Annotated in this window: 96 protein-coding genes, 1 tRNA gene and 1 pseudogene (2 of these 98 cut by a window edge); 50 read left to right on the top strand and 48 right to left on the bottom strand. The window is 74.7% G+C overall.

What is annotated here, in order from left to right:
- Together ACI79A_RS01785 and ACI79A_RS01790 are read left to right on the top strand one after the other, a co-directional pair.
- A protein-coding gene (locus ACI79A_RS01785; protein ID WP_457079296.1) for an APC family permease crosses the window boundary here: on the top strand, positions 1–795 show its 3' portion. The gene continues 489 nt to the left of window position 1, outside the view; 795 of the gene's 1,284 nt are visible here — the last part of the coding sequence; its start codon lies beyond the left edge, outside the window; the stop codon is at positions 793–795.
- A 118-nt stretch (positions 796–913) separates the two neighbouring features.
- Entirely contained in the window at positions 914–2,845 is a 1,932-nt protein-coding gene (locus tag ACI79A_RS01790) for an alpha/beta hydrolase (RefSeq protein ID WP_457079298.1), read from the top strand.
- Positions 2,846–2,856: 11 nt separating this feature from the next.
- Here ACI79A_RS01790 and ACI79A_RS01795 read toward each other — a convergent pair whose 3' ends face one another.
- Positions 2,857–4,077: an arginine deiminase gene (locus ACI79A_RS01795; protein WP_457079300.1), complete on the bottom strand. Its 1,221-nt coding sequence runs from the start codon at positions 4,075–4,077 to the stop codon at positions 2,857–2,859.
- A gap of 78 nt (positions 4,078–4,155) precedes the next feature.
- Between ACI79A_RS01795 and ACI79A_RS01800 the strand changes: the two genes are divergently transcribed.
- Positions 4,156–4,410, top strand: a complete 255-nt coding sequence (locus ACI79A_RS01800) for a hypothetical protein (RefSeq protein WP_457079302.1) — start codon at positions 4,156–4,158, stop codon at positions 4,408–4,410.
- 109 nt (positions 4,411–4,519) lie between these two features.
- Entirely contained in the window at positions 4,520–4,810 is a 291-nt protein-coding gene (locus tag ACI79A_RS01805; protein WP_457079304.1) for a DUF1540 domain-containing protein, read from the top strand.
- Between the two features lie 2 nt (positions 4,811–4,812).
- Here ACI79A_RS01805 and ACI79A_RS01810 read toward each other — a convergent pair whose 3' ends face one another.
- Entirely contained in the window at positions 4,813–5,241 is a 429-nt protein-coding gene (locus ACI79A_RS01810) for an ATP-binding cassette domain-containing protein (RefSeq protein ID WP_457079306.1), read from the bottom strand.
- A 69-nt stretch (positions 5,242–5,310) separates the two neighbouring features.
- Positions 5,311–5,652: an STAS domain-containing protein gene (locus ACI79A_RS01815; RefSeq protein WP_457079308.1), complete on the bottom strand. Its 342-nt coding sequence runs from the start codon at positions 5,650–5,652 to the stop codon at positions 5,311–5,313.
- 203 nt (positions 5,653–5,855) lie between these two features.
- On the opposite strand from ACI79A_RS01815, the gene ACI79A_RS01820 reads away from it, so the two are divergent.
- Both ACI79A_RS01820 and ACI79A_RS01825 read left to right on the top strand, forming a co-directional pair.
- Complete coding sequence (locus ACI79A_RS01820; RefSeq protein WP_457079310.1) at positions 5,856–6,779, top strand: aldose 1-epimerase family protein; 924 nt, start codon at positions 5,856–5,858, stop codon at positions 6,777–6,779.
- A 169-nt stretch (positions 6,780–6,948) separates the two neighbouring features.
- The gene (locus ACI79A_RS01825; protein ID WP_457079312.1) at positions 6,949–7,575 is read left to right on the top strand and encodes a hypothetical protein; all 627 of its coding nucleotides are present in this window, start codon (positions 6,949–6,951) and stop codon (positions 7,573–7,575) included.
- Positions 7,576–7,700: 125 nt separating this feature from the next.
- On the opposite strand, the gene ACI79A_RS01830 is transcribed toward ACI79A_RS01825, so the two are convergent.
- The 4 genes from ACI79A_RS01830 to ACI79A_RS01845 all read right to left on the bottom strand — a co-directional run bounded on the left by ACI79A_RS01830 (position 7,701) and on the right by ACI79A_RS01845 (position 11,511).
- Positions 7,701–8,069 (bottom strand): TfoX/Sxy family protein, encoded by a 369-nt coding sequence (locus ACI79A_RS01830; RefSeq protein WP_457079315.1) that lies wholly within the window; start codon positions 8,067–8,069, stop codon positions 7,701–7,703.
- A 38-nt stretch (positions 8,070–8,107) separates the two neighbouring features.
- A complete protein-coding gene (locus ACI79A_RS01835; protein WP_457079317.1) occupies positions 8,108–9,355 on the bottom strand; it encodes an MFS transporter in 1,248 nt (415 codons plus the stop codon).
- Between the two features lie 140 nt (positions 9,356–9,495).
- A complete protein-coding gene (locus tag ACI79A_RS01840; protein ID WP_457079319.1) occupies positions 9,496–10,578 on the bottom strand; it encodes an FUSC family protein in 1,083 nt (360 codons plus the stop codon).
- Positions 10,579–10,734: 156 nt separating this feature from the next.
- On the bottom strand, positions 10,735–11,511 hold the full coding sequence (locus ACI79A_RS01845; RefSeq protein WP_457079321.1) for a MerR family transcriptional regulator: 777 nt from the start codon (positions 11,509–11,511) through the stop codon (positions 10,735–10,737).
- Positions 11,512–11,647: 136 nt separating this feature from the next.
- On the opposite strand from ACI79A_RS01845, the gene ACI79A_RS01850 reads away from it, so the two are divergent.
- On the top strand, positions 11,648–12,547 hold the full coding sequence (locus ACI79A_RS01850; RefSeq protein ID WP_457079323.1) for a haloalkane dehalogenase: 900 nt from the start codon (positions 11,648–11,650) through the stop codon (positions 12,545–12,547).
- Positions 12,548–12,574: 27 nt separating this feature from the next.
- On the opposite strand, the gene ACI79A_RS01855 is transcribed toward ACI79A_RS01850, so the two are convergent.
- From ACI79A_RS01855 to ACI79A_RS01870, 4 genes are all read right to left on the bottom strand, one after another.
- The gene (locus ACI79A_RS01855; RefSeq protein ID WP_457079325.1) at positions 12,575–13,162 is read right to left on the bottom strand and encodes a diguanylate cyclase domain-containing protein; all 588 of its coding nucleotides are present in this window, start codon (positions 13,160–13,162) and stop codon (positions 12,575–12,577) included.
- 102 nt (positions 13,163–13,264) lie between these two features.
- The gene (locus ACI79A_RS01860) at positions 13,265–13,861 is read right to left on the bottom strand and encodes a TMEM165/GDT1 family protein (RefSeq protein WP_457079327.1); all 597 of its coding nucleotides are present in this window, start codon (positions 13,859–13,861) and stop codon (positions 13,265–13,267) included.
- A 453-nt stretch (positions 13,862–14,314) separates the two neighbouring features.
- Positions 14,315–17,128, bottom strand: a complete 2,814-nt coding sequence (locus tag ACI79A_RS01865; protein ID WP_457079329.1) for a diguanylate cyclase domain-containing protein — start codon at positions 17,126–17,128, stop codon at positions 14,315–14,317.
- Positions 17,125–18,933 carry a GGDEF domain-containing protein gene (locus tag ACI79A_RS01870; protein WP_457079331.1) on the bottom strand — a complete coding sequence of 603 codons (1,809 nt, stop codon included), beginning with the start codon at positions 18,931–18,933 and terminating at the stop codon, positions 17,125–17,127. The genes ACI79A_RS01865 and ACI79A_RS01870 overlap by 4 nt, the downstream gene beginning before the upstream one ends.
- A gap of 113 nt (positions 18,934–19,046) precedes the next feature.
- Between ACI79A_RS01870 and pheA the strand changes: the two genes are divergently transcribed.
- Complete coding sequence (pheA, locus tag ACI79A_RS01875; RefSeq protein WP_457079333.1) at positions 19,047–20,015, top strand: prephenate dehydratase; 969 nt, start codon at positions 19,047–19,049, stop codon at positions 20,013–20,015.
- A 177-nt stretch (positions 20,016–20,192) separates the two neighbouring features.
- Here pheA and ACI79A_RS01880 read toward each other — a convergent pair whose 3' ends face one another.
- From ACI79A_RS01880 to ACI79A_RS01890, 3 genes are all read right to left on the bottom strand, one after another.
- A complete protein-coding gene (locus ACI79A_RS01880; RefSeq protein WP_457079335.1) occupies positions 20,193–20,531 on the bottom strand; it encodes a GroES family chaperonin in 339 nt (112 codons plus the stop codon).
- Positions 20,532–20,620: 89 nt separating this feature from the next.
- Positions 20,621–20,968 (bottom strand): metallopeptidase family protein, encoded by a 348-nt coding sequence (locus tag ACI79A_RS01885; protein ID WP_457079643.1) that lies wholly within the window; start codon positions 20,966–20,968, stop codon positions 20,621–20,623.
- 13 nt (positions 20,969–20,981) lie between these two features.
- Positions 20,982–22,415 carry a GuaB1 family IMP dehydrogenase-related protein gene (locus ACI79A_RS01890; RefSeq protein ID WP_457079337.1) on the bottom strand — a complete coding sequence of 478 codons (1,434 nt, stop codon included), beginning with the start codon at positions 22,413–22,415 and terminating at the stop codon, positions 20,982–20,984.
- A 186-nt stretch (positions 22,416–22,601) separates the two neighbouring features.
- On the opposite strand from ACI79A_RS01890, the gene serS reads away from it, so the two are divergent.
- From serS to ACI79A_RS01920, 6 genes are all read left to right on the top strand, one after another.
- Complete coding sequence (gene serS, locus ACI79A_RS01895) at positions 22,602–23,903, top strand: serine--tRNA ligase (protein ID WP_457079339.1); 1,302 nt, start codon at positions 22,602–22,604, stop codon at positions 23,901–23,903.
- Complete coding sequence (locus ACI79A_RS01900) at positions 23,900–24,853, top strand: HAD family hydrolase (RefSeq protein WP_457079341.1); 954 nt, start codon at positions 23,900–23,902, stop codon at positions 24,851–24,853. The genes serS and ACI79A_RS01900 overlap by 4 nt, the downstream gene beginning before the upstream one ends.
- Positions 24,846–25,652, top strand: coding sequence for an HAD family hydrolase (locus ACI79A_RS01905; RefSeq protein ID WP_457079343.1), 807 nt, complete (start codon positions 24,846–24,848; stop codon positions 25,650–25,652). Before ACI79A_RS01900 ends, ACI79A_RS01905 begins: the two co-directional genes overlap by 8 nt.
- Before the next feature lie 159 nt (positions 25,653–25,811).
- Positions 25,812–27,443, top strand: a complete 1,632-nt coding sequence (locus ACI79A_RS01910) for a methyl-accepting chemotaxis protein (RefSeq protein ID WP_457079346.1) — start codon at positions 25,812–25,814, stop codon at positions 27,441–27,443.
- A gap of 221 nt (positions 27,444–27,664) precedes the next feature.
- Complete coding sequence (locus ACI79A_RS01915) at positions 27,665–29,296, top strand: methyl-accepting chemotaxis protein (protein WP_457079348.1); 1,632 nt, start codon at positions 27,665–27,667, stop codon at positions 29,294–29,296.
- 236 nt (positions 29,297–29,532) lie between these two features.
- Positions 29,533–31,101, top strand: a complete 1,569-nt coding sequence (locus tag ACI79A_RS01920) for a methyl-accepting chemotaxis protein (protein WP_457079350.1) — start codon at positions 29,533–29,535, stop codon at positions 31,099–31,101.
- Between the two features lie 163 nt (positions 31,102–31,264).
- On the opposite strand, the gene ACI79A_RS01925 is transcribed toward ACI79A_RS01920, so the two are convergent.
- Positions 31,265–31,804, bottom strand: coding sequence for a bacterial proteasome activator family protein (locus ACI79A_RS01925; RefSeq protein WP_457079352.1), 540 nt, complete (start codon positions 31,802–31,804; stop codon positions 31,265–31,267).
- A gap of 87 nt (positions 31,805–31,891) precedes the next feature.
- Here ACI79A_RS01925 and ACI79A_RS01930 point away from each other — a divergent pair, with 87 nt between their 5' ends.
- From ACI79A_RS01930 to ACI79A_RS01940, 3 genes are all read left to right on the top strand, one after another.
- Positions 31,892–33,109, top strand: coding sequence for a cysteine desulfurase-like protein (locus ACI79A_RS01930; protein ID WP_457079354.1), 1,218 nt, complete (start codon positions 31,892–31,894; stop codon positions 33,107–33,109).
- A gap of 76 nt (positions 33,110–33,185) precedes the next feature.
- Positions 33,186–34,349, top strand: coding sequence for an acyl-CoA dehydrogenase family protein (locus ACI79A_RS01935; protein ID WP_457079356.1), 1,164 nt, complete (start codon positions 33,186–33,188; stop codon positions 34,347–34,349).
- 17 nt (positions 34,350–34,366) lie between these two features.
- Positions 34,367–36,433 (top strand): SpoIIE family protein phosphatase, encoded by a 2,067-nt coding sequence (locus ACI79A_RS01940; protein ID WP_457079358.1) that lies wholly within the window; start codon positions 34,367–34,369, stop codon positions 36,431–36,433.
- Positions 36,434–36,439: 6 nt separating this feature from the next.
- Here the strand turns inward: ACI79A_RS01940 and ACI79A_RS01945 are convergent, their stop codons facing one another.
- The 6 genes from ACI79A_RS01945 to folP form a co-directional block, all read right to left on the bottom strand.
- The gene (locus tag ACI79A_RS01945; RefSeq protein ID WP_457079360.1) at positions 36,440–37,432 is read right to left on the bottom strand and encodes an NAD(P)H-quinone oxidoreductase; all 993 of its coding nucleotides are present in this window, start codon (positions 37,430–37,432) and stop codon (positions 36,440–36,442) included.
- Between the two features lie 45 nt (positions 37,433–37,477).
- Positions 37,478–38,167: an ABC transporter ATP-binding protein gene (locus ACI79A_RS01950; protein ID WP_457079363.1), complete on the bottom strand. Its 690-nt coding sequence runs from the start codon at positions 38,165–38,167 to the stop codon at positions 37,478–37,480.
- A gap of 29 nt (positions 38,168–38,196) precedes the next feature.
- Positions 38,197–39,687, bottom strand: coding sequence for an ABC transporter permease (locus ACI79A_RS01955; protein WP_457079365.1), 1,491 nt, complete (start codon positions 39,685–39,687; stop codon positions 38,197–38,199).
- 227 nt (positions 39,688–39,914) lie between these two features.
- Positions 39,915–41,510, bottom strand: a complete 1,596-nt coding sequence (locus ACI79A_RS01960; RefSeq protein ID WP_457079367.1) for a 4-coumarate--CoA ligase family protein — start codon at positions 41,508–41,510, stop codon at positions 39,915–39,917.
- An 84-nt stretch (positions 41,511–41,594) separates the two neighbouring features.
- On the bottom strand, positions 41,595–42,023 hold the full coding sequence (locus ACI79A_RS01965; RefSeq protein WP_457079369.1) for a PaaI family thioesterase: 429 nt from the start codon (positions 42,021–42,023) through the stop codon (positions 41,595–41,597).
- 126 nt (positions 42,024–42,149) lie between these two features.
- Complete coding sequence (gene folP, locus ACI79A_RS01970; RefSeq protein ID WP_457079371.1) at positions 42,150–43,010, bottom strand: dihydropteroate synthase; 861 nt, start codon at positions 43,008–43,010, stop codon at positions 42,150–42,152.
- A 48-nt stretch (positions 43,011–43,058) separates the two neighbouring features.
- On the opposite strand from folP, the gene glsA reads away from it, so the two are divergent.
- Positions 43,059–43,991, top strand: a complete 933-nt coding sequence (glsA, locus tag ACI79A_RS01975; RefSeq protein WP_457079374.1) for a glutaminase A — start codon at positions 43,059–43,061, stop codon at positions 43,989–43,991.
- A 19-nt stretch (positions 43,992–44,010) separates the two neighbouring features.
- Complete coding sequence (locus ACI79A_RS01980; RefSeq protein WP_457079376.1) at positions 44,011–44,559, top strand: DinB family protein; 549 nt, start codon at positions 44,011–44,013, stop codon at positions 44,557–44,559.
- A gap of 93 nt (positions 44,560–44,652) precedes the next feature.
- Here ACI79A_RS01980 and ACI79A_RS01985 read toward each other — a convergent pair whose 3' ends face one another.
- Both ACI79A_RS01985 and ACI79A_RS01990 read right to left on the bottom strand, forming a co-directional pair.
- Positions 44,653–45,618 (bottom strand): acetamidase/formamidase family protein, encoded by a 966-nt coding sequence (locus ACI79A_RS01985; protein ID WP_457079378.1) that lies wholly within the window; start codon positions 45,616–45,618, stop codon positions 44,653–44,655.
- 121 nt (positions 45,619–45,739) lie between these two features.
- Positions 45,740–46,027 carry an HU family DNA-binding protein gene (locus tag ACI79A_RS01990; RefSeq protein ID WP_457079380.1) on the bottom strand — a complete coding sequence of 96 codons (288 nt, stop codon included), beginning with the start codon at positions 46,025–46,027 and terminating at the stop codon, positions 45,740–45,742.
- Positions 46,028–46,412: 385 nt separating this feature from the next.
- Between ACI79A_RS01990 and ACI79A_RS01995 the strand changes: the two genes are divergently transcribed.
- A complete protein-coding gene (locus ACI79A_RS01995) occupies positions 46,413–47,336 on the top strand; it encodes an aldo/keto reductase (protein ID WP_457079382.1) in 924 nt (307 codons plus the stop codon).
- A gap of 91 nt (positions 47,337–47,427) precedes the next feature.
- Here the strand turns inward: ACI79A_RS01995 and ACI79A_RS02000 are convergent, their stop codons facing one another.
- On the bottom strand, positions 47,428–47,601 hold the full coding sequence (locus tag ACI79A_RS02000) for a DUF1059 domain-containing protein (RefSeq protein WP_457079384.1): 174 nt from the start codon (positions 47,599–47,601) through the stop codon (positions 47,428–47,430).
- Between the two features lie 50 nt (positions 47,602–47,651).
- Entirely contained in the window at positions 47,652–48,854 is a 1,203-nt protein-coding gene (locus ACI79A_RS02005) for an EAL domain-containing protein (protein ID WP_457079386.1), read from the bottom strand.
- Positions 48,855–48,912: 58 nt separating this feature from the next.
- Here ACI79A_RS02005 and ACI79A_RS02010 point away from each other — a divergent pair, with 58 nt between their 5' ends.
- Complete coding sequence (locus ACI79A_RS02010; protein ID WP_457079388.1) at positions 48,913–51,735, top strand: SpoIIE family protein phosphatase; 2,823 nt, start codon at positions 48,913–48,915, stop codon at positions 51,733–51,735.
- A 3-nt stretch (positions 51,736–51,738) separates the two neighbouring features.
- Here ACI79A_RS02010 and ACI79A_RS02015 read toward each other — a convergent pair whose 3' ends face one another.
- The 3 genes from ACI79A_RS02015 to ACI79A_RS02025 all read right to left on the bottom strand — a co-directional run bounded on the left by ACI79A_RS02015 (position 51,739) and on the right by ACI79A_RS02025 (position 55,327).
- Positions 51,739–52,455: a trimeric intracellular cation channel family protein gene (locus ACI79A_RS02015; RefSeq protein WP_457079390.1), complete on the bottom strand. Its 717-nt coding sequence runs from the start codon at positions 52,453–52,455 to the stop codon at positions 51,739–51,741.
- A gap of 137 nt (positions 52,456–52,592) precedes the next feature.
- Positions 52,593–54,638: an acyl-CoA dehydrogenase family protein gene (locus ACI79A_RS02020; protein WP_457079392.1), complete on the bottom strand. Its 2,046-nt coding sequence runs from the start codon at positions 54,636–54,638 to the stop codon at positions 52,593–52,595.
- Positions 54,635–55,327, bottom strand: a complete 693-nt coding sequence (locus ACI79A_RS02025) for a TetR family transcriptional regulator (protein ID WP_457079394.1) — start codon at positions 55,325–55,327, stop codon at positions 54,635–54,637. Before ACI79A_RS02025 ends, ACI79A_RS02020 begins: the two co-directional genes overlap by 4 nt.
- A 104-nt stretch (positions 55,328–55,431) precedes the next feature.
- On the opposite strand from ACI79A_RS02025, the gene ACI79A_RS02030 reads away from it, so the two are divergent.
- The 4 genes from ACI79A_RS02030 to ACI79A_RS02045 all read left to right on the top strand — a co-directional run bounded on the left by ACI79A_RS02030 (position 55,432) and on the right by ACI79A_RS02045 (position 60,648).
- Positions 55,432–56,715, top strand: a complete 1,284-nt coding sequence (locus ACI79A_RS02030) for an acetyl-CoA C-acetyltransferase (protein ID WP_457079396.1) — start codon at positions 55,432–55,434, stop codon at positions 56,713–56,715.
- A 94-nt stretch (positions 56,716–56,809) separates the two neighbouring features.
- Positions 56,810–58,165 carry a 3-oxoacyl-ACP reductase gene (locus ACI79A_RS02035; protein ID WP_457079398.1) on the top strand — a complete coding sequence of 452 codons (1,356 nt, stop codon included), beginning with the start codon at positions 56,810–56,812 and terminating at the stop codon, positions 58,163–58,165.
- Positions 58,165–59,013 (top strand): MaoC family dehydratase, encoded by an 849-nt coding sequence (locus ACI79A_RS02040; RefSeq protein ID WP_457079645.1) that lies wholly within the window; start codon positions 58,165–58,167, stop codon positions 59,011–59,013. The genes ACI79A_RS02035 and ACI79A_RS02040 overlap by 1 nt, the downstream gene beginning before the upstream one ends.
- A gap of 147 nt (positions 59,014–59,160) precedes the next feature.
- Positions 59,161–60,648 carry an aldehyde dehydrogenase family protein gene (locus tag ACI79A_RS02045; protein ID WP_457079400.1) on the top strand — a complete coding sequence of 496 codons (1,488 nt, stop codon included), beginning with the start codon at positions 59,161–59,163 and terminating at the stop codon, positions 60,646–60,648.
- Positions 60,649–60,714: 66 nt separating this feature from the next.
- Here the strand turns inward: ACI79A_RS02045 and ACI79A_RS02050 are convergent, their stop codons facing one another.
- Together ACI79A_RS02050 and ACI79A_RS02055 are read right to left on the bottom strand one after the other, a co-directional pair.
- Complete coding sequence (locus tag ACI79A_RS02050; protein WP_457079402.1) at positions 60,715–61,749, bottom strand: DUF1611 domain-containing protein; 1,035 nt, start codon at positions 61,747–61,749, stop codon at positions 60,715–60,717.
- Positions 61,746–62,777, bottom strand: a complete 1,032-nt coding sequence (locus tag ACI79A_RS02055; protein WP_457079404.1) for a dipeptide epimerase — start codon at positions 62,775–62,777, stop codon at positions 61,746–61,748. The genes ACI79A_RS02050 and ACI79A_RS02055 overlap by 4 nt, the downstream gene beginning before the upstream one ends.
- Positions 62,778–62,979: 202 nt before the next feature.
- On the opposite strand from ACI79A_RS02055, the gene ACI79A_RS02060 reads away from it, so the two are divergent.
- The 5 genes from ACI79A_RS02060 to ACI79A_RS02080 are packed head-to-tail and all read left to right on the top strand — an operon-like array spanning position 62,980 to position 68,597.
- On the top strand, positions 62,980–64,509 hold the full coding sequence (locus ACI79A_RS02060; RefSeq protein ID WP_457079406.1) for an ABC transporter substrate-binding protein: 1,530 nt from the start codon (positions 62,980–62,982) through the stop codon (positions 64,507–64,509).
- Between the two features lie 8 nt (positions 64,510–64,517).
- On the top strand, positions 64,518–65,450 hold the full coding sequence (locus tag ACI79A_RS02065; RefSeq protein WP_457079647.1) for an ABC transporter permease: 933 nt from the start codon (positions 64,518–64,520) through the stop codon (positions 65,448–65,450).
- Positions 65,447–66,454 carry an ABC transporter permease gene (locus tag ACI79A_RS02070; protein WP_457079408.1) on the top strand — a complete coding sequence of 336 codons (1,008 nt, stop codon included), beginning with the start codon at positions 65,447–65,449 and terminating at the stop codon, positions 66,452–66,454. Before ACI79A_RS02065 ends, ACI79A_RS02070 begins: the two co-directional genes overlap by 4 nt.
- Before the next feature lie 11 nt (positions 66,455–66,465).
- Positions 66,466–67,569, top strand: a complete 1,104-nt coding sequence (locus ACI79A_RS02075) for an ABC transporter ATP-binding protein (protein WP_457079410.1) — start codon at positions 66,466–66,468, stop codon at positions 67,567–67,569.
- Positions 67,566–68,597, top strand: a complete 1,032-nt coding sequence (locus ACI79A_RS02080) for an ABC transporter ATP-binding protein (RefSeq protein ID WP_457079412.1) — start codon at positions 67,566–67,568, stop codon at positions 68,595–68,597. Before ACI79A_RS02075 ends, ACI79A_RS02080 begins: the two co-directional genes overlap by 4 nt.
- 3 nt (positions 68,598–68,600) lie before the next feature.
- Here ACI79A_RS02080 and ACI79A_RS02085 read toward each other — a convergent pair whose 3' ends face one another.
- Positions 68,601–70,526: a phospholipase D-like domain-containing protein gene (locus ACI79A_RS02085; protein ID WP_457079414.1), complete on the bottom strand. Its 1,926-nt coding sequence runs from the start codon at positions 70,524–70,526 to the stop codon at positions 68,601–68,603.
- Positions 70,527–70,787: 261 nt separating this feature from the next.
- Between ACI79A_RS02085 and ACI79A_RS02090 the strand changes: the two genes are divergently transcribed.
- Together ACI79A_RS02090 and ACI79A_RS02095 are read left to right on the top strand one after the other, a co-directional pair.
- Positions 70,788–72,179, top strand: a complete 1,392-nt coding sequence (locus ACI79A_RS02090) for a hemolysin family protein (RefSeq protein ID WP_457079416.1) — start codon at positions 70,788–70,790, stop codon at positions 72,177–72,179.
- Entirely contained in the window at positions 72,176–73,231 is a 1,056-nt protein-coding gene (locus tag ACI79A_RS02095) for a hemolysin family protein (RefSeq protein WP_457079418.1), read from the top strand. The genes ACI79A_RS02090 and ACI79A_RS02095 overlap by 4 nt, the downstream gene beginning before the upstream one ends.
- A 54-nt stretch (positions 73,232–73,285) precedes the next feature.
- Here the strand turns inward: ACI79A_RS02095 and ACI79A_RS02100 are convergent, their stop codons facing one another.
- Complete coding sequence (locus tag ACI79A_RS02100) at positions 73,286–75,097, bottom strand: helicase-related protein (protein WP_457079420.1); 1,812 nt, start codon at positions 75,095–75,097, stop codon at positions 73,286–73,288.
- A gap of 382 nt (positions 75,098–75,479) precedes the next feature.
- Here ACI79A_RS02100 and ACI79A_RS02105 point away from each other — a divergent pair.
- Positions 75,480–75,566, top strand: a tRNA-Ser gene (locus ACI79A_RS02105).
- Between the two features lie 62 nt (positions 75,567–75,628).
- Here ACI79A_RS02105 and ACI79A_RS02110 read toward each other — a convergent pair.
- Positions 75,629–76,168 carry an integrase core domain-containing protein gene (locus ACI79A_RS02110; protein WP_457079649.1) on the bottom strand — a complete coding sequence of 180 codons (540 nt, stop codon included), beginning with the start codon at positions 76,166–76,168 and terminating at the stop codon, positions 75,629–75,631.
- A gap of 437 nt (positions 76,169–76,605) precedes the next feature.
- On the opposite strand from ACI79A_RS02110, the gene ACI79A_RS02115 reads away from it, so the two are divergent.
- A complete protein-coding gene (locus ACI79A_RS02115; RefSeq protein WP_457079422.1) occupies positions 76,606–77,115 on the top strand; it encodes a hypothetical protein in 510 nt (169 codons plus the stop codon).
- Between the two features lie 402 nt (positions 77,116–77,517).
- Here the strand turns inward: ACI79A_RS02115 and ACI79A_RS02120 are convergent, their stop codons facing one another.
- Positions 77,518–77,688 (bottom strand): VOC family protein, encoded by a 171-nt coding sequence (locus ACI79A_RS02120; RefSeq protein WP_457079651.1) that lies wholly within the window; start codon positions 77,686–77,688, stop codon positions 77,518–77,520.
- Between the two features lie 23 nt (positions 77,689–77,711).
- Between ACI79A_RS02120 and ACI79A_RS02125 the strand changes: the two genes are divergently transcribed.
- A complete protein-coding gene (locus ACI79A_RS02125) occupies positions 77,712–78,203 on the top strand; it encodes a transposase (RefSeq protein ID WP_457079424.1) in 492 nt (163 codons plus the stop codon).
- Complete coding sequence (locus tag ACI79A_RS02130; RefSeq protein WP_457079426.1) at positions 78,121–78,582, top strand: transposase; 462 nt, start codon at positions 78,121–78,123, stop codon at positions 78,580–78,582. Before ACI79A_RS02125 ends, ACI79A_RS02130 begins: the two co-directional genes overlap by 83 nt.
- Positions 78,583–78,820: 238 nt before the next feature.
- On the opposite strand, the gene ACI79A_RS02135 is transcribed toward ACI79A_RS02130, so the two are convergent.
- A complete protein-coding gene (locus tag ACI79A_RS02135) occupies positions 78,821–81,103 on the bottom strand; it encodes a hypothetical protein (protein ID WP_457079428.1) in 2,283 nt (760 codons plus the stop codon).
- 742 nt (positions 81,104–81,845) lie between these two features.
- Here ACI79A_RS02135 and ACI79A_RS02140 point away from each other — a divergent pair.
- From ACI79A_RS02140 to ACI79A_RS02160, 5 genes are all read left to right on the top strand, one after another.
- On the top strand, positions 81,846–86,135 hold the full coding sequence (locus ACI79A_RS02140) for an ExeM/NucH family extracellular endonuclease (RefSeq protein WP_457079430.1): 4,290 nt from the start codon (positions 81,846–81,848) through the stop codon (positions 86,133–86,135).
- Between the two features lie 177 nt (positions 86,136–86,312).
- Positions 86,313–87,341 carry a GGDEF domain-containing protein gene (locus tag ACI79A_RS02145; protein WP_457079432.1) on the top strand — a complete coding sequence of 343 codons (1,029 nt, stop codon included), beginning with the start codon at positions 86,313–86,315 and terminating at the stop codon, positions 87,339–87,341.
- 35 nt (positions 87,342–87,376) lie between these two features.
- The gene (locus ACI79A_RS02150) at positions 87,377–88,798 is read left to right on the top strand and encodes a TrkH family potassium uptake protein (RefSeq protein WP_457079434.1); all 1,422 of its coding nucleotides are present in this window, start codon (positions 87,377–87,379) and stop codon (positions 88,796–88,798) included.
- Positions 88,791–89,486 (top strand): potassium channel family protein, encoded by a 696-nt coding sequence (locus ACI79A_RS02155; protein ID WP_457079436.1) that lies wholly within the window; start codon positions 88,791–88,793, stop codon positions 89,484–89,486. The genes ACI79A_RS02150 and ACI79A_RS02155 overlap by 8 nt, the downstream gene beginning before the upstream one ends.
- Before the next feature lie 71 nt (positions 89,487–89,557).
- Positions 89,558–90,601, top strand: a complete 1,044-nt coding sequence (locus ACI79A_RS02160) for a GGDEF domain-containing protein (protein WP_457079438.1) — start codon at positions 89,558–89,560, stop codon at positions 90,599–90,601.
- Between the two features lie 101 nt (positions 90,602–90,702).
- Here ACI79A_RS02160 and ACI79A_RS02165 read toward each other — a convergent pair whose 3' ends face one another.
- Complete coding sequence (locus ACI79A_RS02165; RefSeq protein WP_457079440.1) at positions 90,703–91,842, bottom strand: NAD(P)/FAD-dependent oxidoreductase; 1,140 nt, start codon at positions 91,840–91,842, stop codon at positions 90,703–90,705.
- An 11-nt stretch (positions 91,843–91,853) separates the two neighbouring features.
- Positions 91,854–92,426, bottom strand: coding sequence for an LOG family protein (locus ACI79A_RS02170; RefSeq protein ID WP_457079442.1), 573 nt, complete (start codon positions 92,424–92,426; stop codon positions 91,854–91,856).
- A gap of 230 nt (positions 92,427–92,656) precedes the next feature.
- On the opposite strand from ACI79A_RS02170, the gene ACI79A_RS02175 reads away from it, so the two are divergent.
- Together ACI79A_RS02175 and ACI79A_RS02180 are read left to right on the top strand one after the other, a co-directional pair.
- Positions 92,657–94,357: a hypothetical protein gene (locus ACI79A_RS02175; RefSeq protein ID WP_457079444.1), complete on the top strand. Its 1,701-nt coding sequence runs from the start codon at positions 92,657–92,659 to the stop codon at positions 94,355–94,357.
- Positions 94,357–94,956 (top strand): hypothetical protein, encoded by a 600-nt coding sequence (locus ACI79A_RS02180; RefSeq protein WP_457079446.1) that lies wholly within the window; start codon positions 94,357–94,359, stop codon positions 94,954–94,956. The genes ACI79A_RS02175 and ACI79A_RS02180 overlap by 1 nt, the downstream gene beginning before the upstream one ends.
- A gap of 69 nt (positions 94,957–95,025) precedes the next feature.
- Here the strand turns inward: ACI79A_RS02180 and ACI79A_RS02185 are convergent, their stop codons facing one another.
- Positions 95,026–95,322 carry a hypothetical protein gene (locus ACI79A_RS02185; protein ID WP_457079448.1) on the bottom strand — a complete coding sequence of 99 codons (297 nt, stop codon included), beginning with the start codon at positions 95,320–95,322 and terminating at the stop codon, positions 95,026–95,028.
- Between the two features lie 89 nt (positions 95,323–95,411).
- Positions 95,412–95,765, bottom strand: a complete 354-nt coding sequence (locus ACI79A_RS02190; RefSeq protein ID WP_457079450.1) for a VOC family protein — start codon at positions 95,763–95,765, stop codon at positions 95,412–95,414.
- Between the two features lie 115 nt (positions 95,766–95,880).
- Here ACI79A_RS02190 and ACI79A_RS02195 point away from each other — a divergent pair, with 115 nt between their 5' ends.
- Entirely contained in the window at positions 95,881–96,345 is a 465-nt protein-coding gene (locus tag ACI79A_RS02195) for an NUDIX domain-containing protein (protein ID WP_457079452.1), read from the top strand.
- 13 nt (positions 96,346–96,358) lie between these two features.
- Here ACI79A_RS02195 and ACI79A_RS02200 read toward each other — a convergent pair whose 3' ends face one another.
- Positions 96,359–97,150, bottom strand: coding sequence for an endonuclease/exonuclease/phosphatase family protein (locus tag ACI79A_RS02200; protein WP_457079454.1), 792 nt, complete (start codon positions 97,148–97,150; stop codon positions 96,359–96,361).
- Positions 97,151–97,217: 67 nt separating this feature from the next.
- Here ACI79A_RS02200 and ACI79A_RS02205 point away from each other — a divergent pair, with 67 nt between their 5' ends.
- The 3 genes from ACI79A_RS02205 (at position 97,218) to ACI79A_RS02215 (ending at position 99,258) form a co-directional block, all read left to right on the top strand.
- Positions 97,218–98,108, top strand: a complete 891-nt coding sequence (locus tag ACI79A_RS02205) for a 1,4-dihydroxy-2-naphthoyl-CoA synthase (RefSeq protein ID WP_457079456.1) — start codon at positions 97,218–97,220, stop codon at positions 98,106–98,108.
- Between the two features lie 19 nt (positions 98,109–98,127).
- Entirely contained in the window at positions 98,128–98,457 is a 330-nt protein-coding gene (locus tag ACI79A_RS02210) for a hypothetical protein (RefSeq protein WP_457079458.1), read from the top strand.
- 177 nt (positions 98,458–98,634) lie between these two features.
- The gene (locus ACI79A_RS02215; protein WP_457079460.1) at positions 98,635–99,258 is read left to right on the top strand and encodes a TetR-like C-terminal domain-containing protein; all 624 of its coding nucleotides are present in this window, start codon (positions 98,635–98,637) and stop codon (positions 99,256–99,258) included.
- Positions 99,259–99,264: 6 nt separating this feature from the next.
- Here the strand turns inward: ACI79A_RS02215 and ACI79A_RS02220 are convergent, their stop codons facing one another.
- The gene (locus tag ACI79A_RS02220; RefSeq protein WP_457079462.1) at positions 99,265–99,954 is read right to left on the bottom strand and encodes a TetR/AcrR family transcriptional regulator; all 690 of its coding nucleotides are present in this window, start codon (positions 99,952–99,954) and stop codon (positions 99,265–99,267) included.
- Positions 99,955–99,999: 45 nt separating this feature from the next.
- On the bottom strand, positions 100,000–100,533 hold the full coding sequence (locus ACI79A_RS02225; protein ID WP_457079464.1) for a DUF5946 family protein: 534 nt from the start codon (positions 100,531–100,533) through the stop codon (positions 100,000–100,002).
- A gap of 77 nt (positions 100,534–100,610) precedes the next feature.
- On the opposite strand from ACI79A_RS02225, the gene ACI79A_RS02230 reads away from it, so the two are divergent.
- Positions 100,611–101,276 (top strand): HAD family hydrolase, encoded by a 666-nt coding sequence (locus ACI79A_RS02230; protein ID WP_457079466.1) that lies wholly within the window; start codon positions 100,611–100,613, stop codon positions 101,274–101,276.
- Between the two features lie 152 nt (positions 101,277–101,428).
- On the opposite strand, the gene ACI79A_RS02235 is transcribed toward ACI79A_RS02230, so the two are convergent.
- The 6 genes from ACI79A_RS02235 to ACI79A_RS02260 all read right to left on the bottom strand — a co-directional run bounded on the left by ACI79A_RS02235 (position 101,429) and on the right by ACI79A_RS02260 (position 111,559).
- The gene (locus tag ACI79A_RS02235; protein ID WP_457079468.1) at positions 101,429–102,406 is read right to left on the bottom strand and encodes a glucosyl-3-phosphoglycerate synthase; all 978 of its coding nucleotides are present in this window, start codon (positions 102,404–102,406) and stop codon (positions 101,429–101,431) included.
- 190 nt (positions 102,407–102,596) lie between these two features.
- Complete coding sequence (locus ACI79A_RS02240) at positions 102,597–104,735, bottom strand: phage holin family protein (RefSeq protein WP_457079470.1); 2,139 nt, start codon at positions 104,733–104,735, stop codon at positions 102,597–102,599.
- A complete protein-coding gene (locus tag ACI79A_RS02245; RefSeq protein WP_457079472.1) occupies positions 104,732–105,430 on the bottom strand; it encodes a DedA family protein in 699 nt (232 codons plus the stop codon). Before ACI79A_RS02245 ends, ACI79A_RS02240 begins: the two co-directional genes overlap by 4 nt.
- A complete protein-coding gene (locus tag ACI79A_RS02250; RefSeq protein WP_457079474.1) occupies positions 105,427–106,236 on the bottom strand; it encodes an MBL fold metallo-hydrolase in 810 nt (269 codons plus the stop codon). The genes ACI79A_RS02245 and ACI79A_RS02250 overlap by 4 nt, the downstream gene beginning before the upstream one ends.
- A gap of 32 nt (positions 106,237–106,268) precedes the next feature.
- A complete protein-coding gene (locus tag ACI79A_RS02255) occupies positions 106,269–108,854 on the bottom strand; it encodes a diguanylate cyclase domain-containing protein (protein ID WP_457079476.1) in 2,586 nt (861 codons plus the stop codon).
- 32 nt (positions 108,855–108,886) lie between these two features.
- Positions 108,887–111,559 (bottom strand): putative bifunctional diguanylate cyclase/phosphodiesterase, encoded by a 2,673-nt coding sequence (locus ACI79A_RS02260; RefSeq protein WP_457079478.1) that lies wholly within the window; start codon positions 111,557–111,559, stop codon positions 108,887–108,889.
- A gap of 84 nt (positions 111,560–111,643) precedes the next feature.
- On the opposite strand from ACI79A_RS02260, the gene ACI79A_RS02265 reads away from it, so the two are divergent.
- Positions 111,644–112,087 (top strand): DUF5313 family protein, encoded by a 444-nt coding sequence (locus ACI79A_RS02265; RefSeq protein WP_457079480.1) that lies wholly within the window; start codon positions 111,644–111,646, stop codon positions 112,085–112,087.
- 256 nt (positions 112,088–112,343) lie between these two features.
- Positions 112,344–115,343, top strand: a pseudogene (fdh, locus tag ACI79A_RS02270) (formate dehydrogenase) (it continues 324 nt past the right edge of the window).

The raw sequence follows: 115,343 nt of genomic DNA on the forward strand, positions 1-115,343 counted from the left end.
CTGACCGTCGTCGTGCTGGCCAGCCTGGTCGGCGGCTCGCCGACGTGGTCGCAGGTCAGCCCCTGGGACGGCGTCAGCGGCGGCTGGTACGGCGTGCTGCAGTCGGCCGGCCTGCTGTTCTTCGCCTTCGCCGGCTACGCGCGGATCGCGACGATGGGCGAGGAGGTGCGCGACCCCGCGCGGACCATCCCGCGGGCGATCCAGCTCGCCCTGGGTCTGGCGGTCGCCGTCTACGCGGTCGTGGCGGTCACCCTGCTGGCGGTGCTCGGCCCCGACGGGACGGCGGCGACGGCGGCACCGTTGGCGGCCGCGGTCGACGGGGGCAGCTGGTCGGCGGCGGCGCCGGTGGTCCGGATCGGGGGCGCGGCCGCGGCGCTCGGTGCGCTGCTCGCGCTGATCGCCGGCATCGGGCGCACCAGCCTGGCGATGGCCCGGGAACGCGACCTGCCGGGCTGGCTGGCGGCCGTGCACCCGCGGTACTCCGTGCCGCACCGCACCGAGGTGGCCCTCGCCGTCGTGGTGTGCCTGCTGGTGCTCACCGTCGACCTGCGCGGCGCGATCGGGTTCTCCTCCTTCGGTGTGCTGCTGTACTACCTGATCGCCAACGCGTCGGCGTTCACCCAGGACCGCTCGCACCGCCGGTTCCCCCGCGCACTGCAGGTGTTCGGCGCGGTGGGCTGCGTCGTCCTGGTGGTCACCCTGCCGCCGAGCGCCATCGCGGTCGGCGCCGCAGTGCTGGCGGTCGGCGCCGCGGCCCGCCTGGTGCGCGTCTCCCGGGAACGACGAGCCGTGTGACCCGGTGGGCGGCCGCCGGGCCTGGTTGACTGCCCGTGGTGATCACCGGCCCCGCCGGTGCGGCGGTTCGGGGCACCCAGCGAACAGCAGCCTGTCGTCGAGCGCGGAGAGTGACCACGTGAAGAGTCGTCTGGCGGCAGTGCCGCTCGCCCTGCTGCTCCTGGTGGCCGGGTGCACCGGCTCGGGCGACGACGGCGAGGACACCGCGGCGTCGAGCGCACCGGCCCGCGAGGTCGAGTGGGGCGCCTGCGAGTTCGACGTGCCGGCCGGGGTCGACATCGAGTGCGGCACCCTCGAGGTGCCGGCCGACCGGGACGACCCGGACTCCGGGACGATCAGCCTGGCCTTCGGCGTCGTCGCCGCGCAGGCCGACGACCCGGCCGAGGACCCGCTCGTCTACCTCTCCGGCGGGCCGGGCCAGGGGGCGCTGGAGTTCGTGCCGCTGGCGTTCGGTGAGCTGTACGAGCCGCTGGCCCAGGACCGGGACCTGGTCATCCTCGACCAGCGCGGCACCGGGCTGACCGAGCCGTCGCTGGCCTGCGACGAGTACAGCTCCTGGGTGCGGGAGTCGCTGGGGTCGGAAGAGCCGGTCGAGGAGCTCGCGGAGCAGGCGGCCGCCTCGCTGGAGGACTGCCGGCAGCGCCTGGTCGACGAGGGCGTCGACTTCGCCGACTACGACAGCGCCGCCTCCGCCGCCGACCTCGACGACCTGCGCCGCGCGCTGGGCCACGAGGAGTGGAACCTCTACGGGATCTCCTACGGCACCCGGCTGGCGCAGACCGCCGTGCGCGACACCCCCGAGGGCATCCGGTCGGTGGTGCTCGACGCCTCCTACCCGATCGACGCCGACCTCTACGAGGAGACGCCGGGCAACGCGGCCCGCGCGATCGATGCGCTGTTCGCCGCGTGCGCGGCCGACGCGGGGTGCGCCGAGCGGTACCCCGACCTGGAGCAGACGGTCACCGACCTCGTCGCGGAGCTCGACGCGGCGCCCGCGTCGGTCACGGTGCTCGACCCGACCACCGGTGAGCGGGTGGAGAGCCCGCTGGACGGCGCCGGCTTCGTGGGCTTCCTCTTCCAGAGCATGTACTCCACCGAGCTGATCCCGTTCCTCCCCGAGGTCATCGAGGCCGCGGCCAACGACGAGTTCGGCACGATCGGCCTGCTGCTCAGCGCGTTCACCCAGCAGCTGGACATGGTCAGCGTCGGCCAGCAGCTGGCCGTGCAGTGCCAGGAGGAGGTCAGCTTCAGCGACCCGGACGCGGTGGCGGACGCGGTCGCCGAGCACCCGCTGGTCGAGAGCTTCTTCGCCAGCACGCCCACGATGGGCCCGGGCATCTTCGACGTCTGCGCCAGCTGGGACGCCGGCGAGCCCGGCCCCGCCGAGAACGAGGCGCTGAGCAGCGACCTCCCCACCCTGGTGCTGGCCGGTGAGCTCGACCCGATCACCCCGCCGCGGTGGGGCGAGCAGCTGGCCGAGGAGCTGGGCAACGCCGTCTACGTCGAGTTCCCCGCCACCGGGCACGGTTCGGTGGGCACGCACGAGTGCGCGGTGCAGCTGACCCGGGAGTTCCTCGCCGACCCGAACAGCGAGCCGGACACCTCCTGCGTCGACGACGTCGAGGCCCCCGCGTTCACCCCCGAGGGCGTGCAGGTCGAGATGACGGACTGGGAGAGCGAGGAGCTGGGCCTCGCCGGGGTCCGGCCCGACGGGTGGTCGGAGGTGCTCCCCGGCGCGTTCCAGCAGTCACCGCTGGTCTCGCTGGTGCAGCAGGTGGTGCCCGGGGCCACGGCCGACCAGGTGCTCCAGCAGCTGGCGGCGCAGCTGGGCACCGGCGAGCCGGTCCAGCCGGTCGACCAGCTGGAGACGGCGTCGGTCACCTGGGACCTGTACCGGGTCGACGACCTCGGCCAGCGGGTCGACCTCGCCCTCGCCGAGACCCCGGCGGGCCTGGCCGTGGTGCAGCTGACCGCGAGCCCGGAGCGCAGCGACGTCTACCGGGAGCAGGTCTTCCTCCCCGCCGTCGAGGCCTTCGACCCGGGGGCCTGACGGCCGGGCGGCTACGTCGGGACGGGGTCGCGGAGCACGGGGCAGGACATGCACCGCGGGCCGCCGCGGCCGCTGCCCAGCTCCGACCCGGCGATCGCCAGCACCTCGATGCCGGCCTTCTCCAGCGCCGCGTTGGTGACGGTGTTCCGCTCGTAGGCCACCGCCAGCCGGGGCGCCAGGGCGAGGGTGTTGTTGCCGTCGTCCCACTGCTCGCGCTCGGCGGTGACCGGATCGAGCCCGGTGTCGATCACCCGCAGCTGGTCGATGCCCATCGCCTCGGCCGCGGCGTCGAGGAACGGCCGCGGCCCGCGCACCGACAGCTCCACCGTGTCGGCGTCGTCGGGCAGCTCGTCGCTGGTCACCGTCCAGGCCTGCAGCGAGTCGGCGACCGCCGGGTACATCACCATCGCGTCGACGTCGACCATCGTGGCGATGGTGTCCAGGTGCATGGTCGCCCGCTCCTGGGCGATCGGGACGACCAGCACGGTGTGGGCCAGCCCGCGGGCGAACACCCGCCGGGCCAGCCGTTCGGCGCCGCCCGGCGTCGTCCGCTCCCCGACGCCGACCGCCACCACCCCGGGCGCGAGCAGCAGCACGTCGCCGCCCTCGAGGTGCTCCAGGTGCGCGCCGTAGAGCCGCTCGGCGCCGGCGAAGCGCGGGTGGTGGGTGTACAGCGCCGCGGTCAGCGCGCTCTCCCGCGCCCGGGCCGGCATCGCCAGTGACGTGACGGCCACCTGCCCGCCGACCCACACCGACGAGTCCCGGGTGAACATCAGGTTGGGCAGCGGCGGGACGACGAAGTCCCCGTGTCCCATCAGCTGGTAGGCCAGGCCCCGGCCACCGCGCAGCTCGTCGTGGGCGACCCCGGCGATCAGCGCCTGCGCGAGGTCGTCGGGCGCGAGCCCGGACAGGTGCGCGGTGGTCGCGTGCTGCAGCGTCGCGCCCAGCCGCGGGTCGTCGACGGCTTCGGCGATCACCTCCTCGCGCGCGGCGGGCAGCGCCATCACCTCGGTGAGCAGCCGGTGCAGGTGCAGCACCTCCACGCCGCGCTCGGTCAGCGCCGCGGCGAACGCGTCGTGCTCCTCCTGCGCGCGGGCCACCCACGGCACGCCGTCGAAGAGCAGCTCGTCGTTGTTGCGCGGGGTGAGCCGGCGCAGCTCCGCGCCCGGCCGGTGCAGCAGCACGGTGCGCAGCCGGCCGACCTCGCTGGTCACCGAGCAGGTGGCGGTCATGCCGTCGAGCCTCGCCGATCGGGACGGCGGCGGCCAGCCCGGAACGGGTGAGGCCGGCGGCCGTGATCCACTACGGGTGTGACGCCGGTCGACCCGCCCCCACCGCCGCCCACTCCCGGCGGCCAGCCGCGGTGGCTGGTCGTGCTGCTCGCCGCGGGCCTCTCCCTGTTGGTGGGCGCGGTGCTGCTGCTCCTGCTGCAACTGGCGGGCGTCGAACGGATCGGCCTCCTCGGGCTGCTGCTGGTCCTGATCGCGGCCGCCGTCGCCGGCGGCTACGCCACCCGGGCGCTCGCCACCCGGCTGCCGCCGATGGGCAGACGCCCGCGCGGCTGACCGGCGTGTCGCGCGGCCTCTCCAGTAAGGCCTGGTCAGGCGCGTACGTGCAGGTCAGGTCAGCCTTTCCTGGCTGGCGGGGTCGGCCGGGTGCTGCCAGCCTGGGGTCATGACCCAGATGCTGGACATGCCCCAGGTGCAGGACTGCTCGGTCGACAGCTGTTCGTACAACGCCGAGCACACCTGCCACGCCGGTGCCATCACCGTCGGCGGCGACCACGCCCACTGCGGCACCTTCGTGGAGATCTCCTTCCGCGCGGGGCTCGACCGCACCGGCGTGGTCGGTGCCTGCCACCGCTCGGACTGCGTGCACAACGAGGCGCTCGAGTGCCGCGCGTCCGCCGTGCAGGTGGGTTCGGGCGCCGACGCAGCCGACTGCCTCACCTACACGACGCGCTGAACTCAGGCGACCAGCTGCTCCAGCTGGTCGGCGTCGGGCAGCTGCTCGACGGTCAGCGCCGGCGTTCGCAGCAGGCCGTCGGCCACCGACAGCGCCGCCACCGGGTCGCCGTCGTCGACGAGGACGGCGCGCCCGGCGCGCGCGACCTCCCGCAGCGCGGCGAGCACCGCGTGCCGGTCGGCTGCGGCCAGGCCGTCGGTCAGGTGGTCGACCAGGACGACGGACGCCGCGCCGGCGCGCGCCTGCTCGACGGCGCCCAGCCGCTGCTGGACGTCGTCGTCGGGCGAGGCGGTGAGCCGCAGCACGGGCAGGGAGGCGTGGCCCCCCGCGCACCGGGCGCTACCCGGGTCGAGAGCGGCCAGCGTGGCCTCCCGTGCGCCCGCCGGGCCGACCAGCACCGTGACACCGCCGACCGGCAGTCGCAAGCCCATCCGAACCCCACTTCGTGTCGAGTGAGGCGAGGCTAACCTGATCTCCCGGCCGGGCGCCAGCCGCGCCGGTCAGGCGGGCGCGGTCCGGTCGTCGGGGCGGGGCAGCAGCCAGGAGAGACCGGCGCGCTCCAGCACGGGGCGGAGCCGGTCGGGCAGCCGCACCATCTGCAGCTCGGCGCCCCGGCGGCGCGGCTTGCGGGCCAGGTGCACCAGCAGTTCCAACCCCGCCGCCTCCAGCGCCGTCACCGCGTCGAGATCGACCCGTTCCGGCCACGACGACGGCGGCACCTCGCGGCGGAACCGGCGCACGGCCTCCCGGTCGATCCGGCCGCTGAAGCGGAGCAGGGGACCGGAGCCGTCCTCCGCGAGCAGGACCGCGCCCGATCCGCTGCGATCCGGGCCGATGGTCACGGGGGGCTGGGTACCCGCTCATCCCGGCTGAAACGTGGTCCGGGGCGAAGCCGCAGGTCAGTCGGGCGGGGATCGGTTCGGACCCGGCGTCGCTACCATGCTGCGGCGCCACCAGCCGAGCACCCGGATGCCGCCGTCCGCGCCGATGCGTGGCCGGGTCCCGGCGTGGGTCCACCGGTGGACGGCGGCAGGAGCGGGGAAGCGTGGCCGGCGAGCCGACAGGTGCGCAGCACGAGCTGGAGGCCGATGGCGTGCACGCCGTCGTGACCGAGGTGGGCGGGGGCCTGCGGTCGCTGCGGATCGACGGGCGCGACGTGGTCGCCGGCTTCGACCCGGGCCGGCCGCGGCCGGTCTACCGGGGGTCGGTGCTCGCGCCCTGGCCGAACCGGGTGGGCGGCGGCCGGTACCGGTGGAACGGCCGCGACCAGCAGCTGGCCCTCACCGAGCCCGACCGGCGCACCGCGTTGCACGGGCTGCTGTGCTGGACGCCCTGGACGCTGGTCGAGCGCACGCCGCGGTCGGTGGTCCTCGCCGCGCGCGTCTGGCCCCAGCTCGGCTATCCGCACCAGCTGGACGTCCAGGTCGGCTACACCGTGCAGGCCGCGGGTCTGCGCTGGCAGATCGACGCGGTGAACACCGGCGCCGAGCCGGCGCCCTACGGCTGCTCCGTCCACCCCTACCTGGTGGCCGGGCCCGGCCGGGTCGACGACTGGACGTTCACCCTGGATGCCGGGCGCTGGCTGGCGGTCGACGACGAGCAGCTGCTGCCGCTGGACGAGCGGCCCGTCGAGGGCACGCCCTTCGACTTCCGGGCCGGCCGCCGCCTGGGGGACGTCCAGGTGGACCACGCGTTCACCGGTGTCCGCGCCGGTGCGGACGGCGCGGCGCGGGCCGAGCTGCGGGCCGCCGACGGCGGCGGCGTGGCCATGGTGTGGGACCCGGCCGCGCTGCCGTGGGTGCAGGTGCACACCGCGGACCGGCCCGAGCCCGAGCTGGACCGGGCCGGGCTCGCCGTCGAGCCGATGACCTGCCCGCCCGACGCGCTGCGGACGGGGCAGGACCTGGTCACCCTGGCCCCCGGCGAGGAGCACTCCGCCTGGTGGTGGATCGGGCGGCTGCCGGCCTGACGCCCCCGAGGTGGCACCCCCGGAGGTGGTCCCGGGGCACCCGGAGGCGGTGGGGGACCTGGGGTTCCCGGGGCGGGCGCCGGTGACCGTCCGGGCCCGGCCTGCCGATGACGGTTGCAGAGCGCGCCGACTTCCCCGGCGCGGTCGTCGAGCAGTGGGGGTCTCTGGCGTGAGTGCGTCGAACGGGCACCAGCCCAGGACGGCGGTGGGGCGGGGTGCCGACGCCGCCTGGTGGCTGGTCGACGAGGACGGCGTCGTCCTGGCCGGGCCGTTCCCCAGCCAGCTGGACGCCGCCGTCGCCGGGCTGACGGCCGACGGCTGGTTCGCCGAGCCGGGCTACGGCTCGTGCCGGCCCGACGGGACCCTGTCGCGGCAGTTCTCCCCCGAGGACCGCACCTGGCTGGCGCACCTGTCCGCGCTGCTGGACCGGCTGGCCGACGACTGGGACCCGCTGATCTCCGACGCCGACCCGCTCACCGGCCTGGTCTGCGAGATCACGGCCGCGGTCGCCGAGGCCGGCCTCCCGCTGCACGACTGCGCGGGCCGCACGGCGGACCGGGCGCTGGGCGGGGTGTGCCTGACGCCGAGCCCCGAGCGGGACGGCGTCGTCGTCTCCTGGACGCAGCACGACCGGACGTCGGTGGGTCGGGTGCGCGGCCCGGAGACCGACGCCGCGGTGCAGCAGACGATGAACGCCGCGGTCGCCGAGGTGCTGTCGGCGTCCGGGTTCCTGGTCGAGCCCTTCGGCGCGGTGTCCGTCGTCCGCGCCGCCGACAACCCCACCACCTGGGAGTGACGTCCCGCTGAGCGGACCCGCTGCGGCGATCTGCCGCCGTGGACACCTACCCGCACGGGCACGCCGGGCCGGCATCAAGGGGGTTGAGCCGCCTCACCGACCGGTGAACCGTGCCGTGCCGCGGCTCAACGGCCGGTGGTGCGGGTCGAGCCTCTCCGCCGCGGCCGCGGCGGCAGGCTGCGGGCGACGTCGCAGCCGGTGGCGACCCAGCTGCGCAGCGCCTCCTCGTCGTCCAGCGCGTCTGCGCGGACCAGCAGCCAGCCGTCCAGCTCCCGGCCGCGCATCACCATCCGCGCCACGCCGTCGGTGGCGGTGAGCTCGTCGGCGCGCGCCGGGTCGCTGCGCACCATCAGCCCGTCCTGCCCGGCGACGGCCACGGCCATTGCGCCGTCGACCAGGAACGCCAGCCCACCGAACATCGCCTTCTCCGTCACGCCGTGGTCGGTGGACAGCGCCGCCCGCACCCGGTCGGCCAGGTCCCGGTCGTAGGCCATGGGCGCAGCGTGCCGACGCACGCTGTCGTCGGCAAGGGTCAGGCGGCTGCCGGCACCGGTTGCGCGTCGGCGTGCGCGATGTGCCGGAGCGAGCGCCAGATGAGCACCACGAACACGGCCGACCCGGCGAAGGCGAACCAGAACGGAGCGGTCACGCCCCAGTGCTGGGCGAGCACTCCGCCGATGCCCGAGCCGACCACCAGCCCGCCGAAGACGCCGACGGTGTTGACGCTCCCCACCCGGCCTTGCAGCTCCGACGGCACGGCCCGCTGGCGCACGGCGACCGACGTCGTCCCCCAGACGAAGGCGTGCGCGCCGAAGACGAAGAAGACCGGCAGGGCCACCGCCGGGCTGGAGGTCAGGGCCAGCGCCAGGTGGGTGAGCGTCTCGACCACCAGGCCGATCCTCATCAGGTCGCCCAGGCTCAGCCGGCGGGTGATCCACCCGTACCCGAGGCCCCCCGCGATGCCGCCGACGGCGCTCACCGTCGTCACCAGGCCGAAGCCGACCGCGCCGAGCCCGATCCGCTCGGTGGCGTACAGCACCAGCACCGACCAGGCGGCGCCGAAGGTGACGTTGAAGATCGTGATGGTCAGCACCAGCGTGCGGACGGCGGCGTGGTGCCGCACCCAGCGCAGCCCCTCGGCGATGTCGTGCCGGATCGCCGGCCGCCTGCCCGCGCGCGGTTCCCGGGCCGGCAGGACGACGCGGGTGATGAGCACCGCCCCGAGCGCGATCACCACCGCCTGGGCGCCCAGTGCCCACGCGGCGCCGGCGGTGAACAGGGCGGCGCCCAGCGGTGGGCCGGCGAGCTGGTTGACGGTGATGAAGCCGGTCTGCAGCCGGGAGTTGGCCACCGCCAGGTCGCTGCGGGCGACGAGCACCGGCACCAGCGTCTGGGAGCTGTTGTCCGCGAACACCTCCGCGGTGGCCAACAGGAACAGCGCGGCGAGCACCGCGCCGATGGTCACCCGGTCGGTGGCGACCGCCAGGGTCAGCACGGTGAGGACGACGGCACGGGCCAGGTCGACGACGAGCACGATGAGCCGCCGGTCCAGCCGGTCGGTCAGCGCGCCGGCGACCAGGCCGAAGAGCAGCGGTGGCAGCCACTGCACGGTGGCGGCGAGGGCGACCAGGAACGGGTCCTCGGTGAGCGCGGCGACCAGCAGCGGCCCGGCGGCGAGCGCGATCCCGTCGCCCAGGTTGGACGTCCAGGAGGAGGCGAGCAGCCACCGGAAGCTGCGCCCCAGCCGTGCCGGGACCAGGACCTCACCGACGCGGCTCACGAGCACCGGACCTTAGCCGGGCTCAGGGACGGCGACGTCCGGTCTCCGCCGAGGGCGGACGTTCCACGTGCAACCGTCTCGCCAGAATGGCCATGATGGCGGGCCTCCGGGCCGCCATCATGGCCATTCTGGCGGGAGGGTCAGGCGGGCTGGGGGAAGCGGACGTGCGCCTCCAGGGTGGCCAGCGAGCGGTGCATCCCGATGGTCACCGCCGCGAGGGCGAAGAAGCCCTCGTCGTCGCCGATCTCGGAACCCCGCAGCAGCGCGGTCAGCCGGTCCGCCGCGGTCAACGCCCTCGCGATGGCCGCATCCCGGTCGTCGGGCTCGGTGTCGGTGGCGTGGTAGGGGATCCGGACCACACCGGCCAGGCCGTCCAGCGCATCGGCCAGCACCCAGCCGGTGCCGTCGTCCACCCGGTCCAGCCCGCGCCGGTGCGGCTGGAACTCCACCACCAGCGTGGTGAGGTCGTCGATCAGGACGGCGACGCGGTCCAGCGCGCGGGACTGCTCGCGGATGCTGCTCGCCGTGCCCCGCCAGCGCCGGGCCCGGGGGTTGGCCCGCCGCGCGCGCTCGACCATCGACTCGGCCGAGCGCATCCGGTCCAGGGCCCGGTCCAGCTCCTCCCCGCGGGCCTCCCACTCGCCCAGCTCGGGCACCTGCCCGCTGCGCAACGACGCCGCGATCGTCTCCAGGTGCTCGCCGAGCAGGGTCCGGGTGCGGGCGATCCGCTGCTCGGCGGTGGTCAGCTGCAGCGGCGGGAACAGCAGACTGGTCACCAGCACACCGATCACGGCGCCCAGCAGCGTCAGCCCCGCGTAGCGGAGCGCGTACTCGGCCGGGTCCGCCGTCCCCACGGTGAGCATGAGGACGGCAGCGAAGCTGACCCAGCCGGCCTGCTCGCGGAACAGCCACCGCCACTGCTCGACCACGATCGCCAGCGCGACGATCAGCGCGATGGTGATCGCATTGGAGACGCCCCGGGTCGCCTCGAACAGCGCCACGGCGAGGGCGAACCCGACCAGGATCGCCACGATGCTGCGCCAGGCCGCCGACGCCGAGTCCGCCACCGTGGGGCTCACCGCGATCACCGCGCCCAGCGGCGCGTAGTAGGCGTACGCGGCCAGCGACGGCGGCAGCAGCAGCGCGATCTGCCAGGACAGCCCCGCCGCCAGCGCCGCCCGTACCGCCCGCTGCACCCACGGCTGCTGCAGCCGCGCGATCACCCACCCCACCCCGTCAGCATGCGGGCGACCGGCCGCGGTGCGCACGCGGCTCGGAGGTGACGTCCACCTCCCGGGGGAGGCGCCGGACGCCGGGTCGAGCCGCCCCGCCTGCCGTTGGGCGGCGCCACGGCACGGCTCAACGGCAGGTCGGGCGGCTCAATCCCGGCCTGCGCTGCCGTCCTGCCGGGCGGCGTTGGCCTGGACGGCGGTGCTCACGTACCGCGCCAGGCCCGGGGCGATCCGCTCGTAGTACGCGGTGAACCGCTCGTCCTCCACGTACATCCGGCCCAGCCCGGCGTGGACCTCCGGTGAGCAGTCGTAGAACCAGCGGCTGATGTGCTGCCGGTGCTCCTCGGCCAGGTCCAGGGCCGCGGCCGCGTCGGCGGGCACCCCCGCCGCCAGCGCGGCGGCGAATCGGCGCTCGACGTCGTCGGTCTCGGCCTTGACCTGCAGCCAGTCCTCCTTCGACATCGCTGCCGTGCGGCGCTGCGACTGGGCCCAGGCCGCCGAGTCGCCCCACTTCTGCTCGGCCTCGGCGGCGTACTCCTCCGGGAGCCAGTCGCCGAACACCTCGAACCGTTCCTCCGGGGTCAGGGAGATCCCCATCTGCCGTGCCTCCATCTCCTTCTCCACGGCCGCGACCATCGCCGACGTGCGCTCGAGCCGGTCCCGCAGCAGCCGGTGCTGCCGGCGCAGGTGCACCGCGGGGTCGGCGGCGGGGTCGTCCAGCAGGGTCGCGACCTCGTCGAGGGGGAACCCGAGCTCGCGGTAGACCAGCACCTGCTGCAGCCGGTCCAGGTCGCGGACGTCGTAGCTGCGGTAGCCCGCCGACGTGCGCTCGCTGGGCCGCACCAGCCCGATCCGGTCGTAGTGGTGCAGCGTGCGCACCGTGACGCCGGCCAGCCGGGCCAGTTCGCCCACCGTCCAGCTCATCGCCCCTCCTCTCTCTCGTCGACGGAGACCACGGAACAGCCTGACGTCGGGTCAGGGTCAACCCCCGGGCGCCGAAGTGGCCACTTCGGCGAGAGGGAGGGGTTCGGACGGCGGGACGACGGGGCACTGGCCGGACATGGCCGACGACGTCCGCACGCCCGTGCCCGCCGACGACCCGTTCCCGCGCTCCCGGGTGCGGGTCGGCGACCACGAGATGGCCTACGTCGACGTGGGGGAGGGTGACCCGATCGTCTTCCTGCACGGCAACCCGACGTCGTCCTACCTGTGGCGCAACGTCATCCCGCACGTGCGGGACCTGGGCCGCTGCATCGCCCCCGACCTGATCGGCATGGGCGAGTCGGACAAACTCCCCGACCCGGGGCCGGGCAGCTACTCCTTCGACCGGCACGCCCAGTTCCTGGCCGGCTTCCTGGACGCGGTCGGCGTCACCGAGCGGGTCACCCTGGTGCTGCACGACTGGGGCTCGGGGCTGGGCTTCGACTGGGCCGCCCAGCACCCCGACGCCGTGCGCGGCATCGCGTTCACCGAGGCGATCGTCACCCCGATGATCTGGGCCGACTGGCCGCGGGCGGCCAAGCCGGTGTTCCAGGCGATGCGCGGGGCGGACGGCGAGCGCCGGGTGCTCGACCAGAACGTGTTCGTGGAGAAGATCCTGCCGGCCGAGGTGCGGCGCGGGCTCTCGGCGGAGGCGCACGACCGGTACCGGGCGCCGTTCCGCGAGCGGGCCGACCGCTGGCCGACGCTGGAGTGGCCGCGGCAGATCCCGATCGAGCACGTGCCGCCGGGCGTGCACGACGTCGTCGACCGGTACGGCCAGTGGCTGGCGCACAGCGAGGTGCCCAAGCTGTTCCTCAACGCCGACCCGGGGTCGATCCTGGTCGGCCGGCAGCGCACCAAGGTGCGGCGGTGGCCGGCGCTGACCGAGGTCACGGTGCCGGGTGGGCACTTCGTGCCCGAGGACTCCCCGGACGGGATCGGCCGTGCGCTGGCGGAGTGGATCCCGACCCTGCGCTGAGGTCCTCCGCCTGGGGGGAGGGGCGGGTCAGCCGTGGCGGCCGCTGCCCTGGCGCTCGTGCCGGATCCGGGTCATCGACTCGTTCGCCGAGGCGATCAGCGACTCGGGGGTCGACGCCCGCCCGGACAGCGCCACACCGACGCTGAGCCGGATCCGGCAGGAGAGCTCGGGGGCGGGCTGCAGCGGTGCGTCGAAGGCCGCGGCGACCCGGCGGGCGATCCCCTCCGCGTCGGCGGGGTCGATGATGCCGGGGCACAGCAGCACGAAGGTCTGCGCGCTGATCCGGGCGACGACGTCGCCCTGGCGGACGGCGGCGACCAGCCGGCCGGCGGCCTCGGCGCGCGCGGCGTCGGCGAGCAGCCGGCCGTGGGCGTCCTCGACCGTGGTGATGCCGTCGAGGTTGCAGGAGAGGACCGCGAGCCGGCCGGTGTCCGGCCCGGCGGCGGAGAGCGCGAGCTCCAGCCGGTCGATCAGCAGGCTGCGCACCGGCAGCCCGGTGAGCGGGTCGGGGACCGTGCGCTGCCGCAGCCGCTGCGCGAACTGCCGCTGTGCGGCGACGACGGCGGCCGTCTGCACCAGCACGTCCTGCGACTGCTCGAAGCGGATGGTCTCCATGGTCGGTGCTCCCGTTCGCTGGGCGGCCGCACCTCGGCCGTCACACCAGGAGTCGGCAGCACCGGCCGCCGGCTTGAGCGCCGGCTGCCCCGGGAGGAGGAGTCAGCCGGCCAGGGTGCGGACGGTCTCGACCACGGCGACGACGGCGAAAACGGCGAACAGCACCGCGGCGACCCGGCGGATCAGCGCGACCGGCAGCCGGTCGGCCAGCTTCCGCCCCAGGAACGCGGCGAGCCCGGAGACGACCAGCAGCGCGGCCCAGGAGCCGACGAACACCGACAGCGGCTCCTCGTAGCGGGCCGCGAGCCCGGCGGTGGCCAGCTGCGAGAGGTCGCCCCACTCGGCGGCGAACAGCACCCCGAAGGAGATGGCCGCGGCGCGCAGGAAGGAGGTCCGCTCCCGGGCCTGCGCGGCCTCGGCGTCCTCCGGCCCCTCGCTCGCGCTGCGCCACAGCAGCACCGCGCCGATCAGGAAGAGGGCAGCGACCACCCCGCTGACCAGCGCGTCGGGCAGCAGGGACAGCAGCGAGCCGGCGGTGACCGCGATCGCCACCTGCAGGCCGAACGCCGTGCCGACGCCGACGAACACCGGCAGGGCCGGGAACCGGGTGGCCAGCACCAGGGTGGCGAACAGCGTCTTGTCCGGCAGCTCGGCAGGCAGGATCAGGACGAAGGCGGCCAGGACGACCGAGGGGACCACAGTGCTCTCTTCCGCTCAGCGTCGCCGGGCGGGGATGCGGGGCAGCCCTCGACCGGCGGCGCACCATCAGGTGGCCGGCAGGCCGAAGGTCTCGCCCACCCGCGCCGGAGCACGGGCCCGCTGACCGGGCGCGCGAGCGCGCCAGCATGTCGACCAGCGGTCGGGGGGCTACTCCCCTTCTCGGCCCAGGAGACTAGCCGATGCCCCGGGGTGGGCAGCGCGGCGACCGCCGCGGCGGGCACCTCCAGCGGCGCCCTTGCGTCGACCAGGGCACCGAGCAGCACGTCCCCCGAGGCACCTGCGCACGGGTCGAGCCAGCCGGCGGCCACGCCCGATCAGGCCCGCCCCCCCCCGATGATCATCGGCACGTGGTCGCCCGCCACGCCGGTGGGCACGACCAACCGCCGATGATCAACCGGGGAGTGAGGTGCGGCGGCCGGCGCGCGGGAGGGGTCAGTCGCGGGCGGTGCGGCGGGCGATGCGGGCGGCGAAGACGCCGGCGGACCAGCCGTTGTCGATGTTGCTCACCACGACGCCGGGCGCCGCGGAGTTCAGCATGGTCAGCAGCGCGCTGAACCCGCCGAAGGTGTTCGCCTGCCCGGCGGAGGTGGGGACGGCGACCACCGGCACCTCGGTGAGGCCGCTGACCACGCTGGCCAGCGCCGCGTCCAGGCCGGCGACGACGACCAGGCAGTCGACGTCGTTCAGCAGGGACGGGTCGGCCAGCAGCGGGCGGATCCGGTTGCCGCCGACGTCCTCGACCCGGACGACCTCGGCGCCGCTGACCCGGGCGACGAACGCGGCCTCGGCGGCGATCGGGGTGTCGCCGCTGCTGGCGCACAGCACCGCGATCCGGCCCACCGCCTCGGGCACCGGGCCGACGGCGGCGGCCATCGCCACCCCGTCCATCGTCGTGTACGCGTCGTGCTCGCTGGCCAGCGCGACGAGGGTCTCGGCGCTGGCCCGCACCACCACGGCGGGGTGGTCGGGGTGGTCGCGGCGGGCCTCGCGGACCAGCGCCAGCACCTGCTCGGTGCTGCGGCCGGTGGCCCAGATGACGTCCGGCCCGAACGGGGTGACCACCGGGTGGGCGGCCGCCGGGGCGGGCGCGGGCGCCGGCGCCGGGGCGGGCTCGGGATCGGCCGGCTGCTCGGTGCGCGGCCGCCGGGCCGCGGGGGCCGAGCCGAAGAGCTCGTCCAGCGGGCTGCGCGGACGCGTCGGCTGCACCGGCGGCTCCATCAGCAGGGACGCGAAGCCGTTGAGGTCGCTCTCCGGCTGGTCGTCGGTGGGGCGGTCGGCCAGCGGGGAGGTGCTCACGTCGCCGACGATAAGCGCCACCTCGGCCGAGCCCGGGACCTCGCCGGAGGCCGTGCCGGGCGCCGTCACACCGGCCACATCGGCCCCGTCCGCGGCCCGGGTCTGGGTCACCCCGGACAGCCGGACGACGCGGTCGCGGCCGGCCCGCTTGGCGTCGTAGAGGACGCCGTCGGCGGCGGCGAAGAGGGTGCGGCGGTCGTCGCCGCGGGCGGCCTGGGCGATGCCCACGCTGATCGTGACCGGCCCCTCGACGCCGAGCGCCGACCAGTCGTGGGTGGCGATCGAGCGGCGGATCCGCTCCATCGCCCGCTCCGCCTGCTCGGCCGTGGTCTCCGGCAGCAGGATGACGAACTCGTCGCCGGCCCAGCGGCACACCTCGTCGGTGTCGCGGCAGCCGTCGACCAGCAGCTGGCCGACCGCCCGCAGCACCGCGTCGCCCCCGGGGTGGCCGGCGGCGTCGTTGATCGCCTTGAACCGGTCGATGTCGACCACCGCGAGCGCCGGGGCGGCGCCGGAGGTGAGCAGCCCGTCGAGCCGGGCCTCGGCGTACCGGCGGTTGGGCAGGTGGGTCAGCGGGTCCTCGTAGGCCTGCCGGCGCAGCTGTCCGGCGGCCCGCTCGGTCTCCAGCAAGCTCTTGCGCCGGCCGAACAGCTCCACCCAGCGGGTGCGCCGCTCGTCGACGCGGTCCAGCTCGTCGGCGAGGTAGGCCTGCAGGTAGGGCAGCGCGCGGGCGGCGTCGTCCAGGTCGGCGTGCAGGGTGCACAGCTCGCGCAGCGCGGCCCGGCGCAGCCGGGCCAGCCCGTGCTCGGTGGCCACGGTCAGCGCGGCGGCCAGGTGGTCGTCGGCGCGGCGCGGCTCGCCGGACCGGCGCAGTGCCCGGCCCAGGCCCAGCTCCGCCGAGGCCAGCAGCGACCGGTCGCCGGCCTGCTCGGCGGCGCTGACGACGGCGCCCAGCAGCGGCAGGGCCGCGGTGTGCTCGCCCAGCCCGACCAGCGCCCAGCCGTGGACCACCTGGGCGTCCAGCACGGCGGGGTCGTCGACCGGCAGCTCCTCCAGGGCACGCTCGGCCAGCCGGCGGGCCTCGGTGAAAGAGGCGCGCGCCGACTCCAGCCCGCCGTCGTCGAGCACGCCCTCGCCGACCTCGGCGGACAGCGCGGCCAGCCGGGTGGCGGCCTCGCCCACCAGGCTGCGGGCCAGGTCGCCGTCGTCCGCGGTGGCCGCCGCGGCGGCGACCTCCGCGGCGCGACGCTGGTAGTCCAGCGCCAGCGGCATCAGCTCCAGGTCGGCGAGCACCCCGGCCAGCGCGCTGAGCGTGTGCACCAGCAGTGGGCCGGGCGGCATGGCCGGGTCCAGCAGGCTGGCCGCCTCCACCGCCTCGTCCATCGCGGCGTCGACCCGGTGGGACAGCAGCTCGATCCGCGCGTGCCGGACCAGCCCGGCGGCCCGCTGCAGGCCGTCGTCCTGGGCGTCGAACGCGGCGCGCGCCGAGCGCACCAGCGCGATCGCCTGCGCGGCCCGCTCGGCGGACTCCGACCGCGTCTCCCGGTCGACCGGCTCGTCGTCGCCAGCGGCGCTGCCCTGCAGGTCCAGCGGCGGCTCCTGCTCGGGCCCGCCGTCGACGAGCGGCTCTCCCAGCAGCGACCAGCCGGCCAGCCGCAGCCGGCGGACCAGCAGTTCCGCGCGCAGCGTGTCGGCCCAGGCCCGGGCCAGCGACGCCCGGGCGCCGCCCCGCTCGTCGGCCGGCGTGGCGGGCAGCTCGCCCTCGGCCTCGGCGAGCAGCCTCTCGGCCTGGTCGAGCTCCCAGTTGGCCAACGCGGAGCTGACCCGCTGGTGCAGGAGTCCGGGCGGCACGAGGGCACTCTGCACGGTGGCCCCGGGCGTGTCACGCACCGGGGCGTCGGCCCGGCGGGCGGTGTCGTCGCCCCGGGAGCCGCTCAGGCGCAGGGTCACGAGACCACCTCGCCGTCGTCGAACGCCCAGCCGGGCCGGCGGGGTGCGCCGCTGAGCACCCGGGAGACCAGGTCGTCGACCGAGGTGGTGGCCGCGGCGCGGGCCGGCGTGGCCGGTGGCTGGTCGCCGCCCGGGGCGCGGACCCGGTTGCGGCCCCCGCGCTTGGCCGCGAAGAGGTTGAGGTCGGCGCAGTCGAACAGCTGCCGCCACGTCCGGGCGCCGGCGGCTCCGGGCGCGTCGGTGCTGGCGACCCCGATGCTGACCGTCAACGGCGCGGGGACCTGCAACGCGGCCCAGTCGGCGTCGGCGACGGCGCTGCGCAGCCGCTCCATGGCGACCACCGCCTGCGCCTCGCCGGTGTCGGGCAGCAGCACCAGGAACTCGTCGCCGGCCCAGCGGAAGACCTCGTCGCCGGTGCGGCTGTGCTCCTCGAGCAGTGTCGCGACCGTGCGCAGCACGGCGTCGCCGTGCAGGTGGGAGTACTCGTCGTTGAAGGACTTGAAGCCGTCGATGTCGACCACCGCCAGCGATACCGGCTCCCGGTCGTCGCGCAGCTCGGCCATCCGCTGCTCGGCGCTGCGCCGGTTGCCCAGCCCGGTGAGGGTGTCCTCCATCGCGTGCCGCCGGAGCACCGCCGTCTGCCGCTCGGCCTCCCGCAGCCGGCTGCGCCGGACGAACATCTCCGCCCACAGCTCCCGGCTGCGCAGGTGCGCCCGGCTCGTCTCGGACCGGTAGGCGTCCAGCCAGTGCAGCGCCTCCCCGGTGAGCCCCAGCGCCGCGGTCGCCTGGCCCAGCTCCAGCAGGCACTGGCGGTAGCGGCGCAGGTCACCGGCCGCGGCGAAGGCACCGGTGGCCGAGACGAGCAGCTGCAGCGACTCCTCGCCCAGCTCTGGCGGCGGGGTGCCGGCGCGTGGCCCGGGACGGGCGGCGGCCTGCCGGGCGCACAGCCGGGCCAGCAACCGGGCCAGCGCCAGGTCGGCGTAGCCGGCCAGCCAGGGGCCGGTGTCACCGGCGGCCAGGTGACGCCGGACGCGCCGCAGCGGGGGGAGCGCGGAGTCCAGGTCGCCGGTGAGGGCCAGCGACCAGGCCTGCACCACGTCGAGCAGGTCCACGTCGGCATCGGTGGGCTCCCAGGCGAGCTCCCGGGCGGTGGTGGCGTAGCGCAGCGCCGCCTCGGCCAGCTCGCGGGACCGGGCCAGGTCGCCCCGCCGCTGCACCGTCTGGGCCAGCTCGACGTGCTGCTGGGCGCACAGCCGCAGCAGCTGCCACCGGTCGCCCAGGTCGGGCAACCGCTCGGCGACGCGGGCACCCCGCCGGGCCTGGCTGACGGCGAGCTCCTCGAGGTCCAGCCGGGTCAGCGCGAGCGAGAGCCAGTGGTGTGCCTGGTGCAGCGCGCGGGGAGGGGTGCCGGGCGCGCCGGCCTGCCCGCCGAGCTGGTCGGCCAGCAGGCTCGCGTCGACGGCGAGGTGCAGGGCGGCCTCGTACCGATCGGCGCTCACCTCCACGTGCGCCAGGTAGGCCAGGGTCAGTGCGCGCTCGGCCGACGCCGGGCAGCGCTCGAGCACGGCGCGGGCGGCGGCGACGGCGGAGGCGGCCCCGTCGGTGTCGCCGTCCAGCAGGAGGGCGCGGGCGCTGAAGGCGTGCGACCAGGCGCTCCACGAGGGCTGCCGGGTGGCGGTGAGCACGACGGCGGCCCGGTCCAGCTCGGCGGTGAAGGCGCGGGCGTCCTCGGCGCTGCTGGCCGCCAGGAGGCGCCAGCGGACCGTGTCGAGCATCGGCTCGAGGGTCTCGGGCGCCGCGGTCACGCGCACCTCCTGTCAACTGTCGGGGGACGTGACGAGCACGTACCCGGCCGGTGACGAGGCAGCTCCCCCCGCGCCGGGACCTGGATCCGGCGCGGCCGCACTACCCTCACCGGATGCCGCGCGCAGACTCCCGCACAGCGCCGACGAGGTTCGCCTATCTCGGTCCCGAGGGTACCTTCGCCGAGGCCGCCCTCGCCGTGCTGACCTCCGGTGCCGAGGTCGGTCCCCCCGTCGATGTCCACCCCGCGCCCAGCGTCCCCGCCGCGCTCGCCGCGGTGCGCGCGGGGGAGCGCGACGCCGCCCTCGTGCCGCTGGAGAACTCGGTGGAGGGCTCGGTGCCGGCCACCATGGACGGGCTGGTCGACGGTGCGCCGCTGGTGATCACCCGCGAGGTGTTCCTGCCGGTCGCCTTCGTGCTGGCCGTGCGCCCCGGCACCGACGCCGCCGCGGTGCGCTCGGTGGCCAGCCACCCGCACGCCCTCGCCCAGTGCCGGGCCCGGGTCGCCGAGCTGGTGCCCGGGGCCGACGTCGTCCCGACCGGGTCGACCGCCGACGCCGCGCGCCGGGTCGCCGCCGGCGAGCACGACGCCGCGGTCTGCGCCGCCATCGCCGCCGAGCGGTACGGGCTGGTGGCGCTGGCCGGCGACGTCGCGGACCACCCGGGCGCCGTGACCCGGTTCGTGCTGGTCGAGCGGCCGGGGCCGCTGCCGGAGCCGACCGGGTCGGACAAGACCACGGTCACCGCGGTCGTCGCCGACCGCACCGGCGCCCTGCTGGACCTGCTGGCCGAGTTCGCCGTGCGCGGGATCAGCCTGACCCGGATCGAGTCGCGCCCCACCCGGGAGCGGCTGGGCGTCTACTCGTTCTCCATCGACTGCGAGGGGCACGTCGCCGACCAGCGGGTGGGCGACGCGCTGGCCGCGCTGCACCGGCAGGCCGACGAGGTGCGGTTCCTGGGCTCGTACCCGCGCGCGGACGCGCAGCCCGGGAAGCCGGTGGCGGAGCGGGTCGGCGACGCGGCGTTCGCGGCGGCGCAGGAGTGGCTGGCCCGGGTGCGCGCCGGGTCCGCCGGGCAGGGCTGAGCCACCGTCCCGGGGTCGCGCACCGACCGTCATGATCACCCAGTGTGCGCGCACAGGGACGCTCTGAACACCCCTGGGTGCCGGACCGTTCCGTCCCTTCGACTCCGGTGAGCGCACGTCGTCACTCCTGCCCCGCTGGACCGACGACGAGCGCACACCGGGGCGAGGCGCCCTGCCTCAGAGGTAGAGGCCGGTGTTCTCCTCGATCCGGGCGGCGGCGACGGCGTGCACGTCGCGCTCGCGCAGGATGATCAGGTCCTCGCCGTGCACCTCGACCTCGTGCTGGTCCTCGGGGGAGAAGAGCACCTGGTCGCCGACCTTGATCTGCCGCACGTTCGGGCCGATGCCCTTGGCCTCGCCCCACACCAGCCGCTTGGCCACCTGGGCGGTCGCGGGGATCAGGATGCCGCCGGTCGAGCGCCGGTCGCCGTCCTCCTTGCGGAGGGCGACCAGCAGTCGGTCGTGCAGCATCTGGATCGGCAGGCGGGGGGCGGTGCGGTCGGCGTCCTCGGGCACGTCGGGCAACGCTACCCGGTGGTCACCCCTCGCTTTCCGCGCGGAAAGCGAGGTGGGGGCCTTCGCTTTCGGCGCGGAAAGCGAGGGGGTCAGCCCCAGCCGAGGGCGTGGAGGCGTTCCTCCTCGATGCCGAAGTGGTGCGCGATCTCGTGCACGACGGTGACCGTGACCTCGTCGACCACCTGCTCCTCGTCCTCGCAGACGTCGCAGATCGCCACCCGGTAGATCATGATCCGGTCAGGCAGCGCCCCGCCGTAGTCCCAGCCGCGCTCGGTCAGCGCGAAGCCCTCGTAGATGCCGAGCAGGTCCGGCTCCTCGGGGTTCCGGTCCTCGACCAGGACGACGACGTTGTCCAGCAGCGCCATGAGCTCGGCCGGCACCTGGTCCAGCGCGTCGGCGACCAGCTCCTCGAACCGCTCCTGCGGCAGGGCCTGCATCACCGGGCCTCCGTCACCAGCTGGTGGGCTGCGGGCGGCCCTCCTCGTAGCCGGCCGCGCTCTGCACGCCCAGCACGGCCCGCTCGTGCAGCTCGTCGACGGTGCGCGCGCCGGCGTACGTGGCCGAGGAGCGGACGCCGGCCACGATCTGGTCGATGAGGTCCTCGACCCCGGGCCGGGCCGGGTCGAGGTACATCCGGGAGGAGCTGATGCCCTCCTCGAACAGCCCGGCGCGGGCCCGGTCGAAGCCGCTCTGGGTGGCGGTGCGGGCCTTGACCGCTCGCGCCGACGCCATGCCGAAGCTCTCCTTGTAGCGGCGGCCGGTGCCGTCGTCGTACAGGTCGCCGGCGCTCTCGTAGGTGCCGGCGAACCAGGAGCCGATCATCACGTTCGCCGCTCCCGCGGCGAGCGCCAGGGCGATGTCCCGGGGGTGGCGGACCCCGCCGTCGGCCCAGACGTGCTTGCCCAGCTCCCGCGCCGCGGCCGCGCACTCCTCGACGGCGGAGAACTGCGGGCGGCCGACGCCGGTCATCATCCGGGTGGTGCACATGGCGCCGGGCCCGACGCCGACCTTGACCACATCGGCCCCGGCCTCGACCAGGTCGCGGGTGCCCTCCGGCGTCACCACGTTGCCGGCCACCACCGGCGTCGTCCCGGCGACGGCGCGGACGGCGCGCACCGCCTCGACCGCCTTCTCCTGGTGGCCGTGGGCGGTGTCGACCACGAGCACGTCGACACCGTGCGCCAGCAGCGACTCCGCCTTGCCCGCGACGTCGCCGTTGATGCCGACGGCGGCCGAGGTGAGCAGCCGGCCCCGCGCGTCGAGCGCCGGGGCGTAGATCGCCGAGCGCAGCGCGCCCTTGCGGGTGATCAGGCCGACCAGCTGGTCGCCGTCGACGACCGGGGCGGCGCTGATCCGCTCGGCGGAGAGCACGTCGAAGACCTTGGGCAGGTCGGTGCCGGCGGGGATGGTCAGCGGCTCGGGGGTCATCACCTCGGACAGCTGGGTGAACCGGTCGACGCCCTGGCAGGCGCCGTCGGTGACCACGCCGACCGGCCGGCCTCCCTCCACCACGACGACGACGCCGTGCGCCCGCTTGCCCAGCAGCGACAGCGCCTCGGCGACCGTGGACGTCGGGCGGAGGGTGATCGGGGTGTCGTAGACGGTGTGCCGGGCCTTGACCCAGGAGACCACCTCGCCGACGACGTCGATCGGGATGTCCTGCGGCAGCACCGCCAGGCCGCCGCGGCGGGCCACGGTCTCGGCCATCCGCCGGCCGGAGATCGCCGTCATGTTGGCGACGACGATCGGGATGGTCGTGCCGACCCGGTCGGGGGTGGTCAGGTCGACCTCGAGGCGGGAGCCGACCGTGGAGTGCCCCGGCACCATGAACACGTCGCTGTAGGTGAGGTCGTGGTCCGGGCGGCGGTCGCCGAGGAAGCGCATGGCACCAGTGTCCCGCACCTGCGCCCGGAGGGGCGGCCGTCGGTGGCGCGGGTCGAGCCGGGCTGCCGGAGGTGGAGCCCTGCCACGGCACGGCTCCACCTCGGGTGCGGCGGGTCGACCCGCGCGGCAGCCGGATCGGGCCCCGGCCGACCGGGTCGGGGCGACGGCGCCACCTACCATGCGTCTGTGATCGACCTGCGACTCGTGCGTGAGGACCCCGAGCGGGTCAAGGCCAGCCAGCGCGCCCGGGGCGCCGACGACTCCCTCGTCGACCGGCTGCTGGCCGCTGACGCCGACCGCCGGGCCGCGGTGAAGGCCGCCGACGACCTGCGCGCGGAGCAGAAGGCGGCCTCGCAGGCGGTGAAGAAGGCCACCCCCGAGGAGCGCCCTGCCGTCCTGGAGCGGGCCAAGGCGCTGGCCGCGCAGGTGAAGGAGGCCGAGGAGGCCGAGCGCGCCGCGGACGCCGCGCTGACCGAGCTGCACCTGCGCATCCCCAACCTGGTGCACGACGACGTCCCGCCCGGCGGCGAGGACGACGCGGTCACCCTGCGCACCGTCGGCGAGGTCCCCAGCTACGACTTCGAGGTGAAGGACCACCTGCAGATCGGGGAGGCGCTCGGCGCCATCGACATGGAGCGCGGCGCCAAGGTCTCCGGCGCCCGCTTCTACTTCCTCACCGGCCCCGGCGCGCTGCTGGAGTTCGCGCTGGCCCAGCTGGCCATCACCCGCGCCGTCGCGGCCGGCTTCACCCCCGTCGTCGCCCCCGCCCTGGTCAAGCCGGAGGCGATGGAGGGCACCGGCTTCCTGGGCGAGCACGACGAGGAGGTGTACCGGGTCGAGCGCGACGACCTGTACCTGGTCGGCACCTCCGAGGTCGCCATCGCCGGCATGCACGCGCGTGAGGTGCTCGACCTCTCCGCCGGCCCGAAGCGGTACGCCGGGTGGTCCTCCTGCTTCCGCCGGGAGGCCGGGTCCTACGGCAAGGACACCCGCGGCATCATCCGGGTGCACTGGTTCGACAAGGTCGAGATGTTCAGCTTCTGCGCGCCCGAGGACGCTGCCGCCGAGCACCGCCGGCTGCTGCAGTGGGAGGAGGAGTTCCTCCAGGCCCTCGAGCTGCCGTACCGGGTGGTCGACATCGCCGCCGGCGACCTGGGCACCAGCGCGGCCCGCAAGTTCGACATCGAGGCGTGGTTCCCCTCCCAGGGCACCTACCGGGAGCTGACCAGCACCTCCGACTGCACGACGTTCCAGGCCCGCCGGCTGCAGATCCGGCACCGCGACGCCGACGGGAAGCCGCAGCCGGCGGCGACGCTGAACGGCACGCTGTGCGCGATCGCCCGCACCATCGCCTGCCTGCTCGAGGTGCACCAGCGGGCCGACGGCTCGGTGCACGTGCCCGCGGCGCTGCGCCCGTGGCTGGGTGGCCACGAGGTGCTCACCCCCGGCATGGCGCTGGCTGCGGTCGCCCCCGGCCCCGCCGCGTGAGCGCTGGCCGGCCCGACGGCGGCGGGCTGACCGCCCCGGCGGCCGCCGCGGCCGCGGGCGAGGTGGTCGACCTGGGCGACCTGGGCGCCCGCCTGGGGTCGTGGCGGCCCCGGCTGGTGGTCAGCGACCTGGACGGCACCCTCCTGGGTGCGCACGGGGAGGTCAGCCCGCGCACCGCGGCGGCGATCGCCGCCTGCCGGGCCGCCGGCCTGCCGGTGGTCGGCGCCACCGGCCGTGGGCCGCGGCTGCTGGAGAGCGTCCGCGCCGCCCTCGCCGGGCAGGGGATCGCGGTGCTGGCCCAGGGCGGCTACGTCGTCCGGTTCGGGTCGGACGGCGCCCCCGACGAGGTGCTCCGCACGGTCGGGATGCCCCGCGAGGTCGCCACCGAGGTGATCGCGGCGATCGAGGGCGTCGCCGGCGAGCTGATCGTCGCGGTGGAGGACGCCGCCGAGCAGTCCGAGGCGATGCGCCCGCTGCGGGTGCAGCACGGCTTCGACTGGCCCTACCCCGAGCCGGCCCACCTGCTGCCCCGGCACCAGGTGCTGCCCGTGGGGGCGGTGCTCAAGGTGTTCCTGCGCTCCCCCCGGCTGGGGGAGGACCAGCTGGTGGAGCTGGCCCGCCGCGTCGTCGATCCCTCGGTCGCCGAGCTCACCCACGCCGGCCTCGGGTTCATCGAGGTGCTGCCCCCCGGGGTCACCAAGGCCACCGGGCTGCAGGTCGTGCTGGACGCCCTGGGGCTCGGCTTCGGCGACGTCCTCGTCTTCGGCGACATGCCCAACGACCTGCCGATGATCGAGGCCGTGCGGGACGGGGGCGGCCGGGCGGTCGCCGTCGCCAACGCCCACCCGCTGGTCCGCGCCGCCGCCGGCGACCGGACCAGCGGCCACGAGGCCGACGGGGTGGCGCGGTACCTGGAAGCCCTGCTGGAGCTGGAGGGCACCGGTGGCTGACCGGCCGAAGCTGATCGTCAGCGACCTGGACGGCACGCTGCTGCGCAGCGACGAGACGATCAGCGACGCGACGCTGGCCGAGCTGCGCTGGTGGGACGCCGAGGGGGTGCCGCTGGTGCTGGCCACCGGGCGGCCGCCACGCTGGATGCTCGGGGTGCGCGAGCGGCTGGGCGGGGGGACGGCGATCTGCTGCAACGGCGCCGTGCTGCTCGACCTGACCGGGTTCACCGTGCTGGAGGAGCACCCGGTGCAGCCGGAGGTGCTGCAGGAGGTCACCGCGCAGCTGCGCCGCCGGCAGCCGGACACCTGGTTCGCCGTCGAGTACGGCGACCAGTTCCGGCACGAGCCGATCTACCGGCCGCGCTGGGACAAGGACGCGCCCGGGGTGGCGGTCGCGACCCTGGAGGAGATGGTCGCCCAGCCGGTGGCCAAGCTGCTCGCCCGGCACGAGCGGCTCGGCCGCGACGAGTTCGTGGCGCTGGTCGCCGAGGTGGTGGGGGACACCGCCACGGTGACCACCTCCTCCTCCGACGCGATGGCCGAGATCTCGGCGGCCGGCGTGACGAAGGCGACCGGTCTCGCCCGGCTCGCCGCCGAGCGCGGGGTGTCCCCGGCCGACGTCGTCTACTTCGGTGACATGCCCAACGACATCGCCGCCTTCGAGTGGGTGCGGGACGGCGGTGGCCGGGCGGTGGCGATGGCCCACGCGCACCCCGACGTGCTGGCCGTCGCCACCGATGTGACCGTCGCCAACGACGCGGACGGGGTCGCGGCCTTCCTGGCCACCCTGCGCAGCTGAGGTGGGACCGGCCGCGTCGGCCCTCCGTGGGAACGATGTCACCCGATCCAGCGGACTTCCTGGTTTCGCATCTGCGCTGTGCTGCAGGACAGGTCGTGCACTGCCGATCTCCGGCTGACAAGGGCGCCCAGGGTGCGTCCATCGCAGGAGAGGTACGCCATGACCGACGCTCGGGCCCACCAGGCCACGCCCACCGACCCGGACCGACGGCCGGGTCTCGTCCAGCGCACGGGCCTGCGCGCCCGGCTGCTCGCGGCCTTCCTGCTGGTCACGCTGGCCACGCTCGCGGTCGGCACGCTCGGCGTGACGCGCATGGGGGAGCTGAGCGACCAGGCCGAGGCGGTCTACGAGGACGGCGCGGTCCCGCTGCGCGACATCCTGCTGCTGCGCTCCAGCTACTGGCAGTACCAGGCGACCATCTCCCGGGGCATGAGCCCGGGCCTCGCGCCGGACCTCGTGGCCGGTCTGCAGGAGCAGACCGTCGCCATCCGCGCGACGCTGGACGAGCTCCGCGCCGGCCTCGACGAGGTCGCCCTCCGGCCGGCCACCGAGGTCGCGTTCCAGGACTTCCAGACCGCGATCCAGCTCTACGACGACACCAGCGCCCAGATGGCCGAGATCGGTGCCGCCGGTGGTGACCCGTTGTCCGTGCTGCCCACGCTGATCGAGGCCGAGACGAACGCCGTCGACGCGCTCACCGCCGCCAGCGACGCGCAGATCGCCGCCACCTCGGCCACCGTGCAGGAGGCCCGCGACGCCTACGCCAGCGCACGCTCACTCACGATCATCGGCGTCGCAATCGGCCTCCTGGTCTCCGTCGCGCTCGCCGTCCTGATGGCCCGCAGCGTCACCCGCCCGGTGCAGCGGATCCGCGAGACCCTCGAGCGGGTCGCCGCCGGCGACCTGCGGGTGCGGGCCGGGAACGTCGGCGGCGCCGAGCTGGGCGACGTCGCCCGCTCGCTGGACACCACCCTGGACGCCCTGGGCGGGGTGCTCACCCTGGTGAGCGACTCGGCGTCGCGCCTGGGTGCGGCGTCGCAGCAGCTGACGGCGGGTGCGGCGGCGATGTCGGCGAACGCGCGGACGGCGGCGGGTCAGGCCGACGTCGTCGTCGCCTCCGCCGGCGAGGTGGCCTCGAGCGTGGACACGGTGTCGACGGGTTCGCAGCAGATGGAGTCGGCGATCCGGGAGATCGCGCAGAGCGCGACCGAGGCGGCGCGGGTCGCGGGGCAGGCGGTCGGCGTCGCGGAGACCACGACCCGGACGGTCGGGAAGCTGGGTGACTCGTCGCAGGAGATCGGCAACGTGGTGAAGACGATCACCTCGATCGCGGAGCAGACGAACCTGCTGGCGCTGAACGCCACGATCGAGGCGGCGCGTGCCGGTGAGGCGGGCAAGGGCTTCGCCGTCGTCGCCAACGAGGTGAAGGAGCTGGCGCAGGAGACCGCGCGGGCGACCGAGGACATCGCCCGCCGGGTGCAGGCGATCCAGGGCGACACCGCTGGTGCGGTGGACGCGATCGGGGAGATCTCCACCGTGATCGCGCAGATCAACGACTTCCAGGCGACGATCGCCGCGGCCGTGGAGGAGCAGACCGCCACGACCAACGAGATGAACCGCAACGTCTCCGAGGCGGCGTCGTCCTCGCAGAGCATCGCCTCGGCGATCACCGGGCTGGCCGCGGGCACCGCGGAGACCAACAAGCGGGTCGAGGAGGCGCAGCGCTCGGCGGAGGAGCTGTCCCGGATGAGCGACGAGCTGCAGGCCGCGGTCAACCGGTTCACCGTCTGAGCAGCGACCACCTCGCCCCCACCGCGCGCCAGCTCGCGGCCGGGCCCTGCGAGGTGGCCACAGCGGGGCCTGCCGGGAGCACCCGGCAGGCCCCGCCGTCTTTCGTGTTCCGGACGGCGGAAGACAGCCGCGCCGCACTCAACAGTTCCCCCGGTGGAACCGATCCCAGGGGCAGCCAGGTCGTCCGCACCACCACCGCAGCCACCACGAGGGAGAGATCCATGGACGTCGACACGCACAGCACCGTCCCCGAGCCGGGGGGTGCCGGACCGCTCGCGGGGCTCGGCCGGGTGGGGCTGCGGGGCCGGCTGCTCGCCGCGATCCTCGTCGTCGCCCTGGCCACCCTCACCGTGGGCGTCATCGGGATCCACCGGATGGGCACCCTGAGCCACCAGGCCCAGGAGGTCTACGACAGCGGCACCCGCCCGCTGGAGCAGCTGGACGACCTGGAGTCGCTGTGGTGGGAGCAGCAGGCCTACTCCGCCCGCTCGGCGATGGAGAACCTCCCGGACGAGGTCCTCGCCCAGAACGGCGAGGCGGCCACCGAGGCGCAGGGCCGGATCACCGAGGCGCTCGAGGCGGTGGACACCGGTGCGCTGAGCGCTCCGGTGCGGGCGTCGTTCGAGCAGTTCCGGGACGCCGCCCTCGGCTTCTTCGAGAACCAGGCGCAGATCCTGGCCAACGTCGGCGACCTCGAGCTGATCATGGCGATCGTCCCGCAGCAGCAGGAGCTGGAGGTGACCGCCATCGAGGCGATCACCACCGCGACCGACGCGCAGAGCGCCGTCGCCGCGGCGACGGCCCAGGAGGCCCAGGACGCCTACGAGGCCGCCCGCGCGCTGACCGTCGTCGTGGTCGCCGCCGGCATCGCGGTGTCGGTGCTGCTGTCGCTGCTGCTGGTGCGCTCCATCACCCGCCCCGTGCAGCGGGTGCGCGAGGTGCTCGACCGCGTCGCCGAGGGCGACCTGAGCGTGCGCGCCGGGGAGACCGGCGGCGCGGAGATCGGTGAGGTCGCCCGGTCGCTGGACCGCACGCTGGAGTCCCTCGGTGGGGTGCTGTCGCTGGTGAGCGACTCGGCCAGCCGGCTGGGTGCGGCGTCGCAGCAGCTGACGGCGGGTGCGGAGGCGATGTCGGCGAACGCGCGGACGGCGGCGGGTCAGGCCGACGTCGTCGTCGCCTCCGCCGGTGAGGTGGCCTCGAGCGTGGACACGGTGTCGACGGGTTCGCAGCAGATGGAGTCGGCGATCCGGGAGATCAGCCAGAACGCGAGCGAGGCATCGCGGGTGGCGAACCAGGCGGTGGGCGTGGCGGAGACCACGACCCGGACGGTCGGGAAGCTGGGTGACTCGTCGCAGGAGATCGGCAACGTGGTGAAGACGATCACCTCGATCGCGGAGCAGACGAACCTGCTGGCGCTGAACGCCACGATCGAGGCGGCGCGTGCCGGTGAGGCGGGCAAGGGCTTCGCCGTCGTCGCCAACGAGGTGAAGGAGCTGGCGCAGGAGACCGCGCGGGCGACCGAGGACATCGCCCGCCGGGTGGAGGCGATCCAGGCCGACACCGCTGGTGCGGTGGACGCGATCGGGCAGATCAGCTCGGTCATCGGGGAGATCAACGACTTCCAGGCGACGATCGCCGCGGCCGTGGAGGAGCAGACCGCCACGACCAACGAGATGAACCGCAACGTGTCCGAGGCGGCGTCGTCCTCGCAGAGCATCGCCTCGGCGATCACCGGGCTGGCCGCGGGCACCGCGGAGACCAACCAGCGGGTCGAGGAGGCGCAGCGCTCGGCGGAGGAGCTGGCCCGGATGAGCGACGAGCTGCAGGCCGCCGTCCGGCGCTTCACCGTCTGAGCAGCGGCGTGCGGAGGGCCCGTCCGGCGTGTGCCGGGCGGGCCCTCCCGCGTTCGGGTGAGACCTCGCTCGCGCCGGACCGGTTGCGCTCAACCGGTCCGCTGACCTGCCGATAGGGGGTGCGAGAGCGCTGGTCGGGACGGTCCCGCCGGCGGAGAGGGCAGGACATGACTGCGGTGGGCGACTCGGTTCCGGACAGCGGCGTACGGGGACGCGGAAGCGATCTCCTCGCCCGCGTGGGCCTGCGCGGGCGGCTCATCCTCGCCCTGGCGCTGGTGGCGCTGGCCACCGTGTCGGTCGGCCTGTTCGGCATCCAGCGGATGTCGGTGCTCAGCGAGAAGGCCGAGGAGGTCTACGCCGAGGGCGCCGTCCCGCTCGACGAGCTGCGTCAGCTGCAGGTCGACTGGTGGCAGTTCTCCGCCGGCACCGCCCGCGCCCAGCTCACCGCGCTGCCCGCCGAGACCCGGGCCGCCTACGCGCAGGCGGCGCAGGAGAGCTCCGCGGCGCTCACCGACCACCTCGCCGCCGCCGCCGACCTCCCGCTGTCGCCCGAGGCCCGGACGGCCTACGAGGAGTTCGCCACGGCCACCCAGAGCTACCTCGGGATGCTGCAGCAGCTCACCGCGGGGCAGGGCACCCGCACCCCGCAGCAGACGCTGACGCTGATCGCCCAGATGGACGACGCGGAGACCGCCATCTCCGAGTCGCTCGTGGCGGCCACCGCGGCCGCCGCCGACACCGCCGAGGGGACCGCCGCCGAGGCGCGGGACGCCTACACCTCCGCGCGCACCCTGACCCTGCTCATCGTCGGCGTCGGGCTGGTCGTCTCCTTCGTGCTGGCGCTGCTGGTGGTGCGCTCGGTGATGCGCCCGGTGCAGCGGGTCCGCGAGGTCCTGGACAAGGTCGCCGCGGGCGACCTCAGCGTCCGCGCCGGCGAGACCGGTGGTGCGGAGATCGGTGCGGTCGCCGCGTCGCTGGACCGCACCCTGGACTCCCTGGGCGGTGTGCTGCGGCTGGTGAACGACTCGGCCGGCCAGCTGGCCGCGGCCTCCCAGCAGCTGAACGCCAGCGCCGGCGCGATGGCGGAGAACGCCCGCACCGCGGCCGGCCAGGCCGACGTCGTGGTGGCCTCGGCCGGCGAGGTCGCCGCCAGCGTGGACACCGTGTCGACGGGCTCGCAGCAGATGGAGGCGGCGATCCGGGAGATCAGCCAGAACGCCAGCGAGGCCAGCCGGGTCGCCAACCAGGCGGTCGGCGTCGCCGAGGAGACCAACCGGATGGTCGGCAAGCTGGGCGACTCCTTCCAGGAGATCGGCAACGTGATCAAGGTGATCACCGGGATCGCGGAGCAGACCAACCTGCTGGCGCTGAACGCCACGATCGAGGCCGCGCGGGCCGGGGAGCTGGGCAAGGGCTTCGCCGTGGTGGCCACCGAGGTCAAGGAGCTGGCGCAGGAGACCGCGCGGGCGACGGAGGACATCGCGCGGCGGGTGGAGGCCATCCAGTCCGACACCTCGGGCGCGGTCGGTGCGATCGGCGAGATCAGCGCGGTGATCGCGCAGATCAACGACTTCCAGGCCACCATCGCCGCCGCGGTGGAGGAGCAGACGGCGACGACGAACGAGATGAACCGCAACGTGGGCGAGGCGGCGAGCAGCTCGCAGAGCATCGCCTCGGCGATCTCGGGCCTGGCGGCAGGCACGGCGGAGACCAACCAGCGGGTCGACGAGACCCAGCGGTCGGCCGCCGAGCTCGCCCGGATGAGCGACGAGCTCCAGGCCGCCGTCCACCGCTTCACCCTCTGAGCGGAGGCGCCGTACCCGAGCGGGAGCTGGGGGGCGGACAGCGCACGCGGAGCGTGCTCGGTGAGGTGGGCACGGGGCCCGGAGGGTCCCTGCCCACCTCACCGGCAACGGCTCAACGGCAGCCGGGCACGGCTCCTGGCCGCGGTGGAGGCCGGTAGGCCGACTAGAGGTACTGCCCGCCGCCGTGCCGCGGCTCGTGGCCGGGCTGCCCGGCGCCGCCGGGCAGCGCCTTGCGGCGCATCTCCTCCAGCTGGGCGCGGGCGGCCATCTGCTGGGCGAACAGCGCGGTCTGGATGCCGTGGAAGACGCCCTCCAGCCAGCCGACCAGCTGGGCCTGGGCGATCCGCAGCTCGGCGTCGGACGGCGTCTCGCCCTCGCTGAAGGGCAGCGTGATCCGCTCCAGCTCCTCCCGCAGCTCGGGCGCGAGGCCCTGCTCGAGCTCGCGGATGGAGGAGGCGTGGATGTCGCGGAGCCGGTTGCGGCTGGCGTCGTCCAGAGGCGCGGCCCGGACCTCCTCCAGCAGCTGCTTGATCATCGTGCCGATCCGCATAACCTTGGCCGGCTGCTCGACCAGGTCGCCGACGCCGGGGGCGCCGTCGTCGCCGCCGTCCTGCGGCATCGGCATCGCGCCGACCGGCTGACCGTCGGGACCCACGACGAGGACCTGCTGGGGGTGGGGTTCACCGGTGCCAGGAGCAGTCATGGCCCCATCCTGCCCCGCGGCCGGGAGCCGTGTGCCCGGGGCCGCCCGAGGTGACCGCCGCCACCTCCGCCCGCATAGGCTCCGGGCATGTCATCGGGTGCCGGGCGGCTGGACGTCGCCCGCGTCCGGGGCCTGTTCCCGGGCCTGTCCGACGGCTTCGTGCACGCCGACGGCCCGGGCGGCACGCTGGTGCCGGAGAGCGTGGTCCGCGCGGTCTCCCAGGCGATGCGGGTGCCGATCGCCGACCGGGGCGGGGTGTTCCCCTCCTCGGCGCGGGCCGAGCAGCTGGTCTCCGGCGCGCGCTCGGCCGTCGCCGACCTGGTGGGCGGCGTCGCGGGCGGGGTGGTGCTGGGCCCGAACGCCACCTCGCTGACCTACGCGGTCGCCCGGGCGCTGGCCAAGCACTGGCGCGCCGGGGACGAGATCGTGGTGAGCCGGCTGGACCACGACGCCAACGTCCGGCCGTGGCTCCAGGTGGCCGACCGGCTCGGGCTGGTGGTGCGCTGGGCCGAGGTCGACATCGAGACCGGGGAGCTGCCGGACTGGCAGTACGACGAGCTGCTGACCAACCGCACCCGGCTGGTGGCGGTCACCGCGGCCAGCAACGCCATCGGCACCTGCCCGGACGTCGCCGCGATCGCCCGCCGCGCGCACCAGGTGGGCGCGCTGGTGTACGTCGACGCGGCGCACGCGGCTCCGCACCTGCCGCTGGACGTCGAGCAGCTCGGCGCGGACTTCCTCGCCCTGTCGGCCTACAAGTGGTGCGGCCCGCACGTGGGCGCCGTCGTGGCCCACCCCGGGTTGTGGGAGGAGCTGTGGCCGGACAAGCTGCTGCCGGCGTCGGACCGGGTGCCGGAGCGGTTCGAGCCGGGTACCCCGCCGTTCGAGCTGTACGCCGGCGTCGCGGCCGCCGTCGACCACTTCGCCGCGCTCTGCCCGGAGGCGACCGGGACGCGCCGCCAGCGGCTGGCCACCGCGATGGCCGCCGTCGGCCGCTACGAGGGTGAGCTGTTCGACCGGCTGGACACCGCGCTGCGGCGGATGGCGCACGTCTACGTGCTCGGGGAGCCGTGGCCGCGCACCCCGACGCTGTCGTTCACCGTCTCCGGCATGCGCCCGCGGCAGGTCGCCGGTGAGCTGGCCCGCCGCGGCATCTGCGCCTGGGACGGCGACTTCTTCGCCCGCGAGCTGTTCGACGCGATCGGGGTCAACGAGGCCGGGGGCGCCGTCCGCCTGGGGTTGATGCACTACAACACGGCCGAGGAGGTCGAGCGGCTGGTCGAGTGCATCGACGAGCTGGGCTGAGGGGTCCGTCGGACCTCCCGGCAGGGGCTCCTGTGCCGATCGGGTGACCAGGGCGGCAGTGCCTATGCTCTAGCTCATGACAGCGGCCCCGGTGAGCATCGCCGAGGCCATCGCCCGGGCCACCGAGGTGGCCGGGACCGTCGCCGGCCCGCTGGTCGAGCGGACCGACTCCGGGGTGTGGCCCGCCGAGGCGCTGCGGGCCCTGCAGGCCGCCGGTCTCGGGGGTCTCGCGGCCGCACGGCCGATGGGTGGGTCCGGGCTCGGCCTGCGCGGGGTCGTCGCGGTCTGCGAGGCGGTCGGCCGGGTCTGCGCCTCGACGGCCCTGTGCTTCGGGATGCACTGCGTGGGGACTGCGGTGATCGCGGCGAAGCCGTCGCCGCGGCAGCGCGAGGGATTCCTCGACGCCATCGTCGCCGGGGAGCACCTCACGACGCTGGCGCTGTCGGAGCCCGGCACCGGTGCGCACTTCTGGCTGCCGCAGACCCGCATGACGCGGAGCGGGGCGGAGCTGCAGCTCGACGGCGAGAAGTCGTTCGTGACCAACGGCGGGCAGGCCGATTCCTACGTGGTCAGCACGGTCGCCGCCGACCCGGAGGCGCCGGTGGGGCAGTTCTCCTGCGTCCTCGTGCCCGGGGACACCGCCGGCCTGACCTGGACCGACCGGTGGGACGGCATCGGCATGCGGGGCAACTCCTCCCGGCGGGCTCGCCTGGCGGGGGTCCGCCTCGGCGTCGACCACCTCCTCGGCGCCGAGGGCGACCAGCTCTGGTACGTCTTCGAGGTCGTCGCCCCCTACTTCCTGATGGCGATGGCGGGCTCCTACCTGGGGGTCGCCCAGGCCTCGCTCGACGAGGCGGTGGCACACCTGGGCCGACGGGCGCACGCGCACACCGGCCGCCGGCTCGCTGCGGAGCCGCTCCTGCAGCACCGGCTGGGGGTCCTGTGGGCCCAGGTCGAGCGCACCCGCCGGCTGGTGCACTGGGCCGCCGAGGAGGCCGACGCCGGGGGCGCGGCCGCCCTGCCCGGCCTCGCCGCGGCCAAGGCCGAGGTCGCCCAGTGCGCGGTGCAGGTGACCAACGAGGCGATGACGCTGGTCGGTGGGATCGGCTACCGGGACCGCTCTCCGCTGGAGCGGCACCTGCGGGACGCCCGGGCGGCGGACGTGATGAGCCCGACGACGGACATCCTGCGCACCTGGACCGGCCGGGCGGTGCTCGGCCTGCCGCTCCTGGGCGAGTGAGCGCCGCTCCTGGGCGGGTGAGCGCGCCCCCCGGCCCGGGTCGTTGCGTCCTCGTCGACGGCACGCCGCAGGACCTGGCGCGGCTCGGGGGCGTTCCGGGCCTGGAGCAGGTGTCCGCCGTCGACCTGCCGGACGCCCTCGGCCCCGCCGAGGCCCCGGTCGACCTCGTGGTGCTGGGTACGCGGGCCACGGCGGCGGTGCTCCTGGCCCAGCGCGCGCACCGCCTGGCGCCGGGTGCCGGGATCGCCGTCCTGGCGGTGGACCCGGTGGCGGTGCGCCGCCAGGCCGCCTTCACCCCCGAGGTGCCCCTGGACCTGCTCGTCGCCGGCGTGGACGACCCGGACCTGCCCGCACGGGTGCACGAACTGCGCACGGCCCGCCGGGAGGGGCGCCGGCACGCCGGGGTGCTCGCGGCGATCACGCGGCAGCCCGGGCCGCCCGACCGGGCGGGGACGCCGGGGGTGACCGCGGTCGGGGCCCTGCTGGAGCACGTCCCGATCCCGGTCCTGGTGGCCGAGCCGACGGGTGAGCTGCTGGGCTGGAACCGTCAGGCCGAGGACCTCCTCGGCCTCGGGCCGGCGGTGCTGGGGCGCCCCATCGACGAGGTGGCCCCGGGCACCCAGGCGGCCTTCTCCGCGGTCGGCGGGCAGCAGGGGCCGGCGCACATCGGCATCGCCGGCCGGGTGCTCGAGCTGAGCTCGGCGACCACCCAGACCGACACCGGCCGGCCGGTGGTGCTGGTGTTCGCCACCGATGTGACGGCGCAGCGGACGGCGGAGCGCGACCGCGACCGGCTCGCCGGGCACGTGCAGCTGCTGGCTCGCGTCTCCGAGTCGCTGATGGGCCCGCTGGACGTCACCGAGCCGCTGACCCGGCTGGCGCAGGCCCTCGTCCCCGGGCTCGCCGACTGGATCAGCATCCAGGTCCTCGACGGGCACGGCCAGCTGCACAACGTCGCCATGCGGCACCGCGACCCCGCGCTCGCGCCGGTGGCCCGGGCGGCGGAGGAGCTGAAGGAAGCGCGCCACTGCTTCACCGAGCCCAGCCGGCGGGCCGCGGCGGGGGAGCGGGTCCTGCTGCCCCGCATCACCCCCGAGGAGCTGGCCGGCCAGGTGGCCGACCCCGAACTGCGCGCCCTGGTGACCCAGCTGGGCATGGGGAGTGCGGTGGCCGTCCCGATCACCGGCCGGGAGCGGCCCCTCGGCTCCATCCTGCTGGTCGACGCCCCGGGCGGGGACCAGCTGGGAGCGCCCGAGCTGGAGCTCGCGGAGGAGATCGGCCGTCGGGCCGGGGTGGCGCTGGACAACGCCCTGCTCTACGCCGGCCAGCGGCACGTCGCCACCGAGCTGCAGCGGAGCCTGCTCACCGCACCGCCGGAGACGTCCTTCGCCGACATCGCCGTCCGCTACCTGGCGGCCGCCCAGCAGGCCCAGGTGGGTGGTGACTGGTACGACGCGTTCCGCCGCCGCAACGGTGACCTGCTGGTGGTCATCGGTGACGTGGCGGGGCACGACACGCGGGCCGCGGCGGCCATGGGGCAGCTGCGCGGGCTCGTGCGGGGCATCGGCCACGGTGGCGCCGACTCACCCGGCTCGGTGCTCACCGCCGTCGACCAGGCGATCGAGGGCCTGGAGCTCGAGACGATCGCCACCGCCGTCGTCGCCCAGCTGGGCACCCCCGAACGGGACGACGCCGCGGGGCTGCAGGTGCAGTGGTCCAACGCCGGGCACCCCCCACCGGTGCTGCTGGAGCCCTCGGGGCGAGCCCGGCTGCTCACCCCCGGAAGCGGCCGGGCCGACCTGCTGCTGGGCGTGGACGCCGGGGCGCCACGGTCGTCGGAGCGGACCACGCTGCCGGCCGGCGCCACGCTGCTGCTCTACACCGACGGGCTGGTCGAGCGGCGGGGGGAGTCGCTGGACGAGGGGACCGATCGGCTGCTGGCCACCGTCGAGGAGTGCGCGGAGGCCGACCTGGACCGGTTCTGCGACCGGCTGCTGACCAGGATGGTCCCGCAGCCGGGAGCGGACGACGTCGCGCTCGTCGCCGTCCGGCCCACGGTGGGTGGCCGCTCCCCGGAGGCGTGACCGCGCTCAGGCGTCCGGGAGCAGCAGCACCTTGCCGATGTGCGAGCTCTCCTCCAGCAGGGCGTGCGCCTCCGCGGCGCGGGACATCGGCAGCCGGCGGTCGATGACCGGGCGGACCACGCCGCGTTCGACGTCGGGCCACACGTCGTGCCGCACGGCCGCGACGATCTCCGCCTTGCCGCCACGGCCGGTGGACGGCCGGGAGCGCAGCGCGGTGGCGTGCACGCTGCCCCGCTTGGCGAGCAGCCGGCTCAGGTCCAGCTCGGCCTTCCGGCCGCCCTGCATCCCGATCACCACCAGCCGGCCGCCGTCGGCGAGGACGTCGACGTTGCGGGCCAGGTAGGCGGCGCCCATGTTGTCCAGCACGACGTCGGCGCCGTGCCCCCCGGTGGCTGCCCGCACCCGCTCGACGAAGTCCTCGTTCCGGTAGTCGATCGCGATCTCGGCGCCGAGCTCCCGGCAGACGGCGAGCTTCTGCTCGCTGCCGGCGGTGGTGGCCACCCTGGCACCGGCGCGCACCGCCAGCTGGATCGCCATGGTGCCGATGCCGCTGGAGCCGCCGTGCACCAGGAAGACGTCGCCGGCGCGCAGCCCGGCGAGCAGGAAGACGTTCGACCAGACCGTGCAGGTGACCTCCGGCAGCGCCGCCGCACTGGCCAGCTCCACACCCGCGGGCCGGGGCAGCAGTTGCCCGGCCGGGACGGCCACCCGCTCGGCGTAGCCGCCGCCGGCCAGCAGCGCGCACACCTCGTCGCCGACCGACCAGCCCTCGACGCCGTCCCCGACCTCGCTGATGACGCCGCTGCACTCCAGGCCGAGCACCTCGCTGGCGCCCGGCGGGGGCGGGTAGAAGCCCTGCCGCTGCATCAGGTCGGCCCGGTTGACCGCGGTCGCGACGACGTCGACGACCACCTCACCCGGCCCGCACACCGGGTCGGGCACCTCGCCCCAGCCGAGCACGTCGGGGCCGCCGGGCTGGCTGATCGTCACCGCGCGCATGCCCCCGACCCTAGGCGCGCGGCAGGCCCGGGACCACGCGCGGCGTCAGGCGGCCGGGGTCTGCACCCCCGAGTCGGTGACCTTGCCGCGGGCGATCCGCAGCCGCCGTTGCGCGCGGCGCGCGACCCACGAGTCGTGGGTGACCATGATGAGCGTGAGCCCCTGGTCGCGCCACATCTGCTCCAGCAGCGCCACGATCTCGTCACGGGTGGCTTCGTCCAGGTTGCCGGTGGGCTCGTCGGCCAGCAGCACCTTCGGCTGGCGGACCAGTGCCCGGGCGATCGCCACGCGCTGCTGCTGACCACCGGAGAGCTCCGCAGGCAGGTGGCCACTGCGCTCGGCCAGACCCACGGAATCCAGCGCCGCGGCCGCCCGCTCGGCCCGCTCCCGCCCCTTCACGCCGAGCGGGACGAGCGCGGTCTCCACGTTCTGCTGAGCGGTGAGCGTCGGGATGAGGTTGAACGACTGGAACACGATGCCGATCTCCCGGGCCCGGAGCTGGGTCAGCCGCTGGTTGGAAACCGCTGCCAGGTCATCGGTGCCGAGCAGTACCGAGCCCGAGGTGGGCCGGTCGAGCGCCCCCAGCATCTGCAGCAGCGTCGACTTGCCGCCGCCGGTGGGGCCCTGGATGGCGACCATCTGCCCGTCGGGGATGGTCAGCGAGACGTGTGAGAGCGCCTCGACCTCCTTCTTGCCGTTCCGGTAGGTCTTGCTGACGTCGGTGAGCGTGTACACGGCGGTGTCTTCCTGTCTGTCGGGGGTGGTCAGTCGAGGCTGCGCAGGGCCGCGGCGGGGCGCAGGCGGGCAGCGCGCCAGCCACCGATCACCCCGGCGAGCAGGCCGCCGATCAGGGCGATCCCGACCCCGGTGGCGATGAAGGCCACGTTGATAGGCGCGTGCAGGACCGTCTCGACGGTGCTGCTCGCCGCCTGGCCGAGCCCGCCGGGGATGTTGCCGCCGAACGCGCCGGCTCCGGGCCCCCCGGTCCCGGCTACGGGGCCCCCGGCCCCTGCTCCGGGCGCTGCCGTCGCCGTGCCGCCACCGGTCGTGCCGGACAGGCTGATCCCGGCCGCGTTGAGGGCGAGGATCCCGCCGACGCCGATGATCAGGCCGGCGACGCCGCCGATGAGGCCCTGCAGGAGGGACTCGGTGCCCACCTGCCGGACGATCCGGCCGTTGCTCCAGCCCAGCGCCTTCAGGGTGCCGAAGTCACGGGTGCGGCGCGTGACGCCGGAGATGGTGAACAGCACCGCGAGGCCGAAGGCGGCGGCCAGCACCGCGATCGACAGCCACTTGCCCAGGTTCTGCACCAGCGACGACGCAGAGGACAGCGAACCGGTGACGCCGGAGGCCAGGTCGGACTGGGTGGTGACGGTGGCGTCGGGCAGCGCGGCGGTGATCGCGGCGGCGGCGGTGTCGACGGTGTCGGCGCTGGTGGCCTGCACGTACACGGTGGTGATCTGGTCGGTCAGCCCGGACAGCTCCTGTGCCACGTCGATCGGCAGGTACACGTCGGACAGCGTGGTGGCCGAGTCGTCGCTGGCCAGGATGCCCACCACGGTGACGGCGGTCCCGGTCAGGGTGATCGTGCTGCCGACGGACAGCCCCGCGCTGTCGGCGTGGCTCTGCGAGATGAGCGCCACATCCGCACCCACGTCGGCGGTGGTGAAGCCGCGACCGTCGGCGACGGCGGCGCCCGCCAGCGGGCCGAGCGCGGTGGCGCCGGGGGTGATGCCCTCGACGCCGAAGCTGCTGACGTTGAAGTTGCCGCCGCGGAAGCCGTCGCCGCCCTCGCCACCGCCGGTCGGCGGGCCCGCCGGAGCGGAGCCCGCGTCGGGGAGCTCGCCGCTGAAGGTCTGGTCGGTCAGCATGAGAGTGGCGGTCACGTCGGAGACGCCGTCCGCGGCCGAGATGGTGCTCACGACGTCGCTGCTCATGGCCGTGGTGCCCCGGGCGATGTTCAGCTGATCGGTGGCGACGGTGGTCGACCCGTCGTCGCTGGTGGTGCCGTCGTCGGCACCGAAGGAGAACTGCCCGCGGCCGCCGCCGGCTCCCGGCTCGGCGGCCTGGGTGACCTTGATGTCGGTGCCGACGCCGTAGACGGACTCCAGGACGGTGTCCTGGGCGTTCCGGACGCCCGCGGAGGCGGCGTTCACGACGAGGACGAGGGCGATGGCCAGGGCGAGGCCCACGGCCACGATGACGGTCTGCCGCAACCGCCCTCTCAGTTCGCGGCGCACGTAGGTCAGGAGCATGCTCGTCCTCCAGCTCCCGCCGGCTCGTGGGAGCTGGGGCGGGCAGGGTGATGCCCGCCGACCGGTCCGGTCGACGGGTGCGGGATGTGTTCCGCACGTCATCGTCCGGCCGGGCCTGAGGAGGACCTGTGAACGCGCTGCGGGCTGGGCTGTGAGGGGCGGGAGCATGGGTGGGCTGTGTCACCTCTGCTCCCGCCCCGGGCTGCCCGCCGGGGTGGGGAGCCGCGTCAGCGCGCCTTGAGGTCCTTGCGCAGGATCTTGCCGGCCATCGACTTGGGCACCTGCTCGATGAACTCGACCATCCGGACCTTCTTGTGGGGCGCCACCCGCTCGGCGACGAACGCGACGACGTCGTCCTCGGTCAGCGCCGAGCCGGGTGCCCGGACGACGAACGCCTTGGGCAGCTCGTCGCCGCTTTCCCGCTCCAGCACCCCGATGACCGCGGCGTCGGTGACCTCCGGGTGGCCCAGCAGCACGGCCTCCAGCTCGGCGGGCGCCACCTGGTAGCCCTTGTACTTGATCAGCTCCTTGACCCGGTCGACGACGGTGTACCGGCCCTCGTCGTCGACGATCGCCACGTCGCCGGTGTGCAGCCAGCCCTCGGCGTCCAAGGTGTCCGCGGTGGCCTGCGGGTTGTTCAGGTAACCGGCCATCACCTGCGGGCCGCGCACCCACAGCTCGCCGCGTTCCCCGGGGGCGCAGTCCTCGCCGGTGGCCGGGTCGACCAGCCGGCACTCGGTGTTGGGCAGCGCGTACCCCACGGTGCCCTTCGGGGTGGGCCCGGCGCCCGCGGGCTCCAGCCCGGGCTCGGGGGTGGTGTGCGAGACCGGGGACAGCTCGGTCATCCCGTAGCCCTGCCCGACGCTGACGCCGTCCGGGGCACCCTTGCGCAGCCGGTCCTGGGCCGCCTGGGCGAGGGCCTCGTCCAGCGGGGCCGCGCCGGAGGTGATGCTGCGCAGCGAGGAGAGGTCGAAGGAGTCGACCAGCGGGTGCTTGGCCAGCGCCAGCACGATCGGCGGGGCGACGAAGGCGCGGGTGATCCGCTGGTCCTGGATGGTCCGCAGGAACTGCTCCAGGTCGAACCGGGGGAGGGTGACCACGGTGCCGCCCCACTGCAGGCCCTGGTTCATCAGCACGGTCAGGCCGTAGATGTGGAAGAACGGCAGGACGGCGATGATCCGCTCGTTGCCCTCGTCGACCCCGGCCAGCGGGCGCGACTGGGTCACGTTGGCCACCAGGTTGCGGTGGGTGAGCATGACGCCCTTGGGCAGCCCGGTGGTGCCGCTGGAGTAGGGCAGCGTGACCAGGTCGGTGGCCGGGTCGATCTGCACCTCGGTGGCGGGCGCGTCGGTGGTGAGCAGGTCGCGCAGCGACGCGTGCCCCTCGGCGCCGTCCATCACCACCACCTCGTCGACCGGCGCCTGCGCCACCGCGGCCTGCGCCCGGTCGAGGAACGCGGAGATGGTGATCAGCACCTTCGCGCCGGAGTCCTTCAGCTGGAAGGCGATCTCGTCGGGGGTGTACAGGGCGTTGACCGGGGAGACCACGCAGCCGGCCGCGGCGATGCCGTGGAAGACCACCGGGTACCAGATGGTGTTCGGGCTGAACACGGCGACGACGTCGCCCTTGCGCAGCCCGCGGGCGGCGAGCGCGGCGGCCATACGCTGGACGTAGAAGGTCAGCTCGCCGTGGGTGATCGTCTCGCCGGAGAGGCCGTCGACCAGGGCCGGGGACTCCCGGCGCTCGGCGGTGCCGGCCAGCACGAACTCCGGCACGGACAGCTCGGGGATCTCGACGTCCGGGTAACGACTGCTCAGCGCCACGGGGTCCTCCTCGACTCGGGGTGTGGCGTCAGTCTCACATCCGGCGTGTCCCGAGTCACATACCGGGTTACCCGCGGGTAGCGCTCAGCCTCGCGGCCACAGCACCGACTGGGTGCACCGGAACAGCGCGATCGTCCTCCCGGTGGCCGGCGCGGTCACCACGGCGTCCCACACCTGCGTCGTCCGCCCGGCGTGCGCGTTGGTGGCGACCACCTCGATCCGCCCCTCGCGCGCGGTGCCCAGGTGGTTGCTCTTCAGCTCGATCGTGGTGAACCCGCTCGCGCCCTCGGGCAGCAGCGCCCGGGTGGCCAGCCCGCAGGCGGTGTCGGCCAGCGCCACCACGCTCGCCGCGTGCAGGAAGCCGTTGGGCGCGAGCAGGTCGGGCCGGACGGCGAGGTGCGCGGCGAGCCGGCCGGGCTCGTGGTCGTCGATGACGATGCCGAGCAGCCCGGGCAGCGTGCCCGGCAGCAGGTCGTTGAGCTCGGCGGCGGTGTGGAACCCGGTGGCGGCCATGCCGGCGAACCTATCCACCCGGCGGGGTCGGCCCGGGATCAGGTGACCTGATCATGCGTGCTCCTGGCTCACGGCAGGAGGTGAGCCAGGAGCACGCGGGGTGAGCCAGGACGACGCCGCCCGGGCTCACACCAGGCCGCGGATGCTGTGCGCCGGCGGCCGGTCGCCCTTGATCGAGGCCACCATGTCCAGCGTCTGCCGGGTCGCGGCGACGTCGTGCGCGCGGAAGACCCGGGCGCCCAGCCAGGCGCTCACCGCCGTCGCCGCGAGCGTGCCGGTCAGCCGCTGCTCGACCGGCACGTCGAGGGTCTCCCCGACGAAGTCCTTGTTCGACAGCGCCACCAGCACCGGCCAGCCGGTCGCGACCAGCTCGTCGAGCCGCCGGGTCGCCGCGAGCGAGTGCCGGGTGTTCTTGCCGAAGTCGTGCCCCGGGTCGACCAGCACCCGCTCGCGGTCCACCCCCGCCGCCACCGCCGCCTCGGCCAGCGCCGTCGTCCGGGCGACGACGTCGGCCATCACGTCGTCGTAGACGACCCGGTGCGGGCGGGTGCGCGGCGGCAGCCCGCCGGCGTGCGTGCAGACGATCCCGGCGCCGGCCTCGGCTGCGACCACGGCCAGCTCCGGGTCGACCCCGCCCCAGGCGTCGTTGACGACGTCGGCGCCGGCCGCGAGCGCCTCGCGGGCCACCTCGGCGCGGTAGGTGTCGATCGAGATCGGCAGCCGCGGGTGGGCGGCCCGGATCGCGGCGACCAGGTCGACCGTGCGCCGGACCTCCTCCTCGGGCGGGACCTCCGCGCCCGGGGCGGCCTTCACCCCGCCGACGTCGACCATGTCCGCACCCTCGGCCACCACCCGCTCGACCCGGGCCAGCGCGGCGTCCAGCTCGTAGGTGGAGCCGCGGTCGTAGAAGGAGTCGGGGGTGCGGTTGACGATCGCCATCACGACGAGCCCGCCGTCCGGCACGTCGAGGCCACCGATGCGCAGCATGGACCCACTCAACCAGCCCGCTCGGGCGGGCCGTGGCAACGTGCAGGGGTGTCCAGCACCCCCACCGACGTGCCCGACGACCTCACCGACGCCCTGGACCAGGTGGCTGCCGAGGCCCGCCCGCTCGCCGAGGACGACGAGGTCGCCCAGCCCGGGGCCGGACCCGACCGGTTCGCCCTGGCGCTGTGCGAGCTCGACGGCACCGAGCACGTCGCCGGTGAGGCCGACGTCGATTTCCCGGTGCAGAGCGTGGTCAAGGTGTTCACGCTGACCGCGGCGCTCCGCCTGGTCGGCGAGGACGTGTTCCGGCGGATCGGCCGGGAGCCGTCGGGGGATCCCTACGACTCGCTCGTCCAGCTCGAACGCGAGCACGGCGTGCCCCGAAACCCCTTCATCAACGCCGGGGCCCTCGTCGTCTGCGACGTGCTGGTGGACGCCACCGGTTCGCCCGAGGCGGCGGTGGCCGAGGTCACCGACCTGCTGGCCGACCTCGTCGGTGAACGGATCGAGCCCGATCCCGAGGTGCTGGCCGAGGAGCGCGCCGGCGCGCAGATGAACGCGGCCATGGGCCACCTGATGAGCTCGTTCGACAACTTCACCCACCCGGTGGCCGAGGTGGTGGACGCCTACGCCCAGCTGTGCGCGCTGACCGTGACCACCCGGCAGCTCGCCCGCGCCGCGCGGTTCCTGGCCCACGACGGGGTCGACCCGCGGACCGGCGACCGGGTTCTCACCGATCCGCTCTCCCGGCGGGTCAACGCGGTGATGCTGACGTGCGGCACCTACGACGCGGCCGGTCAGTTCGCCTACGACGTGGGCTTCCCGTGCAAGAGCGGGGTGGCCGGCGCGGTGATGGGGGTGGTGCCGGACCGGTTCGGGGTCTGCGCCTGGTCCCCGCCGCTGGACGCCGCGGGCAACTCCCGGGCCGGCCGGGCGGCGCTGCACCTGCTCAGCGAGCGGCTGGGGCTGTCCCTGCTGTAGCGCCGGGCAGACTGGCACGGTGAACGAGTTCCCCGCCGCGCCCGACCGCATCGACCCGCCCTACACCGACGGCGAGCGCGCCGCCCTGGACGCCTGGCTGGAGTTCCACCGGGCCACGCTGCTGCACAAGTGCGCGGGCCTCACCCCCGAGCAGCTCGGCGAGCGGTCGGTGCCGCCGTCGAGCATGAGCCTGCGCGGCCTCCTGCGGCACATGACCGAGGTCGAGCGCGCGTGGTTCCGGCGGGTCATCGACGGCGAGGACGCCGGGGACGTGTACTGCGCCCCGGGCGACGAGGACGGCGACTTCGACGGGGTCGGCCGCGACGGCGACGACCCGGTGGCCGCCGTCCCCGCGGAGCTGGCCGCGTTCACCGCCGAGGTGGAGGTGAGCCGGGCGGTGGCTGCCGCGTGGCGTTCGCTGGACGCGCTCAGCCGTGGGCGCACCCGGCGGACCCGCGAGCAGGTGTCGCTGCGCTGGGTGTACCTGCACATGATCGAGGAGTACGCCCGGCACAACGGCCACGCCGACCTCCTCCGTGAGCGCATCGACGGCGCCACCGGCGACTAGCCGCCCGGGCGTCCTGGCTCACTGTGCGTGCTCCTGGCTCACCTCCGGACGTCAGCCAGGAGCACGCACGATCAGGTCACCTGATCCCGAGGTTCAGCGCACCGCGCCCCAGGGGAGGACGGCGTGCACGCCGACCACCTGGTTCACCACCTGGGTGACCCGCAGGTCGACCACCGCGCTGGCCAGCGCGAGGGCGTCGGAGCGGCCGATGCCGTGCACCGCTGCCATGACGTCGAGCATCGCGTCCAGCGCCACCGCCATCGCCTCGTCCAGGTCGTCGGCGACGCCCATGGTCACCCAGCCCGCGGGGGTCCGCGCGACCGGCGTGGTGAGCGCCCGGCCGAACAGGTCCGGCAGCACGTCGAGGGTCAGGTCGATGCGCTCCAGCGGGCACTCGATCGCCGTCCCGGCGACCTCACCGTCGCCCTGCGCGGCGTGCCCGTCGCCGACCGAGAGCAGCCCGCCGGGCACGGTCACCGGCAGGTACAGCGTGGAGCCGGCGACCAGCTCGCGGCAGTCCAGGTTCCCGCCGTGCCAGTACGGCGGGATCGTCGAGTGCCGGCCCGGCTCGGCCGGGGGCACGCCGACCACCCCGGGGAACGGCCGCAGCGCGACCGAGTGCCCGGCCTGGTTGCGCCCGACCCCGGCGGTGGCGTCGAGGGTCCACCGGTGGACGGCGGGGGCCGCGGTCACGCCGAGCCACTCGTTGAGCGCGGTGGACCGCAGCCCGACGTAGGTGGTGCCGAACGGCCCGGGGACGACGTCGTCGATGCGGATGCTGAGCACCTGCCCGGGTTCGGCACCGCGCACGGCGATCGGACCGGTGAGCGCGTGCCCGGACGCCGGGTCGTGCGCGGGGTGCCGGGGGCGGGCGGCGAGGCCCGCCATGACGTCCGGGCCGGTGTCCGGGCCGGTGTAGGGGCCGGTCGACCAGCCGGAGTCCAGGGTGCCCAGGCGCACGGAGGAACCCGGGTCGACGGTCAGCACCGGGGGCCGGGCCGGATCCCAGGAGCCGTGCAGCGTGCGCTCGTCGGGCAGCAGGACGTGGTTCGGCGCCATGCCCCCATCCTGGCCGGGCACGCCTGCGCCCCCGTCCGCGGGAGCGGAACGGGGGCGCAGATCGGCCTGGCTGCAGGGTCCCGCGGCGCGCGGAGCGCGTCGTGGGGGGCCAGTCAGGGTCTTACTCGACCGGGACGGCGGCGGCGGCCTTCTTCAGGTTCGAGCCGGCGGTCACCTTGACGGTGTTGGCAGCGGCGATCTCGATGGACTCGCCGGTCTGCGGGTTGCGCCCGGTGCGCGCGGAGCGCTGCGCGCGCTCGACGGTCAGCAGGCCGGGGACGGCCACCTTGTCGCCGCGGGTGATGGCGTCGACGAGCTCCTCCTGGAGACCGTTGATCACGGAGTCGACGGTGCTGGCGGGGACGTCGGCGCGCTTGGCGATGGCGGAGACGAGTTCGGCCTTGTTCATGCGGGTTCCTCTCGGTGTCGTGATCGGCGGCCCGGCCCTCGGGCGGGCCGCCGTGGTCGTCGCGCCCGGTCGGACCGGGTGCGGCCCCCGGGCGTCCTGGCGGACGCCGGGGCCTCCACCGGGCTCGCCGTCGGTGTGACGGGTGCCCGGTGGGCGGATCTGGCCGACCCCGTCGTCGACCAGCAACGGGCGGCACGTTGCCATGCCGACCTGGGTGTTGGCGAGCGATGGGTCCGGATTCCCGGGCCTTTCTACCCGCAGGTCACTTTCGTCACGCAGTTGATCACGCCGAGTCCAGCGCGGCACCATCGGCTCTCCTGCAGGGGCCCGGTGCGAGCCTGCGAGCGACGGGGGGCAGGAGGGTCCTTCAACTAGCGTGGACGCCATGCCACAGCTCCCCGGGACCGACCTGAACGTCAGCGACCTCTGCCTGGGCGGCAACGTCTTCGGGTGGACCGCCGACGAGCCGACGTCCTTCGCCCTGCTCGACCGGTTCGCCGACGCCGTCCCCAGCACCCAGTCGCCGTTCGTCGACACCGCGGAGATGTACGGCAACGGCGTCTCCGAGACCATCCTGGGCAACTGGATGGCCGAGCGCGGCATGCGCGACCGGATGGTGGTGGCCACCAAGGCCAGCCCGGGGGAGAAGGAGCACCCGCTGTCGGCGGGGGAGATCCGGGCGGCCTGCGACCGGTCGCTGCAGCTCCTGCAGACCGACCACATCGACCTCTACTACGCCCACTACGACGACGAGAGCACCCCGCTGGAGGAGACGCTGCGGGCCTTCGACGAGCTGGTGCAGGCCGGCAAGGTGCGGTACGTCGCGGCGTCGAACTACTCCGCGGCGCGGCTGACCGAGGCGCTGCGTACCTCCGACGAGCTCGGCATCACCCGGTACGTGGCGCTCCAGCCGCACTACAACCTGATGGAGCGCGCGGTCTACGAGGACGAGCTGCAGGCCGTCGCCGCCGAGCACCAGCTGGGCGTCCTGCCCTACTTCGGGCTGGCCCGCGGGTTCCTCACCGGCAAGTACCGGGCGGGGGAGAGCATCGACTCCCCGCGGGCCAAGGGCGCGGCGCAGTACGTGGGGGAGAAGGGCGACCGGGTGCTCGCCGCCCTCCAGCAGGTCGCCGACGCCTACGGCGTGACCAGCGCCGCGGTCGCGCTGCGCTGGCTCGCCGACCAGCCCACGGTGACCGCGCCGATCGCCAGCGGCCGCAGCGTCGAGCAGCTGGCCGACCTGCTCCCGATGCTGGATCTGGTCCTCACCGACGAGCAGCGGCAGCTGCTCACCGACGCGAGCGCCTGAGAAAGACCCCGTCCTCCTCACCCCTCGCGAGCTCGGGGCGAGCCTCTGGACGGGCCTTCGGCTGGGCGCGTGGCGTGAGCACCTGCCGTTGCTATGCCGCGACGATGTGCGCGCGGACCTGGGCGACCAGCTCCGGCGGCACGCTGCCCAGGCCGTGGTCGGCGGTCGCGTGCGCGGCGACCTGGGAGAGGACGGCGTCCTCGTCCGGGGCGGTGAAGCGGGCGGTGCAGCCGGGGACGACGTCCCCGCAGGCGAAGGCCTTCACGGATCTCTCCTCGAGGCTCGGTGGACCGGACGTCGGGTGACGGCCGGGGGTCAGCGGCTGGCCGATGCGGAGGCCAGGTCCTCCATCCGCAGCAGGCCCAGCACGGTGCCGGTGCGGTCGGTGCAGACGACCGGGTCGAACCGGTGCACCGGCGGCCGGGTCAGCGCCCGCTGCAGCGTCTCGGCCACCCCGGCCGAGGGCAGCACGCGCAGCGAGACGGGGGCGCGGTAGGCGGCGCCGGTGCGCGGGTCGGCGAGCACCAGCTCCACCGGCACCTCGTCGGCGTCCAGCACCACGTAGGGCGGCGGGGCGTCGTCGTCGCCGGGGCCGTGCTGCCGGACCGGGCGCAGCAGGCTGGCCACGCTCTCGCTGAGCTGGGCGCGGGCGACGCTGGCGCGCACCAGCTGCTCGGCCTCGGCGGACAGCGGGGCGAAGGAGGGCGCGGGCCGCCCGAGCAGCCAGCCCTGGGCGAGCGGGACGCCGAGCCGGGCGAAGGCGGCCAGTTCGCCGGGGGTCTCGATGCCCTCGGCCAGCAGCCAGGCGTCGATCCGGCTGGTGAAGGCGCCGACCATCTCGGCCAGCGCGGCCTTCACCGGGTCGGTGTCGGCGCCGGAGACGAGGGCGCGGTCGAGCTTGACCAGCTGGGGGCGGACCTCCGCGATCTGCTGCAGCCCCGACCAGCCGGAGCCGGCGTCGTCGATGGCGATCAGCGCACCGCGCCCGCGCAGCGCCGCGGTCTGCCCGCGCAGCGCGGCCAGGTCCGGGGTGGGCAGGTGCTCGGTCAGCTCGATGACCACCCGCCGCAGCGTCGCGGGCTCGGCCAGCGCGGCCGCCACGGGGCCGCTGTCGAGCAGGTGGGGGCTGACGTTGACGGTGAGGAAGGTGTTCGGCGGCAGGTCCGGCAGCGCGGCCAGCGCCCGGCGGAGCGCGAGCGCCTCGAGCTGGGCGCCCAGCCCGGCCTCGGCCGCCGCGGCGAACCAGACGTCAGGAGAGGCGGTGCCGGGGAAGCGGGCCAGCGCCTCGTAGCCGGCGACGGTCGCGGTGGCGAGGTCGACGATCGGCTGGAACACGATGCTCAGGTCGTCGGCTCCGGCCAGCAGCGGGCGGCAGTCCTCGTGCTGGGGGCGCAGGGTCGAGGTCACCTCTCCCAGATCGGCGCCGCCGCGCCGCTCCTTGAGCGCCCTGACCAGCACGGCGCCGCCGTCGATCACCCGTTCCGCGCCGGTGACGTGCCAGCATGGTGCGCCGCGCACACGCGTCCGGGCCCGCCGGACGCCGCCGCGCACGGGGACCAGGGGGAGGCCGGCCGGCGTGTCCGAGCTGCGTCCGTCCCCCGATCCGCTGACCGATCCGCAGCGGGTCGACGCCGCCCGCCGGCTCGCCGCCGAGCTGACCGGCACCGCCCCGTTCGATCGGCTGACGAGGATCGCCACCCGGCTGGTGGGCGTCCCGTCGGCGCAGGTGGTGCTGCTCACCGACGTCGCGGTCGCCGTGGGCGGCGCCGGCCGGCCGATCGCGGTGGGCGACTCCACCCCGTTGACCGAGGTGCCCGGGGCGGTCGCCGTCCGCGCCGGCGCGGTGCTGGTCGTGCCCGACGCCGCCACCGACCCGCGCGTCGCCGACCTGCCCGCGGTCGCCGCCGGGACGCTCAGGGCCTGCCTCTCGGTGCCGCTGCAGCTGGCCTCCGGTCACCGGGTCGGCGCGCTCACCCTGCTCTCGCCCGCCCCGCGGGAGTGGACCGAGCGGGACGAGCTGGTCGCGCGGGAGGTCGCGGCGACCGTCGTCACCGAGCTGGAGCTGGTCGCCGCCTCGGCCGCCGCCCGCTCCTCGCTGACCCGGCTGGAGCTGGCGCTCGAGGCCGGCTCCGTCGGCATCTGGGAACGGGACCTCCGCACCGGCCGGGTGTTCTGGGACGAGCGCAACGCGGCGATCTTCGGCGTCCCCGGCCCGGAGGAGTTCGACTCCGACGAGGCCCTGCTGCCCAGGATCCACCCCGACGACCAGGCCACCGTCGCCGACGCGATGCGGGCCGCGGTCACCGGCAGCGGGGAGTTCACGGCCGAGATGCGCGTGCTCCGCGCGGACGGCGTGGAGCGGTGGACGGTGTCCCGGGGACGGGTGCTGCGCGATGCGCTGGGCGCGCCGCTGCGGCTGGTCGGCACCACGGTCGACGTCACCGACGCGCGGGAGGAGACGCAGCGCCGGCTGGCCGCCGTGCAGCGCGCGGCGGCGATCGCCGAGGTCGCCGTCGAGCTGGCCAACGTGGCCGGGATGACCGACCTCGCCGAGGTCGCGCTGCGTGGCTGCCGCGCCGTGCTGGGCGCCTCCGGCACCGCCCTGGCGGTCTTCGACCCGGCCAGCGGCGAGCTGCTGCTGCACCTCACCCGCGGGCTGGCCGACGCCGTGGAGTCCGGTGCGGACGTCGAGCTGCCGCCCGGTGGCGTTCCGCTCGCCCTCGACGACGAGCTGCCCACCCAGTACGTGGCCCGGCACGGCGAGCCGGTGCTGCTGGCCGACCGGGCGGCGGCGGTGGCCCGCTTCCCGAGGATGGCGGAGATCGGTGACCTGGTCGGGGTGGGCGCGGTGGCCGCCCTGCCGCTGCGGGTGGAGGGCCGGCCGCAGGGCAGCTTCGTGGCGGTCTGGCCGGGCGGCCGGGCGTTCAGCGGCGACGACGTGGCGATGCTGGAGGCGCTGACCGCGCAGATCGGGCTGACCGTCTCGCGGTTGCACGCCGACGCCCAGCGGGACGCCGCGCTGGCCGCGCTGACCGCGGCCAACACCCGGCTGCAGCTGCTGGCCGAGGTGGGGCGGGTGCTCGCCGGCACCCTCGACATCGACCAGCAGCTGGACCGGCTGGCCGAGCTGGTGGTGCCGGCCCTGGGCGACTGGTGCTGGGTGGTGGTCACCGACGAGCAGGGCCGGATGCGCCGGGTGGCCTCGGCCCACTCCGACCGCGGGCGCCGCGAGGAGCTGGAGCGCTACGTGCGGGCCATGGTCACCGAGATGAGCGACGACGCCGCGGCGCGCGTGGTCACCCGCACCGGCCGCCCCGTCGTGCTGTCCCAGCTGGACCAGGCCTACCTGGAGCGGGCGCTGCCGGACTCCGATGCCCGCGCGTTGCTCGCCGCGCTGGCCCCGCAGGCCGGTGTCGTCGTACCGCTGGTGGCCCGCGGGGAGACCCTCGGCGCCCTCGGCATCTACACCGGTGCGGAACGGGAGGTGCGGACCGAGGCGGAGCTGGACACCGCGGTGGAGGTCGGCCGACGGGCAGGCGCAGCCCTGCAGCAGGCCCGGCTGTTCGGTCAGCAGCGGCAGCTGGCCGAGACGCTGCAGCGGAGCATGCTCACCGCCCCGCCCGCGCCGGACCACTGCGAGATCGTCGTCCGGTACGTCCCGGCCGCCGCGGGGGCCGAGATCGGCGGTGACTGGTACGACGCGTTCGTGCAGCCCGACGGGGCGACCGTGCTGGTCATCGGCGACGTGGTCGGCCACGACAGCCGGGCGGCGGCCGCGATGGGGCAGCTGCGCGGGCTGCTGCGCGGCATCGGCCACCACACCGGCGGCACCCCCGCGGAGCTGCTCGGCGGGCTGGACCGGGCCGCCGCGGGGCTCGACCTGGACACCATGGCGACCGCGGTGGTCGCGCGCCTGGAGCAGGACGACCCGGAGCTGCAGCGGGGGCAGACCCGGGTGCGCTGGTCGTCGGCAGGGCACCCGCCGCCGGTGCTGATCGGGACCGACGGCTCGGTCACGCTGCTCGACGACCAGGACCCGGACCTGCTGCTGGGCGTCGACCCGGGCACCCCGCGCAGCGACCGGGTCGCCACGATCGGCCGGGGCGGCACGCTGCTGCTCTACACCGACGGACTGGTCGAGCGCCGCGACCGCGACCTGGACGCCGGTCTCGCGGAGCTGCGCCGGGTGCTCACCGACCTCACCGACCTGCCGCTGGACGGGCTCTGCGACCAGTTGCTGGCGCGGATGTACCTGCCCGACACGGAGGACGACGTGGCGCTGCTCGCCGTCCGGGTGCACCCCCAGGACCGGCCCCGCCCCCCCGAGGCGGGTCCGCAGCGGGTGCCGCCGGGGATCGAGCCGGCGCCGCCGGTCACCCCGCAGGCCGCCGGCGGCTGACGGTCAGCGCCGCCCCCGCCCCCGCCCCCGGCGTGGCCGGGGCAGCCGCCGGCCCAACCGGCTGCGCGCCCGTTGCGGCAGGTCGACGGCGACCGGCGCCTCCCAGCCGCGCCACACCGAGAGCACCCGCAGGGCGGCCACCAGGGTGATGACGATCGCGGCGACGGGCAGCGGCGGCAGGTCCAGCGGCCCGGCCAGGACGGTGAGCACGGCGGCCCCGATCAGCGCGGCGACGGCGTTGTACGGGCCGGGCCCGACGATGTCCGCCCGCTGCGCCAGCAGCACGTCGCGGATGAGGGTGCCGCCGACCGCGGTGAGCGTGCCGATGAAGACCACCGAGGCGTTGGGCAGCTCGGCCAGCTGGGCCTTCTGCGCGCCGATGACGGTGAAGAAGCCCAGCGTGAGGGCGTCCAGCACCACCAGCAGCCGGGTGAGCCGGGACAGCCAGCCGGAGAAGTAGAAGGTGACCGCGGCGGTGACCGCCACGGTGGGCAGGTAGGCCGGGTCGGTCAGCGCGACCGGCGGGCCGGAGGCGAGCAGGACGTCGCGGATCAGCCCGCCGCCGAGGCCGCCGCTGATCGCCAGCAGCAGCACACCGCTGACGGCGAACCCCTCCCGGGCGGCCAGCAGCCCACCGGTGAGCGCGCCGATGACGATCGCCGCGAGGTCGACCACCTGCGGGATGCGCAGCGTCTCGACCGTCGCCGCCAGGACCTCCACGGCCGCACATCATCCCGGTCGGGCGCGGTCCTCCGTGCGACCGCCGCCGGACCGCCCGCTCGTCCGGTTGATCATCGGCGAACGGCTGCTCCCGGCGGCGTGCCGGGCAGCCGTTCGCCGATGATCAACGTGTGGCCCTACTGGGCGGGGGCCAGCTCCAGGTCGGTGGCGGTCGCCGGTGCCTCCGGATCGGTGTCCTGCGACCGCAGCGCGGCGTCGTGGGCGGCCATCGTCTCCTGGCGCTCGGGCTCCTCGGCCAGGATCGCGCAGTTCAGCCACGCCTCGGGGATCGCGAAGGCGTCGACCAGGGTGCGCATGTGCGGGCGCAGCTCGGTGAGCAGCTCGTTGACCGCGCCGGTCAGCGCCTTGGCCCGCTGCGGGGTGATCCGGGAGTGCTCGAGGAACCAGCCCTTGTCCGCCTCGATGGTGGCGAGGGCGAACAGGTCGCAGACCCGGGACAGCAGCGCCCGCGCGGCCGGGTCCGCCGTCCGCTCGATGCCGGCGACGAAGGCCTCCAGCACCACCCGCTCCATGTGCGCCTCGGCGGCCTTGAGGGCGTGGTCCTGAACGTCGTTGAAGACGTCGAACTGCCGGCCGTCCCGGTGGGTGGCGGCGTTCTTGCGCAGCCGCTTGATCACGCCCTCCAGGACGTGCTTCTCCCGGTCCTCCAGCAGCTTCAGCTGCCAGCCGCGGTCGGTGAAGGGGACGTCGTCCTCCCGGCCGGGGACGGCGTCGACCAGCCGCTGGATCAGCGCGCGGGCCGCGGTGCGCTCCAGCACGGTCTCCCGCACCTGCTCGGCGACGAACGCCGCCTTGCCCCAGCCGTCCAGCGACCCGAAGGCGTCCCGGTAGCCGGTCAGCAGGCCCTTGGCGACCAGCTGCAGAAGCACGGTGTTGTCGCCCTCGAAGGTGGTGAAGACGTCGGTGTCGGCCTTGAGCCCGGGCAGCCGGTTCTCCTGCAGGTAGCCCGCGCCGCCGCAGGCCTCACGGCACAGCTGGATGGTGCGGGTGGCGTGCCAGGTCTGCAGCGCCTTGAGCCCGGCGGCCCGGGACTCCAGCTCGCGCTGGGCCCCCTCGTCGACGGACCCGGCGCCCAGCACGTCGTGCATCGTGCAGAGCAGCTCCTCCTGCGCGAAGGAGAAGGCGTAGGTGCGGGCCAGGGCGGGGAGCAGCTTGCGCTGGTGCACCAGGTAGTCGTTGACCACCACCTCGCGCTCCTCACCGGGGGCGGAGAACTGGCGGCGGACGTCGCCGTAGCGGACGGCGATCTCCAGGGCCACCTTGGTCGCCGACGACGCCGAGCCGCCGACGCTGACCCGCCCGCGCACCAGGGTGCCGAGCATGGTGAAGAAGCGCCGGGTCTCGTTCTCGATGCTCGAGGTGTAGGTGCCGTCGGGGGCGACCTGGCCGTAGCGGTCCAGCAGCATCTCGCGCGGGACGGTGACGTGGTCGAAGGTGAGCCGGCCGTTGTCCACGCCGAGCAGCCCGGCCTTGGGGCCGTCGTCGCCGATGGTCACCCCCGGCGCCGGGTTGCCGTCTGCGTCGCGGATCGGCACCAACCAGGCGTGCACCCCGTGCCGCTGCCCGCCGGTGACCAGCTGGGCGAAGACGACCGCCATCCGGCCGTCCTTCGCGGCGTTGCCGATGTAGTCCTTGCGGGCGGCCTCGTGCGGGGTGTGCAGGTCGAAGGTCTGCGTCGCCGGGTCGTACGTGCAGGTGGTGCGCAGCTGCTGGACGTCGGAGCCGTGGCCGGTCTCGGTCATCGCGAAGCAGCCGGGCAGGTCGAAGCTCATGATCGCCGGGAGGAACTCGTCGTGGTGGCGCTGGGTGCCCAGCGCCTGCACGGCCCCGCCGAACAGGCCCCACTGCACGCCGGCCTTGACCATCAGCGAGAGGTCGGCCTGGGCGAGCATCTCGATGGAGACCACCGAGCCACCGCTGTCGTCGGACCCGCCGTACTGCGTCGGGTAGCCGAGGGCGACCCGGCCGGTGGCCGCCAGGTCCGCGGCCAGCCGGGTCACCCGCTCGCGGGCCTCGGTCATCGTCTCGCCGTGCACCGTCGCGTAGCGGGTGGTGCCGAGCTGCTCGCGGGCGTCGCGGCGCACGTGCGCCCAGCGGCCGTCGAGGGCCTCGGTCAGCCGGGCGGGGTCGACCGGCGTCAGCGGCGTCGGTGTGCTGGTCATGCTTCCTCCATCGGACGGGCGGGGGGAGTGGTTGAGGGCGCGGGGGTGACCGTGGGGGTGACCACGCCGCGCAACCCGGTCCAGGCCAGGTCGGTCAGGTGGGCGGCGAGCTGGGCGCGTGGCATCGGCCGCTCGGCGCGCAGCCACCAGTCGGCGGCGGCGCGCACCAGCCCGATCACCCCGTGTCCCCAGGGCGCGGCGGCGGCGGTGTCCTGCCCGGCCCGGTCGAGCGCGGCGGCCACCAGCGCACCGACCTCGTCGCCGATCAGGTCGGAGAGGCTGCTGATCGGATCGGCGGCGACGGGCTGGTCGACCCGGGCCGAGCCGACGACGAAGCGGTACACCGCAGGGTCGGCCTCGATGAACGCCAGGTAGGTCTCCACGGCGGCCGACACCATCTGCCGGGGGTGCTCGCTGCCGCCGATCGCCTCCCGCAGCTTGCGGGTCAGCTGCTCGGCGACCAGGGCGCAGACGGCGACGCGCAGCTCGCTGCGGTCGGCGAAGTGCCGGTAGACGACGGTCTTGCTGGTGCCGGCCTCGGCGGCGATCTCGTCCATCCCGACACCGGGGCCGTGCCGGCCGACGGCGGCCAGCGTCGCCTCGACCAGCTGCGCGCGCCGCGCGCGCCGGTGGGCGTCCCAGCGGGAGTCGCGCCGGTCCCGCGGTGCCGGCGCCGTCTCGGTGTTCACGACACCGAAAGTACCTGATACCGTCGGTACCGAACACGGGCGCTCGCCCGTCTCCGCCAAAATGGCCATTTTGGCGAGGAACCCCCCTCGTCCTGGAGGTCCCCATGGCTGCGCAGACCCGGAAGGCCGCGATCGTCGGCGGCAACCGCATCCCGTTCGCCCGCGCCAACGGCGCCTACGCCCGCGCGAGCAACTCCGACATGCTCACCGCCACCCTCGACGGGCTGGTGGCCCGCTTCGGGCTGCAGGGCGAGCAGGTGGGCGAGGTGGTCGCCGGCGCCGTCCTCAAGCACTCCCGCGACTTCAACCTGACCCGCGAGGCGGTGCTCGGTTCGCGGCTGTCGGCCGCGACCCCCGCCTACGACGTGCAGCAGGCCTGCGGCACCGGCCTCGAGGCCGCGATCCTGGTCGCCAACAAGATCGCCCTCGGGCAGGTCGAGTCGGGCATCGCCGGCGGGGTCGACACCGCCTCCGACGCCCCGGTCGCGGTGAGCGAGGACCTGCGCCGCGTGCTGATGGAGCTCAACCGGGCGAAGACCGTGCAGCAGCGGCTCAAGGCGCTCGGCCGGCTGCGCCCGGGCCAGCTCGCGCCCGAGATCCCGCGCAACGCCGAGCCGCGCACCGGCCTGGCCATGGGCGACCACGCCGCGATCACCGCGCAGGAGTGGGAGATCGGCCGCGAGGAGCAGGACGAGCTCGCCGTCCGCTCGCACCGAGCGCTGGCCGCCGCCTGGGACGCCGGCTTCTTCGACGACCTGGTGACGCCGTACCTCGGGCTGGCGCGCGACAACAACCTGCGGCCGGACACCTCGGTGGAGAAGCTGGCGAAGCTGAAGCCGGTCTTCGGCCGCGGCGAGGACGCCACCATGACGGCGGGCAACTCCACGCCGCTGACCGACGGCGCCTCCGCGGTGCTGCTCGCCTCCGACGAGTGGGCCGCCGCGCACGACCTGCCGGTGCTCGCCCACCTGGTCGACGCGCAGACCGCCGCCGTCGACTACGTGCACGGGGGCGAGGGGTTGCTGATGGCCCCGGCCTACGCGGTGCCGGCGCTGCTGGCGCGCAACGGCCTCACCCTGCAGGACTTCGACTTCTACGAGGTGCACGAGGCGTTCGCCTCGACCGTGCTCGCCACCCTGAAGGCGTGGGAGAGCCCGGCGTTCTGCAAGGAGAAGCTGGGCCTGGACGCGCCGCTGGGCTCGATCGACCGGTCGAAGCTGAACGTGCACGGCTCGTCGCTGGCCGCCGGGCACCCGTTCGCCGCGACCGGCGGCCGGATCGTGGGAATGCTGGCGAAGATGCTGCACGAGGCCGGCCCGGGCAAGCGCGGGCTGATCTCCATCTGCGCGGCCGGCGGTCAGGGCGTCGTCGCCATCCTCGAGAGCTGACCCCGCCCCCCCTCTTCACTTTCCGCGCCGAAAGCGAGCCGCACATCCTCGCTTTCGGCGCGGAAAGCGAGCCAGGAAAGGACGACGACTTCACGTGAGCGACTGGTACCGCGACTTCGCCAACTCTGGCGTCGGCACGACGATCACCAAGCAGCTGGGCCTGCCCCGGCCGGCGCAGCTGCGCCGCTACGAGCCCGGGCAGCCGCTGCTCCCCGGCCCCGCGCTGGTGGGCTCCGCCGGCGCGGGCCGGCTGCGCGACCAGGTGATCGCGCTGCTGCGCGACGCCGGGGTCACCGTCGTCTCCCCGGTGGTGGCCGACGGCGACGACGACGGCGCGAAGCTGGGCGCCGTCGTGCTGGACGCCACCGGCCTGACCGGCCCGGGCGACCTCGCCGCCGCCCACGACCTGCTCGCCCCCGCGGTGAAGCGGCTGGGCGCCAGCGGGCGGGTGCTGGTGCTGGCCGACCCGCCGGCGACGGCGGAGAGCCCGGCGCAGGCCGCGGCCCGGCAGGCGCTGGAGGGGCTGGTCCGCTCGCTGGCCAAGGAGCTGCGCAACGGCGCCACCGCCAACCTGGTGCTCGTCCCGGCCGGCGCGGACGCCTCGCTGGGCAGCCCGCTGCGGTTCTTCCTCTCCGGCCGCGCGGCCTACGTCGACGGCCAGGTGCTCACCCTCTCCGCCGCCGACGTCCCGGCCGAGACCGACGCCGTGCGCCCGCTGGCCGGCGAGGTCGCCGTCGTCACCGGGGCCGCCCGCGGCATCGGCGCGGCGATCGCGAAGGTGCTGTCCCGTGACGGCGCGCACGTGGTGGTCGTCGACGTCCCGGCCGCCGGTGAGCAGCTGGCGCAGGTGGCCAACGAGATCGGCGGCACGGCGGTGGCCCTGGACATCACCGCCGACGACGCCGGCCCGCGCCTGGCGAAGCAGCTCATCGCCCGGCACGGCGGGGTGGACGTGGTCGTGCACAACGCCGGCATCACCCGGGACAAGCTGCTGGTGAACATGGACGCCGCCCGCTGGAACTCGGTGATGGCGGTGAACCTGCAGGCGCAGCTGGACATCACGCAGGCGCTGCTGGCCACCGAGGGCGCGCTCAAGCCCGGCGCCCGGGTGGTCAGCGTCAGCTCCCAGTCGGGGATCGCGGGCAACCGGGGGCAGACCAACTACGCGGCCAGCAAGGCCGGGATCATCGGGATGGTGCGCGCCTGGGCGCCGGAGTTCGCCGCCCGCGGCGCCACCATCAACGCCGTCGCGCCCGGCTTCATCGTCACCGAGATGACCGCGAAGATGCCGCTGGGCACCCGGGAGCTCGGGTCGCGGCTGAACTCGCTCCAGCAGGGCGGGCTGCCGGTCGACGTCGCGGAGACGATCGCCTTTCTCGCCCAGCCGGCCAGCGCCGGGGTCAACGGCCAGGTCGTGCGGGTCTGCGGCCAGTCGCTGCTGGGGGCGTGATGATCGTCCTGACCGACCCACCGAACATGGCGGCGCTGTTCGCGAAGGCAGCGGTCACCGCCCGCGGCCGCGGCGGCGACCTGCCCGACACCCACCTGGCCCGCACCGGGGTGGCGGTCGACCCGGCGCAGCTGGCCGACTACGCCGCGGTCTGCGGGTTCCCGCTGGCCGACGCGCTGCCGGTCACCTTCCCGCACGTGCTGACCTTCCCGCTGCAGGTCGCGCTGATGGCCGACCGCAGCTTCCCGCTGGCGCTGCCCGGGCTGGTGCACGTGCGCAACCGGATCACCGTGAACCGGCCGATCGGGGTCGACGAGCGGCTGGACCTGGAGGTCTGGGCCGACCGGTTCGCGGCGCACCGGAGCGGGGCGACGGTCGACCTGGTCGCGTCCGTGCGCAGCCGCGGCGACGAGGTGTGGCGCGGGCGGTCCACCTACCTGGCCCGCGGGGCGACGGCGCCGGACGGCGCCCCGGAGGCCGACGTCGAGGTGCCGGTGGGCGACGTCGAGCGGGTCGCCGCCCGCTGGCGGGTGCCCGACGACGCCGGACGCCGGTACGCGAAGGTCTCCGGCGACGTGAACCCCATCCACCTCTCCGGGCCGACGGCGAAGGCGTTCGGCTTCAAGCGGGCGATCGCGCACGGCATGTGGGTGAAGGCCCGGGCGCTCGCGGCGCTGTCGGGCCGGCTGCCCGACGCGGTCAGCGTGGACGTCGGCTTCCGCAAGCCGCTGTTCCTGCCGTCCACGGTCACCCTCGCCACGGCCCAGGTCGACGGTGGCTGGGACCTCGCGGTCCGCAACGAGAAGAGCGGCGTCGAGCACGTCGTCGGGGTGGTCCACCCGGCCTGAGCACCCCGGACGAGTGTGATCTGCCTTCCACCTACCGGGAGACGGCTACGAAGAGTGGGGTGACTTTCCGTTGTCCATGACGGACGGTTGCTCCAGACAGAGCTGTCGCTGAGGGCAGCCCCCCGGGGCTGCCGGTGAGAGGGAGAGATGAGCACGAACACACTGGCCCAGGACCACGCCGAGCAGGTCACCCTGCCCCAGGGCAAGCACTACATCGACGGTCAGTGGCACGACGGCACCGGCACCGAGCGCCGCGACGTCGTCGACCCGTCGACCGGTCGCGTCGTCACCACCGTCCCCGAGGGCACGGTCGAGGACGTCGACCTCGCCGTCGCCGCCGCCCGCCGGGCCTTCGACAGCGGCCCGTGGCGCACGATGAGCCCGCGTGAGCGGGGCGCGATCCTGCAGCGCGCCGCCCAGCTGATCCTGGAGAACGGCGAGGAGCTGGCCCGGCTGGAGAGCCTGGACACCGGCAAGCCGATCACCTTCGCCCGGCAGATCGACACCAACACCACCGCCGAGCACTTCTCCTACTTCGCCGGCCTGGCCGGCGCGATCGAGGGCGCGACCCGCGGCATCCGCGGCCCGGGCCTGGCCTACACCCGGCGCGAGCCGCTGGGTGTGGTCGCCGCGATCACCCCGTTCAACTTCCCGATGATCCTGTCGACGTCGAAGATCGCCCCCGCCCTGGCGGCCGGCAACACCGTCGTCCACAAGCCGGCCGAGGACACCCCGCTGACCGCGCTGCGGATCGCCGAGCTGCTCACCGAGGCCGGGCTGCCGGCCGGGGTGCTCAACGTGGTGACCGGGCACGGCGCCGTCGCCGGCGACCGGCTCAGCCGGCACCCGGACATCGACCGGATCGCCTTCACCGGCTCCACCAAGGTCGGCAGCATGATCGCCGCCACCGCGGCCGCCAACGTCACCCCGGTGACCATGGAGCTGGGTGGGAAGTCGGCCAACATCGTCTTCGACGACGCCGACCTCGACGAGGCGATCCAGGCCGCGGTCTCCGCGTTCGTCTTCAACACCGGCCAGTTCTGCATGGGCGGCACCCGGCTGCTGGTGCAGCGCGGCGTCTACGAGCAGGTGCTCGCCGGCGTCGTCGGCGGCGCCACCCACGTGCCGGTCGGCGACCCGCTGGACGAAGGCACGATCGTCGGCCCGATGGCCGGCGAGCGGCACCTGGAGAACGTCGAGCGGTACGTCGCGCTGGCCAACGGCGAGGGCGGCAGCGGCCGGGTCGTCGCCGGCGGGCAGCGGATCGAGAAGGACGGCGGCTTCTACATGGCGCCGACCGTCGTCGCCGACGTCGCCCAGGACTCCCGCCTGGTGCAGGAGGAGATCTTCGGCCCGGTGCTCACCGTGCAGGTGTTCGACACCGAGGAGGAGGCGGTCGCGCTGGCCAACGGCACGCCCTACGGGCTGGCCGCCGGGCTGCACACCAAGGACGTCGCCCGCGCCCACCGCGTCGCCGCGCAGCTGGAGGCCGGCCTGATCTGGGTGAACACCTACGGCATCCTCGACGTCGCGCTGCCCTTCGGCGGTTACAAGGCCTCGGGCTACGGCCGGGAGAACGGCCCCGAGGCGCTCGACGAGTACCTGCAGACCAAGTCGGTCTACGTGGCGCTCTGACCTCCGGCTCCACCGCAGCGGCCGCCGCCCCGGTCTCCCGGGCGGCGGCCGCTGCCGTGCGCGGCCTCAGGCCAGTGCGGCCAGCACGGCGTCCAGCAGCCGCTCGGGACCGAACCGGACGACGTCGTCGGCCACCAGGCCGGTCTCCGCGGCGGCCCGCTCGACCGCTGCCCGCGCCGCGGCGTCGTCCAGTCCGGCGGTGTTGAGCGCGACCGCGGCGACCCGGGCCGGGCGCACCCAGCCGGCGGCCTGCTCGTAGCCCCGGACGATGTCGGCGAGCGGCGGCAGCGCGGTGCGCGGGTAGTCGGCGATCGCCGAGCGCCCGGCCCGGTGGCAGAGCACCAGGGCGTCGGCCGACGAGCCGTGCAGCAGCCCGAGGGTCACCCCGGAGTAGGCCGGGTGGTAGATCGACCCCTGGCCCTCCAGCCACAGCAGGTCGCCCCGGCCGGCGCCCTCGCGCACCAGCCGGTCGGCGGCCCCGGCGACGTAGTCGGAGACCACCGAGTCGACCGCGGTGCCCCAGCCGGAGATCGCCACCCCGGTCTGCCCGGTGGCGACGAACACCGACGACAGCCCCCGGGCGCGGGCGGCGCGGTCCAGTTCCAGGACGACGCTCATCTTGCCGATGGCGCAGTCCGAGCCGACGGTGTGCACGACCCGGGCGGCGACCGGTTCGCCGCGGGGGACGTCCAGGTCGGCCGGGGCAGCCCGCAGGTCGCGGATCACGGCGCCGTGCTCGGCCGCCAGCCGGGCCAGCTCCGGATCGGTGCGGAGGTCGGTGTGCAGTCCGGCTTCCACGTCCAAACCCAGCCGCAGGGCGTCGGCGAGGACCCGGTGCCAGGCCGGGGTCAGCCGCCCGCCCAGCGGGGCGACGCCGAGGAGGACGGTCGTGGCGCCCAGGGCGGCGGCCGCCGCCACGTCGGGGACCACCGGCGCCGGCGAGGCGCAGAAGGGGACCACGTCCACGGCTCGTCGCCCGGCGTGCACCTCGTCGACGACGCACACCACCTCGCGCGGGCCGTACCGCAGCACGCCGTGCGCGGTCTTGGCGTAGGACTCCGCCAGCTGACCGGCGGTGAGGACGGCGAGCCGCTCGGTCATGCCGCCGCCGGGGTCAGGCCCAGCCCGGGGGCGTCGGGCAGCACCAGCCGTCCGTCGGCCAGCCCCAGCCCGGTGAACGGCTGGTCGGAGACGAGCAGGTGGCCGTCCAGGTCCGCCAGGTCGGCCAGCGGCCCGAGCTGGGCGGCCTGGGCGATCCCGAGCTGTGACTCGATCATGCAGCCCAGCATGACCCGCAGCCCCAGGGCCGCGGCGGCGTGCACCATCCGGTGCGCCTCGCGGATGCCACCGCACTTGGCCAGCTTCACCACGACGCCGTCCGCGTACCCGGCGGCGGGCGGCACGGACGCCAGGTCGGTGCAGCCCTCGTCGAGGAAGACCGGCAGCCGGTCGGGCAGCTCCCGGTACCGGGCGAAGGAGTCCAGGTCGGCCGCGGGGAAGGGCTGCTCGATCATCTCCACCCCGATTTCCCGCAGCCGGGGCAGCAGCTCGCGGACGCCGTCGAGCGTCCACCCCTCGTTGCCGTCCACGCGCAGCCGGGCGGGGGAGACCGCCCGGATCGCCTCCAGCCGTCCCAGGTCGTCCGGCCCACCCACCTTGACCTTGTAGACCTCGAACCCCGGTGCGCGGCGGACCCGGGCCACGGTCTCCTCGACGGTGGAGATGCCGATCGTGAAACTGGTCGCCGGCTGCCTGCCGTCCAGCCCGAGCAGCCGCCAGACCGGGAGCCCGTACCGCCGCCCCACCCAGTCGTGCGCGGCGCCGTCCAGCGCCATCTTCGCGCCCTGCGGCCCGGACCACTCCCGCAGTCGGCCGGCGATGCCCTCCAGGTCGCGGAGGTCGGTGCCGAGCACCTCCGCGCCGTCCGCCTCCACCGCCGCGGCCATCCCGGCCACCGACTCACCCGCGTAGCCCACCGGCGCGCCCTCGCCGTGCGCGGTCACGCCGTCGGCCTCGATGCGGACGACGAGCACCTCCTCGGTGTCCACCGACGAGCGGGCGATGGTGAACGTGTCGCGCAGGCGCAGCGTCTGCGGCCGGCAGCTCACGGCCACGGTGTCGTGGGCCATCGGGCTCCCTCCAGCCGGCCGGGGTGAGCCCTCACCCTGGCCGGGGCGGGCCGCAGTTGGCAAACGCGCCATCGGGTGCGGACGTGGCCTGCCCGGGGCATGATCACGAAGCGGCAACGATCACCCATCCCGCCCTGCAACCACCCGGGGGCGGGGTGAGGGTCGAGAGTGCATCTCTGTCGTCGACCCCGGAGGCAAGCCCGTGCGCGCCCCACGACTCCTGTTCCTCGCCACCGCCGGCGCGCTCGCGCTGAGCGCCTGCTCCGGCGGGGAGAGCGTCGACACCGGCAACGGCGGCGGCGGTGACAGCGGCGGCGACGTGCTCGTCGCCGCGGTGAGCGCCCAGCCCGACCAGTTCGACCCGCACGTGACCAGCGCCTACCCGAGCTTCCAGGTGCTGGAGAACGTCTACGACACCCTCGTGGTCCCCAACCCCGAGGACCTCACGATGGAGCCCAGCCTCGCCACCGAGTGGGAGACCAGTGACGACGGCCTGACCTGGACGTTCACCCTGCGCGACGGCGTCACCTTCCACGACGGCAGCGAGTTCGACTCCGCCGACGTCGTCTACTCCTACAACCGGATCATCGACGAGGAGCTGAACAACGCCTACCGGTTCGCCAACGTCGAGTCGGTGACCGCCGACGGCGCGGACACGGTCGTGATCGAGGTCAGCCAGCCGACGCCGAACCTGCCGGCGCTGATCGGGGGCTTCAAGGGGATGGCGATCCTCCCGGAGGGCGCCGCCGAGGAGTACGACCTGACCACCGAGGCGGTGGGCACCGGGCCGTTCACGCTGGAGAGCTCCGACGCCAGCAGCACCCAGCTGGCCGCCTACGAGGACTACTGGGGCGGCGCGCCGAGCATCGGGGGCGTCGAGTTCCGCTACATCACCGAGCCCGCCGCGGCGCTGACCGCGCTGCAGAACGGCGAGGTGCAGTGGACCGACAACGTCCCGCCGCAGCAGATCGAGTCGCTGCAGGGCAACGACCAGGTCGAGCTGGCCACCACCCCCAGCGTCGACTACTGGTACATGTCGATGAACTACGCCCGGGAGCCGTTCGGCAACCCGGCGGTGCGCCAGGCGATCGCCACCGCCGTCGACCGCGACGCGGTCACCGAGGCGGCCCGGTTCGGGGCCGCCCAGCCGAACCAGACGGCGATCCCCGAGGACAGCTTCTTCCACTCCGACTACGCGCCCTACGACGCCGACCCGGCGGCCGCCCAGCAGCTGCTCGAGGAGGCCGGCGTGCAGACGCCGATCACGATGGGGCTGATGGTCACGGACGAGTTCCCGGAGACGGTGACCGCCGCCCAGGTGATCGCCAGCCAGCTGCAGCCGATCGGCATCGAGGTCGACGTGCAGACCGTCGACTTCGCCACCTGGCTGGACCGCCAGTCGCAGGGGGACTTCGACGCCTTCATGCTCGGCTGGCTGGGCAACATCGACCCGTTCGACTACTACCACGCCCAGCACATCACCGACGGCTCCAGCAACTACCAGGGGTACAGCAACCCGGAGGTCGACCGGCTGCTGACCGAGGCGGCCAGCGAGACCGACCAGGACGCCCGCAAGGACCTCTACGACCAGGCGGCGCAGCTGATCGTCGACGACGCGTCCTACGTGTACCTCTACAACCCCGACGTCGTGCAGGCGTGGGCGCCGGGGCTGTCCGGCTACACGATCCGCCCGGACAAGGCGATCAACTTCGAGGAAGTGCAGCTGCCCTGACCGGATACCTGCTCCGGCGCACCGGGCAGTCGCTGGTCGTGCTGGCCGGGGTGAGCATCATCGTGTTCGCCCTGGTCCACCTCGTCCCCGGCGACCCGGTGCGCCTGGCGCTGGGCACCCGGTTCTCCCAGGAGAGCTACGACGCGCTGCAGGCGCGGTCCGGCCTGGACCAGCCGCTGGTGCAGCAGTACTTCAGCTGGGCGGGCCGGGCGCTCACCGGCGACCTCGGGGTCAGCTTCCGCAGCGGTGAGCCGGTGACGGCGCAGATCCTCGAGCGGCTGCCGGCGACGCTGACCCTGGCGTTCGCCGCGATCGTCGTCGCCCTGCTGATCGCCGTCCCGCTGGGCACCATCTCCGCGCTGCGCCCCCGGTCGCTGGTCGACCGGGGGGCCACGGTGCTCAGCCAGATCGGCATCTCGGTGCCCGACTTCTGGATGGGCATCGTGCTGATCCTGGTCTTCGCCGGGACGCTGGGCTGGCTGCCCTCGGGCGGCTACGTGCCGCTGACCGAGGACCCCTGGGGCTGGTTCCAGCGGCTGATCATGCCCGCGGTCGTCACCGGGGTGGTCTCCGGCTCGGTGATCACCAGGTTCGTGCGCTCCAGCGTGCTGGAGGCCCTGGGGCAGGACCACGTGCGGACGGCGCAGGCCAAGGGGCTGCCGGCCCGGCAGGTGCTCAGCTGGCACGTGCTGCGCAACGCGCTGCTGCCGCTGGTCACCGTCACCGGGGTGCAGCTGGCCTACCTGCTGTCCGGGGTGGTCGTGGTGGAGATCGTCTTCTCCTGGCCGGGACTGGGGCAGCTGGCCCTGCAGGCGGTGCAGGCCCGCGACTACCCGGTGCTGCAGGGCGCCGTGCTGCTGTTCGCGCTGGTGTTCCTGCTGGTCAACCTGGTGGTCGACCTGCTGTACAGCCGGCTGGACCCGAGGATCGCGCGCCGATGACCACCCCTGCCGACCCGGGCCCGAGCCCGGCCGCCGAGCCGCCCGACGGCGGGCCCTACGGCTCGGCCGCCGTCGGGACGCCGACCGCCGGGACGAGGACCGACCAGCCGACGGACCAGCCGACCGCACCGCTGCGGCCGGCGCGACCGCGCTGGCGGGAGACGCTCGGCCTGCTGCTGCGCAACCCGACCGCGGCGATCGCGGCGGCGTGGATCCTGCTGATGATCGTCGTCGCCCTCTTCGACGACCAGCTGGCCCCGCAGGGCGCCAACGAGATCTCCGTGGCCGACCGGCTGCAGTCGCCGAGCGCGGAGCACCCGTTCGGCACCGACGACCTGGGCCGCGACGTCCTCTCCCGGGTGATCCTGGGGGCGGCGGTCTCGCTGCGGGTGGGGCTGGTCGCGGTCAGCATCTCGCTGGTCGTCGGCACCCTCATCGGGCTGCTCGCCGGTTTCTACGGCAAGTGGGTCGACGACGCCCTGATGCGGTTCATGGACATGCTCTTCGCCTTCCCGGCGGTGCTGCTGGCGATCTCGATCGTCGCGATCCTCGGGCCGGGCCTGACGAACACGACCATCGCCATCGGCATCGTCTACATCCCGATCTTCGCGCGGGTCACCCGCTCCAGCGTGCTCAGCGTGCGGGAGGAGGTCTACGTCCGGGCGTCCCGGTCGGTGGGTTCCTCGGACGTGCGGCTGCTGTTCCGGCACGTGCTGCCCAACGCCGCTCCGCCGATCATCGTGCAGACCTCGGTCAGCCTGGCGTTCGCGGTGCTGTCGGAGGCGGCGCTGTCCTTCCTCGGGCTGGGCACCCAGCCGCCCGACCCGTCGTGGGGGCTGATGCTGTCGGAGGGCCGCGGCTACATCGAGCTCGCCTGGTGGATCGCGGTCTTCCCGGGGCTGGCCATCTTCCTGCTGGTGCTGTCGTTCAACCTGCTCGGCGACGGGCTGCGCGACGTGCTGGACCCGCGGCAGCGGACGGCGATGAGCGGAGGCCGCCAGTGAGTGCGGGTGCAGTGAGCGGGGCCCCGGTGCTGGAGGTCGAGGACCTGCGGGTGCGGCTGCGCACCCCGCGCGGGCCGGCCGACGTGGTCAACGGGCTCAGCTACACCGTCGGCCGCGGCGAGACCGTCGCCGTGGTGGGGGAGTCCGGCAGCGGCAAGAGCGTCTCGGTGCTCGCGCTGATGGGGCTGCTGCCCGACGGGGTCGCCACCGTCAGCGGGGCGGCCCGGCTGGACGGCGAGGACCTGCTGACCATGCCCCCGGACCGGCTGCGCCAGGTGCGCGGGCCGGGGATCGGGATGGTCTTCCAGGACCCGATGACCTCGCTGAACCCGGTGCTCACCGTCGGGCGCCAGCTCGTCGAGGGCATCCGCGCGCACGACGACGTCGGGAAGGCCGCCGCCCGCACGCGCGCGGCCGAGCTGCTGGCGGAGGTGGGGCTGCCCGACCCGGCGAAGGCGCTGGACCGCTACCCGCACGAGCTCTCCGGCGGCATGCGGCAGCGGGTGATGATCGCGATCGCGCTGAGCAGCTCCCCGGCGCTGCTGATCGCCGACGAGGCCACCACCGCCCTCGACGTCACGGTGCAGGCGCAGATCATCGAGCTGATCGAGCGGCTCCAGCGCGAGCACGGCACCGGCGTCGTCTGGATCACCCACGACCTGGGCGTGGTCGCCGGCATCGCCGACCGGGTGCTGGTCATGTACGGCGGGCGGTGCGTGGAGGACGGCACGGTCGACGACGTGCTCGAGCACCCGGCGCACCCCTACACCCGGGGCCTGCTGGGTGCGCTGCCCGACCTGGCGGAGCCGCGCGCCGACGGCTCGGTGCCCGACCTGGCCACGGTGCCCGGCACCCCGCCGGCGCCCACCGACCTGCCGGCCGGCTGCGTGTTCTGGCCGCGCTGCCCGGTGCGCGCAGACCCGCGGTGCGAGACCGAGCAGCCGCCCCTCGCCGTCCTCCCCGTTCGCCAGAATGGCCATTCTGGCGGGACCGGGGCCCGCCAACATGGCCATTCTGGCGGGGAGCTGCCGCACCGGGCGGCCACCTGGTGCACCGAGGACGCCGGAGCGGCCTCCGGTGCGACCGCCGCGGGCGTCACGGGAGCGGGCCGATGAGCGACGACGACGTGCTGGTCTCCGCCCGCGGCCTGGAGGTGCACTTCCCGATCCGCTCCGGCGTGCTGCGCCGGACCACCGGCGCGGTTCGCGCCGTCGACGGCGTCGACCTGGAGATCCGCCGCGGGGAGACGCTGGGCCTGGTGGGCGAGTCCGGCTGCGGGAAGTCGACGCTGGGCAACGCGCTGCTGCGGTTGGTCGAGCCGACCGGGGGCACGGTCACCTTCGACGGCACCGACGTCACCTCGCTGAGCGCCCGGGACCTGCGCCGGATGCGGCGGCGGGCCGGGATGGTGTTCCAGGACCCGTTCGCCTCGCTCGACCCGCGGCGCACCGTGGCGCAGACGGTCGCCGAGCCGCTGGAGGTGCACGGCCTGCACCCCGGACGCCGGGAGCGCGCGGCCCGGGTGGGGGAGCTGCTGGAGCTGGTCGGGCTGGACCCGGCGGTGGCCGGGCGGTACCCGCACGAGTTCTCCGGCGGTCAGCGGCAGCGGGTCGGCATCGCCCGGGCCCTGGCCGGGGAGCCGGACTTCCTGGTCTGCGACGAGGCGATCGCCTCCCTCGACGTGAGCGTGCAGGCCCAGGTGCTCAACCTGCTGCGTGGGCTGCAGCGGCGGCTGGGGCTGACGCTGCTGTTCATCTCCCACGACCTGTCGGCCGTGCGGCACGTCTCGGACCGGATCGCGGTCATGTACCTGGGCCGGATCGTGGAGGTCGGGCCGGCCGCGGCGGTGGGCAGCGAGCCGCAGATGCCCTACACGCAGGCGTTGCTGTCCGCCGTCCCCGTGCCGCACCCGTCGGTGGAGCGCAGCCGGGAGCGGATCGTGCTCCGCGGCGACGTCCCGTCGCCGGCGGCGGTGCCCAGCGGCTGCCGGTTCCGCACCCGCTGCCCGTACGTCTTCGAGCCCTGCGACGACGTCGACCCGGCGCTGCAGCCGGCCGGCGTGCCCGGCCAGCTCGCCGCCTGCCACCTGCACGGCGTGGCCGGGACACCGGTGGCCGAGGAGGCCGGCGCGGCGCCGGCCTGAGGCTCACATGCGCCGGCGGGCCCGGAGCCCCAGCGGCCGGCCGTCGGGGTCGATGACGACGCGGTAGACCGGTGCGGCGAGCAGCCGCTCCCACCACGGCGGATCGGCGACGACGTGCGGGCGGAGCCGGCCGGGGGGACGGGGCCCGCGCCGTCCACCCGCGTGCCAGGCGTCCAGGGCGGCCGCGCCGCGCCGCAGGACCGCGGCGGCCTCGTCCGGGTCGACCAGGTCGCCGTCGTCGCCGTCGGCCCGCTCCAGGTGCTCGCGCATCAGCCGCAGCCGCAGGTCCCGGGCGAAGCGGCGCGCGCCGTCGCCGCGCCCACCCGGGTCGGTCGGCTCGCGGGGGTCGCGCTCGGCGTCGACGACGGCGGCCGTGAGCTCCGAGTCGTGCGTCCAGGAGCGGCGGTTGAAGTTGTCGCTGCCCACGGTCGCCCACACGTCGTCGACGACGCAGACCTTGGCGTGCACGTAGACCGGGACCCCGTGGCGGTTCTCCACGTCGACCACCTGCACCCGGTCGCCGCCGGCTGCCCGCACCATCTCCAGCGCCCGTCGGTGCCCGTAGGTGATCGGCAGGACGCTGAGCGGGCTGTCCTTGTCGGGGTGGCGCGGCACGACGACCACGAGCTGCAGCCGGGGCTTGGCGCGGAGCGCGGCGGCGAACACCCGCGCGACGTCGGTGGACCACAGGTACTGGTCCTCCACGTAGACCAGGCGCTCGGCCCGGGCCAGCACCTTCGCGTAACCGCGGGCCGCGCTGCGCTCGCCGTCCGGGGCGAACGGGTACCCGGGGCGGCGGTCGGGGTAGGTGCGCAGCAGCTGCACCGCGCACGAGCCCTCGGCCGGCGGTGCCGGCCGGGCCTCCGGCAGGGACGAGGGCTCGCGGTCCTGGCCGCGGAGCAGGTCGGGCAGCACGTGCCACGGCATCCGGGACAGCTCGGCGGGGTCCTGCCAGCGCTCCCGGAACACCGCCTCGACCTCCCGGACGACGGGTCCGCGGAGCTCGACCTGGACGTCGTGCCAGGCCGGGGTGTCGCCGTAGGCCGCGGCGAACGGCCGGGTCTGCGGGTCGCCGTCGTGCGCGGAGCCGTCCCGGCGGCTGTGCGCCACGTCGATCCCGCCGACGAACGCGACGTCGTCGGCCGGGCGGTCGCGGTGCCGGACCACGACGAACTTCTGGTGGTGGCTGCCGAGCGGCCGGACCCGCTGGTCCAGCAGCACCTCCCCGCCGGTCTCGTTGACGTCCCGGGACAGGTCGCGGTTCTGCTCGGCGGAGAACTCCAGGGTGTCCAGGTGCGACCGCCAGATCAGCCCCTTCACCACGGCGCCGCGGCGGACCGCGTCCGACAGGGCCTTCCCCACCGTCGGGCCGTCGTCGGTGAGCAGCTCGTCGGTGTCCCCGCGCCAGCCGGTCAGGTACACGTGGTCGCCGCGGCCGGCGCCCGCCAGCGCCTCGGCGAGGGCAGCGAGGTAGGTGCGGCCGTCGACCAGCGGCCGCACGACGTTTCCCTCCGTCCACGGCTGCAGGCGGGTCGAGTCGTTGCCCCGCTCGGCGGCGGTGAGAAACCAGTCCGCCAGCCCGGCCGGGGCCGCGGGTGGCAGGTCCAGCGCGGCGTCCGGGCCGGCGGCCAGCGCCGAGCCGTCGGGTGCGCGGACGACGGGGACACCGGCGAGGTCGGCGCCCGGCTCGTCGCTGCGTCCCGGGGAGACCTGTCGCACTGCGGTGGCCTCGACCCGATCGGGGTGCCGGCGGGCGGAGTCCCCGTGGATCTCCGGGTCGCGCCAGCCCCGCCGTCGGGCGATCCGGGCCAGTTGGTCACGCAGACCGTTCTCCAGCCGGTAGGCCAGGCCGATCAGCCGGCTGGGCGCCTCGTCGCTGGGACCGCCGGGGTCGGGCGCGGCGTCCTCACGGCGGGTCTGGCCGGACATCCAAGCGGCTCCGCAGGTGGTCGGTGGACCCCGGGGCGTCCGGCGCAGGCCTGCGCGGATCGGGGCGGGCGAGCTCCAGTCCTACCGTGGAACCCGGCGGTCCGCTCGGGCGTGGCGCGGGGCGGTGCCGCCGGCCAGGGGTGAGGACGCCGGGCCGTGGGCATGGAGGCGATGGGCCGTCGGAGCCCCAGGAGGAGGGAACACCGTGACGTCGCGCTGCTGCCGTGCGCTGAGCCACGACGTGCCAGGGAGCGGCAGCCGGTGATCGAGTGGTTGCTGCTCCTCGCGGCGGTCCTGCTGGTGGCCGCGAACGCGCTCTTCGTCGCCGCCGAGTTCTCGCTCATCGCAGCCGACCGGGCCACCCTGGAACAGGAGGCGGCGGCCGGCGACGGCCGGGCGGCCGGCGTGGTGAAGGCGATGCAGTCGCTGTCCACCCAGCTCTCCGGCGCCCAGCTGGGGATCACCGTGACCAGCCTGGTCGTCGGGTTCATCGCCGAGCCGTCCCTGGCCACCCTGCTGCGCGGCCCGCTGGGCCTGACCGGGCTCGCCGACGGGGCGGTGACCGCGATCTCGGTCGGGGTGGCGCTCGCGGTCGCGACCGGTGTGCAGATGGTCTTCGGCGAGCTGGTCCCGAAGAACTGGGCGATCGCGGAGCCGACCCGGGTCGGGAAGTTCGTGGCCGCGCCCCAGCGCGCGTTCACCGCGGCCGCCCGCCCGCTGATCTCCTTCCTCAACGGGTCGGCCAACCGCCTGCTGCGCTCGATGGGCATCACCCCGACCGAGGAGCTCGCCTCGGCCCGGGCACCGCAGGAGCTGGCGTCGCTGGTCAGCCGGTCGAGCCAGGCCGGCACGCTGGACGCGGGCACGGCCGAGCTCATCGCCCGGTCCATCCAGTTCGGTGACCGGACGGCGGCCGACGCGATGACGCCGCGGCCGCGGGTCCGCTTCCTCCGCGCCGACCAGCCGGTCGCCGACCTGCTCGCGCTGGCCGCGGAGTCCGGCCACGCCCGGTTCCCGGTCGAGGGGGAGAACGTCGACGACGTCGTCGGGGTGGTGCACTTCAAGCACGCCATGGGGGTGCCGCCGGCGCAGCGGGCCACCCGCACGGTCGGCGAGGTGATGGTGCCGGTCCGGGCCGTGCCGGAGACGGTGGAGCTCGACCCGCTGCTGGAGACCCTGCGGGAGCCCGGTCTGCAGCTGGCTGTGGTGGTCGACGAGTACGGCGGCACCGCGGGCATCGTGACCCTGGAGGACCTCATCGAGGAGATCGTCGGTGAGATCGACGACGAGCAGGACGCGCCCGTGCACCGGCAGCGCCAGGCCCCGGACGGGTCGTGGGTGCTCTCCGGGCTGCTCCGGCCCGATGAGGCCGGCGACGCGGCCGGGCTGGAGCTGCCCGAGGGCGAGGGGTCGGAGACTCTCGGTGGGCTGCTGACCGAGCGGCTGGGGAAGCTGCCGGAGGTCGGCGACCGCGTCGTCCTTCCGGCCCGGGACGTCACCCGCCCCGACGCCGACGGCGTCCCAGTGCCGACCGAGGTGGAGGTGACGGTGACCCGGTTGGACGGCCACCGCGTCGACCGGGTCCGGCTGCGGCGCACCGGGGGCGCGACCGCGGCCTCGGCGCAGCAGACCGCAGAGGGAGTCGACCGATGAGCGACACCGTGGCCGTCCTGGTGGCGGTGGCGCTGCTCGCCGGCAACGCGTTCTTCGTCGGGGCGGAGTTCGCGCTGGTCTCCGCGCGGCGGACCCAGATCGAGCCGCGCGCGGCCGAGGGGGTGCGCGGCGCCCGGACGACGCTGAAGGCGATCGAGCACGTCTCGCTGATGATGGCCGGCGCGCAGCTGGGCATCACGGTCTGCTCGCTGGGCCTGGGCGCCGTGGGCGAGCCCGCCGTCGCCCACCTGCTGGAGGGGCCGTTCGCCGCGGCCGGCGTGCCCGAGTCGCTGGTGCACCCGATCGCGTTCGCCATCGCGCTGGCCGTGGTCGTCTTCCTGCACATGGTGCTGGGCGAGATGGTGCCCAAGAACATCGCGCTCGCCGGGCCGGAGCGGGCGGCGCTGCTGCTCGGCCCGCTGCTCTACTGGGTCGTCCGCGCGCTGCACCCGCTGATCTGGCTGCTCAACCAGGTGGCCAACCTCGTGCTCCGGCTGCTGAAGGTGACCCCGCAGGACGAGGTCAGCTCCACCTTCACCCGGGACCAGGTGACCGGTCTGATCGGGGAGTCGCACCGGGAGGGGCTGCTCGACGAGCGCGAGCACCAGCTGCTGACCGGCGCCCTTCGCTTCGACGAGCAGCGCACCACCGACGTCGCCATCCCGACGGCGGACCTGGTCACCGTGCCCCGGGGGGTCACCGTCGCGGAGCTCGAGAGGATCTGCGCGACCACCGGCTACTCCCGCTTCCCCGTGGTCGGCGAGGACGGGGAGCTGGTCGGCTACGTGCACCTCAAGGACTTCCTCGCCACCTCGGCCGCTGAGCGCGACGCCCCGGTCGACCCGGCGCGCGTCCGGCGGCTGGCGATCGCCACGACCGGCCAGGGGCTGCGGGAGGTGCTGGCGACGATGCAGCGCGAGGGGGCGCACCTGGCGGTGGTCCGCGACGGCGCGGGCCGGACGGCCGGAGTCGTCGCGCTGGAGGACGTGCTCGAGGAGCTGGTCGGCGAGGTGCGCGACGCCGCGCAGACCGTGGACGCCGGCCGCCGGTAGGAGATCGGACCGCCTCCTCCGCTCACCTGGGTGGGCGGAGGAGGCGGGGGGGCGTCAGCCCCGGCCGGAGCGGGTCGGCCGGCGGCCCTGCCGGGAGCCCGAGCGGGAGCCGGGACGGCGGCCGTCCCGACCGCCGTCGCGGGGGCGCCCGCCGTCGCGCCCGCGGCCGGCGGGCCGGGAGCTGCACGGCCGACAGGTGCTGAACCACGGGGCGATCGCCGTGCCGCACTCCGCGCACTTGCCCGAGCGGCCGATGGAGATGGCGTCGGGCAGCAGCTCGCTGATGCTCTCCGCGCACTCCTCCTCGACCCAGGCGGCGTCCTCGCTGCTGAGCCCGGCGACGCCGGGGAACTGGCGGAGCAGCGTCTGCGCGTCGCGCGCGGCGGCAGCGGCCTGCTCGTAGTCCTCCACCGACCCGCCGCGCGGCACGTCGGGCAGCACCGTCTCGGCGGCCACCGGCAGGCCGACGGCCTGCCGCAGCGCGGCGCGGGCCAGGGTGAGCCAGCGGATCCGCCGCGGCGGGTTGTAGTCGATGGCCAGGTTGACCAGCCGCCAGACCGTCTCCAGGTCGCCGGCGGCACCCAGCGGGCCGCGCAGCAGCGGCAGCAGGGCGTGCACCCGCAGGATCAACGGGGTGACGTCGTCGGCGGTCATGCCGGTGTCGCGGGTGGCGCGGCGGGCCCAGGCCATCCAGCGGGTGAGCGCCTCGGGCAGGTCGACGGCCTCGAAGGCGCCGAGGTCGGCCAGCTCCGGCCGCAGCCGGGGCGCCCGCTTGGGCAGGTCGCTCATCTCGTCGCCGCGGGCCACGGCGGCGCCCTTCGCGACCAGCGCCGGCACCGGCTTGAGCCCGGCGGCCCCGGCGAGGACGCCGACGCTGCCGTGCCCGGTGAGCCCGTACCGGCCGGCGCGACCGGCGATCTGCGCGGCCTCCCAGCTGCGCAGCGGGCGCACCTCGACGCCGTCGAACTTGCTGGTCTCGGCGAACAGCACCGTCGTCGCCGGCACGTTGATGCCGTGGCCGATGACGTCGGTGGTCACCAGCACGTCGAACTCGCCGTCGGTGAACTTCTCGATCACCTCGCGGCGGGTGGCCGGGGGCAGCGCGCCGTAGAGGACGCCGACCATGCCCGGCCGGTGCTGGTCGAGCTCGGCGGCGACGGCGTAGACCGTCTTCCGGGAGAAGGCGACCACCAGCGTCTGCGGGCGCACGGTGGCGGGCTTGACCGGGGCGTGCAGCACGTCGAGCCGGGACAGCCGCTTGTGGTTGACGACCTCGATCGAGGCGGCGTCGGCGACCAGCGGCTTGAGCAGCAGGTAGGCCTCGGCGGCGGAGATCAGGTGCATCTCGCGGAACTCGCCGGTCAGCAGCAACCGGGCCCAGTGGTGGCCGCGGTCGGGGTCGGCGACCCAGTGCGACTCGTCGAGCACCAGCAGCTCGCCGCGCATCGGGGCCTTCTCCACGGTGCAGCAGACGATCGGCGCGAAGGGGTCGATCTCCTCCTCGCCGGTGGAGAGCCCGACGGTGCCCGCAGGCAGCTGGGCGGAGAGCTTGGCGTAGGCCTCGTGCGCGAGCTGGCGCAGCGGGGCGGCGTAGACGCCGGAGCCGGTGGCGGCCAGCGCCTGCAGCGACTCGTAGGTCTTGCCGGAGTTGGTGGGGCCCAGGTGGAACACGACCGACTCGGGCCGCACCGTGCGGGTGGGCAGCTCGGGGGCGGCGCCCTCGACCCAGATCTGCTGGGCGGTCTTCTCGTCGCGGGCGGCCTTGCGGTCGGCCTCGCGGGCGGCGGCCTCGCGGCCGGAGGTGCGCTCACGACGGCGGGCAGGGGACTGCTCGCGGCGGGCGGGGGACTGCTCTGGGGCGGTCACAGACAGGGGGAGTCCTTCGATGGGGGACAGAGCCGGGGAGGTCGCCGCGCTGTCGCGGACCTGCTCGGTACAACAACGCGCGCCTCCGACACATGCCCGGCACTGGGCCGGGCCCTCCCTCCCCGGCCCGAGCGCCCGCCGTGGGGGGCGGGACGGCTGGGTCGGGACGGTGGCGGGCACCGTGTACCCGGCCGGGTCGAGGTGGAGGCGATCACCGACATCCTAGGCGGTGATCGTGGGCGCTGTGGGGTCACCGGGGCGCTGAGCACCCGATCGGCGGTGCCCCGGCGAGGGGTCGTGGCGGTCGCGGCGGGCGAGGACCGGCTCGCTCGCCCGGCGTCGGTCGGCCGTGGCACCGGGGACGCTAGCCTCGGGTGCGCCAGGAGGGCTCGCCTAGTGGCCGATGGCGGCGGTCTTGAAAACCGCTAGGAGTTCACGCTCCTCGTGGGTTCGAATCCCACGCCCTCCGCTGTGTGATGTCGCAGAACATCCCGGACGCCCGGTCCCGCGGATCGTAAGTTCGGGCGTCTGTCATTCGCGGGTGGGTCTGGGTGGTCGGCCGGTGGGCTGGTAGTCGCGGGTGGGGTCGATGGTGAGCTCGCGGAGGAGTTCGCCGGTGGCGGCGTCGATGACGCGCACGTGCAGGTCCTGGACGAGTAGCAGGACGTGGGTTCGTGCGATGCCGATGTGGTGGAGGCGGCCGGCCAGGCGCAGGGTGACGCAGCCGGTCTGGTCGACGCGGTCGGTGCGGAGGCGGTCGTGCGTGTCGCGGTCGCGGTTGGCGCCGGGGCCTGCCTTGGGTCGGGCGGTGTAGGCGGTCGCGGGGGTGGCTCGGTGTGGCAGTGAGCGGTGCGGGCGGTGCTGGTTGTAGGCGTCGACGAAGGTGTCGATGAGAGCCTGCAGTTCGGCGAGTGTGGCCGGCTGGTCGGGTTGGGCGCGCAGCCATTTCTTCAGCGTCTGCTGGAAGCGTTGGGACTCCATCGCGGCGTTGTCCCCGCAGGCGCCTACGCACCCATCGAGCCGGTAAGGCTGTTCTTCTTCAGCGTGGTCACGAAGGCGTCGGAGCGGAATTGGCTGCCACGTCGGAGTGCACGATCGCGCGGGCCGCTACGCCTAGAGCTCGGTCACACGGATGAACCCTGCCCGCTGCCACCACCCGAGCGGGTGGCGTGCCTTGCCGTGCACCGGTTCGCGCGGTGAGGTTCGCCGGGTGGAACGCTGGCCTGCGCGTCCGCACGACCATGGCGGCCGCCCGCAGCTGACGAGCCCCGAGGACACATCACGAGGGAGAACGAATGCTCAGCATGCCCGCCCGGGCCGTCCGCGGCGCGGGGCTCGCGCTGGCCGCCGCACTAGCCCTGGCCGGCTGTGCGCAGGACCCCAGCGAACCGGAGGCGGCCGTTGAAGCCGGCGCCTCGCAGGGGGCCTCGAAGACCTCCCCCGCCGCCGTCCCGACTGCCGCACCGGCGACCACGACCCCTCTCTTGGCGAGGGAGCGAGGAGTGCCGGTGGTCGACGCCAGCTTCGATCTCGGCGCCACGCCCCGCGGCGTCCCGGACGGGTGGACCACGCACGAGTTCCACGGGCTGACGTTTGCGATGCCCGCTGGCAGTGACCTGTTCCGGGAGGAACCCCAGGACAGCAACGGTGCCTTCACGAGCTTCTGGAGTGGTCCGACCATCCGCTCTACACCCATCGGCACTCCGTCGCCTGGGTGGGAGGTCGGCATGGACTTCATCATGGTCGCCAACCCGACGGTGCAGTGGGACGGGCTGATCAGGGACGGGCAGGAGAACACCTACACCGCGACCGTGCCCGGGGCCACCTTCGTCGGCGGCTCCACTCGGGAATCTGAGGTAGCGGAGCCCCGCCTGAACGAGACGCGGCCGGTGAGCGAGATTCAGCTCTACGTGCAGGGCGCCAGCGGCACGTACTACGAGATGAGCGTTACGGCCTACCCAGGTGAGGCTGGGCTCGAGTTTCTCCGGCAGTTCGTCGGCAGCATGTCGGTCCAGTAGTCGACCGCTGGGACCGTCGCGAAGCAGCGCGGCGCAGGAGAGAGAGGACCCGTCTGCCAGCAGGTGAACGCCGGCCTTCTCGAGAGACGGCCGCCGCTGCACGCAGAAAGCAGCTCGCCCGCCGCAGCGCTGGTGGCTGCGGCGGGCGAGGGCAGTGCCCTCCGCCCTCGGAGGCCGCCCGCCAGTCAGCCGCCTCACCGCGTGAACAACGCCTTAGCTCGCGACATTTAGTGCGTGTCTTCCAAGTTGCTGACGCCCAGTGCGGGATCCCGAATGTGTGTGCGTGCTGAGCCAATCGCTGGCGGTCGTGCACAACGGCGTATCCGGGAGAGCGTGGAGCGTTTGGGCTACTCGGTAGGCCCAAAGCCAGGGCTGCCTGATCGCCGGGCTGGCTGCCTGTAGTCAGTCGATGTACTCATGGCTGCCGCGAAGGATGGAAAACTGATTGCCCTCGGGGTCGGCCAGAACGACCCAGCCGGTCCCTGGGCCGTGGATGCCGCGGTGGTCGGCCACTTCGGTCGCCCCGAGTCCGCGCAGCACGCCGAGTTCCTCTTTTCTACCTGCACGGCGTATCGACGCGGAAGGTCGACGACTTGGTGCGCGCGCTGGGCGCCGACACCGGCATCAGCAAGTCCGAGGGCTCGCGGATTTGCGCCGATCTGGACGCCGAGGTCAGCGCCTTCCGCGACCGCTCGCTGGCCGAGCAGGCCTTCCTCTACGTGTTCATCGACGCCACCTGCTGCAAGGACCGGGTCAACCGGCGGGTGGTCTCCCAGGCCGTCGTGTTCGCCACCGGGGTGCCGCCGACGGGCACCGCGAGGTGCTCGGCTTCGCCGTCGGCGATTCCGAGGACGGCGCCCCTCTGGACGGAGTTCCTGCGCACACTGAAGGCCCGCGGCCTGACCGGCCTCCAACTGGTCATCTCCGATGCCCATAGCGGACTCAAAAGCGCGATCGCTACGGTGCTGCTCGGGTCGTCCTGGCAGGCGCTGACGGGTGCACTTCATGCGCAACGTGCTCGACCAGGTGTCCCGCGGCAACAGCGAGATGGTCGCCGCCGCCATCCGCACGGTCTTCGCCCGGCCTGACGCCGAATACGTGCGATCTCAGCTCGACGTCATCGCCGGCATGCTCGGCCGGCAGTTCCCCAAGGCCGAGGCGATGCTGCGCGACGCCGAAGAGAACCTGCTGGCCTTCAGCGCCTTCCCGGTCAGTCACTGGAAGAAAATCTGGTCGACCAATCCGCTGGAGTGGCTGAACAAGGAGATCAAGCGCCGCACCGATGTCGTCGGCGTCTTCCCTAACCCGAGGCACTACTGCGGCTGGCCGGCGCGGTGTTGGTCGAGGCGCACGACGAATGGCAGCTCTCTGACCGCCGCTACCTCTCCGAACTCTCTATGGCCCTGCTCAACCGGCCGACTCCCTCAGCGAAGAAAGGTAGCGCAGCCCGCCCTGATCGCGTCATAGTCACCACACCGCTGACCAACACGGTGAGGACTAAATCCACCACTCCGCGGGACGTCACCACCTGCGGCATCAACGGCTCGAATACCGCCGCCCACTGTCCATCGGTCAACTCGGCGCGAGTCCCCACGGGTCAAGATCCCACGCCGGGCTCCAACCACTTGGGAGACACGCCCCAGGGTTGCAGCGAGACGATGAGGGGCGGCCGGCACGGGCCGGCCGCCCCTCTACGAACCCGCGATCAGTCGGCCGCGAGCAACTCGGCCGGATTGCCGAGCACCCAGATCTCCGGCGCGGAGCCCGAGTTCGCAGCCAGCAGCAGTGTGTCCCCGTCCGTCGTGACGTCAACGCCGGTGAGGGGCCGGTTCGCCGGCACCGGAACGGCGCGCCAGTCCCGGCCGTCCTCCGACAACCAGACGACGGCGCCGCGCTGACCGTCGGATCCGCGCGTGCCGGCCGCGGCGAAGCCGCCGTCGATCACGCGGATCGGGCCGAAGCTGTCGCCACGCTCACCGAGCTGCGTGGCTTCGAAGGTGACGCCATCCCTCGTCCGCCACACCGTCTCGCGGCCGTCACGGGAACCCTGCAGCAGGGTCGTGTCGTCCGTGGTCGTGCAGGAACTGAGTGACCCGAACGTGCTGCCGAGCGCCGCCGTGTCGATCTGCTGCCACTGGCCCCCGGTCCGCCGCCATGCCAGCGGGCGCTCCTGCGCCTGCTCGGTGGCCTGCCCGACGACGAGCAGGTCGCCCCCGGGGAGAGCGCAAGCCCCCCGGGCGGTGTACTGGCCTCCGGGCACGGTAGAGGTGAACGGGCCGACCTCGTGGGCCCACGTCACCCCATCAGTCGAGGTCCACACGGCCGCCTCATTGAGCGACCTGAATTCGAACGACTCCCGGCTGGCGCCCACCGCCACCCAGGAGTCGCCGGTGTAGGTGAGGTCGGTCAGGTACTCCGAGCGTGGGGTGTCGAAGCCGGTGACCGGCGTCCACTCGCCGCCTGCCGGACGGAACCAGCCGGTCAGGTTGAGCTTTTCGTCGCCGTCGCCGTCGGTCGCGATGTCGGCGCCCAACAGAACCGAAGCGCCGTGCGGATCGCTGGCCAGCCCCACCGTCGAAAGACGCTCACTTTCGGCCGGATCCCAGGGCCGATCGGCTACCACGCCTCCGCTGACCGTATAGGCGGCGGTGGTCACCTCCTGTCTCCAGCCGCCCCTCGCCGTCGGTGTGACCGTCGCGTGGGAGCCAATCAGCACGGGCGAACCGTCGCGTTGTATGGCCCCCAGGGAGCGACCGGCATCGTTCGTGCCGAGCTTCACCGGGTCGTTGGACCAGTGGCCTCTAGCGCTCATGACGCCGACCCTGCCGACGTTGCGGGCGGATTGCGCGATCACCACCGAGCCGTCCTCGGAGAGCCCGGCGACGGCGGCAGCACCCGGCACCTTCCAGTAGCTCGCCGAACCCAGCACCGTCCAGGTACCGGTGACGTCGCGCTGCAGAACTGCGAAGTTGAGCGCGTTCTCCGCTTGAACGGGGGTCACCAGCCGGTCGCCGCCCGCAATCGGGGCGGCGAGCCACGCACTGACACCGCCCCCCGGCGGGAAGCCAACCTGTGTGGTGTCCAGCGCGGGCAGCTGCTCCGCGGTCCACTCGTCGCCGTCGGCGGAGGACCAGGCCGCCGCGGTGGTGAGACTGTCGGCGCCCCACACCGAGCCAGTGATCACGAACCGTTCGCCCTGCATGGCCACGCCGTGGGGAACCGACGGCCCCGAAGCGGGCGCCATCGCCACGCTCCACGTGTTGCCACCGTCGGTCGAGCGATACACGACACTCTCGTCCGACTGACCCGGTGCCGCCGCCCGGCCGACGGCGAGCACGGTGTCCCCGAGCACCGTGACGCCATTGAAGCCGCGGAACTCACGGGAGTCCGGTGCCTCAGGCAGGACCGCCAGACCGCTCTCCTCGCCAACTCGCACGGCCACCGGCCGATCGTCGCGGTTCCTGCCGACGATGAGCACCCCGTTGCTGAGGGGAACGGCAGCCCCGGGGGCTACCGCTGCGTCGATGGCCTCGTCCGGGAGCGCGACTGCCTTCCACGCGGAGCGGTCGCTGGATTCGACGAGGAAGGGCACGATCGACTCACCGGCCCGCCACGTCGTACCGGCCACCCAGGTCATCGCACCGTCCGTGGTGGCGACGGCGGCTTGGCCGTAGGCATCCATAGGCAGGGGCAGGTCCTTCCACCGCCACTCGTCGCCGAGATTGGTCCAGACGCGGGCGCGGTCGGGCTCACCGGGATCAGCGCCCGAGACCGCCAACAACGGCGGCAGATCCCCGTGCGCGCCGAGAACAGCCCGGATGTCGATCCTCGGTCCGCTCATCTCCGCAGTCGCGGGTAGCGCGCTCTGCGACCATTCCGCCCGCTCGTCGAGCGTCGACGACGTTTGACTGGGGCCACAGGCCGTAAGCGTCAGGGATAGCAGGCCCGCGCTGGCGGCGAGCGCCCGGTGGCGGGCGGACCAGAACATCAAGAGTGGACTCCTCGGTCGAAGCGGCCGTTGCCGTTTCGACCAGCGTGCATCGGTCACTGCACACAAAAGACACAGTCATCGGTGCTCTCACTCGATCGAGCCCCGTCTGACCTTCCACCGGGCGACCATGGCGCGTGTCTCATCCACGTGCCCGGGCCGGCACGGGTAGCCGCGCTCGACCTGCCGCAGCCGTGACCTCCAGACCGTCCGTCGATGGCGGTCTACGGCCCCCGCCGACGTATGCGGGAGTGGCTATTGACCGGCGCCGCATCGAAGGAGGCGCGTCTGCTCGCCCGCCGCTGCCGCCGTGGACCACGGAGAGTGAGGGCATCGAGTGAGGATCGCCTTGGCTGCGTGCAGCCACCTTGCAGCCACCCCGAGCACAGCCAAGTCAAACCGAGATCCTCCCTCGGAGACCCGACCGGAGTTTTGACCAGCGCCTTCCGGGGCCGAGACCAACCGTGGCAACCTGAGAGACCTACCGTAGATCGGTCTTGAAAACCGCTAGGAGTTCACGCTCCGTGGGTTCGAATCCCACGCCCTCCGCTCACCCGTCCGCGCCCGGCACCGGCCGTGCGGTGCACGGGGCTCCCCGGGTCCGAAGGTGAACGGGACCTGTTCGTATCGACGACGGCCTGCTTCCATGTCGTCACGCGCCGTTCACACGAATGAGTGACAGTCCTCGGCGTCGTACCGATCCGTCCCACCCGGGAGGCCATCCGTGCCGTTCGCCCACTCGATGACAGCGCGCAGGGTCGCCGCCGTCACCGCCGTCGCCGTGGGGGGTGCTCTGCTCGGCGCGTCCCCCGCACTGGCGGTCGAGCCGCCCGCCGGCAGCCCGTTCATCAGCGAGTTCCACTACGACAACAGCGGTGCCGACGCCAACGAGCGCGTCGAGGTCACCGCCGCGCCGGGCACCAACCTCACCGGCTGGACGCTCGTCGGCGTCAACGGCAAGGGTGGCGCCCCCTACGCGACGAAGACGCTGTCCGGCGTCGTCGGCGAGTCCGGCACGGTGGTCGTCGACTTCGCCGGCCTGCAGAACGGCAACCCGGACGGCATCGCCCTGGTGGACGCCGCCGGCACGGTCGTGCAGTTCCTGTCCTACGGTGGCGCCTTCACCGGCACCATCGACGGCGAGCCGGTCGACTCCACCGACGTCGGGGTGACCGAGGGCAGCGGCAGCCCGGCCGACGGCTCGATCCAGCTGGTCGACGGCGCGTGGGTGGTCACCGACACCAACACCTTCGGCGCGGCCAACACGGTCGCCGAGCCCGAGCCCGAGCCCGAGCCCGAGCCCGAGCCCGAGCCCGAGCCGGTCGACTGCGCCACCGACGGCCTCACCGCCATCACCGACGTCCAGGGCCCCGGCGACGAGAGCCCCCTGGTGGGCGAGACGGTCACCGTCGCCGGCGTCGTGACGAGCAGCCCCGACGGCTTCGGCAGCGTCTTCGTGCAGGACCCGGCCGCGGCACCGGGCGACGCCTCGACCGCGGTCAACGTCTTCCGCGCCGACGGCCTCGAGATCGGCGACGCCGTCCAGGTCACCGGTGAGGTCGCCGAGTACAACGGCCTGACCCAGGTCGAGGCGAGCGCGGTCGCGGTCTGCGACGACGACGCCGCTCTGCCCGCCCCGGTCACCATCGACTGGGCGCAGACCGACGCCGCGGCCCGCGAGTCGCTGGAGGGCATGCTCTTCCAGCCCACCGGCGATTACACGGTCACCGAGGTCTACAACCTCAACCGCTACGGCGAGATCATGCTCACCGTCGGCACCGAGCCGCTGCGCCAGGCGACCGACGTCGTCGAGCCCGGCGAGGAGGCCATCGCCTACGAGGCGGCGAACGCCGAGAAGGTGCTGCTGCTGGACGACGGTCGCAGCACCAACCTCGCGACCGCCGGGCTGGAGCCCAGCTACGGCTCCCCCGAGGACGCCATCCGGGTCGGGGACCGGGTCACCTCCTTCGGTGAGGTGCCCTACGTCCTCGACTACCGGTACGACGCCTGGCGCGCCCAGCCGGCCACCGTCGTCACCGCGGAGACCAGCGGGAAGGCCGTCTTCGACGACAGCAACCCGCGCACCGACGCCCCCGAGGAGGTCGGCGGCGACGTCCAGGTCGCCTCGTTCAACGTCCTCAACTACTTCACCACCCTCACCTCCGTCGATGACGACGCCCGCGGGGCCGAGAACGCCGCCGAGCTGGCGGAGCAGCAGGCCAAGATCGTCACGGCGATCAACGCCCTGGGTGCCGAGGTGGTCGCCCTGGAGGAGATCGAGAACTCGGTGAAGTTCGGGGAGGACCGCGACGAGGCGCTGGCCGCCCTCACCGTCGCGCTGAACGCCGCGGCCGGCGAGGACCGCTGGGCGTTCGTGCCCTCGCCGTCGGTGCTGCCGCCGGTGGAGGACCAGGACGTCATCCGCAACGCCTTCATCTACCAGCCGGCCGCGGTCGAGCTGGTGGGGGAGTCGGTGGTCGACACCGACGAGATGTGGGCCGGGCTGGCCCGTCAGCCGCTCGCGCAGACCTTCCGCGCGGCCGGTGAGGAGTTCACGGTCGTCGTGAACCACTTCAAGTCCAAGGGCTCGGCGCCCGAGGGCGACGAGGACACCGGCGACGGCCAGGGCAACGCCAACGCCACCCGCATCGCGGAGGCCGAGCGGCTGGTCGCGTTCGTCGACTCGCTGGAGGGTGCGGCCGAGGCCACCATGCTGATCGGTGACTTCAACAGCTACACGATGGAGGACCCGCTCGACGTCCTCGCCGAGGCTGGTTACACCAACCTCGGGGCGGAGACCGGCGAGAGCACCTACGTCTTCAGCGGCCGGGTCGGCTCCCTCGACCACGCGTTCGCCTCGCCGGCGCTGGAGGAGGCCGTCACCGGCGTCGACATCTGGAACATCAACTCCGTCGAGTCCTACGGCTACCAGTACGACGGCTACCCCGGTTGGTACGACGACGACCCGTTCCGGTCCTCCGACCACGACCCGATCGTCGTCGGCCTGGACCTCGGTGAGCCGGGCACCGGTGGCGGTGGCGACGGCGAGGACGACGGCACGGTCGACCTGCAGCTGCTCGGCATCAACGACTTCCACGGCCGGCTGGACGACGCGGTGGCCCTGGCGGGCACCGTCGAGGAGCAGCGGGCCCGGGACGACGTCGACGCCACCCTGCTGCTGTCGGCCGGGGACAACATCGGCGCCTCGCCGTTCGTCTCCGCCAGCCAGCAGGACGCCCCCACGCTCGAGGTGCTGAACGAGATGGGGCTGCAGGCCTCGGCCGCGGGCAACCACGAGTTCGACCGCGGCTTCGCCGACCTCACCGACCGGGTCGGGGTCGACGGCGAGAGCGGCCTGGCCGACTTCCCGATCCTGGGGGCGAACGTCTACGGCGCCGACGGTGAGCCGGCGCTGCCGGAGTACGCGCTGCTGGACGCCGAGGGCGTCACGGTCGGCGTGATCGGCGTCGTCACCGAGGAGACGAGCTCGCTGGTCTCCCCGGCCGGCATCGAGGGCATCACCTTCGGGGACCCGCTCGAGGCGACCAACCGGGTGACCGACGAGCTGACCGACGGGGTCGGGGACGAGGCGGACGTGATCGTCCTGCTCGCCCACGAGGGTGCCCCGGAGGGCGAGGCGACCAGCACGCTGGAGGAGCAGCTCGCCGCCGACACCGCGTTCGCCGCCCTCGTCAACGGCGCGGACGCCGACGTCGACGCGATCTTCACCGGGCACACGCACCAGACCTACGCCTGGGAGGCGCCGGTCCCCGGCACCGACGGGACCCGTCCGGTGATCCAGACCGGCTCCTACGCCGCGGACCTCGGCCGGATCGTGCTCTCCTACGACGAGGCGACCGGTGAGGTCACCTCCTCGACGGTGGAGAACCTGACGCTCACCGAGGTGCCGGCCGACGAGCTGGTCGCCGCCTACCCGCGGGTCGCCGAGGTCGCCGAGACCGTCGCGGCCGCCCAGGCGGTGGCCGAGGAGATCGGCAGCCAGGTCGTCGGCTCGATCACCGCCGACATCACCCGGGCCTTCACCACCGGTCCGGAGGGTCAGCAGGTCGAGGACCGCGGGTCGTACTCGGCCCTCGGCGGCCTGGTCGCGGACAGCTACGTGTACGGGGCCGCGGACAGCGCCATCGAGCCGGCCGACCTCGGCCTGGTCAACCCCGGCGGCCTGCGGGCCGACCTGCTGTACGGGGAGGACGGCGTGATCACCCTCGCCGAGGCCAACGAGGTCACCCCGTTCGCCAACGACCTGGTGGTCGTCAGCCTCACCGGCGCCCAGCTGGTGGAGGTGCTGGAGCAGCAGTGGCAGCCCGAGGGCAGCTCGCGGCCGTTCCTGGCCCTGGGCACCTCCGAGGAGCTGACCTGGTCCTACGACCCGGAGGCGCCCGCCGGTGAGCGGATCATCGTCGAAAGCATCCGGATCTCGAGGGAGCCGATCGACCTCGACGCCACCTACCGGGTGGCGACCAACAGCTTCCTGGCCTCCGGCGGTGACAACTTCACCACCTTCGCCGAGGGGACCACGGAGGGCACCGGGCTGATCGACTTCGACGCCTTCCGGGCGTACCTGGAGGAGAACTCGCCGCTCAGCCCGGAGAGCTTCACCGACCGGGTGACCGTCGGGGAGGCCGAGGAGCCGCAGGCGCCGGCGACCGTCGCGGTCTCGCCGACCACGTTCGCCCACGGTGACAAGGTCACCTTCTCGGTGACCGGCTTCGGCCCGGAGGAGCGGGTCGTGGTCACCGTCGGCGGGAAGCGGCTGGGCAACGTGCGCACCGACGCCGAGGGCGCCGCGTCGGTCCGGGTCACGGTGCCGAAGTCGGTGGGCGTGGGCGCCGTCCAGGTCACCGCGACCGGCGCGACCTCGGGGACGACCGCGAGCGTCGAGGTGCAGGTCACCGAGAAGCCGAAGCCGGGCAACGGCAACGGCGGTGGCAACGGCGGCGGCTTCGGTGGCGGCTTCGTGGGCCAGCTTCTGGGCTGGCTGTGGCAGCTGCTGCGGGGCTGGCTGGGCTGACCGGCCGGGGCGCTCCGCCCCGGCTGAGGTGACGCGCCGACCCGGTGCGCCACCGAGCGAGCACGACGGCGGGCCCCCGACTCCGGTCGGGGGCCCGTCGCCGTCCCGGGCGGGTGCTGGTCCCACCCGGGCGGGTGATCGTCCTCAGGCGTCACCCGTTCGTGCCGATTCGATCTCGTGGCCCTTCCTCCATCACTCCACGCCCGGGACGCGGTCGCGGCTGCCCGGGCGTCGGTCGTGGTGCTCGCGGCGAGCGCCGTCGTCGTCGCCGGTGCCGCCGTGCTCGACCCCGTGAACCGCACCGTGCCCGGGCAGATCGCCTGCTGGACGGCGGTGACCCTGCTGCTGAGCGGGGTGGCGGCCTGCCGGCTGGTGCCCGCCGAGCGGCTGGACGCGCACGGCGGGCTGCTCGCCATCCCCCTGCTGGGAGCGGTGCTGGCCAACGCGACCAACCTCGCCACCGGCGACACCTCCGCGGCGGCCCAGGTGTTCCTGGTCATGCCCACCCTGCTCGGCGCCGCCAAGTTCCGGGCGGTCGCCGCCTCCCTGGTCACCTCGGTGGCCGTCGCCGGCAACGTGCTGGTGACCCTCCTGCTCGCCGACCCGGTCCGCGCGGTGACCGACTCGCTGTTCACCGGGACGGCGCTCATCACACTGACCGTGGTGCTGGTCGGTGCGGAGGGACGGCGCGAGGACCTCGTGCGGGTGCTGCAGCAGCAGGCCACCATCGACGCCCTCACCGGGCTCGTCACCCGGCGGGTCCTCGACGACGCCGTGGCCGACGCGGTGGGCACCCCGCCCGGGACGGCCCTGGTGCTGGTGGACATCGACCGGTTCAAGGTGGTCAACGACGTCCACGGCCACCCGGTCGGTGACGCGGCGCTGGCGCACGTCGCCGGGGTGCTGGCCCGCGCCGTCCGCCGGTCGGACGCCGTGCTGGGCCGGATGGGCGGTGACGAGCTGGCCCTGCTGATGCGCGGCTGCTCCGCGACGGCGGCGGTCGGCCGGGCGCGGCAGGTGCTGGAGGCGGTGCGCACCCACCCGCTGGAACTCCCCGACGGGTCGCTGCTGGCGCTGTCGGTGAGCCTCGGGGTCGCGCACGTCGACGCGGACGGCGATGCCGGTGCGTTGTACCCGGCCGCGGACGAGGCGCTCTACCGGGCCAAGCGTGCCGGGCGGGACCAGCTCGCCGTCGCCGAGGCGTGAGCCGACCTGCCGGGCCGAGCTCTACAGTCGCGTCCGTGCCCGCGTCGACGAGCCGCCCGACGCGGTTGACCGGCCGCACCGCCCGCCGCCGGCGGGCCGACGGCGACCTGCCCTCCCGCTGGCGCCGATGGCCGCACCTGCGGCACCCAGCGCAGGTGGTCGTCGCCGCGTTCGCGCTGGCGGTGTCGGTGGGCACCCTGCTGCTCTGGCTGCCGATCGCCAGCGTGCCGGAGAGCAGCCCGTCGCTGCTCCAGGCGCTGTTCACCGCCACCTCCGCGGTCTGCGTGACCGGGCTGACGGTCGTCGACACCCCCGTCTACTGGACCGGGTTCGGCGAGGCGGTGATCCTCGCGCTGATCCAGGTCGGCGGGTTCGGGATCATGACCCTGGCCTCCGTGCTGGGCCTGGTGCTCGCCCGCCGGCTCGGTCTCCGCGCCCGGCTGAACGCCGCGGCCGAGACCAAGAGCATCGACGTCGGCGACATCCGCCGGGTGGTCGTCGGGGTCGCCACGATCAGCCTGCGGTTCGAGGCGGTGGTCGCCGTCGTTCTGGCGGGGCGGTTCGCCCTCGGCTACGACCAGAGCCTCCCCGAGGCGCTGTGGAACGGCGTCTTCCACGCCGTCTCCGCGTTCAACAACGCCGGCTTCGCGCTGTTCTCCGACAACCTCATCCCGTTCGCCACCGACCCGTGGATCTGCCTGCCGATCAACGCCGCCGTCATCGCCGGCGGGCTCGGCTTCCCGGTGCTCATGCAGCTGCGCCGTGACCTGCGGGTGCCGCGGAAGTGGGTGATGAACACCCGGCTGGTGCTGCTGGGCACCGGGGTGCTGCTCGCCGTCGGCACCGTGTTCCTCACCGCGCTGGAGTGGCGCAACCCGGCGACGCTCGGCCCGCTGTCGGTGCCCGGCAAGCTGCTGGCCGGGTTCACCACCGCGGTCATGCCGCGCACCGCCGGCTTCAACGTGCTCGACGTGGGCGCCATGGAGCCCGCCAGCTGGCTGGCCACCGACCTGCTGATGTTCATCGGCGGCGGGCCCGCCGGCACGGCCGGCGGGATCAAGGTGACCACGTTCTTCGTGCTGGTCTTCATCGTGCTCACCGAGATCCGCGGTGAGGGCGCGGTGAACGTGCTGGGCAAGCGGCTGCCGCGCTCGGTGCAGCGGCAGGCGATCACGGTGGTGCTGCTGTCGGTCATGGCCGTGGGGCTCCCGGTGCTGGCGCTGCTGGTCGCCACCCCCTTCACCCTCGACCGGGTGCTGTTCGAGGTGGTCTCGGCGTTCTCCACCGTGGGACTGTCCACCGGCATCACCGCCGACCTGCCCGCGTTCGGGCAGCTGCTGCTGGTGGCGCTGATGTTCATCGGCCGACTCGGCCCGATCACCCTGGCCTCGGCGCTGGCCCTGCGGCAGCGCACCCAGGCCTACGAACTACCGAAGGAGCGACCCGTCATTGGCTGACTGGCTGCACTCCCGCCGCTCCGGCGGCCGGCGGGCCCCGTCGAACGCCGTCGTCGTCATCGGCCTCGGGCGGTTCGGCTCGGCGCTGGCGCTCGAGCTGATGGCCGCCGGCACCGAGGTGCTGGGCATCGACGCCGACCCCGACATCGTGCAGGAGCTCAACGGCCGGCTCACCCAGGTGGTGCGGGCCGACTCCACCAAGGAGGAGGCGCTGCGGCAGCTGTCGGTGCCCGACTTCGACCTGGCCGTGGTGGGCATCGGCACCGACGTCGAGGCGAGCATCCTCACCACCTCGCTGCTGCTCAGCTTCGGCATCGAGGGCCTGTGGGCCAAGGCGCTCAGCGAGCCGCACGGCCGGATCCTCCGCCAGCTCGGCGTCCCGCACGTGATCTACCCCGAGCACGACATGGGCCGGCGGGTGGCGCACCTGGTGCGCGGGATGGTGCTGGACTACATCCAGTTCGAGGACGACTTCGCCATGGTCAAGACCCGGCCGCCGGCGGACACCATCGGCAGGCGGCTGGGCGACACCGGCGTGCGGACCCGGCACCAGGTGACGGTCGTGGCGGTCAAGCGCCCCGGTGAGGGGTTCACCTACGCCACCGCGGACACCGTGCTGGAACCCGATGACGTGATCATCGTGGCCGGCCGGACGAAGCTCGCCGAGAAGTTCAGCCAGCTGGCCTGAGGCCTCACCCCTTGGGGGCGGCCCGGGGCCGGTCGGGCACAGCGGACCGTCCCCGGTGTCGTTGACCAGGTGTGCGACTGCCGACGGCGATGAGGGCCCGCGACCCGCGGGCCGCCGCGCGCACGGCGCTGCCCATCATCGCCGTGGTCGCCGTCGTCGTGGCGGTCTTCACCACCTTCGGACCCAACTCGGTCAGCGTCACCACCCGCGCCGCGTCCTGGGGCACGGTCGCGCTGCTGGTCGCCGTCGGCGCGGTGCTGCTGCTGGTCCCGGCCGAGCGGCTGGACCGGCACGGCGCCTTCGCCTGGCTCGGTCTGCTCGGCGTCGTGCTGGTCTGCGCGATGAACGTGGTCACCAACGACCCCTCGGCCGCGGCGCAGGCCTTCCTGTCCTTCCCGGTGCTCTGGGTCGCCGCGCACCTGCGCCGGGCCGCCGTCGCGCTGGTCACCACCGGGGCGGTGCTGCTGGACGCCGCCGTCCTGCTGGTGCTGCTGCCGCTGGAACCGGCGCTGACCGACCTGGTGTTCTTCGGCAGCGTGCTGGTGGTGATCTCGCTGATGCTCGTGCGCGCCGGCGACGTCCAGGAGCGCCTGGTCGCCGCGCTGCACCGGCAGGCGAGCGTCGACTCGCTCACCGGCCTGGTGAACCGCCGGGTGCTCGACGAGGCGCTGGCCGGCGCCCTCACCGCCCCGCTGCACCCGCAGGGCACCGCGCTGGTGCTGGTCGACGTCGACTCGTTCAAGGCGATCAACGACCAGCACGGCCACCCGGTCGGCGACGACGCCCTCGTGCACGTGGCCGGGGTGCTGCGCAGCGTGGTCCGCGCCGGGGACGCCGTGCTCAGCCGGATGGGCGGGGACGAGCTGGCGGTGCTGCTGCCCGACTGCCCGCCCGACGTCGCCACCCGCCGGGCCACCGAGGTGCTCGACGCCGTCCGTGCCTCCCCGGTGCGGCTGCCCGACGGCTCGCTGCTGGCGCTGTCGGTGAGCCTGGGGGTCGCGCACGCGCCGGTGCACGCCACCGGGCTGGAGGAGCTCTACGCGGCCGCCGACGCCGCGCTGTACGCCGCCAAGCGGGGTGGCCGGGGCCGGGTCGCCCTCGCCGGGGCCCGCTGATGTCCTGTCTGCTGGCCCTGGGATCAGGAAACCTGATCGTGCGTGCTCCTGGCTCACGGTGGGGGGTGAGCCAGGAGCACTCGAGGTGAGCCAGGACGGCCTCAGCGCAGCCGGCGGGCGGTGGCGGCCAGCGTGCGGGCGGTGAGCCGGCCGTCGGCCAGCCCGAGCGCGACGACGTCGTCGAACACCTGACCGTCCGCGGCGGCGGCGCGGACGACGCCGTCCATCAGCCGGGGCCAGCGCGACAGCTGCGACGCCGCCCGGACCGAGCGCAGGTGCCCGCCCAGCCGCCGGGCCAGCATCGCCCGGTGCACCGCCCCGGCCCGGGCGCCGTGCGACGCGGCGAGCCCGGCGAGCGCACCGGAGAGCACCGCGTAGAAGATCCCCTCGCCGGTCAGCGGGTTGACCAGCGAGCGGGCGTCGCCGGCCAGCAGCACCCGGCCGTCGGGCGTGCGCGGGTGCCCGGTCGACAGCGGCAGCCGGTGGGCGCGCAGCTGCTCGGGCGCGATCCCCGGCAGCAGCCGGTGCAGCCCGGCGACCAGCCCGGCCCGGGTGACCGCGCCCGAGACGAGCTCGCCGTACCCGACGTTGGCCCGGCCGTCGCCGATCGGGAACGACCAGGCGTAGGCCGGCCAGCGCTGGTCGGTGGTGGTCACCACCTGCACGCCGGCCTGGCCGGGCGGCTCGGGCGCGTACCCGCGGATCGCCACCGCCAGCCGGTCGCCCCGGTTCACCGGCACGCCCAGCGCCCGCCGGACGACGGACTCCGCCCCGTCGGCGCCGACCACCACGGAGGCACGGAAGCGGCCGTCGACGTCCACGGAGTCGCCCCGGTCGGTCACCGAGCGCACGGTGTGCCGGACGAACCGGACCCCGCCGTCCAGGACCCCGCCGCCCAGGACCTGAGCCAGCAGCCGGCCGTCGAGCACCGCGCGCGGCACCACCACGGACGGACGGCGGGTCGCCCGCTCCACGACGTCGCCCCCGGGCCCGGTCAGCCGCAGCCGGGGCACCCCGGGGAAGCCGTCGGTCAGCGCGGCGACGTCCAGCCCGAGGGCGGCGAGGACGTCCAGCGCCTCCGGGGCGACGCCGTCACCGCAGACCTTGTCCCGGGGGAAGTCCGCCCGGTCGACCACGAGCACGTCGGCGTCCGGCGCCGCCCGGCGGGCCGCCGCGGCGCACGCGGCACCGGCCGGCCCGCCCCCGACGACGAGGACGTCGACCTGCTCCACGGGCGGCATACCGGGTTTCGTCAGGCGCTGGGGGTGGGGGTCCACTTGCGGGCCGGGTGCTCGTAGCCCTCGACGAAGGCCAGCAGCCCGGCCGCGTCGTGCACCACCCCGAGCGCAGCGAGCCGGTGGGCCGCCAGGTAGCCGTCGTCGACCATCCGCTGCAGCTGGGCCAGCTGCGGCTGCCAGAACCCGTCGACGTCGAGCAGCGCCGTCGGCTTGGCATGCAGCCCGAGCATCCCCCAGGTCCAGGCCTCGAAGAGCTCCTCGAGGGTCCCGGCCGCGCCGGGCAGCGCCACGAAGGCGTCGGCGAGGTCGGCCATGGTGGCCTTGCGCTCGTGCATGGTCCGCACGACCTCCAGCCGGGGTAGGCCGGGGTGGGCCAGCTCGTCGTCGACCAGGTGCTGCGGGATCACCCCGACCACCTCGCCGCCGGCGGCCAGCGCGGCGTCGGCGACGACGCCCATCAGCCCGACGTGCCCGCCGCCGTAGACGATGCCCACCCCCGCCCGGGCGAGGCCGGTGGCGAAGGCGGCGGCGGCCCGCTGGTGGCTCTGCGGGCCGGCCTGGGAGCCGGTGAAGACGGCGATGCGCACGCCGACCACGGTAGGGGGGCGCGCTCGCCGGTGCTCTGCTCACCCCTGGTCAGCGGAGCACCGGTGCGCGAGCCGGGCGATCAGCCGGACGCTGTCGGGTCGACCACAGCAGGCGTGGCCGTGCGTCCGGAGGTGTTCACCCGTTGTGGCACTCCGTGTCACCCGTTCGTGGCGAGCGCACCGCAGAGTCCCCGCCGACGGATGCGGCACCGACCATGCGGGAGCACTTGATGAGCCACGGTCACGACCACGGACACGGTCACCACCACCACCACCACCACCACGACCACGACCACCACGGCGAGGTCGCCGGGGTCGAGGGCACCTGGGCCGACCCGGAGGCCGACGACCCGTTGTCGGTCTCGCGCCGGGCCTTCCTGGCCACCGCGGCCGCCGTCGCGGGTGCCGCTGCCGCCGTCGGTGGCGGGGTCGCCGGCGTCGGCCAGGGCGTCGCGCGCGCCGCCGACGGCGGCACGACGACGAACCCGTGGAAGAGCGGGATGCGTTACCTCGCCGGCGACCACCACATCCACACCCAGTACTCGCCCGACGCGCAGTACGACGTGCTGACCCAGGTCATCAAGGGCCGGCAGTACGGCCTGGACTGGATGGTCATCACCGACCACGGTGGCGTCGCGCACCAGAAGCTCTCGATCGACAAGATCACCCCGGAGATCGAGCGGGTCCGCCGCCAGTACGCGGGCACGATGATCTACCAGGGCCTGGAGTGGAACATCCCGGGCGCCGAGCACGCGACCGTCATGCTCCCGCCCGGCAACGCGACCGTCGACGTCCTCAAGGCCTTCGAGGCCGGCTACGACGGCAGCGTGCTCTCGGCGAACGGCGTCCGCGGCGACGTGGAGCCCTACGCCATCGAGGCGCTCAAGTACCTGGAGAACCAGGTGCGCAACCGGCGCGTGGAGATGGCGCTGATGTTCGCCAACCACCCCAGCCGCAAGGGCATCGACAGCCCGCACGAGATGCGCAACTGGCGGGACGCGGCCCCGCAGGTCGCCGTCGGCATGGAGGGCGCGCCGGGCCACCAGGCCGCCGGCATCCCGGAGTCGCAGGGCGGCCCCGGCAGCGCCCGCGGCTACTACGACGGCTCGCCCGGGTCGGCGAGCTTCCCCGGCTACCCGCTGGAGTCCTACCGCACCTGGGGCGGCTTCGACTGGATGACCGCGACGGTCGGCGGCATGTGGGACTCGCTGCTGGCCGAGGGCAAGCCCTGGTGGGTCACCGCCACCTCCGACTCGCACCGGGTCTTCCGCGACACCCGCATCCAGGGCCCGCTGGACTTCGACGCCCACGGCACCAAGGGCGACCCGGTCGACACCGGCCGGCCCATCACCCAGTACGGGGACTTCTGGCCCGGCCAGTACAGCAGCACCCTGGTGGCGGCGGACTCCCGCTCGTACCTGGGCGTCATGCAGGCGCTGCAGGCCGGCAAGATCGTCGCCGTGCACGGCCGGATCATCGAGGGCCTGGACGTGCGGGTCCGCTCCGCCCAGCACGGTGACGCGCAGGGGGCCACCCTCGGTGGCCGCACCTGGGTGCGCCGCGGCGGCGACGTGACCGTCACCATCACCGTCAAGGTGGCCGGTGGCGCGAACGCCAACGGCGACGTGCCGAAGCTGGCCAAGGTCGACCTGATCAGCGGCCCGGTCACCGGTCCGGTCAGCGACCGGGACGTCTTCACCGCGCCGGAGACCAGCGTGGTGAAGACCTTCGAGGTGGGGCGCGGCCGGGCGCAGTGGACCTTCGAGCACACGTTCAAGAACGTGGACCGCTCGTTCTACGTCCGCCTGCGCGGCAGCGACGGCAAGCAGATGGACTCCGCCGGCAACCCGCTCATCGACGTCGTCGGTGACGCGAACCCGTGGGAGGACCTCTGGTTCTACGCCAACCCGGTCTTCGTCGACGCCGTCTGATGAGCGGCCTCTGGTGGGGCGGCGCGTCCGTGGAGCGTGACCCCGCGGACGCCCACCTGCTGGCGGCCGTCGACCGGGCCCTCGTCGGGTCCGGGGCCGCGGCGGAGCTGGTCTGCACCCATGTGGACCGCTCCGCCGCGGACCCGCGGACGGGGGTGTCGATCCGGCTCTCCGGCCCGCCGGCCGACCCGGCGGCGACGCAGGCTGCGCTCGCCCGCGAGCTGGGCGGCCCGGTCCTCGCCGAGCCCACCGCCTCCCCGGCCCCGGACGGCGACGACGACGCCGCCCCGGCCCGGACGGCGCTGGCCGAGGCGTCGTCCGCGGTGGCCGGGCGGGCGATCCGATTCCCGGGCGCCGACGGCGTCCGCGGGCGGGTGCCGGTGGCCGAGCTGGTGGCCGGGACCGCCGTCGATGCGGTCATGGCGGTGGGCGCGACGGTCGGACCGGACGACGTCGTCGACGCCGGCCCGAACGGCTTCCTGCGGCCGCAGCTGACCGGCGGCCGGATGACGTTGCTGGTCGAGCGGGCCGCCGGCGGGGTGTTCACGCCGTTCGAGAGGGAGAACCCGCACATCTGCTGCGAGGGCGGCGACCACTGACCCCTGCCCGCAGTAATGGCCATTGGCGCCTCCCTCCCGGGGCGACAATGGCCATCACTGCGCTGGGGGTCAGACGACGGGGGTGGCGAAGCCGATCTCCATCGTGGCGATGCACGCGGGGAAGGTCTCGAACACCCGGGCCCGCTCGGGGGAGGCGTTGTACTCGGCCTCGACCCGGCGGAACTCGGCCTCGTCGCCGTCGTGGGCCACCGCCCAGGTGAACGTCTCGTGCTCGCGGTCGGCGAGGGCGAACAGCAGCCGGAAGCCGTACTGCTCCCGCACCGGGGTCAGGGCCGGGAACCAGGCCAGGAAGTCGGCCATCCGGCCGGGCTCGAGCTGGTAGCGGCGCAGCTGCACGGTCTCCATGCCGCCCATCCTGCGCCGGACCCGGCCCGGGCCCGGCGCAGGGGCCGTCAGGGCACCGTCGTCAGGGCACCGCCGTCAGGGCACCGCCGTCAGGACGAGGGCGGGCCGTAGAACTGCAGGTCGTTGCCCTCGGAGTCCTTGAACGGCGCGATCCGGCCCCACGGGTGGTCGCTGATCCCACCGGTGAACTGCACGCCCTTGTCGCGCAGCGCGGCCACCTCCCCGTCCAGGTCGCCGTCGGGCTGGAAGGTGATCACCGCGCCCCCGTCGGTGGGCTGGGCGTTCTCCCGCGCGTTGAGGCCGATCATCAGGCCGCCGGCGTCGAACTCGCTCCAGTCCTCGGTCGTCTTGGTCTCGCTCAGCCCGAGGGTGTCCCGGTAGAACGCCCGGGCCCGGTCCATGTCGCTCACCGGCACCCAGACGCTCGCCACTCCGCTGGCCATGACTCTCCTCTGCTCGATCAGCTGGTGACCCGCGAGTGCCCCGGAGGACCAAGCGGCAACCGCCGCCACGGCGCGGCAGACTGGCGGGCCGGACCACGACGACGAGAGGACGGCGGTGCGCTCCCCGACCGACGGCTGGACCACCTGTGCGCTCGGGCACCAGCACTGGGGGCTGGCCGGGGCCGCCGGTCTGCTGGTGCACCGCGACGGCGCCGACGGCGTCGAGGTGCTGCTGCAGCTGCGCGTCGGCTGGTCGCACCACGGCGGCACCTGGGGCACGCCCGGCGGCGCGCTGCACCCGGCCGAGTCCGCCGCCGACGGCGCGCTGCGGGAGGCGGGGGAGGAGCTGGGCCTGCGCCGGGCGGACCTGGTGCTCGGCGCGGAGTCGGTCGACGACCACGGTGGCTGGCGCTACACCACGGTGCTCGCCTCGCCGGCCGGGCCGCTCGACGCCGAGCACCTCGTGCTCAGCGACGAGAGCGCCGGCGTCGGCTGGTTCCGGGTCGCTGCGCTGCCCGGCGTGCTGCTGCACCCGGGTCTGGCCGCCTCGCTGCCGGTGCTCGTGCCGCTGCTGGGCTGAGTCGCCCGACCGGTCAACGCGGGGCGATCGTCGCGGTGACCAGCCGGTGGTCGCCGAAGGCCAGCTGACGCACCTGCGGGTCGCCGGCCCGCGCGCCGGCGTCGCCGAGCAGGTGGTCGAACTGCACCCGGGGTGCCGGCGCCGGGTAGGTCGGCTCGGCCACCAGCCGCCGCCCGCCCCAGACCCGGGCCGGCAGCGGCCCGATCAGGTTGAGGTCACCCGCCAGCACCACCGGGCCGGGCAGGGTGGCCGCCCAGCGGCGCAGCCGCAGCAACTGGCGCACCGCGGTGTGCGGGGCGAAGGAGAGGTGGGTGCCGATCACCGTGCACCCGTCGAGCTCGGCGGCGACCGCCAGCCGCGGCTCGTCCGGGAACCACCACAGCCGGTTCCGGCCGGTCCGGGGGTCCGGGGCCTGCAGCGGCAGCCGCGCGCGGCCGGCGCCCAGCGCGTGCACCGACCAGCGCCGCACCGGCAGCCGGCTGAACAGCGCGATGCCGTAATGGGCGCCGTCGGCGGGGTGCTCCGGCCCGCGAAGGCCGACCGCGGCGGGGGACCAGCTGCGGAACGGGTCCGGCGTGCCGGCGACCGCGGCGGCGAACCGCCAGTCGGTGGCGCCCAGGGCGGTGGCGACCTCGGCGGGCTGGTCGGTGTGCTGCGAGCGGGGCTGGCCCACGTCGACCTCCTGCACGGCGAGCACGTCGACGTCGACCGGGCCCAGTGCCTCGCGCAGCGCCGCCGGGGCCAGCGAGCGGCCCCGGGCGTCGCGGCCGGAGGCGAGGTTGAGCGTCCCGACCCGTAGCTGCACCCGGCCATCAGACCAGGGCAGTCGGTCGGCCGAGGCGGGTGCCCGTCGCGGCGGCTAGGTTCGGGCCGTGAGTGCGCGCGACGACGTCTCGGAGATCTTCGACCCCACGGCGTGGCAGGAGGTCCCCGGCTTCGAGGGCCTGACCGACCTCACCTACCACCGGGCCGTGGACGCCGGGGTCGTGCGGGTGGCCTTCGACCGCCCCGAGGTGCGCAACGCCTTCCGGCCGGAGACCGTCGACCAGCTGCTCGCCGTCCTGGAGCACGCGCGGCTGGCCCGGGACGTCGGCTGCGTGCTGCTCACCGGCAACGGGCCGAGCCCGAAGGACGGCGGCTGGGCCTTCTGCTCCGGTGGCGACCAGCGGGTGCGCGGCCGCTACGGCTACGAGGGGCAGGCCGGCACGCCGGGCCGGCTGCACGTGCTGGAGGTGCAGCGGCTGATCCGGTTCATGCCGAAGGTGGTCGTCTGCGTGGTGCCGGGCTGGGCCGCCGGTGGCGGGCACAGCCTGCACGTCGTCGCCGACCTCACCCTGGCCAGCGCCGAGCACGCCCGGTTCAAGCAGACCGACGCCGACGTCGGCAGCTTCGACGGCGGGTTCGGCTCGGCCTACCTGGCCCGCCAGGTGGGGCAGAAGTTCGCCCGCGAGATCTTCTTCCTCGGCGAGGAGTACTCCGCCGCCGACGCGCACGCGATGGGCATGGTCAACCGGGTGGTGCCGCACGCCGAGCTGGAGGCGACCGCGCTGGACTGGGGGCGCCGGATCGTGGCCAAGAGCCCGACCGCCCAGCGGATGCTCAAGTACTCGTTCAACCTGATCGACGACGGCCTGGTCGGGCAGCAGCTCTTCGCCGGGGAGACCACCCGGCTGGCGTACATGGCCGAGGAGGCCGTCGAGGGTCGCGACGCGTTCCTGGAGAAGCGCGACCCGGACTTCAGCCAGTTCCCCTGGCACGTGTAGGACGACGGAAGGAGAGACGATGATCGTCGAGGTGATCACCGGTGCGGACGAGGTGCCGGAGGTGCGGGTGGCCGACGTCGAGGACCTGGGGCGGCTGCACCTGGCCCTGGGTGCGCTGACCGACGCCGACGCCGACCAGGCGCTGCGGGCGGCGGGCCTGGGCCGGCTGGACGACGGCACCGGGCTGCTGGACGTCGCCGCGCTGCGTGCCGCCGCTGAGCGGGAGGCGAGCTCCCCCGACTGGGGGGACCGGTTCGACGAGATGGTCGCGGCCGCGGGGGACGCCGGCTGGACCGCCGACGACGGCGCCAGCCTGCGCACGCACGTCGAGCCGGCCGCGTCCGCCTGACCGGACGAGCAGGTCGGCGCACCACCGACCGGGGCGCGGTGTGCCCTGGCCGGCCTCTGCGGAGAGCCACCGCGAGGTCACGTTCGGCTCCGGGCGGTCTCGATTCGGAACCTGTGATTTCAATATGAGTGCGCGCGCTTGTTGTGGTCACTCCACTTTCTTGGGCACGATTGCACGGTGACGACCACAGACGCGCCTCCCCGACCTGCCGGCGCCCGCCCGCCGGGCCGCCCGCTGTCCACGGAGCTCTCCGAGCAACTGGTCGCGGTTGCGGTCGACATCCTGGCTGACGAGGGGTGGGGCCGGCTCAACAGCGACCGGGTCGCCGCCCGCGCACGCGCCGGGAAGGCCGGCATCTACCGCCGCTGGCCCACCATGGCCGCGCTCGCCCGGCACGCGCTGAGCACCGGCACGCTGGTGCAGCTGCCGGACGATGGCGGCTCGCTGCGCGCCGACCTGTGCGCGCTGCTGGCCCCCTGGACCCGCCCGCTGGAGCGGATGGAGCGCGCCGCGGCGAGCCTCGTCGGCCCCGCCCGGCACGACGCCGACCTGCGCGCCGGCCTCGAGGAGTCGCTGGTGCGGCCGCTGGCCGCCGTCGTCCGGGAGGTGACCGCCCGGGAGGCCGCCCGCGGGCGCGAGCTCCCGCACGAGCGGGTGGCGCTGCTCGGATCGGTGCTCCAGGCGCTGTGGTGGCAGCGCTACAGCGCCTTCGGCACCGAGCCGATGCGGATGCCCGAGGTCGAGGCGCTGGTCGGTGACGTGCTCATGCCGATCGTCGAGCCGGGCGGCGCGACGGCCTGAGTCCGGTCAGGCCCCGGTCGGGCCGTCGCCGGCCGGACGACCGGTCAGGCGCCCGGTCAGTGCGTGCAGGCACTCCTCCAGGGCGCCGAGCGTGGCCTCGGTGTGCCTGCGCACCTCCGCCTGCTGTGCCTCGTCGGACGGCTCGGCCAGCACCAGCCGGCGGTGCTCGAGCACCAGCACCCGCCCGGCGACCATGAACAGCGCTCCGGTCAGCTCGCTGAGGAACTGCGTGGTCACCGGGTCCGCCGGCGTCCTGCCTGCCGCGAGCAGCTCCCCGGCCACCCGCTGCCAGGCCTGCTCGACGAGGGAGCGCTCGCGTGCCTGCAGGCTCGGGCTGTGCGCCAGCGCCTCCAGGTAGCTGCGGTTCTCCGGCCGCGCCTCCTGCTCCAGCAGGGCGGTGAGGTCGGCCTGCAGGTACTCGCGCAGCGCCGCCGTCGGGTCCTGCCCGGCCGGCCGCTCCGCGACCGCGGCGGCGACCCGCTCCACCCACGGCGTCCGGCCGTCGAAGAAGAGGTCCTCCTTCGTCGGGAAGTGGTTGAACACCGTCTGGACGGCGACGTCGGCGGCCGCGGCGACATCGGCGATCGTCACGCCGTCGAAGCCGCGCTCGGCGAACAGCCGCTGCGCGACGCTGCGGATCTCGGCCCGGGTCTGCGCCTTGCGCAGCTCCCGCCGGCCCCCCGTGGCCTCGGTCACGGCACTCAATCTAGGTGCCCGCCACCGATAGCGGTGGCAGCGGTCTCACCCCGGGGGTGGCGCGCCCCGGGCGGCCGCGCGCAGCCGGTCCTGCGCCGGCGACCAGTCCGCCCACACCGCCGTCGCCCAGGCCCGCACCAGCGCGGGCAGGTCGACGACGTCCAGGTCGGCGGCGAGGTCGGCGATCGTCGTCGTCCAGCGGGCCGGCGGGGTCAGCCCGGCCGGTGCACCGGCGCCGCCTTCGTCGGCGGCCGGGACCCGGCCGTGCTCCAGCGCCAGGCACAACCGCACCGGTGCGGCCGCGGGCTCGCCGGCGACCAGGTGCTGGGCGTCGTAGGCGTCGGTGGCCAGCCGCAGCAGGCCGGCGGCCCGCGGGTCCTGCGCGGCCTCGTCCCGCAGGCCGCGGACGGTGACGGCGAACAGCGCCGAGCAGCCGGCCGAGGCACCCGGGTGCCCGGCGGCCAGCCCGGGGACGACGGCGAGCACCGCCCCGCACCCGGGGCAGGCCGCCGTCTCGGTCGGCCCGGCGGCCGCGCCCGCCGGGTCGCGGATGACGGCGCGGGGGTCGACGGCGCTCACGCCGACCGATCGTGCCGCACCGTGACGCCGTCCGCGGCGCGTGGGTGAGACGGCGCGCGAATGGGCAGGCCCCGGAGATGGCTGAACCCACCATCGCTGTCCTGGACGTCGACGGCACCCTCGTCGACTCGAACTACCAGCACGCCCTCGCCTGGTACCGGGCCCTGCGCTCGCTGGGTGAGACGTACCCGGTGTGGCAGCTGCACCGGCTGATCGGCATGGGCGGTGACAAGCTCGTCGCCGCCATCGGTGGGGACGACGTCGAGGCGCGGATCGGTGACCGGGCGCGGGACCGCTGGGTCGAGGAGGTCGACCTGATGATCGGGGAGATGCAGCCGCTGCCCGGCGCCCGCGAGCTGCTGCTGGCGATCCGGGAGCGCGGGCACCGGCTGGTGCTGGCCAGCTCCGGGAAGCCGAAGCACGTCGAGGCCTTCCTCGACCTGCTGGACGCCCGGGACGTCGCCGAGGACTGGACCACCAGCGGCGACGTCGAGGCCTCGAAGCCCGCGCCGGACCTGCTGCAGGTGGCGCTGCAGAAGATCGGCGCCGACCCGGGCGCGTCGGCGGTGATGATCGGCGACTCGGTGTGGGACGTCGAGGCGGCGAAGAAGGCCGGGATGCCGGCGATCGTCGTCCGCTCCGGGGGCTTCGGGGACGACGAGCTGCGCGACGCCGGCGCGGTCGGGATCTTCGACACCCCCGCCGACCTCGCCGCGGCCCTCGACGACACCCCGCTCGCCTAGGCCCTCGGTCGCGCCGCACCTCCGGGCAGGCGCGCCCCACCTCCAGGCATGGGCGGCTGTGCACCCGGTTCCGGGGCCGGAACCGGGTGCTTGGCTTCCTGTGCCTGCGGGGGCATCGGTCGCGGGCGCTCCCCGCGATGCACCCGGCGGCGTCAGCCGACGACGTCGACGCGGGGAGCGGTGTACTCCGGCACCGCGCACAGCGGCGGGCGCTCGTCGGTGGCGACGGTGGTGCTGCTCGGCACGAACCGCTGCCCGTCGTGCTGGAACTGGGTCAGCAGGCCGCCGGGCTCCAGCCCGCTGCGCTCGGCGCGGGCCAGCAGGGTGGAGACGATCTGGCCGGCCATCTTGCCCAGCGCCTCGTCGGTCTGGTGCGAGTGCTGGCGGGTGCCGAGGTCGACCTGGGCGAGCCCGTTGAGGCCGCAGACGCCGAGCAGGTCGACCAGCAGCCCCACCTCGACGCCGTAGCCGGAGACGAACGGCACCCGCTCCAGCGCGGAGCGGCGGCCGGCGTACTCCCCGCCCAGCGGCTGCACGAAGCCGGCCAGCTCCGGCCACAGGGCGTTGAGCAGCGGGCGGGCGGTCAGCTCGGTGACCCGGCCGCCGCCGGCCGGGCGGTGCTCGCCGTCGACGGTCAGCGGCCGGGTGTAGCAGCCCTTGACGTAGTCGACCCGCGGGTCGGTCAGCAGCGGGATGAGCAGCCCGGGCACGTAGTGGCTGACGTCGCCGAGCAGGTCGGAGTCCATGAAGACGACGAGGTCGCCGGAGGTGGCGGCCACGCCCTTCCACAGCGCCTCGCCCTTGCCGCGGCGGTTGCCGTGCGCGGGCAGCACGTCGGCGGCGGCCACGACGTCGGCCCCGGCGTCGCGGGCGACCTGGGCGGTCGCATCGGTGGAGTCGGAGTCGATGACGACGAGCTCGTCGACCAGCGGGACGCCGTGCACCCAGCGGTCGGCGAGATCGCGGACCAGGGTGCCGACGGTCGCCTCCTCGTCCCGCGCGGGCAGGACGACGCTCACGCGGTGCCCACCGCGGCGCTTGGCCAGCAGGAGGGCATCGACGTCGATCTCGGCCAGCGAGGTGGCCGACGTGGTGCGGTTCTCGAACCAGGCGCGGGCGTCAGGTCGCATCAGCCCACTGTCGGGCACGGCCCCACCCCCTGCACGTCGGCGGGGCGTCGTTCACGTGAACTTCACGCACCCCTGCCGCTCCAGCCTGACGGGCGGCGGCGACGGCGGCAACCAACGCACGGTCGTCCGGTCCCCGGCCGTCGCGGCCCCACTCCTTCCGCCGAAATGGCCATTTCGGCGGAGACGCAGGTCAGGCGGGAGCGGCGACCCGGTCGTCGGCGGGCACCGCCGGCTCGGGGTGCCCGAGGTCGCTGAGCCAGCCGCGCAGCACCCGGTGCAGGTGCTCCGCGCCGACGAGCTCGCCGGGGTCGGCGAAGGACCGCGGGTGCAGCAGGAAGCCGTGCTGCTGCGGCCCGCCCAGGCCGCCGTGCGAGCCCACGTGCGGCTCGAACGGCGACGCCTCGTCGGTCTCCGGGTCGTACCGGCTGTTGACGACCACGTCGGGGCAGTGCGGGAAGCCCGACACCCGGGCGACCAGCGCCGCGGCGTGCTCGCCGTAGTCGGCCAGCGGGTCGGTGCCGATGACCACGCCGCTGTCCAGCCGGTGCAGCCCGTCCCGGCCGAGCACCACCGGCCCGAACTCCGTGGAGTGCACCAGCAGGAACCCGATGCCGGGGTGGTCGACCAGGGTCGGCAGCAGGTGCGGCCAGCGTCGCTCGATGGTCTCCAGCGGCACCCGGCCGGGGAGGTCGGCGAACGACACGTGCGCCATGTGGCCGGAGACGCTGACGACGACCCCGGGGGCCGCGAGGCGCACCGTCCCGTGCTCCCCGGCGGGGGTGGCGCCGGGCTCCGCGGGGGCGACCCGGCCGGCCCGGTCGCGCAGCCGGCGGGCGATCACCCCGCTGCCCTCGGCGAGGGCGGAGGTCACCTGCCAGGCCTCGGCCGACCGGCGGCTGTCCTCGATCGGTGCGGGGCGGCGCAGCCCGAGCAGCCGGCGCCGCGGGGCGGGGGCGACCGGACCGCCGCACAGCCGGCCGACCAGCTGCTCCACGGTCTCCCCGAACCGGTCGGCGAAGGCCTCGCCCTGGGTCTGCCCGTGGTCGGACAGGCAGACCAGGTGGTAGCGGCGCGGGGCGAGCTGGGCGGCCCGCCACAGCCGGCCGATCTGCTGGTCGATGGTGCGCAGCACCTCCAGGCTGTCGAACCGCTCGATGCCCGAGTGGTGGGCGACCTCGTCGTAGCCGAGGAAGTCCGCGTAGACGACGGGGCGGCCGGCGAGCATGTCCTCGAGCAGCGCGTTGACCACGACGTCGCGGGCGATGACCGTCGTGCCGGGCCGGGCGAGCGGGTAGAGGCCGCCGCGGCTGACCCGCGGGCGCACGTCCGCGCGGCGCTGCCGGGCCGCGGCCGACAGCTCCCGGTAGACGTCGACCAGCGACACCGCCAGCGTGCGCAGGGCGTTCACCGGGTTGGCGAAGTAGGCCTGGTAGCCGGCGCCGATGCGGTCCCGCGCCCGCCGTTCGCGCCGGGAACCGCTGGGCACGACGACGGCGAGCGAGCTCATGGTCAGCGAGACGTGCGGGGCGTCGCCGGTGAAGAGGTTGCCCCGCCCGGCGCCGTCCCCGGCGAGCAGGCCGCGGCCGTTCGAGTGCCGGCGCTCGACGTCCGCGGCGTCCTCCGGGCGGGAGACGGCGACGACGCGGCCGCGCTCCTTGTCGTACCAGCGGAAGCCGAGGATGTCGTCGTTCGAGCCATGCAGGATGCCGCAGACGCTGGCCCCGGTCTGCGAGCTCCAGTCGGTGTGCCAGGAGCGCAGCACGTGGCTGTCGGCGCGCAGCCAGGCGGCGAGGGTGGGCATCGACCCGTCCCGGACGGCGCGCCGGGCGACGTCGTACCCGAGGCCGTCGATCTGCAGGAACAGCACGCCCGGTGGGCAGTCGCCCAGGTCGGCGACGCCGCGCCGCCGGCGGGCACGGCGGAAGAAGAGCTCGTCCTCGTTGACCGCCAGCGCGCTGCTGACTCCCCCGGCGACGCCGGCCATGGCGACGGCGACGGCGACGCTGGTCCGGAAGGAGTGCACCTCGACGCCGGGCAGGGCGTGGAAGACCGCCAGGACGCCGGCCCCCAGCAGCAGGAAGCTGCTCAGGCCGAAGGTGAGGAAGGCGACCGGCAGGGTGATCCGGACGACCAGCGGCCACACGACCGCGACCAGCACGCCCAGCAGCAGCGCGGCGACCGGCGGGTGCCACCAGGCCCGCATGGCGAAGCCGGTCAGCCACTGGTCGAGCAGCACCAGCGCACCGGTGACCGCGGCCCACACCAGCAGCAGCCGGGCCAGCGTCCGGCCGCCGCGCAGCACCCGGCCGGACGGCGTCGCCTGGCTCACGGCCGCTCGCAGGCCGCCGGCAGCGGGGCGTCGCCCGATTCCGCTTTCGGCGCCGAAAGCAAGGCGCCCGGGTCCGCTTTCGGCGCCGAAAGCGAGGCGGTGGGGGAGTGGCGGTGGCGGTGGGCGGAGACGAGGTTCAGCACCAGGCCGACGGCGAGCACCAGCAGCGTGGCGATCAGCGTGGCGATCAGCGGGGAGTCGAAGATGCCGCCGCTGACCACCCCGAGCAGCGCGTAGGCCGTCGCCCACGTGGTGGCGGCGGCGAGGGAGGCGGGCAGCAGCCGGCGCCACGGGTAGGCCAGCGCCCCGGCGGTGACCAGCACCGGGATGCGCCCCGCGGGCAGCAGCCGGCCGACGACGACGATCTGCCAGCCGTGCCGGCGGAACTGCTCGCGCACCTCCGCGATCCGCTCGGGGTGCTGGCCGCGGGCCACCCAGCGCACCGCGGCGGGCCCGCCGAACCGGCAGACGGCGAAGGTCGCGACGTCGCCGGTCCACGCGCCCAGCACCGCCAGCAGCAGCACCAGCGGCAGCGCGAGGTGGTCGGTGGTGAGCGCGACCGCGGCGCCCGCGCCGACGACGGCGCCGGTGGGCACCACCGGCACGATCGAGCCGAGCAGCACGCCGAAGAAGACCACCGGGTAGCCGATCGCGCCGGCGTCGGTCCAGTTCACGGCCAGCACCTCCGCGGTCACGGCGGGGTCCCCGCGGGCAGGAGCACCGGGGCGCCGGGCTCGGTCAGCGCGACGGCGGTGGCCGAGCCGGCCGCGGCGACGGCGGCGGCGAACCGCCGCGGCGGCTCGGTGAGCAGCGTCCGCATCCGGGCCCGCCAGGGGCTGGGCAGCCGGGTGAGCCCGGCGAGGGCGAGCGTGCCCCAGTGCACCGGGACGGCGACCCGCGGGCGCAGCAGCCGCACCGCCTCCGCCGCGCGCTGCGGGTCGAGGTGTCCGGGCCCGAGCGTGGGGCCCCAGCCCCACACCGGCAGCGCGGCGACGTCGATCCCCTCGGCACCGAGGTCGGTCATGCCGGGGAACAGGTCGGTGTCCCCGGCGGCGTAGACCGTCGTCCCGGCGCCCTGCAGCAGGTGGCCGACGGCGGGGGCGTGCGGGCCGTGCGTGAGGCGCGGGCCCCAGCGGTGCCCGGCGTGCCGGGCCTCGGTGGCGGTCACGGTCAGCTCGCCGTCGGTGGTGCTCTGCCCGGGGGCGAGCTCATCGACGGCGGTGAACCGGTGCGCGCGCAGCCACGACCCGGCGCCGCGGGGCACCAGCACCGGGGTCGACCGGCCCAGCCGGCGCAGCGAGGGCAGGTGCAGGTGGTCGTTGTGCAGGTGGGAGATGACCACCAGGTCGACGCCGGCCCAGGTCTCCGGCGGCGGCGGCGGGGCGACCCGGCGCACCGGGCCCAGCCCCGCGGTCAGCAGCGGATCGGTGAGCACGGTCCGCCCGGCCAGCTCCACCCGCACGGTGGAGTGGCCCAGGAAGTGCAGGGACGGAGCGGTCACCGGGTCAGTATCGGCGCGGGGAGGCACCCCGGTCACCCCACTTCCGCGTGCGGGCGGGGCGCCGGGAGGGGGGCCACGACGGCCGAGGACGGGTGCCGCAGCAGGGCCGCCACCTGCGCGGCGGTCAGCCCGCTGGGCAGCACGGGCCCGGCGACGGCGACCTCCCCCTGCCGGCGGAGCTCGGAGAGCAGCTGCCGGGAGGTGATCTCCTTGGCCACGGTCGACACCTCGAAGCCGCGGGCGCTGCGGCCGATGGCGCCCAGCAGCTCCAGCGTCCGGTCACGGTCGCCGCCGGCCCACAGGTTGCGGACGTCGACCATGACCACCTCGAGGGGCAGCCGGGCGAGCTGGGCCCACAAGGTCGAGCCCATGCCGTAGTCGTCCAGGCCCAGCCGGACACCCGTGCGCTGCACGATGTGCAGCGCCGGGATGAGCGCGGCGGACGACGTCTGCAGCACGTCCTCGGTGACGAAGAGGGTCAGCCGGGACGGCGCCAGGTCGGCGGCGGCGAGCGCGGCGGCCACCTCGCCGGGCAGCTCGTCGGCGTGCACGAGCCCCGCGGGGAGGTCGACGGCGACCAGCAGCTGGTCGTCCAGGGCGGCGACGTCGGCACACGCACGGGTGAGCAGCCACCGCTGCAGCGCCGGGGTCTGGGCCTGCCGTTCGGCAGCCGCCCACAGCTCGGCGGCGGGCAGCACGCCGAGCTCAGGGTGCACCCAGACGGGCTGGGCGTGCAGCGCGGCCAGGATGCCGGTGTCGCCGTTGGCGATGGTGTCGAAGCGGAGCTGGACGTCGCCGTCGGCCAGCGCGGCGGCGACGGAGCTGGTGGCCGCGGCCTGGGACACCCGGTCCTCGCTGTGCACGCGCCAGCACCCCTTGCCGGCCTGCTTGGCGGCCCGCAGGGCGGCGTCGGCCTGGCGGAAGGCGAGCTGCCCGCCTCCGGGGTGCACCCGGCTGAGGCCCACGCTGGCCCCGACGCTGAAGGTGCGGTCGCCGACCCGGTAGGGCCGGGCGAGCACGTCCACCACCCGCTGGGCGGCCTCGGTGGCGGCGGCCTCGTCGCCGGCCAGCAGCACGGCGAACTCGTCCCCGCCGAGCCGGGCGACCAGGTCGTCGGCGCGCACCAGGCCCTCCAGGCGGCGGGCGACCTCGACCAGCAGCAGGTCACCGGCCTCGTGGCCGGCGGAGTCGTTGACCGCCTTGAACCCGTCGAGGTCGAGCACCAGCAGGGAGCGGTCCCCGGTGGCCGGGGACGCCATCTCCTGGAAGAGCATCGCGCGGTTGCGCAGCCGGGTCAGGTGGTCGGTGAACGCCATCCGCTCCAGCTCGCGCTCGCGGCGCCGGCGGGTCGTGACGTCGCGCAGGTGCAGCACCCGCCGGCCGCTGCCGGGCCGTTCGTGATGGGTGACCTCCAGGTCGCGCGGTTCGCCGCCGGCCGGCAGCACCCGCAGGTGCAGTGGCGGGGTGGCGTCGACGACGGCGGCGGTCAGCTCGCGGGCGACGCGGGCCCGGTCCTCCTCGGGCAGCAGGTCCAGCAGCAGCGGGTGCGGGGCGGCGTCGGAGAGCCCCAGCAGGGTGCGGGCCGCCGGGGAGGTGAACTCCAGGCGCAGGTCGGCGCCGACGATCGCGACGCCGTCGGAGCTCGCCTCGACCAGCCCGCGGAAGTCCTCCTCGCTGCGCACCAGTTCCTGGGCCATCCGGCCGCTCTCCCGGATCCGCAGCGCCGTCCGGACCAGGAGCAGCAGGGTCAGCACGGCGGTGCAGATGATCTCCCCGGCGCCGATGGGCAGGTCCAGGACGACGGCGAGCAGCAGGGTCACCGGGACGCCCACCAGGGCGAGGACGACGATCGCCACGCCGGCGGCGTTCACCCGCGGCACCGGCTCGGTGCTCGCGGCCGGGTCGGTGGGTGCGGGGCCGGTCGGGGCCAGCGCCACGGCCCGCAGGCCGGTGGCCAGGGCCAGCAGGACGGCGACGTCGGAGACGGCGACCAGCGCCCCGGCCGGGACGAGGAACTCCGTGGCCACCAGCGCGGAGCCGAGCCCGATCAGCCCGGTCATCTGGATGATCGCGGTCGCCGACCGGTGCACCGCCTCGGAGGACACCGTGCACAGCGCCCCCACCGCCCCGATCGCGACGGCGGGGTAGAGGCCGTAGGCCAGCACCACCGGCTGCAGGTGCGGCGCGAGCGCGCCGGGGGCCAGCGCGGGGGAGAGCACCAGGACGTCGCCGACGATCACCAGGGCGACGGTGACCGTCAGCCCGTCGACCACCAGGATCGGCCACCGCGCGCCCCGCACCCGGCCGCCGATCAGCGCCGCGCTGACCAGCGGGCCGAGGGCGGCCAGGAGCATGAACGCGTCGGCGGGCCGCAGCCCGTCCGCCGAGGCGCCGTTGCCCGCGGCGGCCAGCACGCTGGCGGCGGCGTAGAGCAGTGCGCTCGCGCCGAGCACCTGCCAGGGCAGCCGGTCACGGCGCTGCATCGCGCGGGTGAGGCGGGCGCAGTGCCAGGCCGCCCAGCTCCCGAAGACGGCGAGCACCACGTCGTCCCACTGGGGCAGGGCGCCGGCCGGGCTGAACGGCAGGGTGACGGCCAGCCCGGCCAGCGTCAGCAGCACGGGCAGCCGCAGCTGCGGTCCCCGGTGGCCGTTCACCCCGTCGCCCCGGGGGTCTCGCGTCCCGCGGCGGTGCCGGCCGCGCCGCGGTCCGCGGGGTCGCCTGCGGCGCCGTCGGGCAGGTCACCCGTCAGGGCCCCGGGAGGCAGCGGGCGGGCGAGCAGGTAGCCCTGGATGAAGCGGTGTCCCATGTCGCGCAGCAGCTGGAGCTCGGCCGCGGTCTCCACGCCCTCGACCACCACGGCCAGGCCCAGGCTGGTGCCCAGGTGCAGCACCGAGGCGCACAGGGCCCGGCGCTGCTGGTCGTGCTCCACGTCGGCGAGGAACTGCCGGTCCATCTTCAGCACGTCGATCGGCAGGCCGACCAGGTAGGCCAGCGAGGACCAGCCGGTGCCGAAGTCGTCGACCGCGATGCGCACGCCGAGGCGGCGCAGCAGCTCCAGGTCGGCGACGACGTGGCCGTCGTCGAGCAGCACGGACTCGGTGATCTCCAGGACCAGCCGCGAGGCGGCCAGCCCGCTGTCCTCCAGCGCGGTCAGCACGTCGTCCACCAGCTCGCCGGTGCGCAGGTGCCGGGCGGAGACGTTGACGGCGACCGCGAGGTCCTCGTGCGGCAGCCCGGCCACCGTCGCGGTGGCCTGGTGCAGCACCCAGCGGCCCAGCTCGGTGATCAGCGCCGACTCCTCGGCCAGCGGCACGAACTCCGCGGGGGAGACCTCGCCGTACACCGGGTGCCGCCAGCGCAGCAGCGCCTCCACCGACGTCGTCCGGTGCAGGGCCAGGTCGACGACCGGCTGGTAGACCAGGTGTAGCTGGTCGGCGGCGAGCGCCTGCGCCAGGTCGGCGCGCAGCGCCTCCTCGCGGTCCTGGTTCATCCGCAGCGCGTCGGAGTGCCGGCGCACCCGGCCGGGGCCGGCCGCACGGGCACTGCGCAGCGCCAGGTCGGCCCGGCGGAGCGCCTCGCCGGCGTCGGTGTCGGAGGGCAGCCAGGTCACGCCGGCGGCTGCGGTCAGCCGCACGGTGCCGCTGCCGGTGAGCACCGGCTCGACGGCCGCGACCAGCCGCCCGGCCACCGTCTCGGCGTCGGCGATGGTGCCCTGCACCAGCACGGCGAACTCGTCGGCGCCGGCGCGGGCCAGCCAGTCGTCGCCCCGCAGGGCACGGCTGAACCGGGTGGTCAGCTCGCGCAGCACGCGCTGGTCGCCGTCCGGGGCCAGCCCGGCGACGCCGAGGACCACCAGGGCGGCGGCTCCCGCCGCGGGGTCCCGGAGCGCGGCGGTCAGCCGCTGGGTGAGCGCGGAGCGGTTGGGCAGGCCGGTGGCCGGGTCGGTGGTGCTGAGGGCGGTGACGTCGAGGTCGGCCGGGCGCGGGGAGGCGGCGCTGACGTCCCGGCAGTACAGCACCAGCGCGCCGACGTCGGGGTCGCCGCGCAGGTCGCGCACCTGGGCCCGGATCAGCCGCCAGCGGCCGTCCAGGTGCTGGATGCGCGCGGTGCGGGTCTTGGTGTCCGTGCCGTCGGGCTGCGGGGCCGCGAGCGCGGCGATCAGGCCGGGTGCGTCGTCGGGGTGGACGGCGTCGGCGATGGCCAGGCCCACGGTGCGCTGCGGGTCCAGCCCGAGCAGCTCGGTGATCGAGGGGGAGACCCACCGCACCCGCAGTTCGTCGTCCAGGATCACGATCGGGTCGGCGCTGCCCCGCACCAGCGTGCGGAAGTACGCCTCGGAGCGGGTGAGGTCGGCGGTGAGCTGCCGCTGCGCCCGCCAGGTCACCGCCTGGTGGACCATCAGCACCCCCAGGCCGACCAGCGCCAGGGCGGTGCCGGTGATCGTCAGGTCCCCGGTGACGGGCACGCTGACCAGCAGCAGGCCGCCGCCGACCACGGCCGTGGCGTGCGGCAGCAGGGCGCCCAGCGCCGAGCTGCTGTGCGGGGCTCCGCTGCGGGCGGGCGCGGAGCGGTCGGTGCGCACGGCGATGCCGACCAGGCAGAGCCCGAGCACGCTGAGGGAGCAGGCGAGGTACTGCACCGGCCCGGGGCCCGACGTGACGGAGGCGAAGCCCGAGGCCACCGAGGCGCAGCACTGCGCCGCGAACACCAGCAGGCCCACCCGCCGTGCGGCCGGCGGGCTGGCCGCGACCAGCAGCAGCGAGCAGCCGGTGCCGATGGCGATGGCGAACAGCAGCGCGAACATGGCGATCGTCCCGGTCCGGGACAGCAGGCCGCTGTCGGCGATGGTCAGCCGGTAGATGGTGTGCACCGTCAGCAGGTCGGCGATGACGAACAGCACCAGCGAGGTGAGCAGCTGGGCGCGGTGCACCCGCAGCCGGCGCAGGTCGATCAGCCGGGTGATCGCCGCCACGACCACCAGCTGACCGGGGATGCTGCCCAGCGCGGTCTGGCCCCAGGGCACCAGCATCCCGGCCACGGCCGCACCGCCGCCGCCGAGGCCGACCGAGAGGGCGTACCAGCGCCAGGCGGCCGGGTGGGCGCTGTGCGCGGCCCCGCGGGCCAGCAGCACGGTGGCCCCGATGATCACCGCGAAGTTGAGCGCGACCGGGGCCATCGGGCCGAGCGCCGGGCCGGCCGCCGCCGTCACCAGTCCGGCGGCGAGCGCTAGCAGCAGCGCACGGCCGAGCCGCGGTGCGGCCGCGGCCCGCCGGGTCGGGGCGGTCACGGCCCGCGCCGGGGCGGCGAGGACTCCTGTGGTCACCTCCCCGTGTTCGGGACCGCGCGGGCACTGCTCCACCGCTGCCGCCGTCTGCTCACCCCTCGGGGGGAGTGGTACGAACGAGGCGTGCAGCCCGCGGATCGACCGGACGGCGACCGGGTGGTGCGCCCCGGGCCGCTGCGGTGGCTGGTGTACGCCTTCGGTGGCCGGCTGCCCGCCCGGTACGGCCCCTGGGTGCTGCACGACACCACCACGCGCACCTGGGCCTGGCGGCACGTGGCGCGGTCGCTGGTGCAGCTCGCCGTCCCGGTCACCCTGGTGCTCCTGCTGGTGCCCGGCCCGTTCTGGATCCGCGGCATGGCCGCCCTGGGCGGGGTGGCGATGGGGCTGATCTTCTCGCTGGCCTACATGACCGAGACCACCGAGCACCGGCTGGTGCGGGCCGGCTACCCCGCCGGCACCGCCGCGGCCGCGCACGACCGGGCGGCGCAGCAGCGGCTGGCGGCGGAGTCGGTGCGCAAGCGGGAGGCCGCGGCCCGCCGGGCGGCCCGGTACCGGGGCGAGCGCTGACGCACGCGCCCGCCGTCGTCGTCCGGTTCCGGGCCGGTGCCGTCTGCCGCTGCTGCGGCGAGGGTTGACCCGGCTGAGGTGAGGGTTGACCCGGCTGAGGTGAGGGTGAGCCGTGCCACAGCGCGGCTCACCCTCCGGTGGGGCGGCTCATCCCTCCCCGCGGCCGTCGTCCGCAGCCGCGCCGGGTGTCGACCCGACTCGCCAGACGGGGGAGTCGGACGCGCGAGGTGCGGGATCAAGTGGCAAGCTCGGCCCCGTGAAGACGTGGCTGGATGCATGGCCGGTGTTCCGGCAGCTGACAGGTCCTGATCCGCTGGGGCGTGGCAAGGCCGCGCGCAGCAAGGCGACCGAAGAGGTGGTCAGCCGCACGGCCACCGCCGACCGGGTGGTGCAGTCGGTCTGCCCGTACTGCGCCGTCGGCTGCGGCCAGCGGATCTACGTGAAGGACGAGCAGGTCGTCCAGATCGAGGGCGACCCCGACTCGCCGATCAGCCGCGGCCGGCTCTGCCCCAAGGGCAGCGCCAGCAAGCAGCTGGTCACCAGCCCGAGCCGGGTCACGACGGTCAAGTACCGCCGTCCGCACGGGACGGAGTGGGAGGACCTCGACCTCGACACGGCGATGGACATGATCGCCGACCGCGTCCTCGATGCCCGCCGCAAGGGCTGGCAGGACGAGGTCGACGGCCACCCCGTCAACCGCACGCTGGGGATAGCGAGCCTCGGAGGGGCGACCCTCGACAACGAGGAGAACTACCTCATGAAGAAGCTCTACAGCGCCATGGGCGCGATCCAGATCGAGAACCAGGCCCGCATATAGCACTCCGCGACGGTCCCCGGTCTGGGGACCTCGTTCGGTCGTGGTGGCGCCACGAACTTCCAGCAGGACCTGGTGAACTCCGATTGCATCGTGATCGAGGGTTCGAACATGGCCGAGTGCCACCCGGTCGGCTTCCAGTGGGTCATGGAGGCCAAGGCCCGGGGCGCGAAGGTCATCCACATCGACCCGCGGTTCACCCGCACCAGCGCGCTGGCCGACCTGCACGTGCCGCTGCGCGCCGGCACCGACATCGCCTTCCTCGGCGGGCTGATCAAGTACGTCCTGGACAACGACCTGGACTTCCGCGAGTACGTGGTCGCCTACACCAACGCGGCGGCGATCCTGCGTGAGGACTTCCAGGACACCGAGGACCTCGACGGCCTGTTCTCCGGGTTCGACCCGGAGACCGGGCAGTACGACGAGACCACCTGGCAGTACGAGGGCGTGAACCTCCCCGCCTCGGCGGGTCAGCGCTCCCCGAGCCAGCCGGGCGGGTCGGCCTTCCGCGAGGGCGGCAGCGACCGCCCCGACGACGCTGCCGACGACGGCACCGACGACGAGACCGAGGGCGTCAAGGAGGCCGACCAGCAGCAGGGCGCCCAGGGGTCGGCCGACATCCACGGCAGGCCGGAGCGGGACGAGACGCTGCAGCACCCGCGGTGCGTCTTCCAGGTGCTGAAGCGGCACTACGCCCGGTACACCCCGGAGATGGTCGCCGACATCTGCGGCATCGAGCCGGAGGTGTTCCTCAAGGTCGCCGAGTGGGTCACCGCCAACAGCAACCGCGACCGGACGACGGCGTGGGTCTACTCGGTGGGCTGGACGCACCACACCGTGGGCGTGCAGTACATCCGGACGGCGTCGGTGCTGCAGGCGCTGCTGGGCAACATGGGCCGCCCGGGCGGCGGGATCCTGGCGCTGCGCGGGCACGCCAGCATCCAGGGCTCCACCGACATCCCGACGCTGTTCAACATCCTGCCCGGCTACATCCCGATGCCCCACGCCCAGCAGCACACCGACCTGGACAGCTTCTGCTCCTCCGCCGACGACCGGATCGGCTTCTGGGGCAACATGCGCTCCTACACGGTGAGCATGCTGAAGTCCTGGTGGGGCGACGCCGCGACGGCGGAGAACGACTTCGCGTTCAACTACCTGCCGCGGCTGACCGGCGACCACGGCACGTACACCACGGTCGCCGACATGATCCAGGGCAACGTGCCCGGCTACTTCCTGGTGGGCGAGAACCCGGCGGTGGGCAGCGCCAACGGGCGCATGCAGCGCTTCGGGCTGGCCAACCTGGAGTGGCTGGTCGTCCGCGACCTGCAGATGATCGAGTCGGCGACGTTCTGGAAGACCGCCCCGGAGATCGAGACCGGTGAGCTGGTCACCGAGGACATCGCCACCGAGGTCTTCTTCATGCCCGCGGCCACGCACGTGGAGAAGGAGGGCACCTTCACCCAGACGCAGCGGCTGCTGCAATGGCGGCACAAGGCGGTCGAGCCGCCGGGCGACTGCCGCAGCGACCTGTGGTTCTACTTCCACCTGGGCCGCAGGCTCCGGGAGAAGCTGGCCGGCTCCACCGACCCCCGGGACCGCCCGCTGCTGGACCTCACCTGGGACTACCCGACGCACGGGGAGATCGAGGAGCCCAGCGCCGACGCGGTGCTCCGGGAGATCAACGGCTACGGCCCGGACGGCGAGATGCTGTCGACCTACCTGGACATGAAGGACGACGGGTCGACCACCGGTGGCTGCTGGATCTACACCGGCGTCTACGCCGACGGGGTGAACCAGGCCGCCCGGCGCAAGCCCGGCCGGGAGCAGGACTGGGTCGCCGCCGAGTGGGGCTGGGCCTGGCCGTCGAACCGCCGGGTGCTCTACAACCGCGCCTCGGCCGACCCCGACGGCAAGCCGTGGAGCGAGCGCAAGGCCTACGTCTGGTGGGACGAGGAGGCCGGCAAGTGGACCGGTCACGACGTCCCCGACTTCGAGGCCACCAAGCGGCCGGACTACGTGCCGCCGAAGGGCGCGACCGCGCAGGCCGGCCTGGGCGGTGCCGACCCGTTCGTCATGCAGGCCGACGGGAAGGCCTGGCTGTTCGTGCCGGCGGGGCTGGCCGACGGCCCGATGCCGGCGCACTACGAGCCGGCCGAGTCGCCGGTGGAGAACGCGCTGTACGGCCAGCAGGCGAACCCGGGCCGGGAGGAGATCCACGCTGCGTACAACCGGGGCAACCCGCCGCGCAGCGAGGTCTACCCGTACGCGATGACCACCTACCGGCTGACCGAGCACCACACGGCCGGTGGGATGAGCCGCACGCTGCCCTACCTGTCCGAGCTGCAGCCGGAGTTCTTCGTCGAGGTCAGCCCGCAGCTGGCCGAGGAGCGTGGGCTGGAGAACGGCGGCTGGGCGACGCTGATCAGCGCCCGGACGGCGATC

The sequence above is a fragment of the Modestobacter sp. SYSU DS0657 genome (assembly GCF_054050925.1).

What these genes read in the sequence shown, in the direction of transcription:
- ACI79A_RS01795 (WP_457079300.1), bottom strand. Translation starts at nt 4,077, where the DNA reads ATGACCGCCACCTGCTCGGTGACCAGCGAGGTCGGCCGGCTGCGCACC.
- ACI79A_RS01805 (WP_457079304.1), top strand. Translation starts at nt 4,520, where the DNA reads ATGACCCAGATGCTGGACATGCCCCAGGTGCAGGACTGCTCGGTCGAC.
- ACI79A_RS01810 (WP_457079306.1), bottom strand. Translation starts at nt 5,241, where the DNA reads ATGGGCTTGCGACTGCCGGTCGGCGGTGTCACGGTGCTGGTCGGCCCG.
- ACI79A_RS01830 (WP_457079315.1), bottom strand. Translation starts at nt 8,069, where the DNA reads ATGGCCTACGACCGGGACCTGGCCGACCGGGTGCGGGCGGCGCTGTCC.
- ACI79A_RS01845 (WP_457079321.1), bottom strand. Translation starts at nt 11,511, where the DNA reads ATGAGCTGGACGGTGGGCGAACTGGCCCGGCTGGCCGGCGTCACGGTG.
- ACI79A_RS01850 (WP_457079323.1), top strand. Translation starts at nt 11,648, where the DNA reads ATGGCCGACGACGTCCGCACGCCCGTGCCCGCCGACGACCCGTTCCCG.
- ACI79A_RS01855 (WP_457079325.1), bottom strand. Translation starts at nt 13,162, where the DNA reads ATGGAGACCATCCGCTTCGAGCAGTCGCAGGACGTGCTGGTGCAGACG.
- pheA (WP_457079333.1), top strand. Translation starts at nt 19,047, where the DNA reads ATGCCGCGCGCAGACTCCCGCACAGCGCCGACGAGGTTCGCCTATCTC.
- ACI79A_RS01885 (WP_457079643.1), bottom strand. Translation starts at nt 20,968, where the DNA reads ATGCAGGCCCTGCCGCAGGAGCGGTTCGAGGAGCTGGTCGCCGACGCG.
- ACI79A_RS01890 (WP_457079337.1), bottom strand. Translation starts at nt 22,415, where the DNA reads ATGCGCTTCCTCGGCGACCGCCGCCCGGACCACGACCTCACCTACAGC.
- ACI79A_RS01910 (WP_457079346.1), top strand. Translation starts at nt 25,812, where the DNA reads ATGACCGACGCTCGGGCCCACCAGGCCACGCCCACCGACCCGGACCGA.
- ACI79A_RS01915 (WP_457079348.1), top strand. Translation starts at nt 27,665, where the DNA reads ATGGACGTCGACACGCACAGCACCGTCCCCGAGCCGGGGGGTGCCGGA.
- ACI79A_RS01925 (WP_457079352.1), bottom strand. Translation starts at nt 31,804, where the DNA reads ATGACTGCTCCTGGCACCGGTGAACCCCACCCCCAGCAGGTCCTCGTC.
- ACI79A_RS01930 (WP_457079354.1), top strand. Translation starts at nt 31,892, where the DNA reads ATGTCATCGGGTGCCGGGCGGCTGGACGTCGCCCGCGTCCGGGGCCTG.
- ACI79A_RS01935 (WP_457079356.1), top strand. Translation starts at nt 33,186, where the DNA reads ATGACAGCGGCCCCGGTGAGCATCGCCGAGGCCATCGCCCGGGCCACC.
- ACI79A_RS01945 (WP_457079360.1), bottom strand. Translation starts at nt 37,432, where the DNA reads ATGCGCGCGGTGACGATCAGCCAGCCCGGCGGCCCCGACGTGCTCGGC.
- ACI79A_RS01955 (WP_457079365.1), bottom strand. Translation starts at nt 39,687, where the DNA reads ATGCTCCTGACCTACGTGCGCCGCGAACTGAGAGGGCGGTTGCGGCAG.
- ACI79A_RS01965 (WP_457079369.1), bottom strand. Translation starts at nt 42,023, where the DNA reads ATGGCCGCCACCGGGTTCCACACCGCCGCCGAGCTCAACGACCTGCTG.
- folP (WP_457079371.1), bottom strand. Translation starts at nt 43,010, where the DNA reads ATGCTGCGCATCGGTGGCCTCGACGTGCCGGACGGCGGGCTCGTCGTG.
- ACI79A_RS01985 (WP_457079378.1), bottom strand. Translation starts at nt 45,618, where the DNA reads ATGGCGCCGAACCACGTCCTGCTGCCCGACGAGCGCACGCTGCACGGC.
- ACI79A_RS01990 (WP_457079380.1), bottom strand. Translation starts at nt 46,027, where the DNA reads ATGAACAAGGCCGAACTCGTCTCCGCCATCGCCAAGCGCGCCGACGTC.
- ACI79A_RS01995 (WP_457079382.1), top strand. Translation starts at nt 46,413, where the DNA reads ATGCCACAGCTCCCCGGGACCGACCTGAACGTCAGCGACCTCTGCCTG.
- ACI79A_RS02020 (WP_457079392.1), bottom strand. Translation starts at nt 54,638, where the DNA reads ATGACCAGCACACCGACGCCGCTGACGCCGGTCGACCCCGCCCGGCTG.
- ACI79A_RS02030 (WP_457079396.1), top strand. Translation starts at nt 55,432, where the DNA reads ATGGCTGCGCAGACCCGGAAGGCCGCGATCGTCGGCGGCAACCGCATC.
- ACI79A_RS02040 (WP_457079645.1), top strand. Translation starts at nt 58,165, where the DNA reads ATGATCGTCCTGACCGACCCACCGAACATGGCGGCGCTGTTCGCGAAG.
- ACI79A_RS02045 (WP_457079400.1), top strand. Translation starts at nt 59,161, where the DNA reads ATGAGCACGAACACACTGGCCCAGGACCACGCCGAGCAGGTCACCCTG.
- ACI79A_RS02050 (WP_457079402.1), bottom strand. Translation starts at nt 61,749, where the DNA reads ATGACCGAGCGGCTCGCCGTCCTCACCGCCGGTCAGCTGGCGGAGTCC.
- ACI79A_RS02055 (WP_457079404.1), bottom strand. Translation starts at nt 62,777, where the DNA reads ATGGCCCACGACACCGTGGCCGTGAGCTGCCGGCCGCAGACGCTGCGC.
- ACI79A_RS02070 (WP_457079408.1), top strand. Translation starts at nt 65,447, where the DNA reads ATGACCACCCCTGCCGACCCGGGCCCGAGCCCGGCCGCCGAGCCGCCC.
- ACI79A_RS02080 (WP_457079412.1), top strand. Translation starts at nt 67,566, where the DNA reads ATGAGCGACGACGACGTGCTGGTCTCCGCCCGCGGCCTGGAGGTGCAC.
- ACI79A_RS02085 (WP_457079414.1), bottom strand. Translation starts at nt 70,526, where the DNA reads ATGTCCGGCCAGACCCGCCGTGAGGACGCCGCGCCCGACCCCGGCGGT.
- ACI79A_RS02095 (WP_457079418.1), top strand. Translation starts at nt 72,176, where the DNA reads ATGAGCGACACCGTGGCCGTCCTGGTGGCGGTGGCGCTGCTCGCCGGC.
- ACI79A_RS02130 (WP_457079426.1), top strand. Translation starts at nt 78,121, where the DNA reads ATGCGCAACGTGCTCGACCAGGTGTCCCGCGGCAACAGCGAGATGGTC.
- ACI79A_RS02135 (WP_457079428.1), bottom strand. Translation starts at nt 81,103, where the DNA reads ATGTTCTGGTCCGCCCGCCACCGGGCGCTCGCCGCCAGCGCGGGCCTG.
- ACI79A_RS02140 (WP_457079430.1), top strand. Translation starts at nt 81,846, where the DNA reads ATGACAGCGCGCAGGGTCGCCGCCGTCACCGCCGTCGCCGTGGGGGGT.
- ACI79A_RS02165 (WP_457079440.1), bottom strand. Translation starts at nt 91,842, where the DNA reads ATGCCGCCCGTGGAGCAGGTCGACGTCCTCGTCGTCGGGGGCGGGCCG.
- ACI79A_RS02175 (WP_457079444.1), top strand. Translation starts at nt 92,657, where the DNA reads ATGAGCCACGGTCACGACCACGGACACGGTCACCACCACCACCACCAC.
- ACI79A_RS02180 (WP_457079446.1), top strand. Translation starts at nt 94,357, where the DNA reads ATGAGCGGCCTCTGGTGGGGCGGCGCGTCCGTGGAGCGTGACCCCGCG.
- ACI79A_RS02185 (WP_457079448.1), bottom strand. Translation starts at nt 95,322, where the DNA reads ATGGAGACCGTGCAGCTGCGCCGCTACCAGCTCGAGCCCGGCCGGATG.
- ACI79A_RS02190 (WP_457079450.1), bottom strand. Translation starts at nt 95,765, where the DNA reads ATGGCCAGCGGAGTGGCGAGCGTCTGGGTGCCGGTGAGCGACATGGAC.
- ACI79A_RS02210 (WP_457079458.1), top strand. Translation starts at nt 98,128, where the DNA reads ATGATCGTCGAGGTGATCACCGGTGCGGACGAGGTGCCGGAGGTGCGG.
- ACI79A_RS02230 (WP_457079466.1), top strand. Translation starts at nt 100,611, where the DNA reads ATGGCTGAACCCACCATCGCTGTCCTGGACGTCGACGGCACCCTCGTC.
- ACI79A_RS02235 (WP_457079468.1), bottom strand. Translation starts at nt 102,406, where the DNA reads ATGCGACCTGACGCCCGCGCCTGGTTCGAGAACCGCACCACGTCGGCC.